Source organism: Burkholderia sp. WAC0059 (genome assembly GCF_002870125.1).
GTDB lineage: Bacteria > Pseudomonadota > Gammaproteobacteria > Burkholderiales > Burkholderiaceae > Paraburkholderia.
In genome coordinates this window covers 226,620-341,962 of sequence record NZ_PNEO01000001.1, presented here as the reverse complement: position 1 = coordinate 341,962, position 115,343 = coordinate 226,620, and the positions used below count along the sequence as shown (strand labels likewise).

The following is a 115,343-nucleotide window of genomic DNA, read 5'->3' as shown; positions in this document are numbered from 1 at the left end:
GCTCGGCTTTCAGGGCGAGCGCGAGCTTGTCCTCGTCGATGGCCTGCCACGACACCAGCAGCTCGCCGAGCCGCTGATGCCGGTCCCTGAAGCCGTCCGACGAGGGGAAGTCGTGCATCGTCTTGTCCCAGACAAGCCGCCGGCCCGTCGCGAGATGGACGAGGAACATCCGCCAGGCGCGCGCGACGGCCATGAAGTTGACGAAGTTGCCGATCACCATGCGCGGCACCGAGAGCAGCCCGTGCGCCCAGCCGTAGAGCCGCGTCACGAAGTACACGCGCTGGACGATGCGCGTCGCGAACGCGGCGACGTTGGCCCAGAGCAGCGCGACGACGAACGGCGAATCGGAAAACGGCGAGGCGATCAGCGGCGGCCCGATGCCGAACGCCTGCGCGCCCGCGAACAGCACGAACTGCACGAGCAGCAGGTAGGCGACGATGCCGACGAACGACGTGACGATGCCCTTGCGGTCGTGCGCCAGCAGGTAGCGGTTCGCGAGCGAGCCGCGCCAGCCCATCTGCTGCCAGCCCTGCAGCCCGATGCCGAGGGTCCAGCGCGCACGCTGCCGGTAGGCGGTACGGAACGTGTCGGGGAAGAACTCGCGCACGCACAGCGGCATCGTCAGCGTGACGTCGCGCTCGCGGCCGAAGCCGAACCACGACTTGCGGCGCGCGGCGAATTGCACGGGAAAGCGCGCGAAAATCGAGTTCATCCCCATGCGGGCAAGCCGCGCGCCGACGTCGTAGTCCTCGGTCAGCGTCTCGGTGTTGAAGGGCTGGTTGTCCGTCTGCTCGCACAGGGCGAGCAGCGCGCGCCGCGAGAAGCAGGTGCCGACGCCCGCCGAGGGCACCGCGCCCGCGATGCTCTCGCGCACGACGAGATCCTTCGCGTGCCATTCCGCGAACTCGTCCATGTAGGTGCCCGCGACGAGCTCGAACCAGTCGCGCTCGAGCGAGGCCACGGGAAGCTGGATCATGTCCTTGCGCGGCAGCAGGTAGTTGAAGAAGCGCAATTCGAGCGGATGCAGCACGTCCTCGCTGTCGTGCAGGATCACGCCCGCGAACTCGACGCCGGTGTCGCACTCGCGGCGAAAGATCGCCTGGACGATCCAGTTCAGGCAGTCGGCCTTGCAGGTCGGCCCGTCGTGCGGCACCTCCACGCGCTGGAGCTGCTTGTAGCGCCGGCGCATGCGCTCCACCTCGGCGATGGTCGGCGCGTCGTTGCGGTAGGTGCCGACGAACACCACGTAATTCGTGTAGTCGAGCACGCGCACGAGCTCCGCGACCATCGACGCGATCACGTCCTCCTCCTGCCAGGCCGGCACCACGATCGCGAGCGGCTGCTGCTCGCGCGCGAGCAGTTGCTCGACCGTGAGCGGCCGGTAGCGGCGCCGGATCGTGAAGTGGCGGATCGTCAGGCGCGTCCAGTACCAGACGTCGATGAACAGGTCGTCGAGGCTCGAGAGCAGGATGAGCACGGCCAGTACCGCAGCCAGGTACTCCATGCCGCGGTAGTAGTGGGCGGCGAAATAGGCCGCCCACCATTTGAACGCGTCGAAAGTCACGGTCAGCCCTGTCGGTGGTCCCCGTTCCCGGCGCCGGACTTCTGCGCGGCGGCGCTCTTCGCGCGCCGGCGCCGCCGCGCGCGGCCCGCGGCCCAGATCAGCAGCAGCAACAGGACGATCGCGGCGCCCGGCAGCACCCAGCTCGACAGATGGCCGCCGAGCCAGACGTTCGACTCGTCCGTGGTCGGCACGCCGCCCGCGTGCAGCGTGTCGAACTGCCGGAGCGTGCCGCTGCCGTCGACCACGGCCACGTCGCCCGTCTGCAGATGCAGCGACGGGCCCAGCACCGGCGCGCGCGCGCCGACCGTGCGATAAAGCACGCCCGGCTGGCCGCCCGCGCGCACCACCTCGATCACGCCGATGCCCGTGAGCCCCGAAACGTCCGCGAGCGTGTTGCCCGAACGGCCCTTGAGCACCATCCGGTCGCCGTCGAACGTCGCGCGGGCGGTCTCGTCGCGCAGCGCGACGTCGGCCGCGAGAAACGGCCCCGCCGGTTGCGCCGCGCCGTCGCCGGGCGCGACCGAGAACGTCGCGCGCGTCGGCGCGACGCCGGCCGCGTTGGCGAGCCGCGCGAGTCGCGGCAGCGACGCCGCCGGATCGGCAAGATACGCCTCGGGCACGAGCACCTGCGTCTGCTGCGAGAAGCGCGCCACCATGCCCGTGAAGTCGTCCTCGAGCGACGCCGTGCCGAGCACGAGGTAGCTGCCGGGCAGCACCGCGGCCGGATAGCCTTCCGCGCGCGGCTGGCAACCGCCTTCGGGCTGGCGCTGGAACACTACGCGCAACTGGTTGATCGAGCCGAGCGCATAAAGCGGAATGGGCGCGCTGACGAGCTGGGCGCGGCCGTCGGTATCGAGCAACTGCGAGCCGATCAGCACGCCGTTGAAGAAGATCGACGCGGTCTGCCCGTTGCGGCTCGACGCCGGCGCGGCCGCGAGCTCCAGCACCACGCGGCGCGGAATCTTGCCGCCGCCCGACACCGAGGCGAGATCGAAACTCGCCTGCCATTCGGCGCTCGTCAGCACGTTGAGCGAGCGCGGCGTGCCGCCCGCGAGCGCAAGCGCGAGACGGTCGCTGTCGCCGCCCGCGCCGACGTTCGGCGCGCTGTCGAGCGCATGGACGACGAGCCGGTCCGCCACGTTGACGGGATTCCAGGTGCGCGAGAGCGCGGCCACGCCGGTGCTGTCGCCGACGACGACCTCGGCCTGGCCGCCGAGCCTCGCAAGCCGCAGCTCGCCCGGTTCGAGCGGCGTGGCGAGCGCGCCGGCAGCGCGGCGGCGCCAGGCGTCGAAGGCGGGCGCCGCATCGGCGGAAACGCCCGCGACCTGCGCGCGCAACGCGTCGAGCGCCGCGTTCACGCGCTGCCGCAACGCCTCGTCCGAGACCACGACGTCGGGCGCGAACGCGCCGCGCGGCGCGAGCGCGATCAACGCGCCCAGCTCGGCCGGACTCGCGATCCGGTGCGTGCCGCCCGAGGCGAGCGCGGCGAACGCGGGCACGGACTGCAGCGGTGCGGGCACGCTCACGCCCGTCAGGTCGACCGTGTCGCCGACCGCCGGCAGCACGGCCACCAGCGGGCTGTCGCCGGCCCGCATCAGCAGCGCCTCGATGCGCCACGCGGCGTCGTAGGCGCCGGGCGAGACGCGCGGGCCGGCCACGAGCAGCGTCGGGGCGGGCCTCAGCGCGCTCCAGGCGGCGCGCACGTCGTCGATGGCGGCCGTGTCGAACTGGTAGGTCAACCGCGAGGTCGGCGCGGCGCGCCACAGGTTACCGATGGCGGTCTGGTCGGCGCAGACGCTGTCGTTCAGCACCGACGACCACTGCATCCCGACGCGCACGAACCCCGACGGCCGCGGCGCGCCGTCCACGCCGATGCTGACCGAGCCGTCGCCCTGGGGATCGCTGAAACCGCGCGCCAGCACGGGCGTGCCGTCGAGCGAGAGCACGAAGGTCGTCCGGCCGCCGTCGGCGCGCAGGTAATGGGCGTCGAGCTGCAACGTCGCGCCGCTGATCGGCAGACCAACAGGCACCGGAAAGTAGAACTCCTGGCTCGCATCGGGCGCGCGCAGCACCACCGGCCCGGTCACGCCCAGGTCGGCGAGCGAGATGCTGCGCGACTCCACCCGGCCCGCGCCCAATTGCGCGAACGCGGCGGCGAGGTCGCCCGGGGCGGCCCACGCCGCCCCGGCCGCCAGGGCGAGCACGGCGAACGCCGTCGCCCGGACGGCGGACAGGAACAGCCGGCCCGGCGCGCGGCGCCGCGAAGTCGGATTGGATACCACGTCTGAAGCCCCTTCTGTGCTGTGGTGGGTACGGCCCTGATGCGGACGGCTCCGCGCGCCGCGACGCGACGCGTATCCGGCCATCTCCTTCTTCCCGCCGCGGCGCCCTGCTGCCGCTGCTACCCTGCCGTCGCCTTCCGCCAGGCGCGCAGCGCCGGATGGCGATAGCCCGGCAGCGCCTCGCTCGCGAACGGCTCGAACGGCCTGCCCGTCAGCGCGGCCACGATGCGCTCCGAGGCGCGGCCGTCGCCGTAGGGATTCACGCGCCGCGCGAACGCGCGCCGCTCGTCTTCGTCGTCGACCAGCGCCATGACGGCCGCGACGATCGCCTCGCGGTCGGTGCCGACGAGACGCACGGTGCCCGCCGCCAGCGCCTCCGGGCGCTCGGTCACGTCGCGCATCACGAGCACCGGCTTGCCGAGCGACGGCGCCTCCTCCTGCACCCCGCCGGAGTCGGTCAGCACGAGCGCGGCGCGCTGCATCAGCCGCACGAAGCCGGCATATTCTAGCGGCTCGGTCAGGTGGACATGGGGGACGTTGCCGAGCGCGGCAAGCACGGGGCCGCGCACGTTCGGATTCAGATGGACGGGATAGACGATCCGCATCCTGCCGGTCTGCGCGAGCGCGGCGAGCGCCGCGCAGATATGGGCGAAACCCGCGCCGAAACTTTCGCGGCGGTGCCCGGTGACGAGCACGATCGGCTTGCCGTCGTCGGGAAACGGCAACTGCGCGTCGAGCCGCGCGCGCAGCGCGGCGTCGCCGTCGAGCTGCGCGCACATCAGACGCAGCGCGTCGATTACCGTGTTGCCCGTCACGATGGCGCGGCCGCCGAGCGCCTCGGCCCGCAGGTTCGCAGCCGCGCTCGCGGTCGGCGCGAACAGCAGGTCGCTCACCACGTCGACCACGCGCCGGTTCATTTCCTCGGGCCACGGTTCGTGCAGATTGCCGGTGCGCAGCCCGGCCTCGACGTGGCCAACCGGAATGCGGCGATGAAAGGCTGCGAGCGCGCCGGCCGCGCTCGTGGTCGTGTCGCCGTGCACGAGCACGCGGTCCGGGGCCACGGCGGCGAGCACGCCGTCGAGCCCGGCGAACAGACGCGCGGCGAGGCCGTTGAGCGTCTGGTCGGCCGTCATGGCCTCGAGATCGTGGTCGGGCACGATGCCGAAAAGGTCGAGCACCTGCCGGAGCATCGTCTGGTGCTGGCCCGTCACGCAGACGACGGACTGCACACCCGGCTCGGCTTCGAGACGCCTGACGAGCGGCGCCATCTTGATGGCTTCGGGCCGCGTGCCGAAGATCGACAGAATACGCATGGACAGCTTTCCGGTTCGGGTTACCAGTGCAGTGCAGTGCGGGCCACGAAACGGGCACCGTCGCGCGCAACGCCGTCGTTGCCGTAACCGACAACGCCGCCGTGCCGTAAACGGTTGACGGCTTCCGGACCGGCAGGTCCCGAAGCCAACGAACGCTACCGGAAAGTTTGTTTATTTCGGCCGACGGCCGACCGGTTTCGTTTCAGCATCCACGGCGCCGACACAATTATCTGCGCAGCGCGACAATCGCGGCGCGAAACTGCGCCCGCATCATACCTGCCCTGCCCCGGCCGGTCGGCGCGATCGTCACGGCAGGATTTCGCCGCGGTCGTTCACGAACACGAGGCCCCTCGTCCCTTTCCGCTGCCCCAGCGCGAAAACCACGCCCGGCATGTCCGTATCGATGTCGAGCGGTGCCGCGTTCGTGCCCATCGCCGGGCGCGACGACCTGCCGGGCGCGCGTATTCGCGGGCCGGCGCGCCACGCGCGAGCGCATCCGCATGTTGAGCACGGCCTTGCTCGCGCGATACCCCTCCCAGCCGCCACGCTCGTTGCCGGTCACGCTGCCGCCGGGCGCCGAGGACACGACCGCGACGCTCGCCTCGCCGCGAAAAGTCCGTTCGCTCATGAACCTGCTCTTTCACGAAACCCGCCCGTCATGCCTCGGGCCGCGCGCTCACGAGCCCTTCGAGCACGGTATCGAGCGCCACCTCGCCCTTGCGCGTATGGGCTTCGTCGGCCTCGAAACGCAACCACCCGGCGTTGAAGCCGTCGAGCATCTGCATGCGCGGCAGCGGGTTGCGCATGCCCTGGACGCGGAACGTGGCCTCCCAGACTTCGCGCGGCACCGGCGCCATGCGCACGCCGCGCGCCAGCGCCTTCGCGAGCCCCGCCGCGAGATCGTCCGGACTCAGCCGCCGCGGCCCCTCCAGCTCGACCGTGCGCACGCCGCGCCAGTCGTCCAGCAGCATCTGCGCGGCGGTACGGCCCACGTCGGCCGTCGCGACCATCGGCAGCACGCGATCGAGCGGCTGCAGGAAGCTCGGCACGACGCCGCTCGCGCGCGCCGCCCCGATATCCCACGCGACGTTCTCGATGAACCAGGCCGCGCGCAGGAACGCGACCGGCATCGGCAACTCGCCGAGCTGCGCCTCCATCATGCCGAGCTGGCTCAGCAGATTCGTCTGCGTGGCCTGCGCGCCGACCGTGGACAGGCACACGACCCTGCGCGGTCGCGCGGCCTCGAGCGCGGCCCGCACGGCGCCAATCATCGCGCGCTCATCGCCGACGGCCGGCTCGTCGAGCTCTTTCCCGACTGGGCCGACGAGCGTTTCGCGCTCTACGCGCTCTATCCGTCGCGCCGCCACCTGCCGGCCAAAGTACGCACGTTCCTCGAATTCCTCCAGACGCTCGCCGCGCCCGTCGCGTCGCCTTCGCCGCGACGCAAACGCGACCCGGCGAACGCCGCGAAAACGTTGCCGGGATGACTGCAGAATCCCGGGGGCCATGACAGAATCGCATCGACTCTGATCCAGTACGAGAGATTCAGCTATGCCCGATCAGGTGCCTGACGCCTTCAACGCAGAACAGATCATCCCCGGCTTCATCGCCCCCGTATTGCCCCAACACCGACCGGACCGCGCCGCCCTCGACGCCGCCGAACGCAACACGCGGCACTGGACGAGCAGCGAGCCCGGCCCGCTCACCCCGGGCTCCGACGCGCACCGCCGCGAGACCTGCCGGATGTTTCGCGAAACCTTCAACCCGTATCGCCCGTCCGTGCTCGAATGGCCGAAGCTCGAGCCCGCCACCCTCAAGCGTATCGTCTCGCTGCCGATCTGGGACATCGCCGTGCAGACCGAGGGCAAGGCGCGCCTGCGCATGGCGGCCTACGCGGCCACGCTCGACGACGCGCAGATGCGCGACGCGCTCGCACTGAACGCCTGGGAAGAAAACCGCCACAAGGAAGTGCTCTCGCGCATGGTGGCCGCCTACGGCATCGCGCTCGCGAGCGAGCCGCCCTACCGCGTTCCGAAGGACGCCGAGTGGGCCTACCTCGTGACGGGCTACAGCGAGTGCATCGACAGCTTCTTCGCATTCGGCCTGTTCGAGCTCGCGCGCCGCTCCGGCCTCTTTCCGCCCGAGCTGATCGAGACGTTCGAACCCGTCATCCAGGAGGAGTGCCGGCACATCCTGCTGTTCGCGAACTGGGTGGCCTGGCACCGCGCGCGGCTCTCGCTCTGGAAGCGCATCCGCTTCGAGCTGAAGGTCCTGGCCGTCTGGGGCTTTCTCCTGCGCGAGCGCCTCGGCTTCGCGCGCGCGATCGACGCCGAGGGCAACGAGCACCGGCAGGACAACAACTTCACCGTGAACGGCGCGAAGTCGATGTCGGACACGGAGATTCGCGTGCCCGAGCTGATGCGCCTGTGCCTCTCCGAGAACGACCGGCGCTTCTCCGGCTACGACAGGCGCCTGCTGCGCCCGGAGACGATGCCGCGGCTCGTGCGCTTCGCGCTGCGCTTCATGCGCAAGAGCCGCGACGCCCCGGCCGCCTGAGTACGGCTACGGCGGCTGCCTGAGTGCGGCCATCGCCGCCGTCGCGCCCACCGCGAGCCGGCGCCCGCCGTCGCCGATCTCGCGGGCGCCTTGCCCGTGTTTCGCCTACGTTTCGCCCGCGCCTCGCCGTGCGTCCGGGCCGCGCCAGGCGGCGACGCAGGCCGCGCACGGTAAGCGGCCGTAATCGTCGCGCCTTCGTTCAAAGCGCCCGCCTCGCCGGGTCTCCGGTTACTTCTGTTATGGTTGGCGGTTAGAATCAGGCCGTTCAGGCAGGGCCGGCGGCCATACGGCCCCTGCCCGCCGGCCCCGCGTCATCGTCCCGGCGGAGCACGGCCGCAGGCCCCGCTCCGCTTCGTCCGTCTTCCCGCACGCCCCGCCCATGTCCCTCGACCAGCTTCTCAAACTCGGCGCCGAGCATCAAAACGCAGGACGCCTCGATCTCGCCGAAACCCATTACCGGCAGGCGCTCGGCGTCTCGCCCGGCCATCGCGAGGCGTACATCGGGCTCTCCCTCGTGCTGATCCGCACGAACCGCTACGACGACGCCATCGGCTATCTGAGCCGGCTGCTGAAGAACGGCGACGACACCGTCGTCGTGCACCGGCAGCTCGGGCTCGCCCACGCCGGCGCGGGCCGCCTGAAGCCCGCGCTCGAGCATTTCCTGCGCGTTCTCGCCCTCGAACCCGACGACCCGCCGACGCTGCACGTCGTCGCCAACCTCCAGCAGGCGCTCGGGATGCGCGAGCAGGCGAGCGCCACGTTCCGGCGCGCCGTCGAAAAGCGGCAGATCGTCGTCGTGCCGGCCGCCGTCTCGCCGCCGGACTTCCGCGCGCTGTTCGTCTTCGCGCCGGGCGCCGGCAACACGCCGGTCACGTTCCTCGTCGAGAAGGCGCGTTTCGAGACCAACGTCGTCAACATGCTGCACGACTTCGACTACGACCTCGAGCAGCTACGCGCCAGCGCGGACGTGGTCGTCAATCTCATCTCCGACGTCGACCAGAGCCAGGCGCTGCTCGAGCCGGCGCAGGCGCTCGTCGAGCGCATCGGCAAGCCCGCGCTCAATCCGCCGAAGCTCGTCGCCGAAACCAGCCGCGACGCGGTGGCGCGGCGCCTTGCCGGCACGCCCGGCTGCATCGTGCCGCAAACGCACTTCTACCAGGCCGCGGAATTGCGCGACCGCGTGAGCGAGAACGCCGGCCACGACGCGCTGCCGATTCCGTTCCCGCTGCTCGTGCGCCCGGCCGGCACGCACGGCGGCGACAACTTCGAGAAGATGGAGAGCACGGCGGAACTCGCCAGATTCCTCGCGAAGCACGATCTGCCCGGGTTCTATCTGACGTCGTTCGTCGACTACCGCTCCGCCGACGGATACTTCCGCAAGTACCGCTTCTTCTACGTCAACGGCGAGATCCTGCCGTACCACCTCGCCATCGACGAGAAATGGAAGATCCACCACAACACGACGCCGATGGCCGACATAGCGTGGATGCAGGACGAGGAGAAGACCTTCCTCGAAGAGCCGTGGAGCGTGTTCGGCGAGTCGCAGCGCGAGGCGCTGCGCGCGATCCGGGACACCATCGGCCTCGACTACTTCGGCATCGACTGCGGGCTCGACCGCGAGGGCGCCATCGTCGTCTTCGAGGTCAACGCGAGCATGCTCGCGCACGGCAACAACAGCCGCTTTCCCTACAAGACCGAGGCGGTCGAGCGCATCAGGCAGGCGTTCCACGCGCTGCTCGAACGCACGGCGCTCGGCGCGCGCGCGGCGAACCCGCCCGCCGGCTGAGGCCGGCCCCGCCTATCCCGCGAATAGCGGGGCGCAACGTGCTCATTTCCGGCCGTCGCGCGGCCGGGCCTTGCCGTAACCTTCAGACTGGACGCCTCTACCGCCAGACTGGCCGTTCGTCCGGCCGGGCCGCCGCGTCCGCGCGTGCCGGCCGGACGAACGGCCGGCACTTTCCGATCCGCCGCCCCGGCCCACTCATGACCTCATCGACGACGCACGCGCCCGCCCCGGACAGTTCCGAAACACCCGTCCCTCCCGGACTCGCGCCCGAGCTCGCACGCAAATTCGCCGACGCCCTCGCCCTCGTGAAACCGACGCTCGACGCCGAGCCGCCGCTGGCGGGCGACGATCTTGCCAGGGCGTTGAACACCGCGGCGGTCTGCTCGCTCGGCCTCGGCCGCTTCGCCGACGCCGAGGCCTACTGGCGCCGGGCCATCGACGCGAAGCCCGACGCCGTCGAGGCCTACTACAGCCTCCTGCCCGTGCTGAAGAAAGACGGCCGGCAGCCGGACATGGAAGCGCTGCTGCGCCGGCTGATCGACGCGCGCCCCGACTATGCCGAGGCGCACAACGACCTCGGCGTCGTGCTCGCCAATCTCGACCGCCTGCCCGAAGCGCAGGCGTCATACCGGCGCGCGCTGGCGCTGCGTCCCGACTATCCCGAGGCCTGCTACAACCTCGGCAACGCGTTCAAGCTCGGCCGGCGGCTGCCCGAAGCCGAGGCGGCCTACCGCCAGGCGCTCGCGCTGAGCCCGCATCGCTACGAGTTCCATCACAATCTCGGCACCGTGCTCCAGATGCAGGAGCGCCTGCCCGACGCCGTCGAGTCCTATCGCTTCGCGCTCGCGCTGCGCCCCGACGCCGCCGACACCCACTGCAACCTGGGCCACGTGCTCAAGGCGCTGGAGCGGCTGTCCGACGCCGAGGCGGCCTACCGCCAGGCGCTCGCGCTGCAGCCGGGCCACGGCAACGCGACGTTCTCGCTCGCCGTCCTGCTCATCAGCCTCGGACGCTTTCAGGAAGGATGGCGGCTCTACGAAGCGCGCTACCAGCGGCCCGGCTACATCCATCACCGGACCCGCGCCCTGCTCGGCGAGAAGCACTGGCGCGGCGACCCGCTCACGGGCCGCTCGATCCTCGTCTGGCAGGAAGACGGTCTCGGCGACATGATCCAGTTCGGCCGCTATTTCCGGCTGCTGAAGGTGTACGGCGCGAAGCGCGTCACGTTCGCCTGTACGCGAGCGCTGCACCGGCTGTTCCGCGCGGTCGACGGCGTCGACGAAGTGCTCGGCCACGAAGAAGCCCGTGCGCGGCTCGCCGGATACGACTGCTGGACGAGCCCGCTCAGCCTGCCGCTGCACCTGCTCACGACCGCCGACGCGATTCCGCCCGCGCTCCCGCTGCGTGCCGGGCGGGACCTCGTCGAGCGCTGGCGTCCGCGGCTGGCGGCGCTGCCGCACGGCCGGCGCATCGGCCTCGTCTGGAAGGGCAACCCGAAGCATCACAACGACGCCCACCGCTCGCTGCCTTCGCTGGCGACGCTGGCGCCGCTCTGGCGCGTGCCGGGACTCCATTTCGTGAGCCTGCAGAAGGGGCCGGGCGAGGACGAGGCGCAGTCGCCGCCCGCCGGCCAGCCGCTGCTGCACCTCGGCGCCGAGGTCGAGGACCTGGCCGACAGTGCGGCCGTTCTCGACCAGCTCGATCTCGTCATCTGCGTGGACACGGCCGTCGCGCACCTCGCGGCATCGCTCGGCAAACCCTGCTGGGTAATGCTGCCGAAGAAGGACCCCGACTGGCGCTGGATGCACGGGCGCGCCGATTCGCCGTGGTATCCGGGCGTGATGAGGCTGTTCCGGCAGTCGTCAACGGCGGGATGGGACGACGTGGTCGAGCAGATCAGGCTCGGCTGCGAGGCGGTCTGGGGAACCGGGACGGCCGGCGCCTGACGGCATGGAGACATGACGGCCGGCCCGGCGGACAAAGCGCGGACGGGGAGCGCAGGCCGAAACAACCGGTCAAGGCGGCCGCCCCCGCCGTGTACAATGCCCCCGCTTTCCGCTTTCGTCGAACCCGCTCCGCTCCCGCCCATGCCGACTCCCAACCGGGCCTTCCTGCTCGGCCCGCTTCTGAAAGGCGTTTCACGCTCGTTCTTCCTGACCCTGCGGGTACTGCCGGCCGGGATGCGCGATCCGGTCGGGCTCGCCTATCTGCTCGCGCGCGCCGCCGACACGATCGCGGACACCTCGCTGATCGCGCCGGCGCAGCGGCTCGACCTGCTGCTGTCGCTGCGCGCGCAGGTCAACGGCGAGGCCGACGACGCGACGCTGCGCCGGATCGCGAGCGAGGTCGCGGCCCAGCAGACGCAGTCGGACGAGAAGGTACTGCTCGAATCGCTGGGCCCGGCGCTCGGCGTGCTCGCCCAGCTCGACGAGCCGGACCGGGCCGCCGTGCGCGAGATCGTGACGACGCTCACGACGGGCATGGAATTCGACTTGCGGACGTTTCCCGACGAACGTTCGGGGCGCATCGGCGCGCTCGGCCGCTTCGACGAGCTCGACCGCTATACCTATCTCGTGGCGGGCTGCGTCGGCGAGTTCTGGACCCGGATGACGCACGCGCACGTGCCGGGCGCGATCGAGGGCAACATGGGCGACGCCGCGCCGATGCTCGCGCGCGGCGTGCGCTTCGGCAAGGCGCTGCAACTGACGAACGTCCTGCGCGACTGCGCCCGCGACCTGCGTATCGGGCGCTGCTATCTGCCGTCCGACCGGCTCGCGCACTTTGGCCTCGCGCCCGACGATCTGCTGCGCCCCGACGCCTCGCTGCGCGCGCGCGCGCTCATGTTCGAGCTGGTCGGCACCACGCTCGGGCACTATCGCGAGGCGGTGCGCTACACGCTGGCCCTGCCCCGCTTCGCGATGCGGCTGCGGCTCGCCTGCCTCTGGCCGATCCTGATCGGACTGGAAACGCTGCTGCTGCTCGTCGACAACGACGCGTGGCTCGTCCCCGAAAAAATCTCGAAGATATCCCGCAAGCGCGTCTACCGGATCATCGCGCGCTCGCCGTTCGTCGCGCCGTCGGACCGGCTGATCCGCCGCTGGGCCGACGGTCTCCTCGCGCAAATCGAGGCGCGGCTGAAGCCGTAGGACGGCGAACGACTCCGCCGCAACACGCCGTGCCGCACGCGCCTCGCCGCAAACTGGCATGATGGACGCGATGGGCTTCCGGAAGCCCGCGGAATGGACGGCCTTCCGGCGCCCCCGGCGTCATTCACACGGACCCCAACGGAATCACTCATGGCCTCACCCCAGGAAAACGTCAGCATGGCGGTGTTCTGCGACTTCGAGAACGTCGCGCTCGGCGTGCGCGACGCGAAGATCGACCGCTTCGACATCAAGCCCGTGCTTGAGCGGCTGCTGCTCAAGGGCAACATCGTCGTCAAGAAGGCCTACTGCGACTGGGAACGATACAAGGGCTTCAAGTCGTCGATGCACGAGGCCAGCTTCGAGCTCATCGAAATCCCGCACGTGCGCCAGTCCGGCAAGAATTCGGCCGACATCCGGCTCGTCGTCGACGCGCTCGACCTCTGCTACACGAAATCGCACGTCGACACGTTCGTGATCGTGAGCGGCGACTCGGACTTCTCGCCGCTCGTCTCGAAGCTGCGCGAGAACGACAAGAAGGTGATCGGCGTCGGCGTGAAGAACTCGACCTCCGACCTGCTCGTGGCGAACTGCGACGAATTCATCTTCTACGACGACCTCGTGCGCGAGCAGCGGCGCGCGGAGACGAAGCGCGAGGCCGCCGCCGCGCCGGCGAAACGGCAGGGCCAGGCCGGCGACGAGCGGCAACCGAAGCCGGAGCAGGACGAGCGCCGCTCGAAGGCGATCGCGCTGGCCGTCGAGACGCTCGACGCGCTCGTCTCCGAGCGCGGCGAAAGCGGCAAGATCTGGGCGTCGGTGCTCAAGAGCGCGATCAAGCGGCGCCGGCCGGACTTCAGCGAGTCGCGCTACGGCTTTCGCGCGTTCGGCAATCTGCTCGACGAGGCGCAGGCGCGCGGTCTGCTCGAAGTGGGCCGCGACGAGAAATCGGGCGCCTACGTCTCGCGCCCGACTTCGAGCCACAGTCAGGCCGGCGCAACAGCGGGCGCCGCGGCACCGTCCGCCGACGCGCCGACGGGCGACGCGCCGAACGCCCATGCCGACGATACGCGCGGCCGCCGGCGCGGTCGCCGCGATACGCGGCCGACCGCCGGGGCGAACGTTGCCGAAGCCGGGACGGAAGTCGAGCGGGGAAATCGGCCGTCGAAGGCCGCCGCGCCCGAAGCCTCGAGTCGCGACGGCGACGTAGCGGCCGATGCGCCTCGCGAAACGCATGAGACGGCACCGGTCGAAGCCGTGCAGGAAGAAAGCGCTGTGCCGGCGGAACGCGCGAGCGCTCCGCGCCGCACGCGCAAACCGGCTGCACGCGGACGCGGCAAGCGCGAAGCTGCGGAATCGGCCGATTCGGCCGCCGACGCTGCGGCGAGCGCCCCGAGCGCCACAACCGCCCCGAGCGCGCCCGAACTCGCGCAAGCCGCCGCGCCGCAACCGGCCCCCGCGGCCAGGAAGACCTCGCGAAGCCGCCGCCCGCGCAGCAAGGCGGCGGAAAGCGAGAGCCAGGAGTGAGCCCGGGGGGGGCCGGGCGAGTACAACCGGCCGGCCCGTGGAAACCCGCAAACCAGGCGCAAGACCTTTCCCGTCTCCAGACGCAACCCCGGCTACGCCTTTGTCTTGCTCGTTATCGGGTGCGTATGCAGCACGTGGCCGTTCCCGGCCGCCCCATATCGTTTGTCCACGTCCCCGTCGGGATAGCCATAGTGAGTCGGAATGTAGCCCCGCTTCGCCGGATGCCTGTTGTTATAGACCGCGGTCGTCGTGATCCGCGACCCCGACGGGAGATATTCCGCAAAAGCGTCGCTTGTCTTCTCCAACCGGCCCTTGCAGCCTGTTTCGTCCGAATCGCCGCATGGCCCCTCATTGCCGTGAAATTCGATGTTGACCTCCACAGGGTTCCGACGGTTTCGAAACCGCTGCTCTCCGTATTGAAGGACCGCCCGTCTCGTATGGACTTCGGCGTCATGCGTGGAAAGGCTGGAATCGCATAGTGCTGGGCCCTCTCGTTCGGGGCTGTGGGCACGGGATTTGTCGTTGCGCTCGATCTGGCGCAGGGGCTTACGATCCTCCGGCGCCCGATCGGGGATATCCGGAGGAGGCGCGGCGCCGCCTCCGTTATCCGAAAACTTGTGCATGCCGCCCCCTGTCTTGCCGTAGTTTGCGAACGCGGGGGCATAAAACACGGACTTCTTGCCGTCTTGCTCCGTCACTTCGACGCGGGCCGCGCTCGTCACGGCGAATTTCGCCTCATGGACGGCCGTCATGGAGTCGCTTCTCCGCAATACGGGCAGGTTCGCGAGCGGGCCGTCGGCCGGCCTCAGTTGCCCCCTTCCCTGTTTTCCAGGTGCCGGCGACGACGGACTCGTCGAAGTTAAATGCCCGTCGGGCACCTGGGAGACGCCCGATCCGCGAGGACCCTGTAAACGTTGAACCATGTCGATGAACTCCAGCCGCGCCGGGATGGCTCCGCCTTCACGGCAGAATGCCAGCCGGTCAGGCACAGCGGAGTCGACATTCGGTAGCGATGTCGCGAAGAACGAAGCAATGGCCCCGGCCGGGCTCATTTTCGCGGCGCCGGTCGCCGCGCTTCATGCCTTAAACGGATCGACAGGTCTCTTGCGAGCGGACCCGGCATTCGACGCTCCCGGTCCGCCGAACGGATCGCTGCCCACCCTACCCGGATCGGACTCGTCCGCGAGGTTGTATTCGGCACGAACGCGCGCGAGCACGGCAGCGATGCCTTTCTCGAACCCGGCGGCGTGGCCGAAGGGCTTCATCGTCCAGTTGCAGCCGCTCGCGTCGGGCGGCTGGAGCTGCGGGCGCGGCACGACGATCTTCACGCCGTCGTCCGCGACTTCGGGCAGGTGGTGGATACGCCGGCTCACTTCGGCCTGCAACCGTGAAGCATTGAGCAGCTTGCGTCGCATCGCGCGCCTCCTCGCCTCCCGTTCATTCCATCACGGCGCCAGCCACGCCACCGTCAGCGAGCGGACGCCCTGCGCGCCGAGAATCAGCACGCCCTCGATGTCGGCCGTCGCGGACGGCCCCGTCACCAGCGCCGCGTAGCGCGCCTCGCGAAAGTCCGGGCGGCGGTACACGTCCTGCAATCCCGCCACGAGTTGGGCTGGATCGAGCAGCACCACGAGATGCTGCACGAGGTAGCCGAGCGCGTTCACCGTGTATTCGCGCTCGCTCACCCAGATCGAGCCCGTCTCCGCGACGCCGAAGCGCGCCCGCAGCACGCCGACGTCGACGTCCTCGAGCGACTCGGGCGGCGTGTCGGCCGTGAGCGCTCGCGTGCCGGGCACCTCGGGCGCGGCCGAGCAGACCACGGCATCTTCGCCGTGGCGTTCGCGAATCAGCGCGGCAACCTCGGCGGCATCGCGAACCGCCACGCAGTCGCCGCCCATCCCCTTGAGCGCCGCCGTGAACCGCTCGCGCAGATCGCCCGGCGGCGTATCGAAGAGCGGCACCTCGGGCAATTCGGACAGTTCCGGCGCGACCGGCTGCGCCGCGCGCACTCTCGCGAGAAACGCCTCACGACTGGCCATGGTCGTCCCCCTTGCGATTTTTCCGGTACCACGCGTGGAACGTCGTGGACGGGGCGTCCGGCAGATCGCGCTGGCGGCCCCAGATGTTCATCGGGTTGTAGAGCACGAAGTTCGGCAGACGCCGCAGCGCGCCGTCGAGCGACTTGACCGTCGCGCGATAAAGCGTCGGGCTCGCGAGCAGCCGCCCCGCCATCTTCAGCACTTCCTGCTTGACGAACGGCACCTCGTGACGCTCGGCGATCACCTGGCGCCACTTGTAGATCTGCTCGTGAATGTTGATCTTCACGGGGCAGACGTTCGTGCAGCTACCGTTCAGCGTCGAGGCGAACGGCAGCGCGGAAAAGCGCTTCAGGTCGAAGGTCGGGTTGATGATCGCGCCGATCGGCCCGGTATAGGTGGTGTTGCCGTACGAGAGCCCGCCGCTGCGCCGGTAGACGGGGCAGGTGTTCATGCACGCGCCGCAGCGGATGCACTTGAGCGAGTGCCAGAAGTCCTCCATCGCGAGGCGCTCCGAACGCCCGTGGTCGACGAGGATGAAGTGCATCTCCGTGCCCGGCCGCGGCGCGCGGAAATGCGAGGTGTATTGCGTGATCGGCGAGCCGAGCGCGCTGCGCGACAGCATGCGGATGAACACGCCCAGATCCGAGAGCCGCGGAATCAGCTTCTCGATGCCGAGCGAGACGATATGCAGCGGCGGCACGTTGGCCGAGAGGTCCGCGTTGCCCTCGTTGGTGCAGACGACCACGGTGCCCGTCTCGGCCACGGCGAAGTTGCAGCCCGTCATGCCGGCCGTCTTGCCGCGCACGAACCACGGCCGCGTGTTCATGCGCTGGCTTTCGGCGAGATAGTGGATGTCGCTGTTGGCCGGATCGGTGCCGATGGTGCGTCCGAACACGTTAGCCACGTCGTCGCGCAGCTTGTGCACGGCCGGCACGACGAAGTGGCTCGGCGCCTCGTTGTCGAGCTGCTGGATGCGCTCGCCGAGGTCCGTTTCCATCACCTCGATGCCGCGCGGCTCCAGGTACTCGCGCATCGCGCATTCGTCGGTCAGCATCGACTTGCTCTTCACGAGCGAGGTCATGCCGCGCTCGCTGAGCAGCCGGTAGACGATCTCGTTGTGCTCTTCGCCCGTGTCGGCCCAGTGCACGCGCACGCCGTTGGCCTCGGCCGCGTTCGCGAACTGCTCCAGATAATCGGCGAGCCGCGAGAGCGTGTGCGCCTTGATGGCAGAGGCGAGCGAGCGCAGCGTTTCCCATTCGGCGATCGCGTGCGCCTGGGCGTCGCGCTTCTTGCGCAGGTCCCAGAGCCGCTTGTCGTGGAAGGCGAGGTGTTCCGGCCGCGCGATGAACTCGCCCGCCGACCGTGCGTGATCGATCCGGCTCATTCGCGCGCTCCGTTCAGGATCTGGGCGATGTGGATGAAGCGCATCCCGGCGTTCATGCGCTCGGCGCACCCCTGCTGGTGCATGAGGCACGACATGTCGCCCGACACGATGTACTCGGCGCCCGCGCCCAGATGGTCGAGTACCTTGTCCTGGCCCATGCGCACCGAGACGGCCTCCTCGGTCACGGCGAACGTGCCGCCAAAGCCGCAGCATTCGTCGACGCGCGCGGGCTGCACGAACTCGATGCCCTTCACGGTCTGAAGCAGCGCGCGCGGCTTCGAAAACGATTCGCCCGCGATCTCCGAGACCGACGCCTCCTTCAGATGCCGCAGCGCGCTGCAACTGTTGTGCAACCCCACGCGATGCGGAAACTCGGCCCACGGAAACTCGCGCGCGCCGAGCACGTCGTGCAGGAACTCGACGAGCTCGTAGGCGCTCGTGCGGACCTTGCCCACCTCGTCGGTCTGCTCGATGGCCGTCAGATGGTCGCGCACGTGGTTGATGCAGCTCGCCGACGGCCCGACGATGTAGTCGTAACCGGCGAAATTGCGCACGAACACGCGCTCGGCGCCGGCCGCCTCGGCCTGCGCGCCGCTATTGGCCATCGGCTGGCCGCAGCAGGTCTGGTTCAGCGGATAGTCGACCTCGACGCCGAAACGCTCGAGCAACTCGAGCGTCGCGATGCCGACCTCGGGATAGAACGCGTCGATGAAGCAGGGAATGAAAAGAGCGACCTTCATGTCGTGGCACGACCGCGCGGAATGGGGACGCAATCATTCTACTGCCGAACCCCGGCAGCCCTCCACCAGGGTAATAACGACGGGACGCCGGCGCGCGGCAGGCACCCCGCGACGCCTTTCCGGCGCGCCGTCCGGGCGAACGGAGCACGCCGGAGAACATCTGGCGCGAACGAAAAACGGGCGGCCCGCGCCGGTTGCGCGGGCCGCCCGTCCTGCCGCAAGAAGAACGAGACGCCGGTTCGGCCTCAGCCCACCGCGGGCCGCTTGTAGCCGCCGGACACGCCGTTCTTCGAGAGCACCCATTGCCAGAGCTGGATGTCGCGCGCGCGGAACGCGCCGGCGCACGACAGCAGGTAGTAGCGCCACATCCGGTAGAAACGCTCGCCCATCTGCGCCTGGAAGCGCGGCCAGGCCGCCTCGAAATTCGCGTGCCAGGCCATCAGCGTGCGGTCGTAGTCGGCACCGAAGTTGTGCAGGTCTTCGGTCACGAACAACCCGCCCGAGGCGTCGGCGATCTGGCCGATCGTCGGCAGCTCGCCGTTCGGGAAGATGTACTTGTCGATCCACGGGTCGGGCGACGTGTTGCGGCGGTTCTTGCCGATCGTGTGCAGCAGGAACAGGCCGTCGTCCACGAGGCAGCGTTGCGCGACCTCCATGTAGGTGCGGTAGTTCTTCGGGCCGACGTGCTCGAACATGCCGACGCTCGCGATGCGGTCGAAGCGCTCGTCGAGCAGCCGGTAGTCCTGCAGCCGGAACTCGACCGGCAGGCCCTTGCAGCGCGCCGCGCCGAACTCGGCCTGCTCCTTCGAGATCGTGACGCCGACGCAGGTCACGCCGTAGTGCTCGGCCGCAAAACCCATCAGGCTGCCCCAGCCGCAGCCGATGTCGAGGAGCCGCATGCCGGGCTTGAGCCCGAGCTTGCGGCAAATCATGTCGAGCTTCTGCTCCTGGGCCTCCTCGAGCGTCTGCGCGCCGCCGGCCCAGTAGCCGCACGTGTAGGTCATGCGCCTGTCGAGCATCGCCTCGTAAAACTCGTTGCCGATGTCGTAGTGCTGCTCACCGACCTGCCATGCGCGCCGCATCGTCTGGCGGTTCAGGAACTTCGCGCGCAGCGCGTGGAAGACGAGCCGCGCCGGCTCGATCTGCTCGTCCAGATGGGCGCCCAGCACGCGCGCGAAGAACTGGTCGAGCTCGTCGCATTCCCAGTGGCCGTCCATGTACGCCTCGCCAAGGCCCAGGTTGCCGGCTGCCAGCGCCCGCTCCGGCACCCCTTCCTTGAGCATGCGAATGTCCCACGGCCGTGTCCCGCCGACGCGGATATCCGCGCGCGAGAGCAGGTCGGCGACGAACCGGCCAGCGCTCGAAGTCGCCTTGTCGCCCGCCGGCTGAACGGTTTTGAGATCTGTCGTTGCCATAAATACTCCGTGTCCTGGCTTTTTATAGCGTTCTTTTTTCGAGGTCGTGCAATTTTTCGGGCTATATGATGCACCTTGTTCGGCAAATCTGCACAAACCCGCGCACCACGGGCCTCCCGCGACCGTCCGAAGCAATAAAGATGCCGTCGCCGCGCGGACGGCGGACCCGACTCCGGCACGTCGCGCCGGCCATGCAAGGGCATTTCGCCGCAGGGGGCGTCCCGGGCGCGTCAGGGGACGGGACAGCTCAGATGCCGACGAACTGCGCGAATTCGTCGAGCGGCGCGCGCGCCGAACGCCACTGGTTGATCGGCGCCCGCGGGTCCTCGTAGCCGATGGCCATGCCGGTGTACAGCATCCGCTCCGGCGGCAGCGCGAGGAAATCGCCGACCGTCTGCGCGTAGCGCACCCAGCATTCCTGGGCGCAGCTATGCAGCCCGGCCTCGCGCAGCAGCAGCATCGCCGTCTGCAGATACATGCCGAGGTCCGCCCACTGCGGCGGCCCCATTCGCCGGTCGACGCTGCAAAAGAGCGCGAGCGGCGCATCGAAGAACACGAAATTGCGCGCGAACTGGCGCAGGCGGCCGGCCTTGTCCCCGCGGTCGATGCCGATGCTGCGGTACAGGTCCTCGCCCACCTGGAAGCGCCGCTCACGGTACGGCGAGGCCAGATTCGGCGGATAGACGTCGTGTCGCGCGCGCTCGCCGTCGGGCGCGTCGGCAAGCCGCTTCGCCACGACGGACTTGAGGCCCGCCAGCGCCTCGCCGCCCACGACGTGCAGATACCAGGGCTGAAGATTGCCGCCGGACGGCGCGCGGGCGGCGGCCTCGAGCACCTCGCGGATCAGTGCCGGGGAGACGGGATCGGGCAAAAACTGGCGAACGGATTTGCGGCTGCGCACCGCCTCGCTGACCTTCAACGCAAACTCTCCTTCGATGGCTGGCCGGACGCGAAACGGACGACCGCGCCCGGCCCGAGGGCCGATTATCCGCGATTCCGCGTGCGCCGGCAGGCGTCGGCCGATCGCGGACGGGCCTTGCTCGCCATACCGGGCAGCCAAAAAAAGAGGCGCCCGTTGGCGCCCCTTCCTCGACCTTCCAGCCCGCCGACCTGCTCGGGCCGGAATCCGGCATCAGAACCGGTGGCGGATGCCGACCAGCGAAAGCGCCTGGCTCGACGCCCCCGAACTCACGCCGTAGTTGCCGATCGCGGCCCGCGCGCGAACCAGCCGGCCCGCCGAGTCGAGCGTGTGGCCGCTCGCCTTCTGGTAGCCGGCCAGGGCGTAGACGTCGGTGCGCTTCGTGAGCGTGTAGTCGATGCCGAGGTTCGCCTGGTTGTAGTGCGCCGACGCCGGTCCCGTCAACGCGGTGTAGTTATAGCCGAGACCCATCATCAGCACCGGCGTGAACTGCCAGTTGAAGAACGCCGAGCCGTTGTTGTACTTCGCCGTCTGCCCGAAGCTCGAATACGCGTCGGTGCCGTACCGCGTGTTCGAATACGCCACGCCCAGGGTCGCCTGCCCGACGACGTACTGCCCGCCCGCGCGCACGATCTTGATGGAATGCGCACTCGCAAAACCCTCGTTGATCACGGTATTGAACAGGCTGTCCGAGCTGCCGCTCCAGCCGCGGTTGCCCGTTGCGGCAAGCGGATTGCCGCCGTTCGCGTAGAAGTAGCCGGCCGCCAGCGAGAGCGGTCCGCCCGACCAGCCCGCGCCGAGGCTCCAGGTCTGGCCGCTGCCGATCGAGCCCGCCACGCCGCCGAACCCGTAGAGCGCCTCGACCTTCAGGCCCGAGAACGTCGGGCTCACGTACTTGATCGAGTTGCTCACGCGCACGCTGTTGTCGTAGTTGTCGACGTCGCCGGGCGTGCCGAACACGCCGCTGAACGGACCGTCGTCGGTGAGGGCCTGCACGAGGTCCACGACCGGGTCGAGCTGCCGGCCCAGCGTGACCGTCCCCCAGTTCGCGCCCGAAAGGCCGACCACGGCCTTGCGGCCGAACGCGCGTCCGCCCTGCTTGAGCCGACCCGTGCCGAGATTGAAACCGCTCTCGATCTGGAAGATCGCGGCGAGACCGCCGCCGAGATCCTCGTTGCCGCGCAGCCCCCAGCGGCTGCCCTGCATATTGCCGCCCGAATACGCGAAGAGCGAACGCTGGTTCTGTCCGTTGTCGTCGGCGGCGTTGTGGACCCAGGCAATGCCCGAATCGACGATGCCGTACAGCGTGACGCTACCCTGTCCATAGGCGGCGACCGAGAAAAGCAGGCCTGCGGATAGTGCGATCGGTAAAAGACGTCTCATATTTCAGGACTCCCATATTTCCTGTCCAGTTACGGTTTCCGGCACGAAGCCGACGGCAACTTTACGGAAGAATGGGAAGCGGACTGTAGATCGAAATCTTCGATTCTTGAGAGCCGCCGCGTCCGGCGAACGACGCGAAACCGGTGCTCATTTTCAGGACGGTTCTATCCATAATTTCGGATAACGGATGATTGGCAGCGATGGGCCGGTGCAATACCCTGGGCCTTCCGCGACTCGTCGCCAGACGAACCGTGCGGCGGCACGCGTCCGCTCGACATGAACGCCCGGAAAAAAGACCAACGAAACAAGGAGATGAAAAAAATGTCGGCGGCCAGGGCGATGAGTCCCGGCATGCCGGGACCGGCGCGCGCCGCCCCGACCGGCAGCGCGTAGGCGACGTCGGCGCGGCGCGGCCGCCCCACGCCGACGTCGAAAAAATCAACCGATGGATCGGCCCGCGCCCGCGATCAAGTGAGACTCCATGCCGCACGGATTACGCCGGCCGGCGCGCCCGCGATTCGGCACAAACGCAACACTCCCGGCCGCGCCGTCTCACATCGATGCGTCCAGCAACGCCAGATAGTCGTCCGGCGACGCGTCGCGCGGGTTGCTCTTGTGGCTGTGGTCGGCAAGCGCGCCCGTCACGATGCGCGGAAACAGCGCGCGCTCCACGCCGAGTTCGGCCAGCCCGCGCGCCAGCCCGAGGCGCGCGTTCATGCGGGCGATGGCCTCGTCGGGGCTTTCCGACGGCCCGAGCGCCATGGACTGCGCGAGCCGCGCCATCTTGCGCTCGTCCGTCACGCTGGCCGCGCTCGCGTTGAAGCGCAGCACCGCCGGCAGAAAAACGGCATTGAGCGTGCCGTGATGCAGGGCCGGGTTGATGCCGCCGAGCGAATGGCTCAGGCTGTGCACGCAGCCCAGCCCCTTCTGGAACGCAAGCGCGCCCTGCATCGAGGCGCTCATCATGTTCAGGCGCGCCTCGCGGTCGTGCGGCTCGTTCGTCGCGCGCTCGATGAAGGCCCAGGCGCGGCGCAGGCCGTCGAGCGCGATGCCGTCGGCGGGCGGATTGAACGCCGGCGAAAGGAACGTCTCGATGCAGTGGGCGATCGCGTCCATGCCGGTCGCGGCCGTCAGCGCGGCGGGCAAGTCGAGCGTCAGCGCCGGATCGCAGATCGCCGCCTTCGGCACCACGTGCGGCGAGAGGATGCCGACCTTGCGTCCGTCGTCGAGGATCAGGATCGCGCCGCGTCCCACCTCGCTGCCGGTGCCGGCCGTCGTCGGCACGGCGATGACGCTCGCCGTGGCCGCCGTGATGCGGGACGCGCCGCCCTCGATGGCCGCGAACGAGCGCAGCGGCCCGTCGTGCGTCGCGCAGACCGCGACGCCCTTCGCGAGATCGATCGACGAACCCCCGCCCACGGCCACGATGCCGTCGTGGCCGCCCGCGCGGAACTGCTCGACGGCGGCGCGCACGGCGCGCTCGTTCGGGTTGGGCGGCGTGCCGTCGTAGACGTCGTTCTCGCTCGCGCCGTCGAGCTGCGCGAGCACGCGCGCGACGATGCCCGCGCGCCTCACGCCGGCATCGGTGACGACGAGCGGACGCCGGATGCCGACGCGAGCGCACTCCTGCTTCAACAGGCCGAGCGAGTCGTAGCCGAACTGGATCTGGGTGATGTAGCTGATGGTGGACATGGCGACTCGCTCCAGTTAACCGCGGTTGAACCCGACTACGCCCCGGACGCCTGGTCCCGGCCGAGACGCGCCGAGATGGCGGCGCAGGCGTCGAGCAGATGACGGATGTTTGTCTGCATGGCCGCGTCGTTGCGCCGGAAGAGCGGCATGCTGATGCTTACGCAGCCGGCCGGCACGCCGTCGGCCCCCGGAATCGCCGCGCCGTAGCAGACAATCTGCAGCTCGTTTTCCTCGTCGTCGACGGCATAGCCGCGCGCCGCCGTCGCCGCGATCTCCTTGCGCAGCTTCGCGGCCGAAACGATCGTGTTCGGCGTGAAGCGCACGCATTCGAGCGCGTCGATGAGGCTTTCGCGTACCGCGGGTTCGAGCGCCGCCAGATACGCCTTGCCGACCGAACTCGAATGCAGCGAGACGCGCGTGCCGATGCGCGACGCCATGCGTACCGTCTGCGGACTTTCGAGCTTGTCGATATAGACCATGCCGGGCAGGCTCGGCACCGCGAGGTGCACGGTCTCGCGCGTCAGGTCGCGCAGCGTGCGCAGCGCGTCGGCCGACGCCACGCGCAGATTCGAGCCCGCCCAGCTCCGGCTCGCGAGACTGATGAGCCGGGGGCCGAGCCCGTAGGTGCCCCCGTCGGCGTTCTCGCAGATGAGCCCCTCGGCCTCGAGCGCCGCGACGATGCGATAGACCGTCGGGCGCGGAAAGCCCGAGCCCGCGGCCAGCGCGGCGACGTTGGGCGGCGCTTCCGCGTCGGCGATCAGTTGCAGCACCGCCATGAACTTCGAGAACGCGGCGGCACCGGCCACGGCCTTCGTCGCGGCGAGCGCGGGAATCGGTATCGGCATGGCAGATGAGCGTCGTAAAAAGCGCCATTATGCAGGGGCTCCCGTGCGCGTCCGGCCGCGGGCTAGGCAATGAGATAACCGCCGTCGACCGGCACGACGGCGCCCGTCATGAACGACGCCGCCGGGCTGCAGAGGAACGCGACCACCTGCGCGACCTCGTCCGGCTCGCCCCATCGTCCGAGCGGCGTACGTTCGAGGATGGCCCGCGAGCGCGCCGCGTCGCCCTGCAGCGGCGCGGTCAGCGGCGTCGCGATCCAGCCCGGCGCGACGGCGTTGACGCGGATGCCATCGGCCGCGTAGGCGATGGCAAGCGATTTCGTCAATTGCGCCACGCCGCCCTTGCTCGCGCTGTAGGCCGGCACGAGGCCGCCGCCGAAGAACGAGAGCATCGACGCCGTGTTGACGATGCAGCCCTTCGTCTCGCGCAGCGGCGCGCGCGCCGCCGCGCAGACGCGCATCGTGCCGGTCAGGTTGATATCGAGCACGCGCGCGAACACCTCGGGGTCGTGCTCCTCCTGACGGCGAATCACGCCCGCGCAGTTGACGACGATGTCCAGACGCCCGAACGCCGCGAGCGCGCCGTCGACGTCCGGTTTCGAGCCGACGTCGAGCACGAGGCGCCGGACTGCCTGCGGCAACGGGTCGTCGACGCCCGCGGCCGGCGCGAGGCCGGCCGCCGTCACGCGCGCGCCGAGCGAGGAGAGCCGCGCCGCGACGCGCGCGCCGATGCCGGAGAACCCGCCCGTCACGAGCGCCGTCTTTCCCGAGAACAGGTCTCTTTCGAAGGTCATGTGCCGATTCCTTTCCTCTGTGGCTTCCCTGGATCAATGAGACGTCAGGCGGCCCACCGTCACCGGCTCGCGCGCGGTTATCTCGCGCACGACGAACAGATAGACCATCGCGGCCGCGAATGCGATGGCCGCGCTGATGACGAGCGCGTCGACGAACGAGTGGGTCTCGTCGACGACCATGCCGGTCACGACGGGCGCGAGCGAGCCGCCCAGATACCCGCCGAAGTTCTGCATGCTGCCGAGCGAGGCCACGAGCCGGCGCGGCGCGGCCACGCTCACGAGCGCCCAGGCGCCGCCGCTCGCGTGGTTGATGAAGAACATCGCCGCCGAGATGTAGACGACGGCGAGCGTCGTGCTCGGCGTATAGGCGGCCGGCACCGTGAACGCGGCCCCGCCGATCAGCCCCATGCAGATCGGCCACTTCCTGCTGCGCACGGGCGGACTGCCGCGACGCAGCAGGAAGTCGGCGAAATAGCCGCTCGTCGCCATGCCGAGCGTACCGAACACGTAGGGAATCGCGACGACCCAGCCCGTGCGCGCGATGCTCAGGTGACGCTCGTGTTCGAGATAGGCGGGCAGCCAGGTCAGGTAGAGCCACACCATGTAGATGACGCCCATGAAGCCGAGAATCATCCCCCACGTGTTGGCATGCCGGAACAGCCCGGCCCATTCCGCGAAATCCGGCGCGCGCGACACCGCGGCATCGGCGGCGTCGCCGGTGCCGCCCGAACCGGCTTCGAGGTGCGCCACTTCGGCCCGGGTCAGCGCCACCTCGGCGCGGTTGCGATAGAACAGATACCAGCCGACCGCCACGATCATGCCGGCCACGCCCATCACGACGAACATCCGGCGCCAGCCGAACGAGAGCATCAGCACGGTCAGGAGCGGCGGCGCGAGCATCGGCCCGACCGTGCTCGACGTGACGAAGATGCCCGTCGGACCGCCCCGGTCCCGCGCCGCGAACCATTCGTTGACGACCTTCGCGCCGGCCGGAAAGAGCGGCGCCTCGCAGACGCCGAGCAGCGTGCGCGCGATCAGGAAATGGTCGAGCGAGCGAATGAAGCCGCCCGCGAACTGCGCGACCGACCAGAAGAACATGCCGATGCCGAGCATCGCGCGCGGGCCGAAACGGTCGAGTAGCGCGCCGACGGGCAATTGCGCGAACGCGTACGCGAGCGAAAACGCCGAGAGCAGCAGCCCCATCTGCGCGGCGGAAAGCCCGAGCTCGCGGCTCACCGAATGGTTCGCGATCGAGAGCGTGCTGCGGTCGAGATAGTTGATCGTGCCGGCGACGGTCAGAAAGCCGATCGCCAGCACCTGGGTGCGTCTGAGCCGTGCGCTTTTGTCGATCACGGTTGTCTCCTGGGTCCGGTCTTGTAATGGGTCCGGTATCGCCCGAACGGTCTGCCGACCGTCGTTTTCGGTTATTTCAGTAAGTCGCGCGGCCTCCCGACAGATCGAACACCGCGCCGGTGCTGAACGTGCAGGCCGACGACGCGAGCCAGAGCACGAGCGCGGCCGCCTCCTCCACGGTGCCGAGCCGCGCGAGCGGGCTCTTGCCGATCATGGTCCGCACGTGCTCGTCCGACATCTGCCGCAACAGCGGCGTCCCGATCGCGGCCGGCGCGATGGCGTTGACGAGCACGCCCGAGCGCGCCAGCTCCTTGCCGAGCGACTTCGTGAGCGCGATCACGCCGGCCTTCGCGGCGCTATACGCCGAGGCGTCCGGCGTGCCTTCCTTGCCGGCCAGCGAGGCCACGTTGACGATGCGGCCGTAGCCCGCCGCGCGCATGGCCGGCACGACGGCGCGGCAAACGCGATAGACGCCGAGCAGGTTCACGTCGATCACGCGCGCCCACGTATCGGGATCGGACGCGTCGAGCGGGCCGGTCGGGCCCGCGAAACCCGCGTTGTTGACGAGCACGCGATGCGGCCGAAACGTTCGAGCGTGGCCCGCGCCGCGCGCGCAACGGTCTCGGGCTTCGAGACGTCGACGCGATAGCCCGACCCGTCTTCTTCCGCGTGCAGGTCCCAGTCGACCGTCGCGGCGCCGCTCTGCGCCAGTGCCTCGACGATGGCCCGGCCGATGCCCTGCGCGCCGCCCGTCACGACCGCGACCGTGCCGCTGAAGTCGTATCGCGGCGCGCCGTGCGCGACAGCGCTCATCGAATGAACTGATCGACGTAGCGCTCGCCCAGCCCGTTCGATGCGTAATGCCGGCGGCACATGTCGATCTTCGTAAACACGTCCTCGTAGCCCGTGTGATTGCCGTACGGGTCGCAGTAATACATGACGCCGTTCACCTGGAAATACGTGATCATTTCCTCGACGTCTTCGGGCACGTAGAGCGTATGCGTCTCGCCGGGCGGCTCGAACACGTAGCTGCCCTCGGTCGCGATCCAGTCGTGTTCGAGGTAGCGCCAGCGGCCCTTCAGCACGAGGCCGTGCACGCTCTGCGGATGCCGGTGGCGGCTCAACACGCCCGCGCGGCGCACGCGCAGCAGGTTCATCCAGTAGCCCTGCGAGGCGTTCAGGCACAGCGGCCGGAACCAGACGTTCTCGGCCTGCGGCACCCAGATGCGCTCGTCGTCGGGGACGGCCGACGGCACGACGATCTCCTTTTGCGCCTCAGCCGGAAACGGCAGTTGATACGGCATCGTGGCCGGCCAGGGCGGGCCGTCCGGACGGCTGCCGCCGGCGATGCCTTGCGGGGTGTCCTTTGCGTTCACCGTGTCTCCTTTATCCTCGCCGGATATCCATAATATGGGCATTGATTTCGTATTCTGGACATCAGACTAGAACCGGAGCGCACGACTGTCAACGCGCGCTTACCCGGTCAGGACCCTGCGTTTACCCCGATGCCCTCCCGATAGACGGGCTCGCCGGCCGTCTACTACGATGAAGCCATTGCCCCTCTTCGGCCCCGACCCATGCGCCCCTTTTCCGCTTCCGCCTGCCTGCCCCACGATTCCGGACACGCCACGCTCGTCGGCCGCGTCTGGCGGCACGGTCCGCATGCCGGCCCCAGCATCGTGACCGTGCGCGACGGCGAAGTCTTCGACATCACGGCCACGGTGCCGACCGCGGCCGACCTGTTCGATCTGCCCGATGCGGCTCGCCTCGCGCGCGAGGCCGACGGCGAATCGCTCGGCGGCGTCGAGGCGCTGCTCGCGGCGAGCGCCGGTCGCGATGCCGGGACCGGCGCGCCGACGCTGCTCGCGCCCTGCGATCTCCAGGCCATCAAGGCGTGCGGCGTCACGTTCGCCGTGAGCCTCATCGAGCGCGTGATCGAGGAGCAGGCCGGCGGCGATCCGGCAAGGGCGAAAGAAGCGCGCGAAGCCATCGCGGCACTCGTCGGCACCGACCTCTCGCGCATCCGCCCGGGTTCGGACGCCGCGATGCGGCTCAAGGCCGAACTCCAGCGCCGCGGGGCCTGGTCGCAATACATGGAAGTGGGCATCGGCCCCGACGCCGAAGTGTTCTCGAAGGCGCAGCCGATGTCGGCCGTGGGCTTCGGCGCCGACATCGGCCTGCTGCCGTCGTCGGTCTGGAACAATCCCGAGCCCGAGATCGTGCTCGCCGTCGACAGCGCGGGCACGCCGGTCGGCGCGACGCTCGGCAACGACGTGAACCTGCGCGACATCGAAGGCCGCTCGGCGCTGCTGCTCGGCAAATGCAAGGACAACAACGGCTCGTGCGCGATCGGTCCGTTCGTGCGGCTCTTCGACGGAAATTTCACGCTCGACACGGTGCGCGCGACGAGCGTGTCGCTACGCGTGGAGGGCGAGGACGACGGCTTCGTGCTCGAAGGGGTGAGCCACATGCAGCAGATCAGCCGGGACCCGGCGGAGCTCGTCGCCCAGACTTGCGGCGCGCATCATCAGTATCCGGACGGCTTCATGCTGTTTCTCGGCACGATGTTCTCGCCGATCGAGGATCGCGACACGTCGGGCGGCGGGTTCACCCATCACCTGGGCGACGTCGTCACGATTTCGGCGCCGCCACTCGGTGCGCTCGTCAACACGGTGCGGCTCGCCACGCAGATCGCGCCCTGGACCTTCGGCGCGCGCGCTCTCTATCGCAACCTCGCCGAACGCGGGTTGAGCGCCGGGCGCTAAGCGGCATCGCGCCGCTTTCGAGCGGCAAGGCCGCTTGAAGCGTGCGCAATCGAGGACGGTGCGTCAGCCGCCCCAGGCGCCGGGCAGCGTCTGTGTGAGCGTGGAGATGAAGGCGGCCGTTTCGGCCTCGCGCGGCTGCGTGAACAGCTCGCGCGACGGGCCGGCCTCGACGACCGAACCGTTGCGCAGGAACACGACGTCGCGCGCGATCGAGGCGGCTAACCGCAGGTCGTGCGTCGCCATCAGCATCGTCATGCCCTCGCCGGCCAGTTGCCGCAGCACCTCGACGACCTCGGCCGCGAGCCCCGGATCGAGCGCCGAGGTCGGCTCGTCGCAGAGCAGGATTTCGGGCGACGGCGCGAGCGCGCGCGCAATCGCGACGCGTTGCTGCTGGCCGCCGGAGAGCGTCGAGGGCCAGGCATCGGCCTTGTCCGCGATGCCGACCTTCTCGAGCAGCTCGCGCGCCCGTTGGCGCGCCCGCTCGCGCTCCCACTTCTGCACGGTGACGAGCCCCTCCATCACGTTCTCGATGGCCGTGCGGTGCGGAAAGAGCTGGAAGTTCTGAAACACCATGCCGGTGCGGCGCCGGATCGCGAGCACGGTCTCGCGCGCGGGGCGCGCGGTCTCGCTGAACTCGACGCGCTGCCCGGCCAGTTCGAGCGAGCCGGCTTCGGGAATTTCGAGCAGATTCACGCAGCGCAAAAGCGTGCTCTTGCCGCTGCCGGACGGGCCGATCAGCGCCGTCACCTGCCCCGGCGCCAGCGCGAGGCTCACGTCGGACAGCACGCGATGGCTGCCGAAATGCTTGTCGATATGCTGCAGCCGGATCATCCGTGGTCCGCCTGGAAATGAGCGTGCCGGCTGAAGCGCTTTTCGAGCCGCGCCTGTGCCGACGACAGCACGGAACTGAACACGAGGTAGATCAGCGCCGCCTCGGTGTAGAGAATCAGCGGCTCGTAGGTGACGGCCGCGATGCGCTGCGCGGCCTGGAAGATTTCCGGCACCGTCAGCACGGCCGCGAGCGAGGTGTCCTTGACGAGCGAGATGAACGCGTTCGAAAGCGGCGGCAGCGCGACGCGTGCCGCCTGCGGCAGGATCGCGCGGCGCAGCGCCTGGCCGCGCGTCATGCCCATCGAGTAGGCCGCTTCCCACTGGCCCTTCGGAATCGACTCGATCACGCCGCGGATCACTTCCGAGTTGTACGCGCCGACGTTCAGCGAAAAGCCGATGACGGCGGCCGTGAGCGGATCGAGCACGATGCCCACGTTGGGCAGGCCGTAGAAAATCACGAAGAGCTGCACGAGCAGCGGCGAGCCGCGGAACAGCCAGACGTAAAAGCGCACGACGGCCACCGCCCAGCGCGGCCCGAAGAGCCGCACCAGCGCGGCGGCGAAGGCGAGCGCGAGGCCGATCGCGAACGAGATCAGCGTGAGCGGGACCGTGAAAGCCAGTCCCGCGTAGAGCAGGGGCCACAGCGATTGCCCCATCAATTGCAGCCATGCCGGCATGATCGCCCCTTACTACGCGAGCCGCTTACCGGGACACGTCCTTGCCGAAATACTTGTACGAAATCTTCCCGTAGGTGCCGTCGGCCTTGATGTCGGCCAGCGCCTTGTCGATGGCCGCCTGCAGGTCCGGATTGCCCTTGCGGATCAGGACGCCGGACTTCTCGCTGTTGTCGCCCGCGTCGACCGCGGCGATCTTCACCTTCGCGTCGGGCCGGTGCTTCGTGAAGTCGAGGAATGAGAGACTGTCGTTGACGGTCGCGTCGACGCGGCCCGAGGTCAGCAGGCCGATCGCCTCGTTGAAGCCCTGCACCGCCACGACGTCGGCGCCGTGCGAGCGGGCGATCTGGCCGAAGTCGCTCGTCAGCGTCTCGGCCGCCTTCTTGCCCTTCAGATCGTCGAAGGACTTGATGGTCGTGTTGTCCGAGCGCACGATCAGCGCCGCGTGCGCCGTGATGTACGGATCGGAAAAATCGTACTTCGCCTTGCGCGCGTCGGTGATGGACACCTCGTTGATGACCGCGTCGTAGCGGTTCACGTCGAGACCCGCGATGAGGCCGTCCCACTTGCCCTCGACGAACTCGGCCTTGACGCCGAGCCGCTGCGCGATGGCCCGCCCGATGTCCACGTCGAAGCCCGTCAACTGGCCTGACGCGTCGTGATAGGTGAACGGCGCGTAGGTGCCTTCGGTGCCGATCCGGAACACACCCGAACTGTGAATCTGCGCGAGGTCGTCCGCGGCGAAGGCGGACGTCACGGCGAAGGCCTGAAGGAGGCCGACCAGCAGAAGGGATCGGAGAGGTTTCGTCAACTTGAATTCCATAGCGTTGTCCTTTTGTCCTTGTCAGTAATCCGGATTCGGCGACCCGCCCTCCCGGCCTGCGACGGCCGTTTTTCGCGGTGGAGCGGACTGTAACAAACGCGCCCGGCTTTCACAAAGCATTTGACGTCTTAACGATATGCTTTCCAGCTATAAAAGGTCCGCCAGGGCCTCGTCGCAAAACGGCTTTCGCCGCGATACTCCGACACCGGAGACACCGCGGCAATAAGGCGCAACCCGGACCGGGAGATCGATGAAGCGGGTAAGGCCGGACGAAAGGACAAGCGGAAGAAATCGGGAATGCGGGAAGGGCGAAACGGAATTCGCCCCCGAATGATTCGCAATACGTTGATCCCGCGTCGGTCCCGTCGATCGACGGGCGCGGATACCCGGACTGGCGGACGTGGCGTATCTCGCGATGAAGACGGAAGAAGGAGGCTTACAGCTTCAGGAAATGCGTGACGTCGGCCAACTCGGTGGCCAGGTCGTCCATCTGGGTTTCGGTGAACTCGCGGTGTCCTTCGGAGAACGCTTTCTGCCGCCCTTCGAGCCACGCGGCCATGCCGGCATCGAACGCGGCCATGTCCTCCGGCGACTTGATAAAGACCCTCATCAGGATTTCCGTGATTGCCTCCTGGGCGGCAAGCCGAACGTGAAGCTGTTCGATGGTGATGGATTCGCTCATGGCCGTTTCCTCGGTAGCATGGGGTGAGATCGATTCCAGCCATTCTCGCACGGCTGGCGGCGAATGTTGTGGCGCAATCGCTACGCGGCCGCGCCCGCCGGGCTTGCCGGCCGGCGATTCCCGGCATTTCCGGGCACCCGGAATGCCGCCGAAGCCGCGAACCAGTCTGTCCCCTCCCGGCCGATTCCGCCGGCTCCCCGCCCGCCGTTCCCGAAGCCGCGGACGCAAAGCCCCGGCTGCCGGCCGTCAAACGTAACAAACCATCAAGTTCGCGCGGCAATTCGCGGACCCCGTCCTAGACTCGATTTCAACAAACAGGCGGAGGTCATCATGTCAGCACGCGAAACCAGCCAGGTCCCGGTCCCCGTTCTCGAACAGCGCGCCCTCGACGAATATCGTCGTCAATGCGGCAAGGTCGCGATCGTGCACCGGCTGTGCATCGAGTCCGCGTCGGGCCAGACGTATCCGTGGCTTTCGCAGCCGGCACGCGTCCGGGTCTGCGAGACACCGCGCACGAAAATCCTGCAATGGGTCTGCAAGGACATGCTCTCGTCGGTCTGGAACGTCGAGCTCGTCGAGCACCATCCCGACATTCCGCGCGGCGCGCGCCTCTCGATGCACGGCACGTCGTACACGGCGAAGGGCAAGGTGTTCCGCGGCGACCTCGTCGCGACGGCCGCCCCGGCCCGCAAGGCGCGGTCCACGGCGACCGGCCACGCCTGGCTGCGCGGCGCGTACATGGCGATCGCGCCGCTCTTCCGGACCCATCAGAACGCATACTGAGTAGCGGGTACTGGGTGGGGGGTACTAAGCCCTGCCCTCCCGTCGGCCCCTTCGCGAGGCGCTGCTACTTCCGCTGCGGCGCGCCGCCCTCGCAGGCAAACGTCAATTCGCGGGCACGGCCGGCCGGCGCAAGGCCGAGCCTGCCGGTATCGGTAATCTCGAGAATCCTCACCTGCCTGCCGGTGCAGACCTTCTGCATCTGCTTCACGCAGACGTCCGTGCTGCCGAAAAGCCCTTCGCACTGCACCTTCATGGCATGCGTGCCGTCCCTCATCGTCACCGCCTCGGTGTCCTGCATCGGCCCCGCCCACATCGAGCATCCGGCAATAAAAACGAAACTCACCGCCGTCGATACGGCACGCAGCATCCCGATTTTCATAAGGTCTTTCCTCGCTTACAGATAGATAGTCGTGTGGAAGAAGGGGCCGCCCCCGCGGCGGTCCCGCCCGTCAATTCACGGTCTCGGCCGCAAAAAGCAGGTCGATCGCTTCGCCGTAGGCCCGAACGTTGCCTTCGTACTCGGGGTCGAGCGTGCGCAGGAAGGCCCCGGCGGTGCGCCGGTATGAGTCGAGATTCCGGTCGTGCTCCGCAAAGGCTCGCAGCAGCGTCTGCCCGCCCTCTTCGCAGTCGAAGTCGTGATAGCGATATCCGCAGTCGCCGATCAGATGCGAGTTGTGGACGAGCGGGTAGCCGCCGTAGAGCGACTCGTAGTAGAGATAGTTCTGGGCGTTTTCCCAGTGATGGGCAACGACCACGTCGACGTACGACGCCACGATCTGATAGAACGGAAACCGTCCCTCGAACGACGCGAGCCCGTGCCTGACGATGTCGAGACTGTTCGCGAAGCTGTAGAACCCCGCGTGCTCCTTGAGCGCCAGCGTGTTGTAGACCCAGACGTGTTCGAGCAGATCGGGGTTGCTCCGATGGGCGGTTTCGCAGCACAGCATCGGCACGTGGCTCGTCTTGACCATGCAGATGTTGGGCTCGAAGATGCCGGCTCTCCAGCGCGCGCGGCCCGGCCGATAGCCGAAGGGCCGACCGGCCGATTCGCGCGCCGCGGCCCGCTCGAGCACGACCGGGCTCCACAGATGCGGCATGATCCGCACCGGCGCGCGCATCGCACTGCGGTAGTACGGCGCGCAGGTCTGCTCGTACTCGGGCAGCGTCCATATCTCGTGATACGGCGCGCCGCTCACGAGCAGCGCATGGGGCCGGTCGAAAATCATGCGCTCGATGTCGATCACGTAGTCGTTGCCGACGCGCATCGAAACAACCTTGCCGCCGCGCTCCCGGAACCGGACGATCCACTCGCGATCGAGCTGCGCGCTCATTTCGATCATCAGATCGAGGCGCGAGGCGGCATCGGCCATGTCGATCAGCGGGGCCGGCACGTCCTCGACGAGGCGGCGCGCATCGTCGGGCTCGCCGTCGCCGCCCGTCACGAGGTAGACCTCCGCGACCGAAGGCACGCAGCGCAGCAACATCACGAGAAAGAGGCAGTTCTGGAAGATGCCGTTTTCCCACAGCGACTGGCCGCCCCGGCGCACGAAGAGCGACACGCCGACCTTGAGCCCGCGCGGCCCGGTAGCTTGCAAACCTTCGGCCATCACGCCTCCCGCGCGAAATGCGCCTCGCCCGCCAGCGCCTTGAGCCGCTGGGCGTAGGTGTCGAGGTTCTTCCGGCTGAACGGATTCACGGCGTCCATGACGGCGCGCGTGCGGGCGCGATAGGCGTCGATCTGCCGGCCGTGCTGCTGCATGGCGAACACCAGTTTCTGCGCGCCGCCGACCGCGTCGAACCCCGGGTAGTAATAGCCCGCGCCGGCCAGCCAGGGCGAGTTGTGAACGAGCGGGTAATCGCCGTAAAGAACGTCGAGATAGCTGTAGTTCTGGTCGTTTTCCCACTGATGGGCAACCACGGCGTCGGCGTGCTGCCCCATGAACCCGACCACGTCGCAGCGGCCGTGGAACTGCGCGCGATGATCGCGCACGAGGTCCAGTGAATTCGCCAGATGCAGCATCGTCATGTGGTCTTTCATGTGCAGCGTGTTGAGCACGTGCATCTGCGTCACGCTCTCGCGATTCGTGCGATAGGCCTCGTCGCAGACCAGCATCGGAATGCTCGACGATTTGACGACCGAGATGTTCGGCTCGAAGATGGCGACCCGCAGCCCCGCGCCGGCGACGTGATTCGCTTCGTAGCCGTAGCGCACGTCGTGCGCCGCCGCTTCGGCGATGCGCCCCTCGACGAACCCCGAATGCCAGACGAACGGCACGACGTGCACCGGGCAGCGGTGCATCGTGCTCATGAGCGAACGCGCCAGCCGATCCTTCGGCAGCAGCCAGACTTCGTCGCAGCGGTCCGGACGCGAAGTCGGCGCCGGGCGGTCGAATACGGACGGCTCGACAAGCCCGACATAAGGCTGGCCGCAGCAGTAGTACACGACCTTACGCCCACGCCGGCGCATCAGGTCGAGCCATTTCGTGTCGAGCGCGCCCGCCATTTCGATGACGACGTCGACCTCGTCCGTCGCCTCCTGCTGCGTGACGATGCGCCATTGCCCCGCTATGGCCTCGACCTCGCGCGGCAGACTGCGCTCGCTGCCGACGTCGATGAACACGACGTCGCGAACGAACGGCAGTCGTCTGAACAACTGGGCCAGAAACACGACGTTCTGGCCCAACCCGTTCTGCCAGATGCTCTGGCCTTCGTGGCTAAGAATGGAAATTCCGATACGCATCCGGCCTGGTTCCCTGAACGGACCTGACCGGCCCCTCCCTGCGGGAAGGGGCCGGCCAAGTCACCTGACAACCGTCAGTACCGCGGGCTTACCACTGATACGAAGCCCCGACGCCGACGGCGGTGCTGCCGCTGCTGATGCCGACACCGGCCCGGACCTTGATGTTCTGCGTGATGCGCGCAGTGCCACCGAATGCCACGGCCTGATAGCCGGCGTAAGTCGCGCCGCCGATACCGAACGACAGCGTCTTGCCCGGGTCGACCTCGGGGATCATCGACAGCGCGGTCGCTGCCGCGACGCCGGAGTAGGCGTTGCGTGCCACCTCGTTGATCTGCCCCTGGACGCCGCCGATCGCGCTATTCAACTGGCCGACGTTGACGGCGTCGGTTGGGTCGATACCCGCCGCGACGTTGGTGATCCGGCGTTCGTTACCCTGCGAGCCGACCGACACCGTGTTGTCCTGGGTCGCCACCGAGTTCGCGCCGAGCGCCACCGAGTTCGAACCGCGCGCCACCGCACCGGCGCCGAGCGCCACCGAGTTGTCGCCCGAGGCCACCGAGTTCGCGCCGATCGCGACGGTCGGATCGGCGATCGCCTGCGCGTTGTAGCCGAGCGCGACCGAGCCGGCATAGGTCGCCGTGGCCCGGAAGCCGATCGCCGTGGTATCCGTGCCGCTCGCCACGGCGTTTGAGCCGTAGGCCGTGGCGCCGTCGCCCTGCGCCTTGGCGCAAAGCCCCGTGCCCGTGGCGTCCACGCCCGACACCGAAGTGCAGGACGACGCATCGACGTTGCTGATCGCGCCGCCCGTCTGCCCCTGTGTCTGCACCGTGCCGTCGGCGTTGCGGCCGCCGGAGAGCACGCCGCCGAACGCATCGCCGGCCGAGTTCGCCGAGCTGATCATCGAGACGACCGGCTCGACCGAGGTCGAGATCGAGTTGACCGTCGAAACCGTCGTGGACAGCCCCGTCGACAGCGAACTCATGCCGGTCGAAACCGAGCTGGCGGTCGAAAGCGCGTCGCCGATCCCGGTCGACAGGCTGGCCACCGTGCTGTTGGTCGTCGAAAGACCCGTCGAGAGCGAGCCGATGCCCGCGGAACTCGATACCGACAGCGAAGCCATGTTGCTGTCCGTCGTCGACAGGCCCGTCGAAAGCGAACCGATGCCGACCGAGGCCGAGGCCGACAGCGAAGTCACGTTGCTCCCGGACGTCGAGACGATCGTGGACAACGACGCGATGCCGGTCGAGCTCGACGTCGACAGCGAGGCCACGTTGCTGTTCGCCGTGTCGAGGCCCGTGGACAACGAGGAAAGGCCCGTCGAAGTCGAGACCGACAGCGAGGTCACATTGCTGTTCGTCGTCGACAGGCCGGTGGACAGCGACGAGATGCCCGTGGAACTCGACGTCGAGAGCGAGGCCACGTTGCTGTTCGTCGTGTTGAGGCCGGTCGAAAGCGAGCCGATGCCAGCCGAGGTCGATGCCGAGAGGCTCGTCATGCCGCTGGCCGTCGTCGAGAGGCCGGTCGAGAGCGAGGCGAGGCCCGTCGAACTCGACACCGACAGCGAAGCCACGTTGCTGTTCGCCGTCGAAAGACCCGTCGAGAGCGAGCTCGCGCTGCTCGAAGCCGACACCGACAGCGACGTCATGTTGCTATTGGTCGTATCGAGACCGGTGGACAACGAGGCGATACCCGTCGAAGACGACGCGGACAGGTCCGTCACGCCAGCCGACAGCGAGGTGATGCCGCTGTTGGCCGTGGACAGCCCCGTGGAGAGCGACGACGCGGTCGTGGACGACGACACCGACAGCGAAGCCATGTTGCTGTTCGTCGTCGACATGCCCGTCGAGAGCGAGGCAACGCCCGTCGAGGCCGAGAGCGACAGGCTGGAGACGGTGCCGTTCGTGGTCGAGAGCCCCGTGGACAACGACGAGACGCCCGTCGAGGTCGAAACGGATAGCGTGACGACGTTCGTGGACAGCACGGTCATGCCTGTCGAGAGCGACACGAAGCCCGTCGACAACTGGTTGAAGCCCGTGGCGGTCGAAACCGACAGGTCGGCCAGGCCGCTGTTGGTCGTCGAGAGGCCGCTCGACAGCGAGAAGACGCTGTTCGAGGTCGAGGACGACAGGCCGGTCAGGTTGCTGTCGGTCGTCGAAAGCCCCGTCGAGAGCGAGGCGACGCCCGTCGAACTCGACGTGGACAGCGAGGCCACGTTGCTGTCGGTCGTCGAGAGCACTGTCGAGAGCGAGCTGACGCCTGTCGAGGACGATACCGACAGCGACGCGACGTTGCTGTTCGTCGAATCGAGGCCGGCCCCGAGCGAGGAGATGCCGGTCGAAGCCGAGGTCGACAGGCTCACCACGCCCGCGGACAGCGTCGTGATGCCTGCGTTGGCCGAGGACAGCCCGCTCGAGAGCGACGCCGTGGTCGTGGAGGTCGATACGGACAGGCTCGACACATTGCTGGCCGTCGTCGAAAGGCCCGTCGAAAGCGACATGACGCCGGTCGAGGACGACACCGACAACGACGCGACGTTGCTGTTCGTCGTGGAAAGACCGGTCGAGAGCTGGACGACGCCCGTGGAAGCCGAAACCGACAGCGAAGCGACGTTGCTGTTGGTCGTGGACAGCCCCGTCGACAGCACCGACACGCTGCTGCTGGTCGTCGAGAGACCCGTCGAGAGGCTGCTGATGTTCTGGTTCGCGACCGCGAGGCCCGTCGAAGTCGACGCGGACAGCGCGACGACGCCCGTCGAAAGCGAAGCGACGCCCGTCGAGGCCGAAACCGAGAGCTGGCCGACCGCGCTGTTCGTGGTCGAAAGTCCCGTCGAGAGCGAGGTCATGCCCGTCGAGCTCGACACCGACAGCGACGCGACATTGCTGGTCGTCGTCGAAAGACCGGTCGAGAGCGAGGTCATGCCCGTCGAGGAGGATACCGACAGCGAGGCAACCGTGCTGTTCGTGGTCGACAGGCCCGACGACAGCGTGGACACGGTGCTGGTAGTGCTCGACAGCCCCGTCGACAGGCTACCGACGTTGGTATTGACCGTCGAAAGTCCCGTCGAGGTCGACGCCGACAGCGCGTTCACGCTCGTCGAGAGCGAGCCCGCGCTGGTCGATGCCGAGGACGAAAGCGACGCCACGTTGCTGCTTGCCGTCGCAACGACCGTCGAAAGCGAGTTGATGCCGGTCGAAGCCGACACCGACAGCGAAGCCACGTTGCTGTTCGTCGTCGAAAGACCGGTCGAGAGCTGGACGACGCCCGTCGAAGCCGACACCGACAGCGAGGCGACGTTACTGTTGGTCGTGGACAGCCCCGTCGACAGTACCGCCACGCTGCTGCTGGTCGTCGAGACGCCGGTCGAGAGGCTGCTGATGTTCGTGTTGGCCGTCGAAAGCCCGGTCGAGGTCGAAGCCGAGAGTGCGGTCACGCCGGACGAGAGCGACGCGAAACCCGTCGAAGCCGAGGACGACAGTACGGAGACGTTGCTGTTCGTCGTCGAGAGACCCGTGGACAGTTGAGCCACGTTGCCTTCGGCCGTCGAGAGGCCCGTCGAAAGGCTGCCGACGCTCGAACCGACCGTCGAAAGCCCCGTCGAGACGGAGGCCGACAGCGAATGGTTGCCCGTGGACAGCGACGCGATGCCGGCCGAGGTCGAAGACGACAGGCTCGCCACGTTGCTTTGCGCGGTCGAAAGGCCGGTGGACAGCGACGAAGCCGAGGTCGAGCTCGATACCGACAGGCTGGCGAAGTTGCTGGTCGTCGTGCTCAGCGACGTGGAAAGCGTGTCGATGCCCGTCGACGCCATCGTGGACAACGAGGCCACGGTGCTGTTGGTCGTCGAAAGCCCCGTCGAGAGGATGGCGGCGCCGGTCGAAACCGAGGCCGAGATGGACGCCATGCTGCTGCCCACCGTCGAGACGCTGTTCGACAGCAGCGCTTCGCTCGACGACGTGGCCGTCGAGAGGCTGCCGAGGCCCGTCGACAGCGAAGTCGTCGCGGTCGACATCGAGGCGGACAGGCCGAGAAGGCCCGTGGACAACTGCGAGACGGTGCCGCTCATGGTCGAGAAGCCCGTCGACAGGCTGCCGATGCTCACGTTCGCGGTGGAAAGGCCCTCCGCCGTGGATGCGGACAGCGTGTTCACGCCGGAAGACAGCGAGGCGACCGTGCTGTTGGTCGTGAGGAGCCCCGTCGAGAGCGAATACACGCCGGTCGAGAGCGAACCGATGCCCGTGGAGGCGACGGTGGACAGGCTGGCGACCGTATCGTTGGTGTTGGCCAGCCCCGTCGAGAGCGAGGTAACGCCGGTGGACAGCGAACCGAGGCCGGTCGAAACCGAATTCAGGCTCGTCGAGATCGAACCGAGGCTCGTGGACGTCGAACCGGAAAGCGCGGCGAGGTCCGTCGAGGTGGACGACGAAAGCGAACTGAGGCCGGTCGACAGCGTGCCCATGCTCGAGGCGGTCGCGGTCGAAAGACTTGCAACGCCGCTGTCGGCCCCGACGATGCCCGTGGAAAGCGAAGCGACGCCCGCGGCCGTCGCCGTGGACAGCGAGCCCAACTGACTGTAATTCACGGCGTCGAGCGGATCGACGCCGGCCGCGACGTTCGTCAGCGTGACGGGCGTCGTGGCGCTGGCGCCGCCGAGCGTGACGTGCGTATGCGCCGTGTCGTCGTAGAGCACCGAATTGGTGGCGGCGAACGAGATGCTGGCGAGGGCGGTGCTGGTGGAGGACGATAGCTGGGAAACGGTGCTATTGGCCGTGGCGATGCCCGTCGAAAGCGAAACGGCACTCGTGGCCGCCGACGTAGACAGTGAACCCAACTGGCTGAAGTTCACCGCGTCGAGCGGGTTCGAACCGGCGGCAACGTTCGTCAGCGTGACGGGCGTCGTGGCGCCGGCGCCCCCGAGCGTCACGCCCGTATGCGTGGCGTCGTCGTACATGACCGTGGAGCCGAGCGTCGTGGACAGGCTGGCCACGTGGCTGTTGGCCGCGACGATGCTCGTGGAAAGCGAGTCCGTGCTCGACGCCGCCGCGGTGGAAAGCGAGGCCGCGCTCGACGAGGCCGTGGTGGACAGCGAGGTCAACTGCCCGAAGTTCACCGCGTCGAGCGGATTCGCGCCGGCGGCAACGTTCGTCAGCGTGACGGGCGTCGTCGCACCGGCGCCGCCGAGCGTCGCGCTCTCGTGCGTGGCGTCGTCGTACATCACCGCGGAGCCAAGCGTTGTGGACAGCGAGCCGACGGCCGTACTGGTCGATTGCGACAGCACGGTCAGGTTGCTGTTCGTCGTGGCAATGCCCGTCGAGAGCGAGTCGATGCCCGTGGACGTCGACGTCGAGAGGTTCGACACCGTGCTGTTGGTCGTCGAAAGACCCGTCGAGAGCGAGGAGACGTCCGCCGCCTCCGTCGTCGAGAGGCTGACGATGCCGGTCGAAAGGCTCGAATTGCTCGTGCTCAACTGCGAGACGGTCACGGCATCCGTGGGATCGGAGCCGTCCGCGACGTTGGTGATGCGGCGCAGGTTGTCGGAACTGCCGACCGACACCTCGCCCGACGGCGCGGCCTGGTTGGTCATGTAACCGGTGCCGGCCGGCGCGGCGGCGCCCGTCGAGCTGTTGTAGCCGATGGCCACGCTGCCGTCGTAAAGCGCCTGGGCGCCGTTGCCGACGGCGACGGTATTGTCGCCCGAGGCGGTTGCCGTGTAGCCAAGCGCGACGGCTGCGTTGCCCGAGGCCGTCGTCTGCGCGCCGATGGCGATCGCGCTGGTGCTAGACGCACTCGCAAGCGTGCCCACCGCGATCGTATCCTGCGCCGACGCGCCGGCCAGCGTGCCGAAAGCCAGCGCACCCGCGCCGCTCGCGTTGGCATAGACGCCGAGCGCCTGGGACGTCGGGCCGCTCGAATTGGCGCCCCATCCGATGGCGCCGGAGCCGAGGCCCGTCGCGTGCGCGTCGCACGATTCCGCGAACGAATTCAGACCGTAAGCCTCCGTCCGGAAGGCCGTGGTGCCGTTATAGGTGAATTGCACGGTGCCCGACGTCCCCGTCGACCAGGTGTTCGGATTAGCCCTGCTCGTCGGATTCTGGTTGTAGGTGTTGCCCGTGCCCTGCGCCGAAGTCGTCGGGTTCGAGAAACCGTAGAGCCCGTTATTGCTGGTGCCGGACCCGTAGATCATGGAAAGATTCGTCTGGCCGCTGGCCGGCGAGAGTCTCGTGCAGTCGCCGTCGCCAACCATGGCGATGGCGTTGCCCGACGCGATCGCGCCACCGCTGGTTCCGTTCGAACTGGAATTCGAGTGCGAATTGCCGTTGCCGGCCGACACCAGACCGCCCCCGTCGGCTATCGCGACCGACGCATAAACGTCGCCGGAGGGAACAAGCTGCATGCCGGCCAGCGCGATCGATGTCGCCACCAGCGCCGCAACCTTCTTCGACCGGGTCCGCTTTCCCCTCGCGCTATCCACTTCGGATACGGCGACCCAGGCCCCCAGCGCTTCGTTATAGACACTTCTGTAGCTCTTATTCATCCCCACCCCCGATGGCGAAACAACCCCCAATCCAGAATTTCAAAGACACCCCAACCACCTTTAATTTCATTTAGTTAAACGAAATGAATGCCTTTTACCTATCTCATTTAAGGCAGCAATCAAATCACCACGATCAATTTACAAATATCTACTTCGATATCTATATTTTTATAAACAGCAGAGCAATTTATCTTTTAGCGCACCCGGAATTTATCGACCTACGCCCAAAGTGAGATTGACCTCGATCAACCCGGAATTCAGATCCAAATTCCACCTGAATATTGTTGACAAACAAAATTCTCAACACGAAATAGAACATCGACAAACATGCCATTTATAAAATCGACCACCTTTTTCAAAGGGCAAAATAACCCCCTTCCCAATGACAAGCATGGGCGACTATTTATCCGTCGACTCAATATGAATGACACGCCAAAACGGATCGTCCGTCAGGCGTATTCAGCCAATGCAATAAAGAATAAATCCCCGATGAATGCAGAAATTCCCGCAGCACTTAATGCGGCGCATGTCCACCCACTGCCTGGGGAAACCGGCGTGTGACACCTTTCATGAATTCGTGCGCCTCCAGCACCACTCCGCGAGGCAACCCCGCGAGATCGGCCGCGGCCGCCTGCTCCGGTATCACGCCCACGCCCTGACCAACGGCCATCCAGCTCGTGAAATCGAAGTGCATGACGTGGCCGGCTCGGTAGGCATTCAGATCCACGGTTCTCGGCAACCGGTGCTGCCACGCCTCCTTCAGCGCCGCATAGCTCTCCGGCAATGCCTGAGACGTGACGTCGCGCCAGAAAGCCGTATCGCGCCGCCGAACGTCGTAGTGCAGGCGCAGAAAATCGCGAATGCCTTCCCAGTCGAGCCTGTTGCGGTGGTTGAACGTGCGGATCGTCGTTCTCGGCACGACGTAACCGCTGGCCGCGACCGTATCGCCGAATGCACAAACCTGTCCGAGCATTTGCCCGATCGACGTTGCCTCGAGCGGCTCGATGAAGCCCGACGCCAGGCCCACGGCCATGACGTTACCGACCCAGACGTCTTCGAAGTGCCCAGCGCTGAAACTGATCGTGCGCTCCGGCTCGACCTTCTGGCCGAGCCGAGCCTCGATTTCCGCCAGCGCTTCGTCTTCTCCGATATGCGCACTCGAAAAAACGTAGCCGCACCCCACTCGCTCGTGTTCCGGGATCTGCCACATCCAGCCGGCGTTCATCGCCAGCGAGCGTGTCACGAGACGCGGATTCTTGCGCGGGTGCGCGATATAGAACGGAATCGCACGGTCGAGAATCAGATGTTCGCCGAACGAGCGCATCGGCATCCCGTAGGTTCGCTGAAGCGCCATGCGTGCGAAGCCGGAGGCATCGACCATGAAGTCGACCGGCAACAGCGCCTCCTCGCCTTCGAGCCGGAGGCCACGCACCCATCCGCTCTCCGATGCAACGTCGAGGCCAAGCACGTTCGCCGTGCGCAGCGCAATGCCGCGACTTGTCGCCACCTGCTTGAGCCAGGCCGCTACCCGATGTGCATCGAAGTGCATGGACGCGGGCATTCTCTCGCCGGCCGACGCCCGCGCCGCCCGCACCTCGTCCTGCGACGCGTTGTCGAGAATGAGCGGGAGCGAATCGACCGCATACTGGACGCCGATCCCATGGGCGACAAGCATGGCCCACCAGGGCACGATACTATCGACCGATTGCCTGTCGACTCGTTGCGGCACGTGATGAAACAGGTGATAGAAAGTCTCGTCGTCGCGCCCGGTGTTCCATCCCGCATACTCGAAACCCAACTTGATGACGGCGCCCGTCTTGCTGGCGAACTCGTCTTCGTCGATTCCGTAACGCTGCAGCGCCGCCGGCAAGTTCAGAATACCGCCCTCGCCGACGCCGATCACGCTGACTCGCGGCGACTCGACCACCGTAATCGAAGCCCGCTCGCCAAAGAGACGATGCAACTCGAGCGCGGCAAACCATCCAGCGGTTCCGCCCCCCAGGACGACAAAGTCGCGCATTGCCCGGAAATTCAGCATCTCGTATCCCTATTCGATAAATGCGGCCACCATCTCGGGGCCGCAGCAGGCGTTATCGCCCCGACTTCATGCCGATTACGCGCCGTCCGGCACCTGCTCGTCGGCGCCGGAATTCAGGTCGTGTTGAAGCGCGCGCAAGTGGCTTTGCGCGCCCTCGAAATCCGGGCGCAGCGTGATGGCTGTCCGGAAGGCCAGCTCGGCCGCCTCGAACCGACCGGTCTGGTATAGCAACAGGCCCAGTCCGTCATGCAGCTCCGCGGATTCGGGCATGAGGCGCACGGCTGCGCGCAACGCCACCTCCGACTCGGAATAGCGGCCGGCATCGCGAAGCAGATTGCCCAGGTTGCCGTGCGGTTCGCCCCGCTCGGCGTCTAGCGCAATGGCTTGTCGAAAGGCAGCCTCGGCTTCTTTCGTTTTCTTCGACTCGGTCAGCAGAATGCCGAGATTGTTGTAGTCCTCGACCTGGGGCGCCGGACGCAACGCAATGGCTTTGCGCTGGGCCGTCTCCGCTTCGGCCTGGCGTCCATCGCGTTTGAGTACGATCGACAAGTTGTAGAAAGCACTAGCATAGGAAGGCTGACAGGCAATCGCCTTCTCGAATGCCTGCCCGGCCTCCTCCAGACTGCCCCCGGACAGCAGAACCACGCCGAGGTCGTGATGTGCCTGCGCGTACCCGGGCTTCAGGTCGATCGCCTGGCGATACGACTGGCGCGCCTCGCTCTCGCGACCCGTCTCCCGGTACAGAGTGGCAAGGCTGAAATGAATTTCGGCGTTGTCGGGACGAAGCGCCTTCGCCTTCAGCCAGGACGCCTCCGCCGCCGCATGCTGCGCCTGCCCGTACAGAGCCGTGGCCAGATTGAAATGCGCCTCGACCAGATCGGGCTTGGCCGCAATCGCGCGGCGATAAAAATCGATAGCCGGATCGACATGCCCCTCGATCGCCTGCAGCAATCCGAGATTGCTCAGCGTCTCCGCCTTTTCGGGTTGCATGCCGAGTGCGTCGGTCAGTAACTGTCGCGCATCGGCCAGCCTTCCAGCCTGCATGTGCTGCAATGCCCGCCGGTTGAGCGCGTCGACTTCGGCATTCGTCGCGGCAGCGGATGACTTTCCGCTGCCGCCAGATGCCGAAGGCTTCTTTTCTGCGTTCTTCATGATGATCGGTCAAACGTATGCTTCGCGAGCCGTATGCTGCGGAATTCGGCGGACTCGATAATTTCGAATCGCGTCGCGATACGGCATCGACGCGTCGCCGCGTCATTCGCGCACCGAAAATCGGCTTCGAATGGAAATAGAAAAGACGGCGCGCCCGGCTTCCTTGCCAAGCCCCGCCAGAGGCGCTCACGGCTTGTCGACGGTATAAGCCACGTCGTGCCAGCGCCGCGACGTTTTAGAGCCCAAGTGATTAACCGGATAACGGCCGTTTTGCAATTCGGCCAGGGCTAACGCGTCAAGAGAGGGATCGCCGCAACTACGCTTGAGTTGCACGCCCTGCACCCGCCCTGCATCATCGAGCAGTATGCGTACCAGCACACGCCGGCCGCCGGACCCCGACGACTTGACCGCCACCCGGGCAAGGAGACTGTCCAGCAATGCCATCCGTCAACTTCCCTGCCCGGCCAACACCTGGAATTCAGTTCCGGCCATTAATCGAAACCTCGACGCGCCGGTTCTCCGCACGGCCCGCCGGTGTCGCATTGGAGGCCACCGGGTTCGCACTGCCGAAACCCTTGATCTCGTACTGCTGTGCCGACAACCCGTGGGCAACGAACCAGGACTGCACGGACCGGGCACGCGCGAGCGAGAGTCGCCTGTTCAATTCGGCCGGCCCGGTCGAGTCCGTGTAGCCGTCGATCTTGACCACGACCGGCACGGCGCCGACGCTGGCGACGACAAGCCGATCCAGCACAGCCGTTGCGTCAGACGTCAAATCGGCCTTACCGGTCGCGAAATGGGCATTGCCGCTCAGCGCGAGCTGACGCGGCACCTCGGCTCGCGGCGGCTGAGGCTGAGGTTGGGCCTGCGGAGGTTGCGGTTGAGGTTGCGCCGGCACGCCGCACTGGAAGGTATATTCGCGTAACCCACCGACAACGCTGGGCTGAGCGGACGAGACGACCTGAACCGGCTGCTTGCCGCAAATCTCGCGCGCCCGGGTCATGCAGGTTTCGGACGATTCGAACAGCCCGGCGCACTGCACGCGCCAGGCCTTGACGTTGCCGCTCAGCGTCACGGACGCGCTGTTCTGCAGCGGACCGGACCAGGACGAGCATCCAGCCAGAAAAGACATCGACAAAACGGCGACGATTGCGGGCAACAAGCCTGTTTTCATGATTCGGGATACCGGATAGACACCGGATGTAATGGGCCAGATTCGCTACGCCACCGGGTACGGCCTGCAATTCGTTTCAGGTGGCGAACTCGAAAAATTACCGAGAACCTGATATCCGCGAAATTATTGCAATCGAATGGATTTCGTTGAATAGAACGGATTCTATTTTTGTAGATGCCGTGCCGGCCGAGCGCCGCACGCCGGCCTTCCGCGCGTCCGGGGCCGATTCGCGCCCGCCGGTGAGAAACGCGACGCGCCCGTCGGGCGCGTCGCGACCTACGATTGCGTCAGCGCCTTGAGCGCAAGCTGCGCGATGTGCAGCGTCGGGCGGCCCGCGCCCTGTTCGATCTGCTCCCGGCAACTGAACCCGTTCGTGACAACAATCGTGTCGGCGGGCGCATTGCGCACGAGCGGCAGCAACTGGCTCTCGGCGATCTTCATCGACAGGTCGTAGTGCCCGGCGTTGAAGCCGAACGAGCCGGCCATGCCGCAGCATCCGGTGTCGAGCAGCGACCAGCGCACGCCCAGCCGGTCGAGCAGCGCCGTCTCGCCCTTCATGCCGAAGAGCGACTTCTGGTGACAGTGGCCGTGCACGAGCACGTCCGCGTCGAGCGTCGGCCACGGAAACTCGGCGCGCGACACGAAATCGGCGAACAGGAACGTCTGCGCGGAAAGCCGCCGGGCGGTCGCGTCGCCGGGCAACTGCCTGAGCAGTTCGTCGCGGAAGACCGAGAGGCAGCCCGGCTCCAGCCCCACGAGCGGCACGCCCGCCTCGATCTCGGGCGCGAGCGCATCGACGGCGTCGCGCAGCAGCGCGCGGGCCTCGTCGAGCAAACCGTAGTCGTAGAGCGGCCGGCCGCAGCAGAGCCGCGCGGCCGGCACGACAACGTCGTAGCCGAGCCGGGTCAGCACGTCGAAGGCCGCCCCCGCGATCTCGGGCGAGAAATGGTCGTTGAACGTATCGACCCAGAGGACGACGCGGCCTGCCGCGCCCTGCCGTGCGCCCGAGCGCGGGGCCGGCCCGCGCGATTTCGCCTCCGCCCGGAACGTCTTCGGCGCGAAAGCGGGCAGGCGTCGTTGCGGGGCAATGCCCGCGATCCACTTGCCGATGCCCGCCAACGGTCGCGCCGACATGGCGAAATTCGCCAGACGGGGCCAGCGCGCCGCCACAGGCGCCCATTGGCCGATGCGCCCCATGAACCACGCCTGCCGCGGCCGGCGATGCTTCTCGTAGTAATGCGAAAGAAATTCCGCCTTGTACGAGGCCATGTCCGTGTGGGTGGGGCAGTCCGTGCGGCAGCCCTTGCAGGCGAGGCAGGTGTCGAGCGCCTCCTTCACCTCGGTACTGTTCCAGCCGTCGGCGATCACCTCGCCCTGGAGCATCTCCCAGAACAGGTGGGCACGGCCGCGCGTCGAGAATTTTTCCTCCCGCGTCGCGCGGAAACTCGGACACATCGTGCCGCCGTCGAGCGAGCGGCACTTGCCCATGCCGATGCAACGCTCGACGGCGCGCTGCAAGCCGTCGCCCTCGGGACTCGCGAAGGTCAGCTTCGTCGCCAGCGTGACGGGCCGGTAGCCGGGCCCCATGCGCAGGTTCTCGTCCGCGCGGTAGGCGTGGACCACCTTGCCCGGATTGAGCCGGTTCGCCGGATCCCAGATCGCCTTGAACTCCTCCATCGCGCGCATCAGCTCGGCGCTGTACATGATGGGCAGGAATTCGGCCTTGGCCTGGCCGTCGCCGTGCTCGCCCGAAAGCGAACCGCCGAAGTCGACGACGAGTTGCGCGGCCTCGCGCAGGAAGCCGCGCCACTTCAGCACGCCTTCTGCCGTGCGCAAATCGAACGTGATGCGCGCGTGCACGCACCCGTCGCCGAAATGGCCGTACAGGCTGGTCTCGTAGCCGTAGCGGTCCACGAGCGCCTGGAAATGCCGCAGATAATCGCCGAGCCGCAGCGGATCGACGGCGGCATCTTCCCAGCCGACCATCGGGTCGGGCCGCGACGCGTCGATCGAGAGCGCGACGGCGGAAGCGCCCGTCTCGCGGATCGACCAGACGCTCTGCTGCCGGCCCTTGTCCTCGACCACCATGCCGGTCACGTCCGGGCCGCCCGCGCCGCTCTCGAAGTACGCCGCCGCGGCCTCGGCCTGGCGGCGCGCGTCGGCGACCGTATCGGCGCCGAATTCGAGCACGACCCAGGCGTCGCCGGCCGGCAGCAGCGCGATCTCGTCGCGCTTCAGGCCGCGCGCCTGCAGGCCGCGAATGATGGCGCGGTCGAGCCCCTCGATCGCGATCGGACCGAAGCGGTTGAAGTGCGGCACGGCATCGGCCGCCGTGTAGATGTCGGTGAAGCCGAGCACCAGCAGCACGCGGCAGGCGGGGCTGTGCACGAGCCGCACGCGGGCCCGCAGCGTGACGGCGCAGGTGCCTTCCGTGCCGACGAGCGCGCGCGCCACGTTGAAGCCGTTTTCCGGCAGGAGCTGGTCGAGATTGAAGCCGGAGACGCGGCGTCGGATCTGCGGAAACTCGGCGCGGATACGCTCGGCGTAGCGGTCGCGCAGCGCGCGCAGTTGCGCGTAGATCTCGCCCTGCCGGCCGCCCCGTGCGATGATCTGCCCGAGCTCGTCCTCGGTCGTCGGCCCGACCCAGAAGCGCGCGCCGTCGTAGGTGGCGACCTCGAGCGCCTCGACGTTCTCGACCGTCTTGCCGGCCATCACCGAGTGCGCGCCGCACGAGTTATTCCCGATCATGCCGCCGAGCGTGCAACGGCTGTGCGTGGCCGGGTCCGGCGCGAAGGTCAGGCCGTGCCGCTCGGCCGCGTCGCGCAGCGTATCGCAGATGACGCCGGGCTCGACGAGCGCGACCTGCCGCGCGGCGTCGATCGAAACGACGCGATTGACGTACTTGCTCGTGTCGGCCACGACGGCCACGTTCACGCACTGGCCGTTCTGCGAGGTGCCGCCGCCGCGCGTGAGAAACGGCACGTCGTGGCGACGGCACACGTCGAGCGCCGCCACGAGGTCGTCGACGTCGGCGGGCACCACCGCGCCGAGCGGCACCTGGCGGTAGTTGGAGGCGTCGGACGTGTAAAGCGCCTTCGATCCGGCATCGAAACGCACTTCGCCGCGCAGCGTCGCGCGCAGCGCCGTCTCGACGGCGCGCAACAGAGCGTCGCTCGCGCGGAACGGCACCGCCGGCGACGGATCAGGCAGGCCGGGCTTCGTTCCGGCGAGAGGGGTGGAAGATTCGGTCGTGGCCATCAGATTGCCTCTCCGGCGGAAATTTCGCTCACGCGCCCGATCCGCACGGGCGGCACGAACAGCATCGACACGACCACGGCGGCGGCGACGACGAGAAGCGCGACGAACGTGACGTGCAGCGACTGCTGCAGCGCCTCGGCAATCGGCGCGCTCGCGCCTGCCCCCGGACCGCCCGGCGCGTCGAGCAGCCGGCGCAACTGCGCGGCGCTCACGGCCGGCAGGCCCTGCGCGTGGGCGAGCCCGTAGTTGAGCACGGCGCCGAACACGGTCGCGCCGAGCGTGCTGCCGAGATTGCGCGAGAAGAGGTTCGACGCGGTCGCGCTGCCGCGCTCGGACAACGCGACGATTTCCTGGACCAGCATGATGCAGCAGATGCTCGACGTGCCCATGCCGAGGCCCATCACGAGCGAGCCGACGGCGGCGAGAACCGGCGAGCTCGTCGGCCCGAGCTGGACGAACGGCAACGCGCCGAGCGGCAGGAAGAAGCTGCCGCCGATCAGGATGCGGCGCAGCCCAAGCCGGTGAAACGAGCGCGCCGCCATCGTCGCGCCGGCCGGCCAGCCCAGCATCACCATCGTGAGCGCGAGGCCCGCCACGACAGGCGAGCGGTGCAGCACGCCCTGCACGTACATCGGCAGAAACGTCGTGATGCCCATGAGGGCCATCCCGCAGAACACAGTCGCCGCGTTCGCGGCCGCGACCGGCCGGTGCGACCACAGCGAAAACGAGATCATCGGGTTGGCCGCGCGCCGCTCCTGCCAGACGAACAGCGTGCCGCAGACGACGAAGAGCGCGCATTCGAAAAGCGCGCGCGAACGGTTCGCGCCGTCGGCGTCGGTCAGCGCCATCATGAACGCGCCGATCGCGACGGTGAAGAGTGCGGCGCCGGCGAGGTCGATCGACACGCGCTCGTGCCGCTCATGCTCGTGCAGGTACAAAACGAAGCCGGCCGCCGCCGCGATGCCGATGGGCACGTTGATCCAGAAGATCCACGCCCACGACAGGTCGCGGATGATGAGGCCGCCCGCCATCGGCCCGAGCACGGCCGAAATGGCCCAGACGCTCGCGAGCCAGCCCTGCACCCTGCCGCGCTCGTGCAGCGGATAAAGATCGCCGACGATGGTCATCGAGACGGGCTGGATGGAGCCCGCGCCGATGCCCTGGATCAGGCGAAACGCGATCATCGCGGGCATCGACCACGCGAAGCCGGCCAGCACCGAGCCGACGAGGAAAATCGCGATCCCGGCCAGCATGACGGGCTTGCGCCCGTACAGGTCGGCGAGCTTGCCGAACACCACCGTCATGGCGGTCTGCGCGAGCAGGAACGAGGAGAAGACCCAGCTATAGAACCGCAGGCCGCCGAGCTGGGTGACGATCTGCGGCATCACGGTCGAGACGATGGTCGCCTCGATCGCGACCATCGACATGGCCGCCATGACCGCGGCCACGACAAGCGGCCGCGAGGTTTTCGGATGTGGTTGTGACATGGGTGGGCGCGTTGCGCGCGTGATGATGACCGGGCCTGCACGGGCGGTCCGCACGCTGCTTCACGCGGTCCGCCGGCCGGCGGCGGCACGGATCCGTCGGCCGCCGCCGGTGTCCCGCACCGGCGGCGGCGTGCCCGTTCGTCGCCGCACGGCCGAAGCGGCGATTATGACCGGTTCCGGCCCGGTTTGCAGGCACGCGCGAGGCGCGCCCCGCTCACGACGCGTCGACGGCCTCGAGCACGAGCCCGAAGAAACGGTCGGCGTGATCGGAGTTGATCCAGCGCACCACGGTGCTCAGACGGCGCTCGGGCTCGATCCACATCAGCGAGCTGCCCGCGCCGACGGCGAAGTAGCTCGAAGCCGGCAACGACGGGAAAACCTTGCGCTCGTGGTTGAGCCAGACGAGATAGCCGTAGTACGGCGCGAGCGCGCAGGGCACGCGCATGCGCCGGATCCATTCGCGCGAGATGACCTGCCTGCCGTCGACGATCCCGTCGTCGAGAAAGAGACGCGCGATCCGGCTCTGGTCTTCCGCGCTGATCGACAGGCCGCCGCCCCAGTGCGTGCCGCCCGGCACCGACTGCACGCGCCGCCCGCCGATCTCGACCCAGGCGTTGTCGTAGCCGACCCACTGCCAGTCGTCGCTCGCGCCCGCGGGCCGCGCGATCTTCTCGCGGAACACCTCCGGCAGCGGCCGGCCGAACAGGTGCAGCAGCGCGAGCGAAAACTGGTTGATGCGCACGTCGTTGTATTCCCAGTACGTGCCCGGCGTCTGCAGCGGCCGCAGGTCGCCCTTCTTGCCGTCCGGCGCCTTGCCGAACGTGACGGCGCGGTAATGGTCGGCCCGGTCGGGCAAGCCGAAGTATTCGCCGTGCCACTCGCTCGTCTGCTGGAGCAGATGCGCCCACGTCACCTGCGCGTTGTGCTCATCGTCGAAGCCGATGCCGGGCACGCGCCTGTGCACGGGCTCGTCGACGTCGGGCAGACGGCCCTCGTCGTGCGCGACGCCGGCGAGCAGCGCGAGATAGGTCTTGGCGATGCTGAAGGTCAGGTCGGGGCGGCACGGCTCGCCCCACGACTTGATGCGCTTGCCGTCGAGCTCGATCACGCCGCTCGCCGGGCCGCGGTCGTGCACGGGGCCGAGCAGCCTGTTCCACGGGGCGGGGTCTTTCTGATGGACGCCCCATACGCCGTTCACGCTGCGATCCCACGTGGATTCGTGCTCGACGGCGAACCGCACCGCTTCTTCCAGTTTCTTTTCGTTCATCCTCTGCTTCCTGTTTTACATCCTGCGGGTGTCATCTCGTCTTTTCCAGCCTAGCGCACGCCGAGCCGGCGGCGCGCCCACAGCAGGGTACACACGCTCAGCGCCGCGGTCATCATCAGATAGAAACCCGGCGCGAGGCGGTTGCCGGTCGCCGCAATCAGCGCGGTGACGGCAAAGGGCGTGAAGCCGCCGAAAATCGTCGTACCGAGGTTATAACCGAGCGCCATGCCGGTTGCACGCGTGCGAAGCGGAAAGATGTCGGACATGAGCCCCGGAATCGGCGCGAAATAGGTGGCCTTGAGCAGGCCGATCCAGACCATCGGCGCGAGCAGCGTCGCGAGCGACGGGTGCGCATTCATGACGAGGAACGCGGGATAGATCGTCACGAAGAACAGCAGCCCGGTCCTGAGCATGATGCTCAGGCGTCCCACCTTGTCGGACCAGTGGCCCACGAACGGCGTGAGCGTCATGATGACGAAGCCCGTCACGAGCGTGCCGATGAAGCCGTAGGACGGCGCGAGATGGAGCTGGCGCACCGCGTAGGTCGGCATGTAGAGAATCATGTAGTTCGCGCTCGTAGTCAGCGCGATCGAGCCGACCGAGACGAGCACGCGCGACTTCTGCGTGGCGAGCACCTCGCGCACGGGCGAAACGTCTTCGCGCACGGTTTCGTTGCGCGTGCGCTCGAATTCCGGCGTCTCGTCGGTGGTGCTGCGGATGTAGAGCCCGATGGGACCGACCAGCAGCCCGAGCAGGAACGGTACGCGCCAGCCCCAGTTGTCGATCTGCGCGCCCGTCAGCGTGGAAGTCAGGACGGTGCCGACCGCCGAGGCGATCAGCACGCTCGCGCCCTGGCTCGAGAACTGCCAGCTCGACATGAAGCCGCTGCGCTCGGGCGCGTGCTCGGTCAGGAACGCGGTGGAGCTACCGAATTCGCCGCCGGCCGAGAAGCCCTGCAGGAGACGCGAGAGGAAAATACCGAGCGGCGCGAAGAGGCCGATCGAGGCGTAATTCGGCATCAGCGCGACGAGGCCGGTGCCGATCGTCATCATCGCGACCGAGAGCATCAGCGAGGCCTTGCGGCCCTTGCGGTCGCCGTAGGAGCCGAGCACGAGCGCGCCGAGCGGCCGGACCAGGTACGAGAGCGCGAAGGTGCCGAGCGCGAGCAGCAGCGAGATGGTGCGGTCGTGCGTCGGAAAAAACTGGCGCGAGATCGGCGCGGCGAAATAACCATACACGAGCAGGTCGTACCATTCGAGGGCGTTGCCGACCGACGTGGCGACGATCAGGCGGCGTAGCTTCGCGCGCTGCCTGGGCTCAACGGATAAGCCGGCATCGGCGGCCGGGTTGGCGCTCATAAGGCATCCTCACTTTTCGTCAAGTATTGCGGGGCGGTGGCGTCGCAACGGTCTGCGGCGTCGCCCGGCGGCGGATGCGGAGACGCCGCCGGGCACGGGAAAAACGGTCAGGCCATGGCCGGCTGCTGCGCGCCTTTGCGCCGCGCGAGCAGATCGGGGCCGTCCTCACCCAGATCCCAGAAGAGTCCGGCCATGATGCGCAGTCCCTCGCGCACGACGGGCGCGAGCAGATGCTCGTTCGGCGCGTGCTGCGAACAGCCGGGATACGAGTGCGGCACCCACAGCGTGGGCAGGCCGAGCACCTGCGCGAACGCGTCGTTGGGCAGCGTGCCGCCCAGGTTTGGCAACAGCACCGGCGGCTTGCCCGTGGTCTTCAGCAGCGAAGCGAGCGCCCAGCGCACCCACAGGTCGTCCGGGTCCAGCCGCGTGGCCGGCATGCCGCGCTCCACCTCGATGCCGACGCGCTCGAAGCCGTGAGCGTCGAGATGCGCGCGCACGGCGTGCTCGAGGTTCTCCCAGTCGGTGCCGACCACGAAGCGCAGTTGCATGCAGGCGAACGCACTGGGCGGAATCGCGTTGACGGGCTTCTCGGGGTTGCCGGTCTTGAACGCCAGCACTTCCAGGTTGTTCCAGCCGAACACGCGCTCGGTCGGCGTGAGGCCGGGTTCGCCGTAATCGGCGTCGACGGCCGGCTCGCCCGGATTGCCGCCGACGCGAATGTCCGCGAGCGCGCGCCGCACCGAATCGGACAGCGCCGGCGGCCGCAGCGCGTCGACGAGAACGCGTCCGCGCGCGTCGACCATCGAGGCGATCGCGTTGGCCAGCACGACGCCGGGATTGGCGAGCAGGCCGCCCCAGTTGCCCGAGTGCTGGCCGCCTTCGCGCAAATCGAGCGTCAGGCGGAAATTCACGAGGCCGCGCGAGCCGAGGAAGACGGTCGGGCTCTCGGCCGCGATGCGCGGGCCGTCCGAGGCGACCAGCAAATCCGCGCGCAACTCGTCGCGATGGGCCTCGCAGAAGGCGTGCAGCCCCGGCGAACCGGTTTCCTCGCCGGTCTCGACGAGCACCTTCGCATTGAAGCCGAGCGAACCGCGCGTTTCGAGCACCGAGGCCAGCGCCGCGAAGTTGATGCTGTGCTGCCCCTTGTTGTCGGCCGTGCCGCGCCCGTACCAGCGCTCGCCGTCCACGGTGACGCGCCACGGCGAAAGCCCCGTGCGCCATTGATCGTCGTAGCCGCGCACCACGTCGCCGTGGCCGTAGATGAGTACGGTGGGCAGCGCGTCGCTCTCGTGCCGGTGCGCGATCAGCAACGGCCCCGCGCCTTCCACGGGGTTGTCGTAGATGCGCGAGACGAAGCGCAGGCGCGCGAGCGACGGCGCCATCTCGTCGGTCAGATAGGCGCGCAGCACGCCGGCGCGGCCGCTCTCCTGGCTCTCCGTGCGCATGGCGACGCGGCGGGCGAGCTCGGCGAGGAAGGTGCCCGAATCATGGCGGGCGGCGGCATGTCGAATGGCGGATTCGCGACTCACGTATCACTCCGGCGTCAAGCTGGGTCTGGGCGCCGAGGCGCGAACAGATGTTGTATGCACCGATGGTATACAGGCCAAATTTGCTGACAATCACAATATTTTCAAAGAATGCTTCGCAAAACGGCAAAGCGTAGAATGGCCTGCCATGCACAACGTCGCGCTCACCTACTTTCTGGAAGTCGCTCGCACCGGCTCGCTCAGCAAGGCCTCGGAGCGGCTGCACATTGCCGTCTCCGCGCTGAGCCGGCAGATCGCCAAGCTCGAAAGCGAGTTCGGCACGCCGCTCTTCGAAAGGCGTCCGCGCGGCATGGTGTTGAGCGAAGCCGGCCGCCTGCTCGCGGCCCACGCGCAACGCGCGGCGCTCGAATCGGAGCGCGTGTCCGGGGAAATTCGCGGCCTCACGGCGGCCGGCCGCGCGACCATTCGCGTCGCGAGTTCGGAGGGCGTCGCGCACGACCTCGTGCCGCGCGTCTTCGCGCGCTTTCACAAGCGTTATCCGCTTACGCACCTGCATCTGGAAGTGGCTTCGCCGACAGTGGCGACGGCGCGCGTGCGCGAGGGCAGCGCCGACATCGCCGTGTGCTTCAGCATTTCGCCCGAGCGCGACGTTTCCGTTCATCACGCGCAGCGCGCGCCGATCTTCGCGCTCGTGCGCACGGGCCATCCGCTCGCGCGGCGCGAGTCGGTGATGCTGACCGACCTCGCGCCCTACCCGCTCGCGCTGCCGACGCCGGGCGTGACGCTGCGCCAGTTGTTCGACCTGTGCAGCAGCCTGCACGGGCTCCTGCTCGAACCCGTGTTTCTCAGCAACTATCACCCGGCGCTCTGCAACTTCGTCCAGCAGAGCGACGGCGTCACGATCGCGGGGTTCCTGACCGTGCGCAGCCGCCTGCAGCGCGACCAGCTCGCCGCCGTGCCGATCGATCACCCGGAGCTGCATCAGCGCACGCTGCAGGTGCAGACGATGGCCGGCCGCACGCTGCCGGCCCCAGTCGCGAAGTTTCTCGACGCGCTCATCGAGGCGATACGCGAGCCGTCCGCGCTCGACGAAGCGTAAGCGCGTCGCGACGGCGGCCTGCCGCCATCGCTATCGAACCCTGAGCGGGCAACCCTGAGGAAAGCGAACCGTTGCTCGCGGGGATGCCCTCTTCAGGCGCCCGGAGAACGCAGTGTGAGCAGGTTCTTCACCTGCCTCACGCCCGAGACGTTCTGGGCCGCCCGGGCGGCACGCTCGACCTGCGATTGCTCGGGCACGGTGCCCTCGAGCGTCACGACGCCGCTATGCGCCCGGACGACGATGCGGGACACGTCGAGGCTGTTCACTCTCGCGAGCGCCCAGCGCACGCGGCGCGCCAACGCCCGGTTGGCGTCCCGCGCGGTCCGCCGGCGGTGAACCCTCGCCTTCGCTTTCGTTGGAGCATTGCCGGGCACGCCCGACGCGGCCGGCGCGCCAGGCGCAGCTTGCGCGGAACCCGGGGCCGCCGCCGGCGCGGAAGCCTGGGCCTGCGCATGCAGCGAGGCCGCCACGAGCAGCACGCCGCCGATCTGTCTCAATGTCCGGATTGATTTCATCCTGTTTCTCCCTTTTTCATCGTCTGTACGTCCGCCTCGAACCCCTGTCCGGCGATCGATGCGGCCGGCCCGATCCGCGCCGCAAATAGGGCGACAATATCGCTTTTCGGGCCGATCCGTAATCTGGATGTACGGAACGCGAGCCCGGCTCCGATATAGCCGCATCAGATTTGCATGTGATCTTTCGTTGGTTCGTCGGTACGGCGTCTTTCTCTACAGTACGTCGCCTGCCCATTACACAGTTGACGACCACCAACGGGAGACCTGTCCATGAAGCGGTTCTGGAATCGCGCGCTGCGCCGCGTCGCGCTGCTCTGCCTCGCCCTCGCGGCCACGGCCGGCGCGCATGCCGCGCCCGCGGGCGCCGTGCCCGCCGAAATCCGGCTCGACTACGCCTACTATTCGCCCGAAAGCCTCGTCATCAAGCGCTACGGCTGGCTCGAGGACGAGTTCCGGCCCGATCACACGCAGATCCAGTGGGTGCTGAGCCTCGGCAGCAATCGCGCGCTCGAATACCTGAACAGCGACGCCATCGACATCGGCTCCACGGCCGGCCTCGCCGCCGTGCTCGGCCGCGCCAACGGCAACCCGATCCGCGCCGTCTACGTATTCTCGCGTCCCGAGTGGACCGCGCTCGTCGTGCGCAAGGACTCGCCGCTCAAGACGCTGGCCGACCTCAAGGGCAAGAAGATCGCCGCCACGAGCGGCACCGACCCGTATCTGTTCACGCTGCGCGCGCTGCAGACGATCGGCCTGACCCAGGACGACGTGGAGATCGTCAACCTCCAGCACCCGGACGGCCGCACCGCGCTGCTCAACGGCCAGGTGGACGCCTGGGCCGGCCTCGATCCGCTCATGGCCGCCGCGCAGATCGACGACGGCGCGCGCCTGCTGTACCGCAACGTCAACTTCAACACCTACGGCTTCCTCGACGCGCGCGAGGCGTTCATCAACCAGTATCCGCAGGCGCTCGAGCGCGTGCTGAAGGTCTACGAACGGGCGCGCATCTGGATCCTCGCGCATCCGGACGAAGCCGCGCAGATCGTCGCCGAAGAATCGAAGGTGTCGCTGCCCGTCGCGAAGCTGCAACTGCAACGCACCGACTTCAGCCAGCCGGTGCCGGGCGCGCAGCAGATCGCCGCGCTCAAGGCCGCCGCGCCGATCCTGAGCGCCGAGCAACTCGTGAAGCCGGGCACCGATCTGCCGAAGGTGATCGACACGCTGATCGATCCGCAGTTCGCCCAGCCTGTCGTGACCGCCTCGCGCGGACAGTGAGCACGGCCATGCCCTCCGACGACGCCCTGGCGATCGACGGAAAGACGCCTGCCGACGACACGCCCGATGCGTCGCCGCAGACCGCGCCGGCCCCGCCGCCGGCGCGCCTGCGGCGCTGGCGCGTGGCGGGCTGGCTCCTGCCCGTCGCGCTGCTGGCGCTGATCGAAGGGCTCGTGCGCGCGCAGGTCATCCCGGACCATCTGCTGCCCGCGCCGACGACGATCTTCGAAACCCTCGCGCAAATGGGCCTTGCGCGGCTCGCGCGTCACGTCGGGGCGAGCACACTGCGCGTGTTTTCGGGCTTCGTCATCGGCGCCGCGCTCGCGTTCGCGATCGGCGCCGCGATGGGCCTGAGCCGGCGCATCGAAGCGCTCTTCGAACCGTCGTTCCAGGCGCTGCGCGCCATCCCGTCGCTGGCCTGGGTGCCGGTGCTGCTGCTCTGGATGGGCATCGACGAAGCGCCGAAGATCACGCTCATCGCCATCGGCGCGTTCTTTCCGATTCATCTCGCGGTCGTGGCCGGCATTCGCGGCGTCGACCGCAAGCTCGTCGAGCTCGGCGGGGTGTACCGCCTCGGCCCGGTAGCGCTATTCCGGCGCATCCTGCTGCCGGCCGCGCTGCCGCAAATCTTCACGGGATTGCGCACGGGCCTGAGCCTCGCGTGGATGTTCATGGTCGCGGCCGAACTGATCGCCGCAACGCGCGGACTCGGCTATCTGCTCAGTGACGGCCGCGAAACCGGGCGGCCCGATATCGTGTTCGGCGCGATCCTGCTGCTCGCATTGCTCGGCAAGCTGACCGACGGCGCGATGCGCTGGCTCGAACACCGGCTGCTCGGCTGGCGCGACGCGTTCGACAAAACGCCGGGAGACCGGACATGACGGGCAACGCCCCCGCACATCGCGCGGTCACCGACCATCCGGACGAACTACTCCAGATCCGGGTCGGCGCGAAGCAGTACGCGCAGCGCACGGTGCTTTCGCGCATCGCGTTCGATCTCGCGCGCGGCGAGATCGTCAGCCTCGTCGGCCCGAGCGGCTGCGGCAAGAGCACATTGCTGCGGATCATCGCGGGACTCGACGCGCAGTATCGCGGCGAGGTCCGTCTCGACGGCGCCGTGCAGCGCGGACCGTCGGAGCGGATCGGCGTCATCTTCCAGGAGCCGCGCCTGCTGCCGTGGCTCAGCGTGGCCGACAACGTCGGCTTCGCCGCGGGCCGGCACGGCGGACGCGATCCGCGCGTCGCGCCGCTGCTTGCCGAAGTGGGCCTCGCCGGCCACGAACGGACCCTGCCGGCGGCGCTCTCGGGCGGCATGGCGCAACGCGTCGCCATCGCGCGCGGACTGTTCTCGCAACCGGACCTGCTGCTGCTCGACGAGCCGTTCAGCGCCGTCGACGCGATGACGCGCATGCGGCTCCAGGCCCTGCTGCTCGCCCTCGTGCAGGCGCACCGCACGAGCGCGCTCGTCGTCACGCACGACCTCGACGAGGCCCTCTACCTGAGCGACCGCGTGCTGCTCATGGGCGCGGCGCCGGGGCGCATCGAGCACGCGATCCGCGTGGATCGCCCCCGGCCGCGAGACCGGCGCGATCCGCTGCTCGCGACATTGCGCGCCGACCTGCTGGAACGGCTCGACGCGCTTACGTCTGCCAGCGCGTCTCGGTGACGACGATCTTCTTCGGAATCAGCTTCAGCGCGGTGAACGTGTCGGCGATCTGCTGCTGGTAGGCCAGCGTCGCGCTGTCCACCGGAAACACGCCGTAGGACGTGCGTCCGAGCGCAAGTTCGAGCGTCGCGGGATCGAGATCGACGAGCGGCGAAAGCTGGGCCGCCACGGCCGGAATGTTGCCGCGCGCCCAGGCGTCGACCTGGGCCACCTCGTCGAGCAGCGCGTGAACGATCTGCGGCTGCGCCACGGCGAACTTGCGGCTCGACAGGTAATACTGCGTGTTGCGCACGAGCCCCGTGCCGTCGGCGATCGAACGCGCATTGAGCTGGCGCTCGGCGGCGGCGAAGTACGGATCCCAGATCGCCCACGCGTCGACGCTGCCGTTCGCGAACGCGGCACGCGCGTCGGCTGGCGCGAGATAGACGGGCTCGATCTCGTTGTAGCCGACGTTCGCGTGCCGCAACGCCTCGACGAGCAGATAGTGGACGTTCGACCCCTGGTTCAGCGCGACGCGCTTGCCGCGCAGATCGGCCGGCGTGCGGATCGACGAACCGTGCGGCACGACGATGGCCTCGGCCTTCGGCGCGGGCGGCTCGCGGCCCGCGTAGACGAAATCGACGCCGCCGGCCTGGGCGAAGATCGGCGGCGTTTCGCCGACCGTGCCGACGTCGACGGCGCCGGCATTCAGGCCTTCGAGCAGTTGCGGGCCGCCCGGAAATTCGAACCACTGCACGCTCCAGCCCTGCGCGGCGAGACGCTTCTCGAGCGTTCCGCGCGCCTTCAGAACCACGAAGTTTCCGTACTTCTGGAAGCCGATGCGCAGCGTCTTGCCGCCTTGCGCGCGGGCCGGCACGCTAACCGCGAGCGCCGACAGCGCGCCGAGGCCGCCCGCGCCTCTCAGCGCGCCGAATGCGACCGCCCCCGTCGCGGCCTTGAGCAGGTTGCGGCGCGGGCCGCTTTCGATGCGATCGTCGTCTTGTTTATGTTTCAATTCCTCGCCCTCCGAAACCCCGAAATACCCCGAAAAAGAGCGCGCGCAATGCGCTCGCCGGGTAGGCATCATGCGTGGCGAGACCCGCACGGGTCAATGCGCGGCTTCGAGTTTTTTCTGCTATGAATTTCGCGCTGCCGAATTTGACGTGTCGACCGCTCGATGCAGCGAGGCAAAAAAACGGCCGCCCGACGTTGCAGTCGGAGCGGCCGTCGCGCAGCCCGCGTCGCGCGGGCCTTGTTGTGCCGTCACACCGGGAACGGATTGCGCTCGGCGAAGCCTTCCTGATGCCAGTACGGGTAGGCCGGCCGGACCGCGCTCGCGGCGTCGAGCTTCGCGACCTGCTCGGGCGTGAGGTTCCAGCCCACCGCGCCGAGGTTCTGGCGCAGTTGCGCCTCGTCGCGCGCGCCGATCAGCACCGTGGCGACGGTCGGCCGCTGCAGCAGCCAGTTCAACGCGATCTGCGGAATGGTCTTGCCGGTTTCCTTCGCGATCTCGTCGAGCGCGTCGACGACGCGGAACAGGTACTCGTCCGGCACCGGCGGCCCCTGTTCCGCCGTCTTGTGCAGACGGCTCTTTTCCGGCAGCGGCTGGCCGCGCCGGATCTTGCCCGTCAGCCGGCCCCAGCCGAGCGGGCTCCACACCACGGCGCCCACGCCCTGGTCCTGGCCGAGCTGCATCAGCTCCCATTCGTAGTCGCGGCCGATCAGCGAATAGTAGGTCTGGTTGGCGACGTAGCGCGGATAGCCGTAGCGGTCGGCTACGTCCAGCGACTTCATCAGGTGCCAGCCCGAGAAGTTCGACACGCCCGTGTAGAGAATCTTGCCCGCGCGCACGAGGTCGTCGAGCGTCGAGAGCACTTCCTCCACCGGCGTCTTCGCGTCGAAGCCGTGTAGCTGGAACAGGTCGATGTAGTCGGTCTGCAGGCGCTTGAGCGCCGCGTCGACCGCCTGCCGCAGGTGAAAGCGCGACGAGCCCACGCTGTTGGGACCGTCGTCGAAGCGGAAGGTCGCCTTCGTCGAGACGATGACCTTGTCGCGCCGTCCCTTGAGCGCCTCGCCGAGCACCGATTCCGACGCGCCGCCCGAATAGATGTCGGCGCTGTCGAACATCGTCACGCCCGCTTCGAGGCAGATGTCGACGAGGCGCCGCGCCTCGGCGACATCGGTCGAACCCCACGCCTGAAAGAATTCGCCCTTGCCTCCGAACGTGCCGGTACCGAAGCTCAGCACCGGCACCTTGAAGCCTGATTTGCCCAGAAATCGATGTTCCATCGTGAAACCTCCATCGGAGTGTCGTTGACGAAAGGGCAGTCAGTGTACGCGCGTACGCGCGACTCTGCCGCCGCCCGCGCAGGCGTCGCGCCGCACGGCGCGAGCGCCGCGTACCTCGCGCGCATCCCGCATACCGCATCGCGCGCGCGGCGCTGTACAGACGCGCCCGCGTAGTGGAAACTGTCGCCTTCGCACCGCCAGGCCCGCATCGCGAAGCGGCCGGCGCGCCCGAAAAAACCGTGCGCCGCACCGCGGCTTACGCCCGAACGACATTCGATGCGCGTGCGGCTTGCGCCGGATACGCACCCTGGCCGCGACGGCCGGCACGACGTCGACGAAATGTCGACGAAACGTCGATCGCATCCGCAAGCGCGCCGCACCGACAAGACCGACCCGGATTCCCGATGACCGATCGCAAGCAGAACCCGCTCCGCGCGCGCGGCAAGGAGGCGCGATGACGACGGCCCCCGCGCCGCGCGCAGCACTGACCGCCTGGCTGCCCTACGTCGTCGCGGCGACGTTCTTCATGGAGTACCTCGACACGACGGTTCTCGCCACGGCGCTGCCGCAAATGGCCCGCTCGTTCGGCGTCGGGCCGAACAGCCTGAGCATCGGCATGACGGCCTACATGCTCTCGCTCGCCATCTTCATTCCCGTGAGCGGCTGGGTGGCGGACCGCTACGGCTCGCGCACCGTGTTCTTCAGCGCCATCGTCACGTTCACCGTTGCGTCGGTGCTCTGCGGGCTCTCGCAGAACGTGGCGGAGTTCACGGCCGCGCGACTGTTGCAGGGCATCGGCGGCGCGATGATGGTGCCCGTCGGGCGCCTCGTCGTCGTGCGCAGCACCGAGAAAAGCCGCCTGATGCAGGCCATCTCGACCATCACCTGGCCCGCCATCGCCGCGCCCGTGGTCGGCCCGCCCGTGGGCGGCTTCATCACGACCTACACGTCGTGGCGCTGGATCTTCCTGCTCAACGTGCCGTTCGGCATCGCGGCGCTGATCGCGACCATGGCGCTCGTGCCGAACCTGCGCGGCGAGGCGCGCCGGCCGCTCGACCTCGCCGGCCTCGCGCTGAGCGGCGCGACGCTGACGGCGATCCTGTACGGCGCCGAGCTCGCGAGCCAGCCCGGTTCGAACCCGTGGGCCGCGACCGCCATCGTGGCCGCCGGCATCGCGGTGGGCTACCTCGCGTTCCGGCACGCGAAGCGCCACGCGCATCCGCTCGTCGACGTCTCCACGCTCAAGATTCCGACCTTCTCGGTCACGGTCGTCACGGGCTCGGTCACGCGCATCGGCATCGGCGCGGTGCCCTATCTGATGCCGCTCCTGTTCCAGATCGGCTTCGGCCTCTCGGCGTTCAAGTCCGGCCTGCTGCTGCTCGCGAGCGCGCTCGGCAACCTCGGCATGAAGGCGCTCACGACGCGCATCCTGCAGCGCTACGGCTTCAAGCTCGTCTCGATCGTCGACGTCGCGCTCGCGGGCCTCTTCACGATCGCCTGCGGCCTGCTCACGCCGCAGGTGCCGCTCGCCGTGGTGCTCGCGATCGTGTTCGTCTACGGCGTGACGCGCTCGATGCAGTTCTCGACGCTCGCCACGCTGGCCTACGCCGACGTCGCCCAGCCGCAGATGAGCGCCGCGAGCACGCTCTGGAGCGCGGCCATGCAGATGACCAACGGCCTCGGCATCGCGTTCGGCGCGGTCGCGCTGCGCGTGGCGACGCGCGTGAACGGCGAGGCGGGCGGCGCGCACGCGTTCACGCTCGACGACTTCCGCCTCGCGTTCCTGCTGGCCGGCGTGCTCACGCTGCTCTCGGTCTGGGGCTACCTGCGGATGGCGTCCGACGCGGGCCAGAACGTCGGCGGCGGCTCGCGCCGCCAGGGGGCTGGCTCCCGATGACGCCGCGCCTCGCCGACAAATACAAGGTGCTGTTGATGATCTGGCTGCTCCAGTTCGTCAACTATCTGGACCGCATCAACCTCTCGCTGGCCGCGCCGACCATGATGAAGGCGCTGTCGATCCGACCCGACCGCTTCGGCTTCGTGCTCGCGGCGTTCACGGCCGGCTACGCGCTCGCGCAGATTCCGGGCGGCCACCTCGCCGATCGCTTCGGCGCGAAACGCCTGCTCGTCGTGAGCCCGATTCTCTGGAGCGTCTTCACCGGCATGACGGGCTTCGTCTCGACGTTCGCGCTGCTGATCGTCGCGCGCGTGCTGTTCGGCACGGCCGAAGGGCTCTCGATCGCGCCGGGCTTCAAGTCGATCGGCGATTATTTCCCGCCGCACGAGCGCTCGACGGCCAACGGCGTCTATCTGTCGTCGCTCGCGCTCGGCCCCGCGTTCGTCGCGCCCGTCGCCGTCTGGCTCCTGGTCGACACGGGCTGGCAGGGCATGTTCCGCTGGCTCGCGCTGCCCGGCATCGTCATGGCGGTGCTGATCGCGATCGTGATGCCGCGCGCACCGAAGCGCCCCGCCGCGCCGCCGCCGGAAACGACGACACCGGCCACGCCGGCCGCCGCCGCATCCGCGCCTTCGGGCGGCCGCTTCGCGGCCATCGCGCGGCAGCCGGCGGCGTGGTTCATGCTCGTCGCCTACCTGGCGTTCAACGTCGCGTTCTGGGGGTACATCGGCTGGATGCCGAGCTATCTCGCGATGGCGCGGCACATCGAACTGAAGGCGCTCGGCTTCGCCGCCGCGGCGCCCTACCTCGCGGGCGCCGCCGGCCTGCTCGCGTTCGGCTGGCTGGGCAGCCACGTGCTCTACCGGCAACGCTGCCTGCTCGTCGCGGCGACCTACGCGGCCTCGGCGCTGTGCCTCTACCTGACCTGCCGCGCCGCCGGCCCCGTGCAAAGCGTGATCGGCCTCTCGGCGGCCGGCTTCTTCCTCTACGGCGGGTTCGGACCGGTCTGGTCGGTCGTGCTCGACCTGACGCCCGAGAGCCTGCGCGGCGCGTTCTCGGGGCTCGTCAACTGCGCCGGGCAGATCGGCGGCTTCTTCGCGCCGATCGTCGTCGGCTACTTCGTGGCCGCGACCTCGTCGTTCACGGGCGGATTCCTGTTCATGACCGGCGCGCTCGCCGTCGGGGCGCTGTGCTTCGTCGTGCTGCAGTTCGTCAAGCGCGACTGGCCCGCGAGGCCGGCGCGCAACACGGCCGCTGCGTGAATCGGCGCGCAGGCGCGTGCCCGTGCCGTCATTCGGACAGGCTCGCGCGCACCGTGAATTCGTCGTCGGGCGTCTCGATCGCGTAGGCCGGATAGAAGTCCGAGGAAAGCGGCTCGACCGGGTAGCCCCGCCGCTCCCAGGCGTCGAGCCCGCCCTTGAGCGCGTGCGCGTGGTAGATGTGCTTGCTGCGCAACTGGTGCACGATGCGCTTGGCCGTGGCCTCGTTCGGGCACACGCAGTAGACGACGATGGGCCGCGCGATCAGCTCGGGTTCGAGCGGCTCGTCCGAATCGAGATTGAGCGGGCGCGCGCCCGGAATCCGGTACGACTCCTTTTCCCGCACGCTCTGCGGCCGCGCGTCGAGCACGATGGGCGGCCGCTCCGAGCGCAGCATGGCGTCGAGCTCGTCGGGGCCGATGCGGTGGTGCCTGAGCCAGTGCCGGAATTGCAGGCGGCGGGCCCAGCGATAAGCGAGGAACAGGAGCGCCGCGACGACGAGCACGTCGAAGATCGTGCCCCCGTTGGCGCGCACGAACAGCACGAAACGCACGATCTGCGCGTTCAGCGCCGCGCCGCCGAGCAGCCACAGGCCCGCCCAGAGCGTCGCGCCCACGGCGTCCCAAAGCAGGAAGACCCGCACCTCGACCGAGGTCGTGCCGAGCAGCGGTGCGCAGATGAGCCCGAGACCGGGCACGAACTTCGAGACCGAGAGGATCGGCGCGCCGTGGCGCTCGAACACGTTGCGCGCGACGCGCAGCGTCGTGTCGAGCGAGAGCGAATAGCGCACGAGGGCGTTGAGCAGACGGCGCCCGCGCATGCGGCCGGCCGCGAACCAGAGCGAATCGGCCAGCATCGTCGCCGACACGGCCGCCGCGAGCAGATGCAGATACGATGCCTCGCCGAGCGCCGCCATCGTGCCCGCGATGACGAGCACCGGCGCGGCCGGCACCGGCACGCCCAGTTGCGTGATGAGCACACAGAGAAAAACCACCCCGGCGTCGAATTCGGGCGGAATGGCGGCAGGAAGATGCCACATGACACAATGCCCCGCGATAGTGCAGGCGCATTGCGCGGCGCGCGCGTCCTTCGCCTGCTGCGAAAGAGTAACCTGGATCGGTGCCGGTCTGCTCGCGCCGTGACGCGGCGGCCCTGCCGGGCCCGCCGCGCCCCCGGCAAGGCTCGCGCCCGCGCTACGGAATCACGCGCGTCACGCCGCGTCCGCGCGGGTCGGCGACGGGCTCGGGCGTCCTGCCCTCGACCTCGATCGCCTGGACGTCGCCGTTGTAGTTCTGTCCCTTCAGCACGTAGCCTTTCGCCTCGACCTGCTTCGCGAGCGTGCCGTCGATCGGCTCGTAGGGCTCCCAGAAAATCGTGTTCGGCGGCAGCAACTGGTGGTGGAAACGCATCGCGGCCACGGCGTCCCTGAGCGACATGTGAAAGTCGTAGACGTTGCTGATGACCTGGAAGATCGTCGTAAAGATGCGCGAGCCGCCCGGCGTGCCGATGACGAGCGCCACCTTGCCGTCCTTCGTCAGGATGGTCGGCGACATCGACGAGAGCGGCCGCTTGCCCGGCGCGATCGAGTTCGCGTCGCTGCCGACCACGCCGAACATGTTCGGCACGCCCGGCTTCGCGGCGAAGTCGTCCATTTCGTCGTTGAGCACGATGCCGGTGCCGGGCACGACCACGCCGGAGCCGAAATAGCCGTTGATCGTGTAGGTGTTCGAGACCGCGTTGCCCCATTTGTCGACCACGGAAAAGTGCGTGGTCTCCGCCTTCTCCGGCATCGACATGCCGAGGCCCGGCTCGACGCTCTTCGTGTCCGACGGCTCGTTCGGGTTCACCTCGGCCGCGCGCTTCGTGAGGTAGGCGTCGTCGATGAGCTGCGCGACCGGCACCTTGTAGAAGTCGGGGTCGCCGAGATACTGGGCGCGGTCCGCGAACACGCGCTTTTCGATTTCGGCGACGAGATGGATGTACTGCGCCGAATTCAGCGCGACGCCCTGGAATTCGGGCTGTAGGTCCGCGCGCATCTTCAGCATCTGCACGAGCCCGACGCCGCCCGAGCTCGGCGGGGGCGCCGTGATCACGCGGTAGCCGTTCCAGTCGGCGACGATGGGCGCGCGCCAGACGGCCCGGTACTGTTCGAGATCCTGCTTCGTGAGGAGGCCGTGCCCCTTCATCGCGGCCGCGATCAAATCGGCCGTCTCGCCGTCGTAGAAGTCCTGCTCGCCCTGGTCGGCAATGCGCGTCAGCACGGTGGCCAGCTCCGGCTGCCGGAAAACGGCGCCTTCCTTCAGACCGCCGAAATACTGGTCGAAATTCGTCTTGCCGCCGAAGTCCTTCGACGAATCGTCGTGGCGCTTCGCCAGCAGCGCGTCGACCACGAAGCCGTTGCGCGCATAACCGATCGCCGGCGCAAGCACCTGCTTCCACGGCAGCCGGCCGAAGCGGCGCTGCGCGGCCCACATGCCGGCCACGGTGCCGGGCACGCCTACGGCGTCGTAGCCGTAAAGGCTCTTGCCCGGAATCACGTTGCCCTTGTCATCGAGGTACATCGTGCGCGTGGCCGCAAGCGGCGCGCGCTCGCGATAGTCGAGGAAGTAGGGCTTGCCGTTCACGTACAGCGTCATGAAGCCGCCGCCGCCGATGTTGCCTGCCTCCGGATACGTCACTGCCAGTGTGAAGGCGATCGCGACGGCCGCGTCCACCGCGTTGCCGCCTTCGTGGAGGATCTGCGTCGCGACGTCGGCCGCGTACCGGTCCGCGACGGCCACCGCCGCCGCGTCGAGCACGACGGGTTGCGCCGGGGCCTTCGCGAAAGCCGGCGACGCCGGCACGAAACAGGCGCTCGCGGCCGTCAGCGTGGCGAGCGCGAGGGCGCCGGCGGACTGGCGGGTTCGGTCCATCCATTTCATCGGGACTCCTCCTTGCTGGTATCCGGCCTTCTATCTGGACGCTTGCCGTGCCCATCGCCCTGCCCCGGCGGCAGACCGGCAAGCGCCCTCCGCAGAATTCTTTCGCCGCCCAGGCCGCGGCCGGCGGCAACGCCGGTCGAAATCAGACCCGATTCAGGCCGCCTCGCGCCGCCCGCGCGCGATCTCGGCGCCGGCCGAGGCCGGCAGCCGCGACGTGACCGGAATCGACGCCGCGCAAAACAGCCCGACCACGAGGAACGCGGGCCAGAAATCCGACCAGACGATCGTCGCGTGACCCTGCAGACGATGGGACGCCTGCAACGCGAGGCCGGCGATCGTCACGCCGAGACCGAGCGACACCTGCTGGATCACGCTCGCCACGCTCGTCGCGCGGCCGATGTCCCGCGACGGGATGTCGGCGTAGGCGAGCGAATTGAGGCTCGTGAACTGCAGCGACGGGAAGAACCCACCCAGCAGCACGATGCCCCAGATCAGCCAGCGCGACATGCCGGGATGAAACGTGCCGCACACGGCGATCGCCGCGCCCGCCAGCACCGCGTTGACGATCAGCACGCGCCGGAAACCGAAACTGCGCAGCACGCGCGAGGCGATCGTCTTCATGAACATCGAGCCGAACGCCGACGCGCAGGTGATCGAGCCCGACAGGAACGCCGTCATCCCGAGTCCCTCCTGCAGGGCGAGCGGCAGCAGGAACGGCACCGAGCCGAGGCCGATGCGGAAGAGCGAGCCGCCCGCGACGCTGGCGTGAAAGCTCGGGATGTTCAACAGACGCAGATCGAGCACCGGCCGCTCGACGCGGCGCGCATAAAACCAGTAGCCGACGAGCAGCAGGGCTCCAGCAAGGCACATGCCCACCGCGTGCCCGAACGACACGAGCCCGCTGCCGACGAGCGAGAGCCCGAGCATGAACAGCGACGCGCCGCCGGCGGACAGCACGAAGCCGAACCAGTCGAGCGGACCCGGATGCTCCTCGTGCATGTTCGCGATGTGGCGGTTGGTGAGCCAGATGCCGAGCACGCCGATCGGGATGTTGATGAAGAAGATCAGGCGCCAGTGCAGATAGGTCGTGATGAACCCGCCGAGCGGCGGCCCGACCACGGGGCCGAGCAGGGCCGGTATGGTCAGGTAGTTGACGGCGCGGATGAAGTCCGACTTCGGCACCGAGCGGAAGATGATGATGCGCCCGACGGGCACCATCATCGCGCCGCCGATGCCCTGCACGAAGCGCGCGACGACGAGCATCGGCAGCGACGTGCAGGCCGCGCACAGCAGCGAGCCCGCGATGAAAATGCCGATGGCCGTGCGGAACACCGTGCGCGAGCCGTACCGGTCCGCCACCCAGCCGCAGATCGGAATGAACACGCCGAGGCCGATCACGTAGCTCGTGACGGCGAGTTTCATCGTGATGGGGTCCTGGCCCAGGTCGCGGGCCAGCGTCGGCAGCGAAGTGACGATCACCGTGGCGTCGACGTTCTCCATGAACATCGCGCAGGCCACGATGAGCGGGACGATGAAGGCGCCGAGGGCTAGAGGCATGGTTCGGGACGACGGACGGCGTCGGCCGCCCGCGTAAAGCCGCCATTATCGCATCGGCGTCCGGCCGGTTGAACCGATCGGGTCGATTGGGTCGGGGGTCGTCGTGCCTGCAACGGCGGGAGGCCTCGCGGTTGCACTACAGCGCAGCCTGTTTCGCGCGGCTCGCCACCGGCCGCAATTGCGGCAGCACCTGCTGCGCGGCGCGCGTCACATCGTTGGGAAAATCTATCTCGATCCACGGCGCGCCCGTCACGTCCGCCGTCTCGAACTGCGCTCCGCGCTCCAGCAGCAGGTCGCGCAACGCCTCTTCGTGCGGCAGGTTCGAGCGCCCGCCCTCCACATAGCCCGCCACGATCCGCGCGAACCGCCGCGCCGTCTCTTCGTTCAACCGGAAAAATCCCACCGACTCCCCGATCGTGTCGTACTCGAGGCTCACCGCCACCTGCTTGCGCAGCTCCACCGGTACCCCGTTTCGCAGACACAGCTTCACCGGCTCGTCGCCGGCTTCGAAGTCGCGGTCAATCAGCAGACGGTTCGCCGGGCCCGCGCCCGCCACCAGCGGCCCGAGCACCCGCTCGTCGTAGAGCACGTCCGCATCCATCAGCAGCACGTCGCCGCCGCGTTCGAGCGCTCCGGCCACGCAATGCACCGTCAGCACGCTGCCCAGGTCGAAGCGCGGGTTCAGCACGATCTCCACTTCATGCGGCCAGCCGATGCGCGCGAGTTCCGCCTCCACGCGCTCGGGCTGGAAGCCCAGCGCCAGCGTCACCTCTGTCACGTCCAACGCTTCGAGCAGTTGCAGGTGCCGTTCGAGCAGCGTCACGCCCTCGAAGCGCAGCAGGCATTTCGGAAATTGTTCTCCAGGCTGTTGCTGAAGACGCAGGCCGAGACCCGCGGCAAGAATGATGGCGCGCATGCGAAAAGCGTTCTCCCCGAAAACGTGTGAGGGTCTTTGATCAATCGACCGTTTCTACGGCCGGCACGCGAATGGCGCGCCGGCGCTGCCAGCTTCGTTCACTGACGTGCAGATACAACAGGCCCGGCAGGCCGAGCAGGATTTCGCGCGCGCGCTTGACGAGCGAAAGCGCGAGCGCCGCGTCCGGCGGCAGGCCGACGAGCGGCGCGAGCAGCAGATAGCCGCCCTCCTGCACACCCAGCGAGCCCGGAATCGCGAAGGCCGCGCCGCGAATGGCCTGGCCGATGCTTTCGAGCAGCAACGCGTCGAGCCAACCGACCGGATGACCGAGAAAGCGCAGCGCGAGCCACACTTCGCCCGTGCCGACGAGCCAGCCGACGAAACTGAGCGCGAAGCTCGCCGCCGCCCGGCCGCGCGCGCGATACAGCGCCTGCACGGCGGCGTCGACGGCGTCGGCGCGCATCGTCAGCGACGACCAGTCCCGCTTGCCGAACACGCGCGAGACGACGCGCAGCATCCGCCCGAACAACCCGCGCCGCTGCGCGACGTAGAAGAGCCCGATCAGCACGGCCAGCGCGCCGGTCGCGATGCCGGCCGCGAGCCGCAGGTCGCCCGACACCTTCTGCTCCGCGTACAGCCCGAACAGCAGGATGCCGGAGACGGCGAACACGATCTGCGCGAGCGCCTGCAGCGTCGTGCTGACCGTGATGGCGGCCGCGGCGTCCCGCATGCGCATGCCGCGCTGCGCGAGCTGGCGCACCATCACGACGGGCCCGCCGATCTGGCCCGCGGGCAACAGGCTGTTGACCGACTCGCCGCTCCAGCGCGCGAAGAGCGCATCGCGCCCGCTCGCGGTTTCGGCGCGGCCGAACAGCACGCCGATCGCCGCCGCGTCGAACGCGAGCGGCACGAGATGGAAGGCCGCGACCAGCACGAGCCCCCAGCCGGCCACGGCGAGCGTGTTCATCACCGGGCCGACCCCCTGCCACACCAGCAGCGCGACGAACAGCGCCGTGCCAGCCGACAGCAGCAGGAGCGCGGCCCGCGTCACGCGGCGTCCCCGTTGCGACGGCGCATGCGCAGGGCGTTGCTGAACACCTGACGGAAACCGAAGTAGGCGATGGCGTCCTTCATGTTCGACACGAAACGCCGCCACGGACGCATGTTCGGATCGGTCACGTACTCGAAGGTCAGCGACACGCGCATGTCGCCCTCGGCGGCCGGCGTCACGCGGTGGCGCAACGCGTCGCCGTCGAACAGCACCATCGAACCCGGCGGATACTGAACCGAGCCGGGCACGTCGGGCACGCTGTCGTTGCGCGTATGCAGTTCGTATTCGAGCCGGCACGACGACTCCTCGATGACGCCGAGCAGCAGCGTGTAGCGGCGCCCGTCGTAGTACGAGGTGTCGTAGTGCCAACCGATGTGGTCGCCGGCGCGCGTGTAGTAGTAGAGCGCGTAGGCGTGCGGATCGTCGTCGGGCGAAAGCTGGAGCCGGTCGCCCGTAATCTTTTCGAGCCAGCCGAGCAGCGCCGGCGAGCGGTAAAGCTGCGCGATGAACGGCGCGAGCCGGTCGATCGCATGACGGCTCACGCTGCCGCCCTGCTTGTGGCCGGGCAGGTAGTTGCGGTTCACCTCGGGCAGCAGGGCGCGGGCGCTGGCGGCCAGTTGCGCGGTCGCCTCGGGCGGCAGGAATTCGGAAAGATAGAGGAACGCGCCCTGCCCGACGTATTCGTTGCGCAGCGTCGGCGTGTCGAACCCGCGAAGCGCGAGCGCGACGGCCCCGTCGGGATCGGACGCGGGCGCAGGCGAAACGGCATCCCCGGAACGAAAACGACCCTGAGCGGAAAGCGCGGCAACCGTTTCCTGTTCCGCCGATTCTTGTTCTGCCTGTTCGCTCATCTGCCGATCCACATCTGACGGGCTGCCTTCGCGGCGCCGTTGCGGCGCGCGACGCGCCAGTAATCGAACACCACCCACAGCGCGAACAGCGGCGCCCCGATCGACGCGACGGCGACGAACGGCGCCACGACGCCGGTGAGCGTGACGAGCGGCAGCAGGTAAAGCACGTCTTCGGTCTCGAACCCGCCGACGAACGCCTGCCGCGTGCCGGCCTTGCCCGCCATTTCCTCGATGCGCATGCGCAGGAAGAAGATCAGCGCGACCGCGACGCCTGCCGCGCCGCCGAGCACCTGGGGCGGCACGCGCCAGTCGGCGGCCGGCATCTGCCGGGCGAGACCGCAGCCCATGCCGAGGAACAGCAGCACCGTCACGAGCGCGTCGGCCGCGAGGTCGTAGAAATGACCGATGCGGCTCGTCTTGCCGCTGATGCGCGCGAGCTCGCCGTCGGTGTGGTCGACGAAATTCGACAGGACGATCAGCAGCGCCCCGATGTTGACCTGTGCAAAGCCGCCGCGCGCCAGGTAAAATGCGCCGGCGAGCCCGATGGCGAGGCGCACCGTGGTCAGATGATTCGGCGTGACCGGCGTGTCCGCGAGCGGCGTGACGAGCCAGCGCGCGGCGCGCGCGTCCCAGGTTCGGGGCAGCGGCACGGCATGCGGCACGGTTTTTACAGGCGGGTCTTTTCTGGTCATAACCCGCAAATATATACGTCTTGAGGAAAACTTGCCGATTTCCCGGCTCTTTTGACGCGTTCGAGCCCGCAGCGGGCACGATCCGCGCTACGCGAAAGGGCCCGCCGCGGCGGCGCAGAAAGCGCCTCCGGACAAACGGGCGTAGAGTGCAAACCCAACCGACCGGACGGCCCCGCCCGCCGGCCGCCCCCGCGGCCTCGCGCGACGGCACAGTGCCGGCCTTCTCGCGCATTCGAATGAAACGTTTCTTTTTGTCCTTTTGCGTCGCGGCCTTGCCGCTCTGCAGCCAGGCGGCCGCGCCCCTCGACGACGCGCTCACCTGCAGCGAATCCGCCCACACGTTCGTCTCGGGGCTCATCGACCAGCAATTGATCGAGAGCCAGCCGATGCGGGTCGAAAGCAACTCGATCAACGCATTCTGGCCGCAGCGCGGCGTGCATCTGAGGGCATACGGCTTCACCGTGTTCGCGATCGTGGGCTACGAGGAGAACGACCCGCTGTTCCATACCGGCAGCGGCACGCCGATCGCCCCGTCGGCCTACGGCGCCGTCGTGCTCGGCTCGCTCGCGAAGGTCCAGGCCGCCGTCGCGGCGGCCGGCAACACGACGGCAATCGTGCATCACGCCGGACCGCTCCTGACCGCCATCTTCTGCCAGCAGGGCTGACGCGTACGCGCGCCGCCGCGCCCGACATCGCGGCCGCCGGCCGGCGCCGCAATTTAATGCCTTCGCCGCGCCCCCGTTGCATCTTCTTACGCACGAACGCGCGCGAGCTTGCGTATACTCGCTGACCATATCCTCCCGCCCCCTGCGAATCATGAAAGCATTGCTGCCCGCCGTGTCCATCGTGTCCGTCGCCGCCCTGCTGGCCGCCTGCGGTTCGGCCCCGGGCAATCCCGCCGACGCCGCGGCCGCCACGCCGATGATCTACATCGCGTCGACGCGCCCGGCATCGTCGGTCGCCGAATGCCTCGAAGACCGCCTGCCGCGCGTGCACGAAGACGAGCAGGACGGCGTGACCGAGCTGACCGTCGGCTCGCGCTCGCACGCGTCCTACTTCGTCGCGCTCGCGCCGTCGCCGCAGGGCTCGACCGTGCGCGTCACGCAAGGCACGTCGAACGATCCGCCCGAAGCCGAGCTGCGCTACGACATCGCGCGCTGCGCCATCTGAGCCGCTTCCAAACACCTTAACCGCCCTTAACCGCCTCTAACCGCCGCGCCTTCCGCTCGCGAGCGGCGCCGCTCCGAAAGGAGAAGGCGTGCCGCCGCTTCTCCGCGCTTCGCTTCCTCATGGCATCTGGCAACGCACATCACGCAACCGGCTGGGCCGCCGGCGTCGTCGCGGCCGTCGTCGTCGCCCGCGCGGGCGCGGCCGGCCCCGCATATCTGGGGGCCGTCGCGGCACTCGCTTGCGGCGTGGCCGGCGGCTCGGCGCCGGACTGGCTCGAAGTGGCCTGGTGGACGCGCAGCCGTCGACGCTGGATCGCGCATCGTTCGCTCACGCATTGGGGCATCGGCTGGATCGTGCTGCTCGCGTGGTCGTATTGCCGCCTCGGCCATCGGCCGCTCGCCGCCCCGCTGTTCGGCTTCGCGCTCGGCGGCCTCGTCCATTTGCTGGCCGACTGGCCGAACCCGCTCGGCGTGCCGTGGATCGCGGGACGTCATTCGCTCAACTGGTGGAACAGCGGCCGCTGCGATCTGCTGATCGTCGGCGCGTCGTGGCTCGCCGCCTGGTTCGTCGTCGTTCACGGGATGCCGCACGGTCTGCGGGAATGGCTTCCCCGCGCTTCACCGTAAGCCATGCAAGGCGCCATGAAGATCCGCTTGCAGGGAAAGTCCGGATAAAATTGCTCAGCAATCCTGACGTACCGGTTCACCGGCAACTGAACCGGTAGCCGGAGATGACGCGGAATGGAAGCGGATGAAGCCCGGCGAATGCGGGCCGAAGAACGCGCCGCGCCCTACTGGCAGCGGAAATGCTCGATATCCTGCCCTGCGTGAATCGCGCGGCTCAGCCAGGGGGGCAACTCGCCCTTGCCGTCCCAGGTGTTGCCGTACGCGTCGCGGTACATCGGCTGGGTCTGCGCCTCGGTAATCGCCGCCGCGAGGTCTTCCATCGTGATGCCATACTCGTCCATGCGGCGTCGAATCCACAGGATCAGTCGTTCGCGTGCCTCTCCATCGAGGTCGGACATGGGTTAATTCCTCTCGTTTCGTCATGGCCCGCAGCCAGTCCATCGCGGTTCCGTAAAGGAACCGGCGCGACCCTGAAAAAAGACAGGCTCCGCCGAAGTCGGCGAAGTCTTGCTTAAGCGGAGTGAAGGTAAGCGGGGCCGCGATTCGGGCCCGGAGGATGCTTGAAGTCCGCCGCTCCAGTTCTGGGTGTCCACCAAAAAACGGGCGACACGGGCGGAACTCATCATACCGTGCGCGTACCGGCCAAATCAAGGGATTTGCCCGCGTACGCGCCGCCCGGCACACGATACACCACTCCCGGATTCAATCGCTCAACTCCGGGGTCCGGCCGCGACAGACCGCGCGCCTTCGTCGGCTTCGCCGCCGACCGCATCGTCGGCCCGACGCGCCAGCACCGGCACGAGCGCCGCGCCCGTATGGCTCGCGGCCACGCGCGCGAGGCCCTCGGGATCGCTGGCCGCCACGATCGTGCCGCCGCCCGCGCCGCCCTCCGGCCCGAGGTCGATGATCCAGTCGGCCTCGGCGATCACGTCGAGGTCGTGCTCGATCACCACGACGCTGTGCCCGCCGTCCGCGAGCCGGTGCAGCACGCGAATGAGCCGCGCGACGTCGGCCATGTGCAGGCCCACCGTCGGCTCGTCGAGCACGTAGAGCGTATGCGGCGCCTTCTGGCCGCGTCGCGTGACGTCGTCGCGCACCTTGGCCAGTTCCGTCACGAGCTTGATGCGCTGCGCCTCGCCGCCCGAGAGCGTCGGCGACGGCTGGCCGAGCGTCAGATAGCCGAGCCCCACGTCCTTCAGCAATTGCAGCGGGTGAGCGATGCCCGTCACGGGCGCGAAGAACTCGACGGCCTCGTCGATCTCCATCGTCAGCACGTCGCCGATGTTGCGGCCGCGCCAGGTCACGGCCAGCGTTTCCGGATTGAAGCGCTGGCCATGACAGACGTCGCAGGACACTTTCACGTCGGGCAGGAAGCTCATGCCGATCGTGCGCACGCCCTGGCCTTCGCAGGCCGGGCAACGGCCATCGCCGGTGTTGAACGAGAAGCGCGAGGCCGTATAGCCGCGCGCCCGCGCTTCGAGCGTTTCGGCAAAGAGCCGGCGAATCGCATCCCAGACGCCGACGTAGGTGGCCGGACACGAGCGCGGCGTCTTGCCGATCGGCGTCTGGTCCACCTCGAGCACGCGATCGATGCCCTCCCAACCCGCGATCGATTCGCAGCCCTGCCAGACGTGCGTCACGTCGAGCTTCGGCCGCGCCGTTGCGCGGGCCGTCGCACTCGTCCGCCGTGCCGCCGCATCGGATGCTCCGCCTTGCGCGGCCTTGCGCGCGCGCCGCGTGGCCGGCGACGACAGCACCGAGCGGCCCACGGCGTCGAGCAGGTTCGTGAGCAACAGGTCGCGCGCGAGCGTGGACTTGCCTGAACCGCTTACGCCCGTGATCGCGACGAGCCGGCCGAGCGGAATCCGCGCCGTCACGTTGCGCAGGTTGTGAAGCTTGCCGCCGTGCACGGTCAGCCAGTGCGGCGGCATGGGCTCCGCGCCCGCACGCGCCGGCTTCACCGCGCGGCGCGGTTGCAGCGGATGCACGATCGGCTGCGCGAGATAGCGCCCGGTCAGCGAATCGGGCGCGCCCGCGAGATCGGCCGCGCTGCCCTGCGCGACGACGCGACCGCCGCGCTTGCCCGCGCCGGGGCCGATGTCGATGATGTGGTCGGCGCGACGAATCGTGTCCTCGTCGTGCTCGACGACGACGAGCGTGTTGCCCTTGTCGCCGAGACGCTTGAGCGCATCGAGCAGAATCCGGTTGTCGCGCGGATGCAGCCCGATGGTCGGCTCGTCGAGCACGTAGCAGACGCCCTGCAAATTGCTGCCGAGCTGCGCGGCGAGCCGGATGCGTTGCGCTTCGCCGCCCGAGAGACTCGGCGCCGCGCGGTCGAGGCTCAGGTAGCCGAGCCCGACCTCCTCGAGAAACTGCAGCCGGCTGCGGATTTCGCTGACCACGTCGCGCGCGATCTGCGCGTCGCGGCCGTCGAGCCGCAGCGCATCGATCCAGTGGCGCGTGTCGGCCACGGTCCATTGCGCGACCTCGACGATCGGATGCGCGTCGAACGTCACGGCGCGCGCGACCGCATTCAGACGCGTGCCGCCGCAATCGCGGCACGGCTCGTCGACGAGACCCTCCGGCTCCTGCTCCTCGGAAGGCAGCGTCTGCTCGCGGCCGCGGTCGTCCTCGGCCGACACCGTGTCGTCGTAGGCCGCGCGCTGCTCGCGCGTCAGCGCGAGCCCCGTGCCGACGCAGGTCGTACACCAGCCGTGCTTGCTGTTGTACGAGAACATGCGCGGGTCCAGCTCCGGATAACTGGTGCCGCAGACGGGGCAGGCGCGCCGCGTCGAAAGCACCTTGACCGTGCCGATCCGCGCGGTCGGACGGTCCGAGGCCATCGCATCGTCGAGCCCGTCGAGCGGCGCGAGCAGATGGACGACGCCCTTGCCCGCATCGAGCGCGGCGTCGAGCAGGCCGCGCAACCGCGCCTCGTGCTCGGGCTCGATCCGGAGGTCGCCGACGGGCAGCTCGATCGTGTGCTCACGGAAGCGGTCGAGCTTCGGCCACGGCGCGACGGGCACGAACTCGCCGTCCACGCGCAGATGCGTGTTGCCGCGCGCCTTCGCCCACTTCGCGAGATCCGTGTAGACGCCCTTGCGGTTCACGACGAGCGGCGCGAGCAGGCCGACGTGCTGGCCGCGATGCTCGCGCAGCAACTGCGCGACGATGGCGTCGACGCTTTGCGACGTGACCGGCGTGCCGTCGTGCACGCAATGCTGGATGCCGAGCTTCACGTAGAGGAGCCGCAGGAAGTGCCAGACTTCCGAGGTCGTCGCGACAGTGCTCTTGCGGCCGCCGCGCGAGAGCCGCTGCTCGATCGCGACGGTCGGCGGAATGCCGTAGACGGCGTCGACCTCGGGACGCCCGGCCGGCTGCACGATGGAGCGCGCGTAGGCGTTCAGCGATTCGAGGTAGCGGCGCTGTCCTTCGTGGAACAGGATGTCGAACGCGAGCGTCGACTTGCCCGAGCCCGACACGCCGGTGATCACGTTGAAGCGGCCGTGCGGAATGTCCACGTCGAGCGACTTCAGGTTGTGCTCGCGCGCGTTGACGATGCGCACGACGTCCTCGCCCTGCACCTCGCGCCGGGCCTGGGACGCGCGCAGCGCCGTCTGCAGCGCGACGCCGTCTTCCTCCGCGACGAGCGCGCCCGTCGCGCCGCCGAGCGTCTTCTCGTACTGCAGCAGGGCCGCGCCCGTATGCGAGCGCGGGCACGCCATCGCGTCGTCGGGCGTGCCGACGCAGACCACCTCGCCGCCCGCGTCGCCGCCTTCGGGGCCGAGGTCGACGAGCCAGTCGGCCGCGCGGATCACGTCGAGGTTGTGCTCGATGACGAGCAGCGAATGACCGCTCGCGAGCAGCTTGCCGAACGCGCGCATCAGCTTCGCGATGTCGTCGAAGTGCAGGCCCGTCGTCGGCTCGTCGAACATGAAGAGCCGGCCGCCCGGCGCGGCGGGCCGGCCGCGCGTCTGCGCCGTCTCGGCCAGATAGCCCGCGAGCTTCAGGCGCTGCGCCTCGCCGCCCGAAAGCGTCGGCACCGGCTGGCCGAGCTTCACGTATTCGAGGCCGACGTCGACGATCGGCTGCAGCACGCGCAGCACTTCGGCATCCCCGGCGAAGCACTGGGTCGCCTCGCTGACGGTCAGGTCGAGCACGTCCGCGACCGACAGCGCCCGGGCGCCGCGCTCGATCTTCACTTCGAGCACTTCGGCGCGATAGCGGCTGCCGTCGCAATCCGGGCAGCGCAGATAGACGTCGCTCAGGAACTGCATCTCGATGTGCTCGAAGCCCGAGCCGCCGCAGGTCGGACAGCGGCCCTCGCCCGAGTTGAAGCTGAACATGCCGGCCGTGTAGCCGCGCTGCCGCGCGAGCGGCGCCTTCGCGAACAGCTTGCGGATCTCGTCGAACGCGCCGACGTAGCTGGCCGGATTCGAGCGCGCGGTCTTGCCGATCGGCGACTGGTCGACGAACACGGCGTCGCTGATCAGGTCCGCACCGACGAGCCCGCGATGCGCGCCCGGCGATTCGGTCGCCCGGCCCAGGTGCCGCGCGAGCGCCGGATACAGCACGTCCTGCACGAGCGTCGACTTGCCGGAGCCCGAGACGCCCGTCACGCAGACGAGCCGCTGCAACGGAATCTCGACCGTGACATCGCGCAGGTTGTGCTCGCTCGCGCCTTCGAGCACGAGCCGCGGCGTCGCCGCCTCGACGCTCCGGCGCGTCCAGTGCGCCGCGTCGGCCACCTTGCGGCGGCCGCCCAGGTAGGCGCCCGTCAGCGTGTCGGACGAGCGGATGGCGTCGGGCGTGCCGTCGAAGACGATCGAGCCGCCGCGCTCGCCCGGCCCCGGCCCCATGTCGATGAGCCGGTTCGCCGCAAGCATCACGGACGGATCGTGCTCGACGACGACGAGCGTGTTGCCCGCGTCGCGCAGCCGGTGCATTGCCTCGACGATGCGGTTCAGGTCGCGCGGATGCAGCCCGATGCTCGGCTCGTCGAGCACGAAAAGCGTTTTCGTGAGCGACGTGCCGAGCGCCGTGGTCAGGTTGATGCGCTGCACCTCACCGCCCGAGAGCGTGCGGCTCTGGCGGTCGAGCGTCAGATAGCCGAGCCCCACGTCGCAGAGGTACTTCAGCCGCGTGCGAACTTCGGCGAGCAGCAGCTTCAGCGCGTCGTCGAGCAGCGCCGACGAGAGCGAGAGCGCGTCGAAGAAGCGCCGGATGCGCTCGATCGGCAACAGCATCAGGTCGTGCAGCGTCAGGCCCGGCAACGCCTCGAGCTGCGCGCGCTGCCACTTCGCGCCGTGCGGCATGAAGCGCGCGGCCGGATCGAGCACCGCGTCGGCATTCTCCTTCGTGCCGAGACGCCAGAGCAGCGCTTCCGTCTTCAGGCGCGCGCCGCCGCAGGTTTCGCACGGCGTGTAGCTGCGGTACTTCGACAGCAGCACGCGAATGTGCATCTTGTAGGCTTTCGATTCGAGGTACTGAAAGAAGCGCCTCACGCCGTACCATTGCGTCTGCCAGTTGCCGCGCCAGTCGGGCACGCCCTCGACGACCCAGTCGCGCTCGGCCTGCGAAAGCTCGGACCAGCGCTTGTCGCGCGGAATGCCGGCTTTCGCCGCGTAGCGCATCAGGTCGTCCTGGCACTCCTTCCAGGCGGGCGTCTGCAGCGGCTTGATCGCGCCGCCGCGCAGCGTCTTGCGCGCGTCGGGCACGACGAGCCCCCAGTCCACGCCGATCACTCGGCCGAACCCGCGGCACGCATCGCACGCGCCGTAGGCCGAATTGAACGAGAACAGCGCGGGCTGCGGTTCCGCGTAGCGCAGGTCGCTCTCGGGGCAATGCAGGCCCGTCGAGAAGCGCCAGAGGGTCGCTTCGGCGGGCGAGCTTTCGGGCGCGCCCGGCTCGGGCAGCACATAGACGCTCACGCGCCCGCCGCCGCGCTTGAGCGCGGCCTCGATCGCCTCGATCACGCGGCTCTTCTCGGTATGCTGCAGACGGAAGCGGTCGGCCACCACGTCGAGCACCTTGCGCGTGCCGTCGGCCGTCCCGATCTCGCGCTGCGCCTGGATGCGCGTGTAGCCGCTCGCGGAAAGCCACTGGGTCACTTCGTCGTCGGTGGCGCTCGACGGCAGCTCGACCGGGAACGTCACGGCGAGACGCGGATCGTTGTCGGCCGTGCGCGCGCGCAGCTCGGCGTAGATCGTCTCGGGCGTGTCGTGGCGCACCGCCTGCGCGCTCACGCGGTCGAACAGGTTCGCCGCGCGCGCGTAGAGCAGCTTCAGGTGGTCGTTAAGCTCGGTCATCGTGCCGACCGTCGAGCGCGAGCTGCGCACGGGGTTGGTCTGGTCGATCGCGATGGCGGGCGGCACGCCGTCGACGCGATCGACCTGCGGCCGGTCCATGCGGTCGAGGAACTGGCGCGCGTAGGCGCTGAAGGTCTCGACGTAGCGCCGCTGGCCCTCGGCATACAGCGTATCGAACACGAGGCTCGATTTGCCGGACCCGGACGGACCGGTCACGACCGTCATCTCGCCGGTGCGCAAATCGAGGTCGAGGTTCTTGAGATTGTGCTGACGGGCTCCGCGGATGCGGATGGTGGTTCGGTTTTCGCTCACTTGGCGCAAGATTCCGGCTAGGTCACGACGAATTCGGGACCGGGGCGGCGCGACGGCCGTGCCCGGCGGCTCTGGACACAGGGAACGGCCGCGCCTGCCCGGTTCCGCGAACCCGTTCTGTGACCCGGATCAGATTCTACTGTATATCTATACAGTCTGAATGACGCGGCGGCGAACCCGCATCCGGGACGGGATCGCTCCCGATCGGGCCGACGCGCAGCGCCGTCCCCACTCCGCCTGCCCGACCCGGCATCACGCCCCCGCCTTGCGGCAGGTCTCCTCCCAGATCCGCTCGTACGCCGCCTCGACCTGCCGGGCGAACCGCGCCCCGTCCATCAGCGGCGAGCGTTCCATACGCCCGCGCAGGCCGGCGCGTAGCGCGGCCAGCCGCGGCAGGTCGCCGGCCAGCGCCACGGCCGTGCGCACGAACGCCTCGTCCGACTCCGCCGCCAGGTCGTCCAGGCCCAGATTCGCGAGCTGGCTCAGGCCCGCCCGCCCCGCCGCCGTCGCGCCGATTCGCGTCACGACAGGCACGCCCATCCAGAACGAATCGAGGCTCGTGGTGTGGCCGTTGTAGGGCAGCGTATCGAGCCCGAGGTCGATGGCGTGATAGGTCCGCAAATAGGCGTCGCGCGGCCGGAACGGCACGAAGTCCACGCGCCGCGGGTCGATGCCGCTGCGCGCGAGACGCCCGGCCAGCTTCGCGCGCGCCTCGCCCCCGGCCGCCATCAGCAACAGCCGCGCGTCCGGCAGCGCCCGCAGCACCGCCGACCAGAGGCCGAGCGTGCGGTCGGTCAGCTTGCAGGTGTTGTTCAGACTGCCGAACGTCACGTGCCCGCGCTCCAGCGCCGGCAGCGCGTTGACCCCGGGCGTGTCCGTCAACGGGTCGTAGCACCAGAACGTGTCGGGCAGACGCAGCGAGCGCTCGCGGTAGTGGTCGTCGTGACCGGGCGGATCGAGATGCGGATCGGTAAGCCGGTATTCGATGGCGTCGAGCCCGGTCGTGCCCGGATAGGCAAGCCAGGCCACCTGCGCCGGCGCCGGCTGGCGCGCGAACAGCAGCGGCCGGCCGTCGGCCATGTGCATGGCGAGATCGACGAGGATGTCGATGCCGTCCGCGCGAATGCGCTGCGCGAGCGCCGCGTCGTCGAAACGGCGCACGTCGTGCCAGACCTCGACCTGTCCGGCGAGACGCGCCGTCACCGCGTCGGGCCTGAGCACGCTCGCATAGCCATGAATCTCGAAGCGCGCGCGGTCGTGATGCGCGAGAAGCGGCGTCGTGAACAGCGACTGGCAGTGGTCGCGAAAATCCGCCGAGACGTAACCGATGCGCAGCCGCCGCCCCGGCGTCCGGTCGGGGACGGGCGCGACGCGCGAGGCCCGCAGCGGCGCCTCGTGACGCGCGGCCCAGCGCCGGCATTCGTCGAGCATGGGCGCGCCCTCGTCGGACTGGAACGAGAGCGCATAGGCGAGGTTGCTGTGCGCGACGACGTTGTCCGGATCGCACGCGACGGCGCGGCGATAGCATTCGATGCCCTCGTCGAGTTCGCCGCGATCCTTCAGCACGTTGCCGAGATTGTTCCAGGTCGGCGAGTGCGCGGCGTCGAAGCCGAGCGCCTCGCGCAGCAGCGCATGCGCCTCGTCGAGGCGGCCGAGCGCGCGCTTCAGGTTGGCCGCGTTGTTGCGCGCGACGACGAAGCCGGGCTGGATGCGCATCGCGGCTTCGAAGGCCTGCGCGGCATCGCCGAACTCGCCGAGCTCGCGGCAGACGTTGCCGAGGTTGTTGGCCGCCGACGCATGCCGCGAATCGAGCGCGAGCGCGCGCAGATACTGCTGTCGGGCCTCGTCGAGACGACCGAGCCCCTGCAGGGCCAGCCCGAGGTTGTAGGCGGCCTGCGCGAACCGCGGATCGAGCGCGCTGGCCCGTTCGAGCGCCTGGACCGCCTCGTCGAACTGGCCGAGCCCGCAAAGCGCGACGCCGAGATTGACGAGATTGACGCTTGCGTCGGGCGCGGCGGCCACCGCGGCGCGCAACAGCCCGACCGCCTCGCTGCCGCGGCCCTGCGCCTGCAGCAGCGTGCCGAGATTGGTCAGCGCGTTGGCGTCGTCGGGCTGCACGGCGAGCGCGCGTCGATAAGCCGTCTGCGCCGCATCGGGTTCGCCGAGCAGCCGATGGCAGTTGCCGAGATTGTTCCAGGCGTCGACGGACGTCGCATCGCGCCCGGCGGCAGCGCGCCAGGCGTCGGCGGCCGCGCGCCACTGGCCCTGCGCCTGCCATGCGCCGGCGAGCGCGGACCAGATATGCGCGGCGCCATCGTCTTCGGCAAGCAGTTGCCGGTAGAGCGCCACTGCATCGTCGAAGCGTTGCAGCAGCATCAGCGTCTGGCCGAGCGCGAAACGATAGCGCGGATGGTTCGGCGCGACGGCGAGCGCCCGCTGCAACTTGTCGAGCGCCTCGGCGGGCGCGTTCTCCTGAAGCGCGATCACCGCGAGCCGGAACAACGCGTCGGCATGGACGGCATCGCCGGCCGGAATGGATTCGTAGAGCTTGCGCGCGGCGGCGAAGTCGCCCGCGAGATGCCGCTCGTTGGCGAGGGCGAAACGCTCGTCGGTCTGCATCGGAGCCTGCCTTTCTGCGCACCAGGGTCGACGACAGGGTAACGGGTAGCCGGCGAGGCGCGACGGCATGCGCCTCGCCGGTCATCCATGAAATGACGCCGGCGGCGCGAACCCTTCCGCGCCGCCCGTCGACGGACGACGGCCCCGACTAGCGAGCCACGTCGACGCCGATCAGCACCTTGATGTCGGGCGGCCCGACCAGCCAGCTATCGATTTTCGCCCGGAACGCGACGTAGTGCGGGCTGTCGCGATGAGCCTGAACCGCGTCCGCATCCACGTAGATTTCGTACAGGTGAAAGCCCGGCTTGCCGTCGGCCTCGCGCAGCAGGTCGTAACGGAGGTTGCCCGGCTCGGCCCGAGTGGCCTCGATCATGACCTGCAGTTCCTTCTCGAGCCCGGCGGCATGCTCGGGCTTCGGAATCAGGCTGGCAAAGAGATAAATGCTCATGGCAGTGGTCCTCGTCGTATTAGCGCTCGCGCGCTTACTCTACGGCGTAGCGTTCGAGCCAGTGCGCGTAGGGCGCGGGCAGCGTCCACGACGCGCGTTCCACGCCGAGCTCGCGCGCGGCCCGGTACGCCCAGTGCGGATTGGCGAGGTGAGCCCGGCCGACCATCACGAGGTCGAGCTGGCCCGAGGCCACCGCGTTCTGCGCGAGTTCGGGCGTGTCGATGCCCCAGGCGGAAGCCACCGGCAGTTGCGCCTCGCGGCCCACGCGCTGCGCGATCGGCGCGAGGAACGCGGGCGCCCACGGAATCTGCGCGTCGGGCGTCGAGAAGCCCACGCTCACGCTCAGCATGTCGAGCCCTTCGCGCTTGAAGCGCTTCGCCAGCTCGATCGATTCGGCAAGCGTTTCCTCGTCGCGACCGTCGTACTCGATCACGCCGAAACGCGCCGTCAGCGGCAGGCGCTCGGGCCAGACCTTGCGCACGGCGGCCAGCGTTTCGAGCACGAAGCGGCTGCGGTTTTCGAAGCTGCCGCCGTAGGCGTCGGTGCGATGATTCGAATGCGTCGAGAAGAAGCTCTGGCCGAGATAGCCGTGCGCGAAGTGCAATTCGAGCCATTCGAAGCCCGCTTCGAGCGCGCGGCGCGCGGCCGCCACGAAGTTCTCGCGCACGCGCGCGATGTCCTCGAGCGTCATCGCCTTCGGCACTTTCGGCAGATTCGCGCCGAACGGGACGGCCGAGGGCGCAATGGTCTGCCAGCCGTGCGGGTCGCCTTCGGGCAGGTGGTCGTCGCCTTCCCAGGGACGGTTGGCGCTGGCCTTGCGGCCCGCGTGCGCGATCTGGATGCCCGGTACGGCGCCGGCGGCCTTGATGGCGGCCACGGCGGGAGCGAAAGCCTCGGCCTGGGCGTCGTTCCAGAGGCCCGTGCAGCCCGGGGTGATGCGGCCTTCGGGCGACACGGCCGTCGCCTCGACGATCACGAGACCGGCGCCGCCGCGTGCGAGGCCCGCGAGATGAACCTGGTGCCAGTCGTTGATGAAGCCGTCGTTGGCCACGTACTGGCACATCGGCGGCACGGCGATACGGTTGCGCAAGGACACGTCCTTGAGCTTGAACGGTTCGAACAAGGCGGACATCGGCTGTTCTCCTGCAGGACGCGAAACCGCACCGGCACCGGCGGTCCGCGTCGGGTTGAAAAATCATGCGCGCCAGGCGGGCCGCGAGACAGAGCGAGAAACAGGCATCCGAAGGGCGTCGCCGCCTTTCGTCTTGCCGCCTCCTGCCTTTCCGGCAGATAACGCCGACGCATGAAAGTCAAACGCCGCCATCGGCATGGGCCGTGGCGGCGTCTTGTGGTACGCAGCGAAAACCGGCCGCGAACGGCGTGGTTTTCGACTGCGCGCAGAACGGATGATAAAGCTGAAGTGAGGAGCGCCGCGTTCAGCGCGACATCATGTTCATGGCGACGTTATGCATCACCCATAGCGTGCCGCCGATGACGATCACGACGGTCAACACGGTGAAGGCGAATGCGGTCACGTTCCAGCGCTGGCCCGACGACGCGTTCAGATGCAGGAAGAACACGAGGTGGACGACGATCTGGATCGCCGCGAGCACAGCCAGCGCGACGATGCCCGAACTGGCCGAGAAGCCGCCGTGCAGCACGACCCAGAACGACGCGGCCGTCAGCACCACCGAGAGCACGAACCCGGCGACGTAACCGCCGAAGCTGCCGTGGCTCTCTTCCTCATGAATGGAATGCTGCGAACTGGCCATTTAGATGACGCTCCCGAGATAAACGAACGAAAACACGCAAATCCAGACGATGTCCAGAAAGTGCCAGAAAAGGCTCAGGCACGAGAGGCGGCGGATGTCGCGATCGGTCAGCTCGCCCGAGCGGGTGGCCACCTGCAGCATCAGCACGACCATCCAGATCATGCCGAAGGTCACGTGCATGCCGTGCGTGCCGACGAGCGTGAAGAACGACGAGAGGAACGCGCTGCGGCTCGGGCCCGCGCCTTCGGCGATGAGGTGGCTGAACTCGGCCAGCTCGAAGTGCAGGAAGGCCGCGCCGAAGAGGAACGTCACGATCAGCCAGCCGAGCACCATGCCCTTGCTGCGCTTGTGCGCGCCGATCATCGCGAAACCGTACGTGATGCTCGACAGCAGCAGCGCGCCGGTTTCCATCTCGACGCCGGAGAGCTCGAACAGATCCTTGCCCGTCGGGCCGCCGGCGAACTGGGTACGCATGATCGCGAATACGGCGAACAGCGTCCCGAAGACGATACAGTCCGTCATCAGGTACAGCCAGAAGCCGAACACCGAATGCGAAGGCGGATGGTCGTGGTGATGACCGGCCTCGGCCGTCGCGGCGGCATGAGAATTCTGCAACATCGGTTAGGCCTCCACTGCTTCGAATTGGTCCTTGTCGCCCGAGCGCGCCCTGGCGAGTGCGCGATAGCGCTCTTCCTCTATTTTCCGGACCGTCTCGGCCGGGATGTGATAGCCCTCGTTCGCGCCGAAGCTATGGATGATCGCGGTGCCGAGAATGCCGACGAAGCTCGCGATCGCCAGCCACCAGATGTGCCAGATCGCAGCGAAGCCGACCAGCAGGGCGAACACGGCGATGATGAGGCCCGCGGCGGTGTTCGACGGCATGTGGATGTCGTGGTACTCGAGCTCCGCGGCGCTCGTCGCTTCGCGGCCGTCTTCCTTGACGTGCGCGAACTCGTCGAGCGACTTCACGTGCGGAATGATCGCGAAGTTATACGACGGCGGCGGCGAGGCCAGCGACCATTCGAGCGTGCGGCCGCCCCACGGATCGCCCGTCAGGTCGCGGTTTTCCGGCTTGTTGCGGTCGCGCACGCTCACGTAGAGCTGGGCCAACTGGTGCAGGATGCCGATGAAGACCAGCACGGCGCCGAACGCGGCGACGACGAGCCACGGATGCCATTCCGGATTGTCGTAGTGGTCCATCCGGCGCGTCATGCCCATGAAGCCGAGCACGTAGAGCGGCATGAACGCGACGTAGAAGCCGACGAGCCAGAACCAGAACGCGCGCTTGCCGAGCTTTTCGTTGAGCTTGAAGCCGAACGCCTTCGGGAACCAGTAGTTGAAGCCTGCGAGATAGCCGAACAGCACGCCGCCGATGATCACGTTGTGGAAGTGCGCGATCAGGAACAGCGAGTTGTGGAGCACGAAGTCCGCGCCCGGGATCGCCATCATCACGCCCGTCATCCCGCCGATCGTGAACGTCACCATGAAGCCGATCGTCCAGAGAATCGGCGCGCCGAACTCCAGCCGGCCGCGGTAGATCGTGAACAGCCAGTTGAAGATCTTCACGCCGGTCGGAATCGCGATGATCATCGTCATGATGCCGAAGAACGCGTTGACGTTCGCCCCGGAGCCCATCGTGAAGAAGTGGTGCAGCCACACGAGGAACGACAGCACGGTGATCGACAGCGTCGCGTACACCATCGTCCTGTAGCCGAACAGCGGCTTCTTCGCGTAGGTCGCGACGACTTCCGAGAACACGCCGAACGCCGGCAGGATCAGGATGTACACCTCGGGGTGACCCCAGGCCCAGATCAGGTTCAGGTACATCATGACGTTGCCGCCGCCGTCATTCGTGAAGAAGTGCATGCCGAGGTAGCGGTCGAGGCCGAGCAGCGCGAGCGTGACGGTCAGGATCGGGAACGCGGCCATGATCAGCACGTTCGTGCACAGCGCGGTCCACGTGAACACCGGCATCTTCATGAGGCTCATGCCCGGCGCGCGCATCTTGATGATGGTCACGAAGAAGTTGATCCCCGTGAGCAGCGTGCCGACGCCCGAGAGCTGCACCGACCACAGGTAGTAGTCGACGCCCACGCCCGGACTGAACTGCAGTTCGGAGAGCGGCGGATAGGCGAGCCAGCCCGTCTGCGCGAACTCGCCGATCACGAGCGAGATGTTGATCAGGATGGCGCTGATCGCGGTCATCCAGAACGACAGCGAGTTGACGAACGGGAACGCCACGTCGCGCGCGCCGATCTGCAGCGGCACCACGATGTTCATCAGACCCACCATGAACGCCATCGCCATGAAGAAGATCATGATGACGCCGTGCGCGCTGAAGATCTGGTCGAAGTGGTGAGGCGGCAGGTAGCCCGGCGAATCGAACGCCATGGCCTGCTGCGCGCGCATCATGATCGCGTCGGCGAAGCCGCGCAGCAGCATGATGAGCGCAAGGATGATGTACATGACGCCGAGCTTCTTGTGATCGACGCTCGTGAGCCACTCGGTCCACAGATATTTCCATTTGCCGAACCAGGTGATCGCGCCGAGCACGGCCACCACGACGAGCACCATGAAGATGCCCGCGCCCACGATGATGGGCTGATCAAACGGAATTGCCGCTAATGTCAGTTTGCCGAACATGATCCGTTACCCCTTCGTACCCGTGCCGCAGGCGGCGGCGTTCTGCATGTCCATCACCTGGCCGTTGTTGTACTTCGCAATGATGTTGTGGAACAGCTTCGGGTCGACCGACGAGAAGTACTGCACCGGATTCTTTTCGCTAGGCTTCGCGACCGAGTCGTAAGCGTCCATGCTGAGCGACTGTTGCGATGCCTTGACCTTCGCGACCCAGGCGTTGAACTGGTCCGGCGACGTCGCGATCGCCTTGAACTTCATGTCCGAGAAACCGCGGCCGCTGAAGTTCGCCGATTCGCCGTCGTAATTGCCGGCCTCGTCGGCCACCAGGTGCACGCGGGTCTGCATGCCAGCCATCGCGTAGATCTGGGTGCCGAGCTGCGGGATGAAGAACGAGTTCATCACCGAGTCCGACGTAATGAGGAAGTTGACCGGCGTGCCGACCGGCATCGCCACCTGGTTGACCGTCGCGATGCCGAGGTCGGGGTAGATGAAGAGCCACTTCCAGTCGAGGGCGACCACTTCGACGTTGATCGGCTTGACGTTCGATTCGAGCGGCCGGTACGGGTCCAGCTCGTGCGTCGTCTTCCAGGTCAGGACGCCGAGGAAGATGATGATCAGCGTCGGGATGGTCCAGACGACGACTTCGATCGCCGTGGAATGCGACCATTTCGGCGCGTAGGTGGCGCTGGTGTTGCTGGCCCGGTAGCGCCACGCGAACAGCAGCGTGAGCACGATGACCGGGATCACGACGATCAGCATCGCCCAGGTCGAGGTTGCGATCAGCGACTTCTCGGCCACCCCTACGCTGCCCTTCGGGTCGAGCACGCCCATGTTGCACCCGGAAAGACACAGGGTCAGTCCGGCTCCGACGGGAAGCAATAACCTTTTCAAGGTCGTTCTTTTCATCACTTTTGCCTGAGTTTCATCCGTTGATTTATTCCGACCACCCCCACGTACCCGCCGTAAGGGCGCCCGCATCATACAGCCGCTTTATATTTGACGAGAATCAACGAATCGTGAAAATGATCTTTGCCAAAAAGACCGTGCGACACATTGTCACATAGTCTTTCGTGGCTCGGACCGGCCGCGGCACTTTCGAACACAACAACATTTTCGAAACCTTCCGGCAGGGTCCGAACGCCATTTGATCGGTTCAGCCAATCAATCATCGGACCCTGCAATTCATCTTTTCTTACTACCGCCTCGTTCGCTAACGTCAGGCCGGCGTGCGCGCCGGCGCGGCCGCGACGCGAACGTCGACGGACGTCGCGCGGGCGACGGCCGGCGCGGGCGTGGCGGCGCTGTCGACCACCTGCTTCGAGCGGTCCGCCTGCGCGACGAGATTCGCGGCGGACTGGTCGAGCGCGTCGGTGAAGGGCTTCGGATAGACGCCCAGCCACAGCACCAGCGCCGCCAGCGAGGCGAACACCAGCGACTCGCGGCCGCCGATGTCGGCCAGCTTCGCGACGCTCGCGTTCGCGACCGCGCCGAATATCACGCGCTTGTACATCCACAGCGTGTACGCGGCGCTCAGGACGACGGTCGTCGCGGTCAGCGCGCCGATCCAGAAATTGAAGCGGATGGCGCCCATGATGACCATGAATTCGCCGACGAAGCCCGAGGTGCCCGGCAGGCCCACGTTCGCCATCGAGAACAGCATCACGAACACCGCGAGGCGCGGCATCGTGTTGGCCACGCCGCCGTAGGCGTCGATCGAGCGCGTCTGGGTGCGGTCGTAGAGCGCGCCGATGCACAGCAGCATCGCGCCCGAGACGATGCCGTACGAGATCATCTGGACGACCGCGCCTTCGGCGCCGATCTGGTTGAAGAGGAAGAGGCCGAGCGTGACGAGGCCCATGTGCGCGATCGTCGAGTACGCGAGCAGCTTGCTCATGTCGGTCTGCACGAGCGCGAGCAGGCTCGCGTAGATCACCGCGATCAGCGACAGCGTGATCATGACGGGCGCGAAGAAGTGGCTCGCATCGGGCGTGATCGGCAGCGTAAAGCGCAAAAAGCCGTAGCCGCCCAGCTTGAGCATGGCGAGCATGACCGAGGCGCCGGTCGGCGCCTCGAGGTGCACGTCGGGCAGCCAGGTATGGACCGGCCACATCGGCAGCTTCACCGCGAACGCCGCGAAGAAACCGATGAAAACGAGCACCTGCGGCGTGAAGCCGAGCCTCAGCGCGCGCCAGGCGGCCATGTCGAAGGTATGCGACTGGCTGTACAGATAGATCATGGCGACGAGCATGAGCAGCGAGCCGCCGAACGAGAAGAAGAAGAACCGCACCGCCGCATAGCTGCGGTTGGCGCGGCCCCAGCTACCGATCAGCAGGTACAGCGGGATCAGCGTCGCCTCGAAGAACACGTAGAAGAGCATGCCGTCGAGCGTCGCGAACGTGCCGACCATCAGGCCGGAGAGGATCAGGAACGCGCCGAAGTATTGCGCGACGCGCTCGGTGATCGAAACCCACGAGGCGAGCACGATGGCGAGCGTCGTGAAGGCGGTCAGCACGACGAGCCACATCGAGATGCCGTCGATGCCGAGGCGGTAGCCCACGCCGAACTGCGGCAGCCAGTTGTGGAACTCGACGAACTGCATGGCGTTCGCGTGATTGTCGAAGCCGCTGATGAGCGGCAGCGTCACCAGCAGGCCGACGATCGCGCCGATCAGGGCCAGCCAGCGCGCGCGTTGCGGGTGGTCGTCCGAACCGACGCGCAGCACGATGACACCGAACAGGATGGGAATCCAGATCGCCAGACTCAGAAACGGAACGGATTGCATTCGACGAGACCTTAAAAATACGTAGTCAGTAGCGTCATGGGCGCCGGCACGGCGCGCAATGAAAACGAAAGCTCCACGTCGAGCGATGCCCGCGGCCGCCGGGTCGTAATGAAAGCGTTAGCTGCCCGGCGAAGCACAGCAGGGGCTCAAGGGTTAACGAGCGTAATCGGAAAACGGGAGTTTTGCAGCGCAGCAACCAAACTATATTTGCATATTGTTACAAGTCATTGTTTTTGCGGAATTTATGTTTTACTCCAAAAGCCGCCGACCGGCTGTCGAACGGGCTTTTCGCCAGGCCAACTGCGGTACTTCGGCGCCATTCGCCCAACGGGGCGCGCCAGGCGGCGCCCGGCAAATCCGTACATTATAATTTCATATCTATTTAAGTTTCATTACTTTCGCATCGGCAGACGGGGACGGGACGCACCCTTCTTTCTACGTCTACGCGATTCCGCAGTAACAAATTTAAATGAGAATCATTTGCATTTAAGAATGATTCGGGCGATCATCCTCCCATGCATCGCGTGAGCCCGGCGCACCGCCCATCGGCGCGCCGGCGGCCCGCGCCCGCCGGAGGTCACATGAACTACCAGAACCCGTTCACCGCCGATGACACGCTGCCCGACGACCCGTTCGCGCCGTATGCCGATACCGCCGAACAGGTCGTGCTGCAGGCGGTGCGCACATGGCTGCGGCCGCACTGCGACGCCCACGGCAACCGTGCAAGCTGGCACGGCACGCTGGCCGAGGCCGGGCTGCGCATCGAGGGCATCGGCCACTTCGACCTGCTGATGGCCGCGCTGCAATGCGCGTCGAACCGGCCGCTCGACACGCGCTGCCGCTGCGCCACCGAGCTCGCCCACGACGAAGCCTCGCTGCTGCAGACCATCGCCCTTCTCCAGTCCACGCGCAGCGAGGCGGCCATGCAGATCCTCAACGACTGGCTGCCGCCGGCCGGTGCAAGCGGCGTGCTCAAGATCGCCCGCTGGTTCGCCATCGCGCTGCTCGACGCGGGCCTCGAATTGCGCGCCCGCGAGCGGCGCGTGACCTACATGCACTGACGAACCCGCGCCGAAACCGGCCGTAGCGCCGGCACGGCGGCTCCCGCCGCCGCATGGCATGAGCTCATGACGAAAAACGATTTGGCCGCCTTCGCCGCGACCGTTAGGATCACGCGTTATCCGTTTTTACCGCCCCGACCGGGCGTCCCCGCATGAACTCCTCCGCTACCCTACCCGCCTCGCGGCCCGTCATCCGCTCGGCCGCCGACGTCTCGCAGCTCGTCAACGACGGCGCCGCGCGCGGCAGCCACGCCCGCATCGTCGTCGCCATCGCGCTCGGCGGCGTGTTTCTCGACGCCTACGACCTCGGCGCGCTCGCGTTCGGCATGAAGGACATATCGCGCGAGTTCGCGCTGAGCCCGACCGGCGCCGGCTTCGTCGCCTCGGCCATCACGTTCGGCGCCATCGTCGGCGCGTTCATCGGCGGCTTTCTGACCGACCGCATCGGCCGCTATCGCGTGTTCATGGCCGACATGTTCTTTTTCGTCGTCGCCGCGCTCGCCTGCGCGTTCGCGCCGAACGCCTGGGTGCTCGGCGGCGCGCGCTTCGTGATGGGGCTCGGCGTCGGCATCGACCTGCCGGTGGCGATGGCGTTCCTCGCCGAGTTCTCGCGCCTGGCCGGACGCGGCAACAAGGCCGCGCGCGTCGCGATGTGGTGCCCCGTCTGGTACGCGGCGATCAGCGTGTCGTACCTGCTCGTGCTTGCGTTCTACTCGAGCCTGCCCGCCGCGCACGAGGGACTGCTGTGGAGGATCACGCTCGGCTTCGGCGCCGTGCCCGCGCTCGTCATCATCGCCGTGCGCAGCCGCTACATCAGCGAGTCGCCCGTGTGGGCCGCGAACCAGGGCGATCTGACCTCGGCCGCCCGCATCCTCAAGCGCGCCTACGGCATCGACGCCGCGCTCGCCGACGACGCGCCCGCCCATTCCGCCGCCCCGCACCGGGCCGCCTGGCGCAACTACGGCGCGCTGCTGCGCGGCGTCTACCGGCGGCGCACCGTGCTCGCGACGGTGATCGGCGTCGCGTCCTCGTTCGCCTACAACGCCGTGGCCTTCGGCCTGCCCGTCATCCTCTCGAGCTTCCTCGCGCAGTCGATGCTAACCACGATCCTCGCCTCGCTCGTGCTCAACCTCGGCTTCGCCTTCGTCGGCGGGCTCGTTTCGGTGCGCATCGTGCCGCGCGTCGGCGCATGGCCGCTGACCGTGCTCGGCTACGTCATCCAGTTCGCCGCGCTCGTCGGACTCGCGATCGTCGGCAAGCCCGCGACGGGCATCGCCGTCGCCAGCGCGGTGGCGCTGCTCGCCGCGTTCCTGCTCGGCCAGGGCATCGGGCCAGGCTCGCACAGCATGACGTTCGCCTCGCTCGCCTACCCGACTTCGCTGCGCGGCGTCGGCGTCGGTCTCAACCAGACGCTGATGCGCGCGAGCTCGACCGTGTCGCTGTTCCTGTTCCCGGTGCTGGCGGCCGCGCTCCATACGAAGGTGTTCTGGATCATCGCGCTCGCGCCGCTCTGCGGGCTGATCGCGCTGCTCGCGATCCGCTGGGAGCCGTCGGGCTACGACGTGGACGCCGAAGACTTCGAATCCCCGACCGACGTCGATCCGCCCGCGCCGACCGCCGGGCGCCCGGAACGCCAGACCCATCGCGACGAGACGGCAGCAAGCCTCTAGTTCGCGCAGCGGCCCGCGCCGGCCCGGACCCGGCACGGCGTCCCCTCAGACTCCCGGGCTCGCGCCCCCAGAGCGGCGTGCGGACGGCGGCAGAACCGGGCGCCCAGCCGGCGCGCCCGTTTCACCGCCGTGTCCGTCCGCGGTCCAGCCCGCGCGCGATGCGCCGGCCCAACGCCCGCGCCATCCGCCCGTAATACTCGCCCGGCACCGCGAACAGCACGAGCGCGCACAGCGCGAGCGCGGCACAGCAGACGAACGTGCCGCGATAGCCGAGCGCCTGCACCAGCAAGCCCGAGAGCACGCCCGAGAGAATCGACCCGACGCGCGACGCGTTGAAGAACAGCGCCGTCGCGCGCCCCGGCGAATCCGGCATCAGGTCCTGCACGTAGGTCATGCCGAGACACGACGTCACCGCAACGACGAACGCATTGAGAACCTGCATCGGGATCAGCGCATGCACGTTCGGCGCGAGCGCCATCGCGAGGAAATACACGGCATGCACGCTCGCGCAGGCCGCCAGCCAGTGCGGCTTGTGCAGCTTCGAGGCCCGCGCGCCGAGCGCGAGCATCATCGGAATCTCCATCAGCGCGCCGAGCCCCAGCATGATCGACACCTGAAGGTGCGAGCCCCTCAGGCCGTGCACGATGTAGAGCGGCAACACGATCATCGTCGCGTTGGCGGCGAGGCCGATCAGCGTCAGCGCGACGATGGCGCGCATGATGTCGTGGGCCGACGCGTCGACGGCCGGCGCCGCGCGCCGCGCCGCCGTTGCGCGCGCGATGCCGGCGGCCTGCGTCTCCCCGTCGGAGAGCTCGGCCGCGGCCCCGACGCCGGGCAGCGCGCCCGGCTCCACGGCGGCCGCCTGCGCCTGAGGCTGCGGGCCCGGCATCGGCCGGGACGACGAAGACGGCTGCGGACGCGGTGCGAGATGCTGCGTGGCGTGCTCGTCCACCGGGTCCGCGCGCGGCTCGCGCATGCGCCAGACAATCGCCGCGCACGCGGCGAAGCTCGCGGCCGCGAACAGGAACAGGCCGTAAAAACCCGAGGCGGCCAGCACCAGCGCGCCGACGGCCGGACCGAACACCCAGGCGGCCGAAAGGATCGTGCGCAGCGTCGCGCTCGCGAACGTGCGTTGCGCGTCGTCGACGGCGGGCAGCGCCGCGCGGCTGAACGAAAACACGAGCGAGAGCGCCGAGCCGCCGGCGCCGATGAAGACGATGCCGACCGCCAGCAGCGCGCGGTAGTCGCGCAGCACGCACAGGCACAGATAGCCGAGCGCGGCCGCGCAGAGCGACGCGAGCAGCAGCGGCCGGTGCCGCCCCGTCGCGTCGCACCAGCGGCCGGCTGCCGTGCTCGCGAGCACGCCGCTCGTCGCGATGACGGTCATGAAGATGCCGAGCCGCAACGGCGTCATGCCGGCGCGTTCGATGCCGAAGAGCGACAGGTAAGGGGCGGTGAACGACATCGCCACGCCGAGCATCAACGCGGCGCCCGCGAGCGGCGTGAAACCGGGAATGCGCAGAAGCTCGAAAAAACGCGAGTTGGTGAACACAGCGCGGCGGAAAGTGGCGGGAAACGATCGGGCGGCGCGGCAACGGCGAAATCGCGGCCGGATCGACCGCGCATTATCCGGCCGGATCAGGCCGTCGTGCAAGGGCGCGGCGGCCCGTGCGAGGCGGTGAACGGTCGGGAAGCCGGTCGGAGACGGTTGCCGGGCGGGGCGCCGGGCAACCGTGGCAACGCCGTCCGCGCGCGGCGTTGCCGCAAGTCACGTGCCGGAGGACGGCGCCGGCGGCGCCTGCGCGGGCTCCCCGGAGCCGGCCTGCGCGAGCGTCTGCTCCGGCCACGGATCGACGGCCGACTGGCCGCCGCCGGGCGTCGCGCGCGGCACCGTCGCGAACGCCTCGCGGCCGCGGCGCGGCACGTCGCCGGCCTCGCCCCAGGCCGGATTCGGAATCTCGCCGAACACCTGGCGCAGCCGCTCGCCCCAGGTCGAATGAATCATCTGGAAGTAGGTATTCGACTGGTCGAGCGACGCGTAGCGCGTAATGCGCAGCGAATCGCGCTCGTAGACGAGCAGATCGAGCGGCAAGCCGACCGAAAGATTCGAGCGCAGCGTCGAATCCATCGAAATCAGCGCGCATTTCGCGGCCTCGTCGAGCGACGTCGAAGGCGTCAGCACGCGGTCGATGATCGGCTTGCCGTACTTCGCTTCGCCGATCTGGAAGTACGGGTTGACGGCCGAGGTCTCGATGAAGTTGCCGGCCGCGTAGATCATGAAAAGCCGCATCGGCTGGCCGCGCACCTGTCCGCCGAGGATGAAGCTGCAATTGAAGTCGATGTCGAAGGACTTGAGCGCCTGGGCGTCGCGCCGGTACACCTCGCGCACCGCCTCGCCCACGACGCGCGCGGCCTCGACCATCGTGGGCGCGCTCCAGAGCGTGGGCCGCCCGTCGGCGTGCGACTCCTCGAGCACCTGCAGCGTAGCCTGCGTGATGGCGAGATTGCCGGCGACGAGCAGCACCATCACGCGCTCGCCGGGCTCCTCGAACACCGCCATCTTGCGCGACGTGCTGACGTGGTCGACACCCGCGTTGGTGCGCGTGTCCGAGAGGAACACGAGCCCCTCGTCCATCGACATTGCGACGCAATACGTCACGACTCGCCCCCCCGCATCCCGCGCAATCCGACCGCCATACGACTTCACCCTGAGAATCGACCCCCTGTGGCGAAGCACTTTATCACAACCGGTTGCGGGCTCCGGCGGGCGAACGGGGCAGACGAAGCGGGCCGGACGCGGCGGATCAGCCGGCTGCCGCCGGCGCGGCCTGCACGCAGACTTCGCGCAGCACGTCGAGCCGCCGCCCCGGTTCGGCGACGAACGGATTCGACTCGTCCCACGCGTAGCCGGCGAGCACCGAGCTGATCATCGCGCGAATCGCCGGCGTCTGGTCCGGATGGAACACGACGTCCTGCAACACGCCGGAATACCAGCGCTCGACGAACGCCCGGAACGTATCGATGCCCTTGCGCAGCGGCACTTCGTAGTCCGCCTGCCAGTCGACCGTCCCGCCCTGCAACTGGCGGACCAGCGTCCGCGTCGCGAGATGCGCCGACTTCAGCGCGATCGTGACGCCCGACGAGAAGACCGGGTCGAGAAACTCGCCGGCGTTGCCGAGCAGCGCATACCCCGGTCCGTATAGCCGCCCGACGTTCGCGGAATAGCCGCCAAGATGACGCACGGGCATCAGGAACGGCGCGTCGCCGATCAGTCGCGCGAGCGTCGGTTCCTCGTTGATCAGGCGGCGCAGCCGCGCCTCGCGGTCCGCCTCGGACCCGTCGAAAAAAGCCGCCTCGGCCACGCATCCGACCGAGGCCCGCGCGCCGGCCAGCGGAATCAGCCAGAACCAGACGTCGCGCCGCTCGGGATGCACGGCGACGCAGATCTTGTCGCGCTCGCCCGAGCCCGCCGGCCTCGCGTCGCGGACGTGCGAAAAGAGCGCCGCGCGCGCCGGCAGGCGGGTCGGCGCCTCGAGATCGAGCAGCCGCGGCAGCACGCGGCCGAACCCGCTCGCGTCGAGCACGAAGCGCGCGTTCACGCGGTACGTTGCGCCCGCCTCGTCCGCGACCTCGAGCCGGGGCGCTACGCCCGGCTGCATGGTCCGCACCGTGTGCCCGAACCGCACCTCGGCCCCCTGGGCCGCCGCGCAGCGGATCAGCAGATCGTCGAACGCGGCACGCTCGACCTGATAGGTCGTGCCCCAACCCGGCGAATGCTTTTCCCGAAAGTCGAACGACGACGACCGGTCGCGATGCACGAACCACGCGCCGTTCTTGTACTGAAAGCCCGCCTCGACGACGGCCTGGAGCATCCCCGCTTCCTCCAGATACGCCATGCTCTGCGGCAGCAGGCTCTCGCCGATCGAGAAGCGCGGGAAACGCTCGCGCTCGAGCACGAGCACCGAACGGCCCGCGCGCCTGAGCAGCGCCGCGGCGACGGCCCCCGACGGCCCCGCGCCGATCACCGCCACCTCGACGTCCACGTCCTGCAGATTCCGCTTCGAAACGTTGTTCAAATTGTCCTCGTCTGTCGTTCGCGCCGGCCGCGGCCGGCGCCATCGGCGCGCCATGCTTTCGCATGGCGTGCGCGTGCCATTACAATGACGCCCAACCCAACAGAGCCGAACCCGGCCCGGAGCGCGTCCCATGCCGTCAACCGAAATGTCCGCTGCGCCGTTCGTGCCGGAAACCGCGTTCGGCCTCTGGTTCCTGCGTACGCATACGTGGGAGCACCATGTCCTGCGCGTCGCGATCGACGACCTGAAACGGCTCGTCGACACGCCCCTGCCGCCCAACCCCGTCGTCGCCGACGTCGGCTGCGGCCAGGGCAAGTCGTTCCGGCTGCTCGCCGGGGCGTTCCGTCCGGGCCGCATCGTCGGCGTCGACTTCCACGAGCCGTCGCTCGAGCTGGCGCGCCGCGCGGCGAAAACCTGCCCGGCTCCGGTCGAACTGTTCGCCGGCGACTGCGCGAACCTGCCGATTCCCGAGGCGAGCGTCGACGTCGTGTTCTGCCACCAGACGTTCCATCACCTCGTCGACCAGGACCGTTCGCTCGCCGAATTCCGTCGCGTGCTCAAGCCGGGCGGCGTCCTGCTGTTCGCCGAATCGACCGACGCCTACATCAGGTCGTGGGTCATCCGGCTGCTGTTCCGCCATCCGATGGACGTCCAGAAAAGCGCCGACGGCTACCTCGACATGATTCGCCGCGCGGGCTTCGCGTTCGGCCCGCAGAACGTGTCGCTGCCCTATCTCTGGTGGAGCCGCGCCGCCGATTTCGGTCTCCTCGAACGGCTCGGCCTGCACCGCCCGCAACCCGGCAAGCGCCGCGAAACGCTCGTCAACGTCGCGGCGACGCGGATCGACTAGCGCAAGACGGGAGCGGCAGCGGACGGCGGCCGCCCTACCTGCGCAGCGTCACCACCTCCCCCTTGAGCGCCACGCCGGCCACGAACACGCCGGCGCCGCAGACGAACGTCGTCGGGCTGCTCGTCTCGTCGCCGCGGTAGTTGCTGCGAATGTCGATGACGGCGTTGCCGCCGTCGCGGCGCGCGCGATCCTGCAGCGCACGCACGGCCGACAGGAACACGTGCTGGCAGGCCGGCTCGTCGCCCTTGCCCAACGCGTTCGTCTTTCTGTTCGTGGCGGCCTCGCCGAGCGAATTCGCCACGGCCGGATGCGGCTGACCCGCGAAATAGAGCGCCACGTCGTCTTCCACGATGCCGGGTTCGCTATGCAGCGCCTCGTCCACGGAATAGCTCTCGATGGTGTCGCGCGCGAAAGCGGACGGCGAAAAGGCCGCGGCGGCCAGACAGGCGGTCGTCAGCGCGGCAACGGCGTGCAGTCGGATGGTTTTCATGGTTGGGTCTCCTGTTCTCTATCAGTTGGAACCCTGTCCGAGCACGACCACCTCGCCGCTGATACGAAGCGCGGCGGCGCTGGGACTCACGCCGCAGAGGTACTCGCTCGACGACGTGGTCTTCGTCGAATGGAAGTGCGTTTCGATGCCGACGACGGCGTTACCGCCGCGTCTACGCGCATCGGCGCGCAGGCTCTCCAGCGCCTGGCCGATCGCTTCGCGGCAGGCAACCTCGGCTCCCTCGGTCTGGCGCGCGATGCGCGCCGGGGTCTCCACGCGGCCGATCTCGTGCGTGACGGGCGGATGCGCCTCGTCCCCGAAATAAAGCGCCACGTCCTGCGTGCCCGCATCGCTGCCGGTAACGGGCGCGAGCGGCAGCGACCTGACCTGCGTGGCGCATCCGCCCAGCGCGAAAACGGCCAGCGTCGTGGCGGCCAGCATGAAAGCGTTCCTTGTTCTCATCTTCTGTTTTCCTTATCAACGTTGCAGTGAAACGTCACGTGCCTTCCCAGGCACCGAACATCAGGCTCGCGCAGCTTCCCCCGAACCCGAACGACACCGACATCGCCGCCCGCAGCCGCGCCTCGCGCGCGCGCCTGACGAGCGGCATGTCGCCCAACCCCGCATCCGCCCGTTCGAGCGCGGCATTGCCGGCCATGAAGCCGTCGCGCATCATCAGGAGCGTGTAGATCGCCTCGTGCGCGCCGCTCGCGCCGAGCGGATGGCCGGTCGATCCCTTCGTCGACGAAAACGGCGGCACGCGCGTCGCGCCGCCGAACGCGTCGCGCAGCGCGGTCAGCTCCTCGAGGTCGCCGAGCGGCGTCGACGGCGCATGCGTGTTCACGTAGTCGGGCAGCCGGCCCGCTTCGTCGAGCGCGGCGCGCAGCGCCCGGGCGATGCCGGCGGCGCGCGGCGTCACCATACCGGCGCCGTCCGTGCACTGGCCGAAGCCGAGCAGTTCCGCGTGGATGCGCGCGCCGCGCGCGAGCGCGTGGTCGAGCGATTCGAGCACGAGCACGCCGGCGCCCGAACCGATCACGAAGCCGTCGCGGTCCGCATCGTAGGGACGCGACGCGCGCTGCGGCGTGTCGTTGAACCGCCGCGACAGCGCGCCCATCGCGTCGAACAGCATCGTCATGTTGTCGTGCAGCGCCTCGCTGCCGCCCGCGAGAACGATCTGCTGGCGCCCCGTCTGGATCAGTTGCAGGGCCTGGCCGATGGCGAGCGCGCCGCTCGTGCAGGCCGACGACGGCGTGTAGCTCACGCCCTCGAGGCCGAACGTCTGCGCGACGTTCGCCGACGCCGTGCTGCTCATCGCGTGCGGAACCGCGTATGGCGGCACCCGGTCGGGACCGCGCGCGGCGGCGATCGCGATCGCCGCGTCGTAATTCGCCAGCGAACCGACGCCCGACCCGATCACGGCGCCGGCCCGGGGCGAGCGCAGCGCGTCGGGGGCGAGCCCCGCGTCGTCGATGGCCTTGCGCGTGGCATGGCACGCGAAGCGCGCCGTGTCGCCCATGAAACGCTCGAACCGGCGCTCGAACGCGGGTTCGCCGGCGACCGACGCCACGCCCGCGACCTGGCTCGCGAAGCCGCGCTCGCACCAGGCCTCGACGCGGGAAATGCCGCTGCGCCGCGCGCGCAGCGCCTCCGACACCGCGTCGAGCGCGTTGCCGAGACACGAGACGATGCCCATGCCCGTCACGACCACGCGCGCCATGCCGCGCCCCCGGGCCTCGCTCACGGGACGCGCCTGAAGATCAACGACGTATTGATGCCGCCGAACGCGAAGTTGTTGCTCATCGCATATTCGGCGTCGATGGCGCGCCCTTCGCCGCGGATATAGTCGAGCGTCGCGCAGGCCGGATCGACGGCGTCGAGATTCAGCGTCGGCGCGTACCAGCCGCGCTTCATCATCTCGATCGTCCACCAGGCTTCGAGCGCGCCGCAGGCGCCGAGCGTGTGGCCGACGTAGCTCTTGAGCGAGCTGATCGGCATACGCTCGCCGAACACCTGCTGCGTGGCATGGCTCTCGGCCACGTCGCCGCGGTCCGTCGCCGTCCCGTGCGCGTTCACGTAGGCGATGGCCTCGGCCGGCAGGCGCGCGTCGTCGAGCGCGAGCCGCATCGCGAGCGCCATCGTCTGCGCGGTCGGCTGCGTGATGTGCATGCCGTCCGAATTGCTCGCGAAGCCGACGATCTCCGCGTGGATGCGCGCGCCGCGCGCGCGCGCGTGCTCGTACTCCTCGAGCACGAGCGTCGCCGCGCCCTCGCCGACCACGAGCCCGTCGCGCGCCGCGTCGAACGGCCTCGGCGTCAGATGCGGCGCGTCGTTGCGCGTGCTCGTCGCGTAGAGCGTGTCGAACACGGCCACCGTCGGCCCCGAAAGCTCGTCCGCGCCGCCCGCGAGCATCAGCGTCTGCCGGCCCGCGACGATCGCCTCGTAGGCGTAGCCGATGGCCTGGCTGCCGGACGCGCACGCGCTCGACGTCGGCACGATCCGCCCTTTCAGATCCCAGAACAGGCTCACGTTGACGGCCGTCGTGTGCGGCATCATCTGCACGTAGCTGTTCGACGTCACCTCGCTCATCGAGCCCGTCGCGAGCATCGTGCCGAACGCGCGGATCGGCTCGACGGAACCCGCCGACGAGCCGTAGGCGACGCCCATGCGTCCGTCTGCGATCGAGGCATCGCCCGCGAGGCCCGCGTCGGCCAGCGCGAGCTCGCTCGCGCGCACGGCGTAGAGCGACACCGGTCCCATCGAGCGCGTCTTCTTGCGCGGCCAGGCGGCCGGCGCGGCGAACGCGGGCAACGGGCAGGCAAGCCGCGTATGCAGCGCGGTAAAGCGATCCCATTCGTCGATGCGCCTGACCGCGTTGCGGCCGCCGCGCAGCGCCGCCTCGATCCCGGCCCAGTCGCTGCCGAGCGGCGTCACGCCGCCCATCCCCGTCACGACGACGCGCTTCATCAGATCATCCCGCCGTTCACGCCAAGCACCTGCCTCGTGATGTACGAGGCCCCGTCCGACATCAGGAAGCTGACCGCCGCCGCCACTTCGGCCGGCTGCCCGACGCGGCCCATCGGCACGCCCCTGAGCGCGGCCTCGAGCGGCACCTCGTCGAGCATGCCCGTCTCGACGAGCCCCGGCGCCACGCAGTTGACCGTGATATGGCGCGTCGCGAGCTCGACGGCCAGCGCCTTGGTCGCGCCGATGAGGCCGGCCTTCGCCGCGCTGTAGTTGACCTGGCCGCGATTGCCGACCACCCCGGACACCGACGCGATCGTCACGATGCGCCCGCCCGCGCGCGCGCGCACCATCGGCATCGTGAGCGGATGCACGACGTTGTAGAACGAGTCGAGGCCGGTTTCGAGCACGACGTCCCAGTCTTCGTCCGTGAGCGCGGGAAAGGCCGCGTCGCGCGTCACGCCCGCGCTGCAGACGATGCCGTAATAGGCGCCGTGCGCCGCGACGTCGGCCTCGAGCGCTTCGCGGCAGGCCGCGCGGTCGCGCACGTCGAACTGCAGCACGCGGGCCGTGCCGCCCTGCGCCGCGATGCCCGCCGCGACGGCCTGCGCCTCGTCGAGCCCGGTGCGGCAGTGCACGGAGACGGCGAAGCCGTCGGCCGCCAGCCGGTAGGCGATCGCGCGGCCAATGCCGCGGCTCGATCCGGTAACGAGAACGCGCCGGCTCATGAGTGAAAGCTCCCTTCGATGAATGACCGGAAATCGGCCGGTTGGAACACCTTGACGACGGCCTCAGCCAGGCGCGCGCCGTCGTGCGAGATCGCGCATTCGTAGGCGCCGTGGCCTGCCTCGCTGCGCAGCACTTCGCGCGCGTCGATGCGCAGTTGCGCGTCGCGCGCGAACGCGGCGGCCAGGGCGGTATAGCGCTGCGTGCCGAGCAGTACGCCGGGACGCGCATGGCCGCCGGCGCGCATCGCCAGCAGACCGACGTGCGCGGCGATCGCCTGCGCCATCAGCTCGACGCCGATCCATGCGGGCATGGCGCCCTGTGCATCGGCATACCAGGCGTCGCCGCGCACGCGCGCCCAGGCCGTCAGCGCCTCGTCGGAAAACGCGCTCACGCGTTCGAGCAGCAGCATCGTGCCGCGATGCGGCAGGATCGTCCCGATCGGCACGGCGTCGAGACGGGAGAAATCGGGAATGGACCCGGCGGCGGAATTCATCGCGTCGTTCATCGGCCGAGGATCAGGCTGGCATTGCTGCCGCCGAATGCAAACGAATTGCTCATGACGTACTGCGTCGCGCCGTTGCGCGGCAGACGGCGCACCTCGCCGACGAGGTCGAGCGGCGGCAGCGCGGGGTCGGGCTCGCCGTCCCAGACGTGGCGCGGCAGCGCGACGTCCTCGCGCGCGAGCGCGAGCCACGCGAAGCCGAGTTCGATCGCGCCGGCCGCGCCGAGCGCGTGGCCCGTCAGCGGCTTGGTGCCGCTCGCGGCCACGCCGTCGCCGAATACCCGCGCCATCAGGCGGGCCTCCATCTCGTCGTTCTTGCGCGTGGCCGTGGCGTGCAGATTCACGTAGGCGATCCGCGACGGCGCGATGCCCGCCTCGGCCAGCGCGCCGCGCAGCGCAAGCTCGCCGCCGACGCCGTCCGGGTCGGGCGCCGAGATGTGGTGCGCGTCGCTCGTCTCGCCGGCGCCGGCCAGCACGACGGCGCCTTCGTCGCGGCTCATCAGGAACACGGCCGCCCCTTCGCCGACGTTGATGCCGGCGCGGTTGCGGCTCATCGGATTGGCGCGCGCCGCGCTCATCGCCTCGAGCGAGGCGAAGCCCTGGAGCGTCAGCTCGCACAGCGAATCGACGCCGCCCGCGAGCACCGCGTCGCAAAGGCCCAGACGCAGCAGCCGGCGCGCCGAGACGAACGCCTTCGCGCTCGAGGTGCAGGCCGTCGACACCGTATAGGCCGGACCGCGCAGGCCGAGCGCGGCGGCCGCGAACGGCGCGACGGAGCCGATCTCCATCTGGCGGTAGTCGAAACCGGCGGGCAGCGCGCCCGTGCGGAAGCATTCGCGCAAGGCCGCCTCGCCCGCGCTCATGCCCGACGTGCTCGTGCCGAGCACGACGCCGATGCGGTGCGCGCCGTAGCGTTCGCGCGCGGCTTCGACGGCCGGCGCGATCTGCGCGAGCGCAGCCAGCAGCAGACGGTTGTTGCGGCAGTCGTAATGGGCGAGCGAGGCCGGCGGCGCGCAGTCGAGCGGCGCCATCACCCGGCCGACGAACGCCTCGCCGGTCGCCGTCGGGACCGGCCCCATGCCGGGGGCTTCGGCGGCGGCGAGCGCCGGTACGATCGACGCGAGGTCGGTGCCGAGCGCGTTGATCATGCCGAGCGCGTGCAGATAGACGGGCGGGCGCGTCATGCGGTGCGCTCCGTTTCGGCCGGCATGCCCATCGGCGCGAGCAACGCCGCCGTCACGATGCCGAGCGTCAGCGTCGCGCCGAAGCTCCGCAGCGCCGGCATCGGGCTCGCGCCGAGCAGGCCGAACGAGAGCGTCGTCGTCGCGGCCGAGAGCAGCACGCCGGTCCAGACGGCGCCGATGTCAGCGTCGCGCCGCAGACAGCCTTCGCGCAGAAACACCGCGTAGTTCGTGCCGACGCCGAGCACGAGCATCAGGGCGAGCCAGTTGAAGAGATTGAGCGGCACGCCGGCATAGCCGAACGCCGCCAGCGCGACGCCGATCGCGAGCAGCACGGGCAGGATGACCGGAAGCGCACCTCGCCATCCGTAGCGCCGGGCCAGCAAACCGAACACGAGCGCGAGCACGCCGGCCAGCCAGCGCCCGCTCTCGACGCGATACCGGCCGAACAGACGCGACACGCTGCCGGCCTGATCGACGAACCGCACGCCGGGCGAACCGCGCGCGAGGCCGGCCAGCGCCGGCAATGCGCCCGCGCCGATGCGCTGCGGCATCACCACGGCGGCATAGCCGTTTTGCGCGCCGGCCGGCGCGCCGAGCCAGAGGTGCCGAAACGGCCCCGACCACGGCGTCGCGAGCCAGGCGTCGAGCGTCAGCACGGCACGATGCGGGTCCGCGAACGCGGCCAGCCAGGCGTTAGCCACGTCGTCGCGAAAGCCGCTGCGAACGAGCAGCGCGCGCAACGCGCCGCGATCGGCGAACACGGTGCGCGCCAGCAGCGCGCGGTCGGCGGCCTGCCGCGCGGCCGACGGCACGAACGACGTCACCGACTGCCAGCCGCCGAGCCTGCCCGCGCCGACGAGGGCGTCGAGCTTCGCGCCGAGCGCTTCCGCGCGTTCGAGCACGCGTTCGGGCGTGGCGCCGCGCACGACGAAGAACTGCCCGCTGTCGTCGACGCCGATGGTCGAGCGCACGGTCGCTTCCTGCGCCGCCAGCGACGCGTCGCGCTGGATCAGCAGATGCACGTCGTCGTCGCTCGCGAGCCGCAGCCAGCCCGGCGCGGCGAGCGCGACGACGACGGCGGCCAGCAGTACGGCCCGGCGTCCGCGCAACGCCGCGCGCCATCGCGCGAGCCCCGCCGCCGCGCGCGCGAACAGTTGCCGGGGCTGGCGCTTCGGCGCGCGCGTCAGCAACGCTGGCAAGAGCGAGAGCACCGAGGCGAACGCCGCGACGATCCCGACCATGGCGAAGCACGCGATCTGCCTGAGCGCCGGAAACGGCACCGCCATCAGCACCGCGTAGCCGAGCAGGCTCGTGAGCAGCGCGACCGTGAGCGCCGGCCGCACTTCGCGCGCGCCTTGCCACGGCTGCCAGCGCTCGTCGTGCCCGAGATAGACGACGAAATACTGGATCGAATAGTCGACGGCCTCGCCGATCAGGCTCGCGCCGAACACCAGCGTCAGCAGATGCAGTTGGCCGAACACGAACAGCGTGGCCGCGAACGCGCAGAGCACGCCGAGCGCGGTCGAAACGAAGCCGAGCGCGATGAGCCACGGCGAGCGGAACACCCACAGCATCAGCAGTGCAATGCCGCACGCGGAGACGATGCCGATCAGGTGCATCTCGCGCTCGGACGTGCGCCGCGCTGCTTCGGCATAGAACACGGCGCCCGTTCTCGCCAGCGTGGCTCGCGGCGAAACCTGGGCCAGCGCCGTTTCGCCCCGGGCGAGCGCCGCGTCGATGGCGCGCTGGACCTTCGTGTCGTAGGCCGAGCCCGGCAGCGTCGCCAGCACGAGCACGCTCGTCGTCGCGCCGCGATGCGCGACGAGCAGGCCGTCCTCGATCTGCAACGCCGACGTCGCGAGCGGCAGGCCGGCGAGCCAGTGCGCGAGCCAGCCGAATGGATCGTCGCCGAGTCCGGTCGCGAGCGGCCCATAAAGCGGACTGTAGAGCCGCTGCATCAGCGCCGCGCGCCAGGCGTCAGGACCGGCCGCGAGCGCCGCGCGGTCCGCCGCCGTGAGCAGGCCGAACCGGTAAGGCAGATAAAACGACACGATCCGCGCAACGTCGAACGGCGGCAGCGCCGCCGTCACCGAGCGGAACGCGCCGCTTGCCGCCAGCGCCGCGCCGAAGCGTTTCGCGGCGGCCTTCGTGCGCGCGTCGTCGCTGCCCGTGACGACGAACACCGCGCGCTCGTCGAGCGCGGACGCGAGCAGGCCGGTCGCCTTCGCGGCGACGGGATCGGTTTCCGTCGCCGGCAGCAGCGCGAGCAGATTGGTCTGCAACGGCGAGCCGTGCGCGAAACGCCACGCGCAATAGCCGCCCGCGACGAGCGCGAGCAACAGCCACGCGAGGCCGATGCGCCAGGCGTGCCGCGTCGCCGGCCGTTTGCCCGCGTGCGTCATGGCGACTCCAGCAGCGCGCGCTCGGCCGGCGTCGGCGCGTCGATGGGCACGACGTTCGAGAAATCGATCCGCAGCGTGTCGCCGCGCGCGAGCGCGATGCGCAGCGTCGTCAGAGCGTCGCCGCCGTCCATTTCCATGCTGACGATGGACTGGGCCAGTTGCGGCTGGTTCGGCACGAGCGTCATGTGCCACCGTGCCGGCGTGCCTTCCGCACGCACCGTGAACTGCGAATAGAGCGCGGACAGGTCGCCGCCGAGCATCGCGCGCATCATCCGCGACACCTCGGCGACGCCGCGCGCGCCGCCGGAGCTTGCGCCCGGCACGCGCCGGCCGTCCGGGCCGACGGCCGCCTCGCCCGTGTCGGTGACGACCCAGGCGGTCCGGTAAGGCGCGTCGATGCGCCAGATCGCGCCCGACGCGCGCACGAACACGAGCGAGCCGCGGCTCACGAGCGGCTGCCTGAGCGCCGCCGAGGTCTGGGTCTGGACGAACTGCGCGCGAATGCCGTTCGCCCGGGCGAGACGCGCGGCGATCTGCGCGACGAGCGACGCGTCCGCCGTCGCGCTGCGCGAGGCCGACGACGGGACTGACGGCGCGGCAGGGACAGCCGGCGCGACGAGCGCCATCGCGACGCCAGGCACGGCGACGAGCGCAATGAACGACGCGGCCCGGCCGCGACTTTTCGCGCTCAACGCCGCCATACGCGCTCCAGTTTTTCGGCGACGACGGGCGGCGACACGTATTGCAGTTCGTGCGTGTCGGCGTCCACGGCCACCTGGATCGTGTACCCCTTCGTCAGGCGCTCGCCCGATGCGAAATCGACGATCTCGTAGCCGATCTTGAGGCGGTTCTCGTACTCGAGCAGTTGCGCGCGCACGTCGAGGCGCTGGCCGTAGACAGCCGGGCGCACGTACTTGAGATGCGCCTCGACGACGGGCCACAGATAACCCGAGGCCCGCATCTCGCGGTAGTCGTAGTCGAACGCGCGCAGCAGCGCCGCGCGGCCCGCCTCGAAATACTTGAGGTAATGGCCGTGCCAGCAGACGTTCATCGCGTCGACGTCGTGGAACGGCACTTCGACGGACGCGCTCGCCGTCAGCAGACGGTCCGGTTCAGTCATGGCGGAACGCTCCGTCGTCGTCGTCCGAACGTCCGGCGATGCGCGCCGTCAGCGCGCGCAGCTCCGCTTCGAGCGCGCGATCCTCGTCGACGAACGGCGACTGCGCGCTCACGCTGTCGGCGAACGCGCGCAGCGCGGGCGGCACCGTCGTGCCGGCGTCCAGACGCTGCCGCAGACGCAGCGCCTGCACGGCCGCGAGCGTGTGCGCGGCCGCGACCTGCTCCGTCAATTCGAGCACCCGCAGGCAATCGCGCGCCGCGATCGTGCCCATGCTGACCTTGTCCTGGTTGTGCGCCTCGGTCGAGCGCGAGAACACGCTCGCCGGCATCGTCAGCTTGAGCGCTTCGGCCGTCCACGCGGACGACGAAATCTGCACGGCCTTGAAGCCGTGGTTGATCGGCGCGCGTTCGGGCGTCGCGCCGGTCAGGTTGCGCGGCAGACCGTTGTTGAACTTGTCGTCGACGAGCAGCGCGAGCTGGCGGTCCATCAGGTCGGCCAGATTCGCGACGGCCGTCTTCAGCGCGTCCATCGCGAACGCGATGTGGCCGCCGTAGAAGTTGCCGCCGTGCAGGACGCGCTCGCCGTCGGGATCGACGAGCGGATTGTCGTTCGCGCTGTTGAGCTCGTTCTCGACGTCGCGCCGTATCCATGAGAGTGCGTCGCACGCGACGCCGATCACGTGCGGTGCGCAGCGGATCGAGTAGCGGTCCTGCAGGCGGTGCCCCGGCGTGTCGTCGCGGCCGGCCAGGTCGGCGCGAATCCAGGCCGCCGCCTCGGCCTGCCCCGCGTGCGGCTTCGCCTCGAACAGGAACGCGTCGAAATGCGCGGCGCGGCCGTCGAGCGCCACCGTCGAGAGCGACGTGAGGCGCGCGGCCAGCCGCGCGAGGCGCTGCGCGCGCTCGAACGCGAGACAGGCGAGGCCGGTCATGACGGCCGTGCCGTTCATTAGCGCGAGGCCCTCCTTCGGCGCCAGCACGAGCGGCGCGATGCCGAGCGCGCGCCAGACGCCGTCGGCCGGGCGCAGATGCCCGTCGAAGCGGACTTCGCGCTCGCCGACGAGCGCCGCCGCCACGTACGAGAGCGGCGTCAGGTCGCCGCTCGCGCCGACCGAGCCTTCGGCCGGAATGCGCGGCAGCACGCGATGATTGATCAGGTCGGCGAGCCGTTCGAGCAGCACGAAACGCACGCCCGAACAGCCGTAGGCCAGCGAGTTCAGACGCGCCGCCACGACGGCGAGCACGGCCTCGTCGTCGAGATGCTCGCCCATCCCGCAGCCGTGATAGCGCGTCAGTTGCAGCGGCAGCGCCTCGACGAGCGACATCGGCACGTCGACGACGCAGGCGTCGCCGTACCCCGTGTTGACGCCGTACACGGTCGCGCCCGACGCGAGATGGCGGCGTAAAAACGCGGCGCCGCGCTCGATGCGATCGCGCCACGCCGCGTCGTCGCTCAGCTCGACCGCGGCGCCGCGCCGCGCGATCGCGACGACGTCCTCGATGGAAAGACGCCGGCCGCCGATCGCGACCGCGCCGGCGTCCGGATTACGAGGCCCGCTCATTCGCGCCCCCTTCGGGCTGCGCCCAGAAATCGAAGAAATTGAACCATTGGTAGGGCGCCTTGCGGCAGTAATGTTCGAGTCGCGCGGCGTAGCGCTGCGCCCATTGCGCGACGTGCCGCTCGCGCTCGCGGCGGGGCAGCGCGATGCGCTCGGCGAACGGCTCGAAATAGAGGCGATGGCCGTCGCGCTCCTTCAGGCAGAAAAACAGGTAGACGGGGCAGCCGAGCGCATGGGCCAGCACGTAAGGCCCTTGCGCGAGACGCGCGGGCGCGCCGAGAAACTCGACGTCGACCGTGCCGCCGGCGGCGCGCACGGGCACGCGGTCGCCGACGATCACGAGCAATTCGCCCGCGTCGATGCGCTGCTGCATGAGCATCGAAGTCTGCGGGCCGAAGTCGCGCACCTCCATCAGATGACGCGAGAAATCCTCGTGGGCCGCCACGAGCATGCCGTTGAAGCGGCGCGCGTGCTCAGTGTGGACGACGGCCGTCACGTTCGCGCGCGCGCCGCGTGCCGCGAGCGCGCGGGTCATCTCGAGGTTGCCGAGGTGCGAGCCGATCACGAGCGCGCCGCGGCCGCTCGCGACGAGCGCGTCGAAGGCCGAAGCATCGTCGAAATACGCCTCGTGCGCGCCGATGCGGCCGAGCCAGGCCGCGAGCTTGTCGAGGCCCGCCTGCGCGAACGCCAGCATGTGCCGGTAGCCGGAGCGCCAGCCCGGCGCCGGCGTGCTCTCGCCGCGCGCCGCGACGGCGGCCAGCCGCGCGAAATAGGCGCGCGAGGCCTCGCGCGCCGTGCGCCCCGTCACGAGGAAATAGGCGACGACGGGATGCAGCCACCACCCCGTCACGCGCAGGCCGAGCGTGCGGCAGCTAAACGCGAGCAGCGCGAGGCCGAGCCGGCTGCCGCGCTCCGCGTGGCGCCACCAGCGCGTGCCATCGGCGGCGGCCGGCGCTGCGCGCGGTCGCGCGCGACGCGCGAGCAAGAGCGGCAGACGGACCAGCATGCCGGCCACGAGACGCGCATGGCTACGGCTGATGCGCAGGTTGTCCCACAGCACGTCGAAGTGGGACAGACCGTCTTCCGCGTAGGTCACGCGCGTCGGAATCGAGTGGAACGCGAGACCGCGCCAGTGGAGCCGCACGAGAATCTCGATGTCGAAATCCATGCGGGTCGGCAACGCGACGCGGTCGATCAGCGCGCAGGCCGCGTCGAGCGGATAGAGACGGAAACCGCACATCGAATCGCGGATCGTCAGCGAGAGCGTTTCGATCCAGACCCAGACGTGCGTCAGATAACGCCCGTAGAGCCGCGCCTTCGGCACGCTCCCGTCGTAGACGGGCCGGCCGAGAATCACCGCGCCGGGGCACTGCCGCGCGGCCTCGACGAAGCGCGGCACGTCGTCGGCGTCGTGCTGGCCGTCGGCGTCGATCTGCAGCGCGTGCGTATGGCCGGCGGCGCGCGCCGCGCGCAGGCCGGCCATCACGGCCGCGCCCTTGCCGCCGTTGACGGGCAGGCGCAACAGCGTGAGCCGCCCCGCGTAGCGCGCGGCGAGGTCCCCGAGCACGGCGCACGTGGCCTCGTCGCTGCCGTCGTCGACGACGACGAACGGCAGGCCGTGCGGCGCGAGACGCGCGAGCGTCGTGCCAATCTCGTCCTTGTGGTTGTATATCGGAATCACGATGCAGGGCCGCAGGTTCATGCGCCGCCCCGATAGACGAACACGCCCGAGGCGCAGTCGCGCCCGCGCAGGCGGTACGAAAACTGCACGCGCCCGCGCGCGGCGTCGTGCGCGAGCGTAAGGTCGAGCAGTGCGCCCGGCGGCACGGGCGCCATGAACTTGAGCCGGTCGATCGAGACGCAGGTTCGGACCTCGGGCGTCTCGTCGGCCGCGAGCCGCATCGCCCAGTCGATCTGCACGACGCCGGGCAGGATCGCGAGTCCCGGGAAGTGGCCTGCGAAATGCGCGAGCGTCGCCGGCACGCGCAGCGCGTAGTGCGTCTTGCCGCCGTGCCTCGCCTCGGCCAGCAGCTCGAACCCTTCTTCGCGCGCGGCGAACGCCGCCGCCACGGCCGCGGCCGGCAGCTTGCCGCGCGCGTCGAACGGCAGCGCCGCGCGGAACCGCCAGCGGCGCGGCAGCACGACCGCGTCGAAGCGTTCGGCCAGGTGGCGGTGCAAAACCTTCGTCACCGCCACGCGGCCGTCGGCGAGCAGCGCGCCCGCGCCCGCCTCCGTCGGTACGACGAGCGCGCCGAGCCGCTCGCGCGACGCGCCTTCGAGCAGCGTCACGGCGGCCTTCGCCACGTAGGGATGCTGCGCGAGCCGCATTTCGAGTTCGGCCAGCGAGACGCGCTTGCCGCCGAGCTTGCGCACGCGGTCGAGACGGCCGCGCAGCCGAAAGCGGCCGTCCGCGTCGAAAGCGACGGCGTCGTCGGTGCGATGCCAGCGCGCGTGGCCGAGATGGGGCGAGCGGACTTCGAGCGCTTCGTCATCCATACGAACGTCGATGCCCGGCATCGGTTGCCAGGCGTCGGTCAGGTCGCGGCGCCGCCAGGCGATGCCGCCGGTTTCCGTGCTGCCGTAAATTTCGAGCGGCGCCGCGCCGAACGTCTGCGCGTAGCGGGCCGCCGTCGTCTCGTCGAGCGGGCCGCCCGACGAAAAGAACGCGCGCGGCGCCGGAGCGAGCGACGCGAACCCGGGCAGGTCGGGCCAGCGCGAAAGCTGCGCGGGCGTCGAGACGACGAGCGCGGCGCCGTGCCGGGCAAGCCGCTCGCCGAGCCGCTGCGGCTCGATGCCGTTCGCGCGGTCGAAGGGCCGGCCGGCCGCGAGCGGCCAGAGCAGGCGGAACAGCAGGCCGTAGATGTGGTGATGCGGCACGGCCGACACGTGCGTCGCTCCGGCGGCAAGCGCGCCCCACTGGGCCTCGAGCGTATGGACCTCGGCGTCGAGCTGCGCGAGCGTCTTGTGAATCGCCTTGGGCGTGCCGCTGCTGCCCGACGTGAACAGCGTCAGCGACGCCTCGGGCTCGATCGGTCGGCCGGCCCGCATTGCATGCGAGGCGTGCGAGGCCGGCACGGCATCGAAGGCGCGCAGGTCGGCGTCCGCAAGCACGGCGTCGTAGGCGAACGCCAGCTCGGCGAGGCAAGCCGGCGTCGCGTTCGGCGGCACGACGGGCGCCTTTGCGACGGCCCACAGCGCGAACAGCGCGCAGGCAAAGTCGAACGGATCTTCGATGCAGAGCGCGTAGCGCTGCTCCGGCCGCGCCGCGAGCGCCTCGCCGACGGCGAGCACGCGCGCGCGGAAAACGGCGAAGTCGATCGACGCGGCGCCGTCGATGCAGACCGCGGTTTCGGGCGGCCGGCCCGATGCCAGCAGGTCCGGCAACGCGATCATGCCGCCTCCGAGCGCGCCGCCTTCGGCAGCACGACGAGATACCGCCACGCCAGCTCGCCGAGCAGCAGCGCGCCGATGAGGCCGTAGGCGATCGCGCCGTTGTAGAGCGACCAGGCGCCGCGCGACCAGCGCAGCGCCGTATAGACGGAAAACGTGCCGTTCAGCGCGAAGAAGCCGCACCAGATTTGCGTCACGCAGCGCATGTGGCGCACCGCGTGCGGCCCCGGCGACGACTCGCGCAGCCGCGCGAAGCGCTCGATCATCGACGGCCCGCGCACGAGCGTCGCGCCGAACGCGACGAGCAGGCCGGCGTTGATGAGGGACGGGTAAAGCCGCAGCAGCAGCGCGCTGTTCGTGACGACGATCGCCGCCGAAGCGACGCTCAGCAGGGCCGCGACGCCCCAGTCGAGTCGGCTCAGTTGCCGCAGCGAATCCGCGACGACGCCCGAGCCGAAGCGCCGCTGCAACCAGAGGAGAACGAGCAGCAACGCGCCCGTGTAGCGCGGCGCGCCCCAGTGCCAGGCGCCGAGGATCAGGAGCGGATAGGCGAGCTTGAGCGCGGGCCCGGCCCACCGCCGTATGCCGCTCGCCTCGCGCAACGGCCGCATGCGAGTCAGCCCTGTTCCGCGAGCAGCGATTCGACTGCGCCGACGACGTCGCCGACCGTGCGCACCGACTTGAATTCCTCGGGCTTGATGCGCCGCCCCGTCATCTCCTGCAGCTTGATCGCGAGGTCGACGGCGTCGATGCTGTCGAGGTCGAGATCCTCAAACAGGTTGGCCTCGGGCGTGACCCGCGCGGGCTCGATGGCGAAGTTTTCGTGAAAGATGGCCCGGATGCGCTCAAGAATCTCTACGTCGGTCACGGTTCATTCCTTTTCGTTCGTCATGTCGGTATCCGCGCTGGCCGTCTCCCGCCGGGCC

The 115,343-nt window shown here is 68.7% G+C and carries 94 protein-coding genes and 1 pseudogene (2 of these 95 cut by a window edge); 19 read left to right on the top strand and 76 right to left on the bottom strand.

Features of this window, described 5'->3' with window-relative positions; genetic code table 11:
* From CY652_RS01475 to CY652_RS24335, 5 genes are all read right to left on the bottom strand, one after another.
* Window positions 1-1,564 carry the 5' portion of a glycosyl transferase family protein gene (locus tag CY652_RS01475; protein WP_258002142.1) on the bottom strand. 704 nt of this gene lie to the left of the window's left edge, so 1,564 of the gene's 2,268 nt are visible here — the first part of the coding sequence; it begins with the start codon at window positions 1,562-1,564; the stop codon falls past the left edge of the window.
* Between the two features lie 2 nt (window positions 1,565-1,566).
* A complete protein-coding gene (locus CY652_RS01470) occupies window positions 1,567-3,846 on the bottom strand; it encodes a cellulose biosynthesis cyclic di-GMP-binding regulatory protein BcsB (RefSeq protein WP_258002141.1) in 2,280 nt (759 codons plus the stop codon).
* Between the two features lie 119 nt (window positions 3,847-3,965).
* Window positions 3,966-5,159: a non-hydrolyzing UDP-N-acetylglucosamine 2-epimerase gene (gene wecB / locus CY652_RS01465; protein ID WP_102128890.1), complete on the bottom strand. Its 1,194-nt coding sequence runs from the start codon at window positions 5,157-5,159 to the stop codon at window positions 3,966-3,968.
* Between the two features lie 226 nt (window positions 5,160-5,385).
* Window positions 5,386-5,787, bottom strand: a complete 402-nt coding sequence (locus CY652_RS23725) for a hypothetical protein (RefSeq protein ID WP_146009998.1) — start codon at window positions 5,785-5,787, stop codon at window positions 5,386-5,388.
* A gap of 28 nt (window positions 5,788-5,815) precedes the next feature.
* Window positions 5,816-6,430, bottom strand: a complete 615-nt coding sequence (locus CY652_RS24335) for an NmrA family transcriptional regulator (RefSeq protein ID WP_180970365.1) — start codon at window positions 6,428-6,430, stop codon at window positions 5,816-5,818.
* A gap of 280 nt (window positions 6,431-6,710) precedes the next feature.
* Here CY652_RS24335 and CY652_RS01455 point away from each other — a divergent pair, with 280 nt between their 5' ends.
* The 5 genes from CY652_RS01455 to CY652_RS01435 all read left to right on the top strand — a co-directional run bounded on the left by CY652_RS01455 (window position 6,711) and on the right by CY652_RS01435 (window position 14,168).
* Complete coding sequence (locus tag CY652_RS01455) at window positions 6,711-7,715, top strand: hypothetical protein (protein WP_102128889.1); 1,005 nt, start codon at window positions 6,711-6,713, stop codon at window positions 7,713-7,715.
* Between the two features lie 379 nt (window positions 7,716-8,094).
* On the top strand, window positions 8,095-9,501 hold the full coding sequence (locus CY652_RS01450; protein ID WP_102128888.1) for a tetratricopeptide repeat protein: 1,407 nt from the start codon (window positions 8,095-8,097) through the stop codon (window positions 9,499-9,501).
* A gap of 197 nt (window positions 9,502-9,698) precedes the next feature.
* The gene (locus tag CY652_RS01445; protein ID WP_102128887.1) at window positions 9,699-11,447 is read left to right on the top strand and encodes a tetratricopeptide repeat protein; all 1,749 of its coding nucleotides are present in this window, start codon (window positions 9,699-9,701) and stop codon (window positions 11,445-11,447) included.
* 141 nt (window positions 11,448-11,588) lie between these two features.
* Window positions 11,589-12,647: a phytoene/squalene synthase family protein gene (locus CY652_RS01440; RefSeq protein WP_102128886.1), complete on the top strand. Its 1,059-nt coding sequence runs from the start codon at window positions 11,589-11,591 to the stop codon at window positions 12,645-12,647.
* A 150-nt stretch (window positions 12,648-12,797) separates the two neighbouring features.
* Window positions 12,798-14,168, top strand: a complete 1,371-nt coding sequence (locus CY652_RS01435) for an NYN domain-containing protein (protein ID WP_102128885.1) — start codon at window positions 12,798-12,800, stop codon at window positions 14,166-14,168.
* 92 nt (window positions 14,169-14,260) lie between these two features.
* Here the strand turns inward: CY652_RS01435 and CY652_RS01430 are convergent, their stop codons facing one another.
* The 14 genes and pseudogenes from CY652_RS01430 to CY652_RS01365 all read right to left on the bottom strand — a co-directional run bounded on the left by CY652_RS01430 (window position 14,261) and on the right by CY652_RS01365 (window position 28,033).
* Window positions 14,261-15,220 carry a hypothetical protein gene (locus CY652_RS01430; protein WP_146009996.1) on the bottom strand — a complete coding sequence of 320 codons (960 nt, stop codon included), beginning with the start codon at window positions 15,218-15,220 and terminating at the stop codon, window positions 14,261-14,263.
* A 24-nt stretch (window positions 15,221-15,244) separates the two neighbouring features.
* Window positions 15,245-15,583 (bottom strand): hypothetical protein, encoded by a 339-nt coding sequence (locus CY652_RS01425; protein WP_258002140.1) that lies wholly within the window; start codon window positions 15,581-15,583, stop codon window positions 15,245-15,247.
* 30 nt (window positions 15,584-15,613) lie between these two features.
* The gene (locus tag CY652_RS01420; RefSeq protein ID WP_102128883.1) at window positions 15,614-16,207 is read right to left on the bottom strand and encodes a LutC/YkgG family protein; all 594 of its coding nucleotides are present in this window, start codon (window positions 16,205-16,207) and stop codon (window positions 15,614-15,616) included.
* Window positions 16,194-17,591 carry a lactate utilization protein B gene (locus tag CY652_RS01415; protein ID WP_102128882.1) on the bottom strand — a complete coding sequence of 466 codons (1,398 nt, stop codon included), beginning with the start codon at window positions 17,589-17,591 and terminating at the stop codon, window positions 16,194-16,196. Before CY652_RS01415 ends, CY652_RS01420 begins: the two co-directional genes overlap by 14 nt.
* The gene (locus CY652_RS01410) at window positions 17,588-18,331 is read right to left on the bottom strand and encodes a (Fe-S)-binding protein (protein WP_102128881.1); all 744 of its coding nucleotides are present in this window, start codon (window positions 18,329-18,331) and stop codon (window positions 17,588-17,590) included. Before CY652_RS01410 ends, CY652_RS01415 begins: the two co-directional genes overlap by 4 nt.
* Window positions 18,332-18,576: 245 nt before the next feature.
* Window positions 18,577-19,746, bottom strand: coding sequence for a cyclopropane fatty acyl phospholipid synthase (gene cfa, locus CY652_RS01405; RefSeq protein WP_102128880.1), 1,170 nt, complete (start codon window positions 19,744-19,746; stop codon window positions 18,577-18,579).
* A 247-nt stretch (window positions 19,747-19,993) separates the two neighbouring features.
* Window positions 19,994-20,665: a nitroreductase gene (locus CY652_RS01400; RefSeq protein WP_102128879.1), complete on the bottom strand. Its 672-nt coding sequence runs from the start codon at window positions 20,663-20,665 to the stop codon at window positions 19,994-19,996.
* A 213-nt stretch (window positions 20,666-20,878) separates the two neighbouring features.
* Window positions 20,879-22,048, bottom strand: a complete 1,170-nt coding sequence (locus CY652_RS01395) for a porin (RefSeq protein WP_102128878.1) — start codon at window positions 22,046-22,048, stop codon at window positions 20,879-20,881.
* Between the two features lie 552 nt (window positions 22,049-22,600).
* Complete coding sequence (locus CY652_RS01390; protein ID WP_102128877.1) at window positions 22,601-23,740, bottom strand: iron-containing alcohol dehydrogenase; 1,140 nt, start codon at window positions 23,738-23,740, stop codon at window positions 22,601-22,603.
* Between the two features lie 35 nt (window positions 23,741-23,775).
* Window positions 23,776-24,585 (bottom strand): IclR family transcriptional regulator, encoded by an 810-nt coding sequence (locus CY652_RS01385; protein ID WP_102128876.1) that lies wholly within the window; start codon window positions 24,583-24,585, stop codon window positions 23,776-23,778.
* A 62-nt stretch (window positions 24,586-24,647) separates the two neighbouring features.
* Window positions 24,648-25,376 (bottom strand): SDR family NAD(P)-dependent oxidoreductase, encoded by a 729-nt coding sequence (locus CY652_RS01380; protein WP_102128875.1) that lies wholly within the window; start codon window positions 25,374-25,376, stop codon window positions 24,648-24,650.
* Window positions 25,377-25,409: 33 nt separating this feature from the next.
* Window positions 25,410-26,729, bottom strand: a complete 1,320-nt coding sequence (locus CY652_RS01375) for an MFS transporter (protein ID WP_102128874.1) — start codon at window positions 26,727-26,729, stop codon at window positions 25,410-25,412.
* 76 nt (window positions 26,730-26,805) lie between these two features.
* Window positions 26,806-27,542: pseudogene (locus tag CY652_RS01370) on the bottom strand (SDR family NAD(P)-dependent oxidoreductase).
* Window positions 27,539-28,033, bottom strand: coding sequence for a 2,4'-dihydroxyacetophenone dioxygenase family protein (locus tag CY652_RS01365; protein ID WP_102129017.1), 495 nt, complete (start codon window positions 28,031-28,033; stop codon window positions 27,539-27,541). Before CY652_RS01365 ends, CY652_RS01370 begins: the two are co-directional and overlap by 4 nt.
* A gap of 273 nt (window positions 28,034-28,306) precedes the next feature.
* On the opposite strand from CY652_RS01365, the gene CY652_RS01360 reads away from it, so the two are divergent.
* Window positions 28,307-29,494, top strand: a complete 1,188-nt coding sequence (locus CY652_RS01360) for a fumarylacetoacetate hydrolase family protein (protein WP_102128873.1) — start codon at window positions 28,307-28,309, stop codon at window positions 29,492-29,494.
* A 63-nt stretch (window positions 29,495-29,557) separates the two neighbouring features.
* Here the strand turns inward: CY652_RS01360 and CY652_RS01355 are convergent, their stop codons facing one another.
* The 4 genes from CY652_RS01355 to CY652_RS01340 form a co-directional block, all read right to left on the bottom strand.
* Complete coding sequence (locus CY652_RS01355; RefSeq protein WP_102128872.1) at window positions 29,558-30,325, bottom strand: amino acid ABC transporter ATP-binding protein; 768 nt, start codon at window positions 30,323-30,325, stop codon at window positions 29,558-29,560.
* Entirely contained in the window at window positions 30,322-31,002 is a 681-nt protein-coding gene (locus CY652_RS01350) for an amino acid ABC transporter permease (RefSeq protein WP_102128871.1), read from the bottom strand. The genes CY652_RS01355 and CY652_RS01350 overlap by 4 nt, the downstream gene beginning before the upstream one ends.
* Before the next feature lie 25 nt (window positions 31,003-31,027).
* Window positions 31,028-31,810, bottom strand: coding sequence for an amino acid ABC transporter substrate-binding protein (locus CY652_RS01345; protein ID WP_258002139.1), 783 nt, complete (start codon window positions 31,808-31,810; stop codon window positions 31,028-31,030).
* 448 nt (window positions 31,811-32,258) lie between these two features.
* Window positions 32,259-32,504, bottom strand: coding sequence for a hypothetical protein (locus tag CY652_RS01340; protein WP_102128869.1), 246 nt, complete (start codon window positions 32,502-32,504; stop codon window positions 32,259-32,261).
* Window positions 32,505-32,834: 330 nt separating this feature from the next.
* Here CY652_RS01340 and CY652_RS01335 point away from each other — a divergent pair, with 330 nt between their 5' ends.
* On the top strand, window positions 32,835-33,287 hold the full coding sequence (locus tag CY652_RS01335; protein ID WP_102128868.1) for a hypothetical protein: 453 nt from the start codon (window positions 32,835-32,837) through the stop codon (window positions 33,285-33,287).
* A gap of 64 nt (window positions 33,288-33,351) precedes the next feature.
* Here CY652_RS01335 and CY652_RS01330 read toward each other — a convergent pair whose 3' ends face one another.
* The 13 genes from CY652_RS01330 to CY652_RS01270 all read right to left on the bottom strand — a co-directional run bounded on the left by CY652_RS01330 (window position 33,352) and on the right by CY652_RS01270 (window position 55,822).
* Window positions 33,352-33,666: a hypothetical protein gene (locus CY652_RS01330; RefSeq protein ID WP_102128867.1), complete on the bottom strand. Its 315-nt coding sequence runs from the start codon at window positions 33,664-33,666 to the stop codon at window positions 33,352-33,354.
* Window positions 33,667-33,736: 70 nt separating this feature from the next.
* A complete protein-coding gene (locus tag CY652_RS01325) occupies window positions 33,737-34,894 on the bottom strand; it encodes a DUF2827 domain-containing protein (protein WP_102128866.1) in 1,158 nt (385 codons plus the stop codon).
* Window positions 34,894-36,027, bottom strand: coding sequence for a DUF2827 family protein (locus CY652_RS01320; protein ID WP_102128865.1), 1,134 nt, complete (start codon window positions 36,025-36,027; stop codon window positions 34,894-34,896). Before CY652_RS01320 ends, CY652_RS01325 begins: the two co-directional genes overlap by 1 nt.
* 88 nt (window positions 36,028-36,115) lie before the next feature.
* Window positions 36,116-42,559 (bottom strand): YadA-like family protein, encoded by a 6,444-nt coding sequence (locus CY652_RS01315; protein WP_102128864.1) that lies wholly within the window; start codon window positions 42,557-42,559, stop codon window positions 36,116-36,118.
* A gap of 514 nt (window positions 42,560-43,073) precedes the next feature.
* Window positions 43,074-44,597 (bottom strand): tryptophan 7-halogenase, encoded by a 1,524-nt coding sequence (locus CY652_RS01310; protein WP_102128863.1) that lies wholly within the window; start codon window positions 44,595-44,597, stop codon window positions 43,074-43,076.
* A 75-nt stretch (window positions 44,598-44,672) separates the two neighbouring features.
* The gene (locus CY652_RS01305; protein WP_102128862.1) at window positions 44,673-45,749 is read right to left on the bottom strand and encodes a tetratricopeptide repeat protein; all 1,077 of its coding nucleotides are present in this window, start codon (window positions 45,747-45,749) and stop codon (window positions 44,673-44,675) included.
* 186 nt (window positions 45,750-45,935) lie between these two features.
* Complete coding sequence (locus tag CY652_RS01300) at window positions 45,936-46,193, bottom strand: energy transducer TonB family protein (RefSeq protein ID WP_102128861.1); 258 nt, start codon at window positions 46,191-46,193, stop codon at window positions 45,936-45,938.
* Between the two features lie 34 nt (window positions 46,194-46,227).
* On the bottom strand, window positions 46,228-46,923 hold the full coding sequence (locus CY652_RS01295) for an OmpA family protein (RefSeq protein ID WP_258002138.1): 696 nt from the start codon (window positions 46,921-46,923) through the stop codon (window positions 46,228-46,230).
* A gap of 276 nt (window positions 46,924-47,199) precedes the next feature.
* Window positions 47,200-50,181, bottom strand: a complete 2,982-nt coding sequence (locus CY652_RS01290; protein WP_102128860.1) for an FAD-binding and (Fe-S)-binding domain-containing protein — start codon at window positions 50,179-50,181, stop codon at window positions 47,200-47,202.
* Complete coding sequence (locus tag CY652_RS01285; RefSeq protein WP_102128859.1) at window positions 50,181-51,668, bottom strand: MDR family MFS transporter; 1,488 nt, start codon at window positions 51,666-51,668, stop codon at window positions 50,181-50,183. The genes CY652_RS01290 and CY652_RS01285 overlap by 1 nt, the downstream gene beginning before the upstream one ends.
* Before the next feature lie 214 nt (window positions 51,669-51,882).
* Window positions 51,883-52,935 (bottom strand): serine hydrolase domain-containing protein, encoded by a 1,053-nt coding sequence (locus tag CY652_RS01280; protein WP_102128858.1) that lies wholly within the window; start codon window positions 52,933-52,935, stop codon window positions 51,883-51,885.
* Between the two features lie 50 nt (window positions 52,936-52,985).
* The gene (locus tag CY652_RS01275) at window positions 52,986-54,293 is read right to left on the bottom strand and encodes an MFS transporter (RefSeq protein WP_102128857.1); all 1,308 of its coding nucleotides are present in this window, start codon (window positions 54,291-54,293) and stop codon (window positions 52,986-52,988) included.
* Window positions 54,294-54,400: 107 nt separating this feature from the next.
* The gene (locus CY652_RS01270) at window positions 54,401-55,822 is read right to left on the bottom strand and encodes a M20 family metallopeptidase (RefSeq protein ID WP_102128856.1); all 1,422 of its coding nucleotides are present in this window, start codon (window positions 55,820-55,822) and stop codon (window positions 54,401-54,403) included.
* A gap of 145 nt (window positions 55,823-55,967) precedes the next feature.
* Between CY652_RS01270 and CY652_RS01265 the strand changes: the two genes are divergently transcribed.
* Window positions 55,968-56,879: a LysR family transcriptional regulator gene (locus CY652_RS01265; RefSeq protein ID WP_102128855.1), complete on the top strand. Its 912-nt coding sequence runs from the start codon at window positions 55,968-55,970 to the stop codon at window positions 56,877-56,879.
* Between the two features lie 92 nt (window positions 56,880-56,971).
* On the opposite strand, the gene CY652_RS01260 is transcribed toward CY652_RS01265, so the two are convergent.
* On the bottom strand, window positions 56,972-57,394 hold the full coding sequence (locus CY652_RS01260) for a BON domain-containing protein (RefSeq protein ID WP_102128854.1): 423 nt from the start codon (window positions 57,392-57,394) through the stop codon (window positions 56,972-56,974).
* Between the two features lie 270 nt (window positions 57,395-57,664).
* On the opposite strand from CY652_RS01260, the gene CY652_RS01255 reads away from it, so the two are divergent.
* From CY652_RS01255 to CY652_RS01245, 3 genes are read left to right on the top strand one after another with little or no spacing between them, the layout of a single operon-like run.
* Entirely contained in the window at window positions 57,665-58,669 is a 1,005-nt protein-coding gene (locus CY652_RS01255; RefSeq protein ID WP_102128853.1) for an aliphatic sulfonate ABC transporter substrate-binding protein, read from the top strand.
* 8 nt (window positions 58,670-58,677) lie between these two features.
* On the top strand, window positions 58,678-59,550 hold the full coding sequence (locus CY652_RS01250; protein WP_102129015.1) for an ABC transporter permease: 873 nt from the start codon (window positions 58,678-58,680) through the stop codon (window positions 59,548-59,550).
* Window positions 59,547-60,335, top strand: coding sequence for an ABC transporter ATP-binding protein (locus tag CY652_RS01245; RefSeq protein WP_102128852.1), 789 nt, complete (start codon window positions 59,547-59,549; stop codon window positions 60,333-60,335). The genes CY652_RS01250 and CY652_RS01245 overlap by 4 nt, the downstream gene beginning before the upstream one ends.
* Here CY652_RS01245 and CY652_RS01240 read toward each other — a convergent pair.
* Together CY652_RS01240 and CY652_RS01235 are read right to left on the bottom strand one after the other, a co-directional pair.
* The gene (locus CY652_RS01240; RefSeq protein WP_258002137.1) at window positions 60,310-61,329 is read right to left on the bottom strand and encodes a sulfonate ABC transporter substrate-binding protein; all 1,020 of its coding nucleotides are present in this window, start codon (window positions 61,327-61,329) and stop codon (window positions 60,310-60,312) included. The two genes, CY652_RS01245 and CY652_RS01240, sit on opposite strands and share 26 nt — an antisense overlap.
* 248 nt (window positions 61,330-61,577) lie before the next feature.
* The gene (locus tag CY652_RS01235) at window positions 61,578-62,603 is read right to left on the bottom strand and encodes an aldo/keto reductase (protein ID WP_102128851.1); all 1,026 of its coding nucleotides are present in this window, start codon (window positions 62,601-62,603) and stop codon (window positions 61,578-61,580) included.
* 454 nt (window positions 62,604-63,057) lie between these two features.
* Here CY652_RS01235 and CY652_RS01230 point away from each other — a divergent pair, with 454 nt between their 5' ends.
* Both CY652_RS01230 and CY652_RS01225 read left to right on the top strand, forming a co-directional pair.
* Entirely contained in the window at window positions 63,058-64,500 is a 1,443-nt protein-coding gene (locus tag CY652_RS01230; RefSeq protein ID WP_102128850.1) for an MFS transporter, read from the top strand.
* Complete coding sequence (locus tag CY652_RS01225) at window positions 64,497-65,762, top strand: MFS transporter (RefSeq protein ID WP_102128849.1); 1,266 nt, start codon at window positions 64,497-64,499, stop codon at window positions 65,760-65,762. The genes CY652_RS01230 and CY652_RS01225 overlap by 4 nt, the downstream gene beginning before the upstream one ends.
* A 28-nt stretch (window positions 65,763-65,790) precedes the next feature.
* Here CY652_RS01225 and CY652_RS01220 read toward each other — a convergent pair whose 3' ends face one another.
* From CY652_RS01220 to CY652_RS01190, 7 genes are all read right to left on the bottom strand, one after another.
* On the bottom strand, window positions 65,791-66,798 hold the full coding sequence (locus CY652_RS01220; protein ID WP_102128848.1) for a VTT domain-containing protein: 1,008 nt from the start codon (window positions 66,796-66,798) through the stop codon (window positions 65,791-65,793).
* Between the two features lie 154 nt (window positions 66,799-66,952).
* Window positions 66,953-68,671 (bottom strand): gamma-glutamyltransferase, encoded by a 1,719-nt coding sequence (ggt, locus tag CY652_RS01215; protein WP_374703620.1) that lies wholly within the window; start codon window positions 68,669-68,671, stop codon window positions 66,953-66,955.
* A 162-nt stretch (window positions 68,672-68,833) separates the two neighbouring features.
* The gene (locus CY652_RS01210) at window positions 68,834-70,237 is read right to left on the bottom strand and encodes an MFS transporter (protein ID WP_102128846.1); all 1,404 of its coding nucleotides are present in this window, start codon (window positions 70,235-70,237) and stop codon (window positions 68,834-68,836) included.
* A 136-nt stretch (window positions 70,238-70,373) separates the two neighbouring features.
* Complete coding sequence (locus CY652_RS01205; protein WP_102128845.1) at window positions 70,374-71,153, bottom strand: phosphocholine cytidylyltransferase family protein; 780 nt, start codon at window positions 71,151-71,153, stop codon at window positions 70,374-70,376.
* Window positions 71,154-71,193: 40 nt separating this feature from the next.
* Window positions 71,194-72,204 carry a lysylphosphatidylglycerol synthase domain-containing protein gene (locus CY652_RS01200; protein ID WP_102128844.1) on the bottom strand — a complete coding sequence of 337 codons (1,011 nt, stop codon included), beginning with the start codon at window positions 72,202-72,204 and terminating at the stop codon, window positions 71,194-71,196.
* Entirely contained in the window at window positions 72,201-73,055 is an 855-nt protein-coding gene (locus tag CY652_RS01195; RefSeq protein ID WP_258002136.1) for a HalD/BesD family halogenase, read from the bottom strand. The genes CY652_RS01200 and CY652_RS01195 overlap by 4 nt, the downstream gene beginning before the upstream one ends.
* Window positions 73,052-73,747 carry a CDP-alcohol phosphatidyltransferase family protein gene (locus CY652_RS01190; protein WP_102128843.1) on the bottom strand — a complete coding sequence of 232 codons (696 nt, stop codon included), beginning with the start codon at window positions 73,745-73,747 and terminating at the stop codon, window positions 73,052-73,054. Before CY652_RS01190 ends, CY652_RS01195 begins: the two co-directional genes overlap by 4 nt.
* 236 nt (window positions 73,748-73,983) lie before the next feature.
* On the opposite strand from CY652_RS01190, the gene CY652_RS01185 reads away from it, so the two are divergent.
* The 3 genes from CY652_RS01185 (at window position 73,984) to CY652_RS01175 (ending at window position 75,543) form a co-directional block, all read left to right on the top strand.
* Complete coding sequence (locus tag CY652_RS01185; protein ID WP_102128842.1) at window positions 73,984-74,412, top strand: hypothetical protein; 429 nt, start codon at window positions 73,984-73,986, stop codon at window positions 74,410-74,412.
* A 151-nt stretch (window positions 74,413-74,563) separates the two neighbouring features.
* Window positions 74,564-74,917 carry a sugar ABC transporter ATPase gene (locus tag CY652_RS01180; RefSeq protein ID WP_102128841.1) on the top strand — a complete coding sequence of 118 codons (354 nt, stop codon included), beginning with the start codon at window positions 74,564-74,566 and terminating at the stop codon, window positions 74,915-74,917.
* A gap of 119 nt (window positions 74,918-75,036) precedes the next feature.
* Window positions 75,037-75,543, top strand: coding sequence for a metal-dependent hydrolase (locus tag CY652_RS01175; protein WP_102128840.1), 507 nt, complete (start codon window positions 75,037-75,039; stop codon window positions 75,541-75,543).
* Between the two features lie 164 nt (window positions 75,544-75,707).
* Here CY652_RS01175 and CY652_RS01170 read toward each other — a convergent pair whose 3' ends face one another.
* The 11 genes from CY652_RS01170 to CY652_RS01125 all read right to left on the bottom strand — a co-directional run bounded on the left by CY652_RS01170 (window position 75,708) and on the right by CY652_RS01125 (window position 92,424).
* Window positions 75,708-75,941 carry an H-NS family nucleoid-associated regulatory protein gene (locus CY652_RS01170; RefSeq protein ID WP_102128839.1) on the bottom strand — a complete coding sequence of 78 codons (234 nt, stop codon included), beginning with the start codon at window positions 75,939-75,941 and terminating at the stop codon, window positions 75,708-75,710.
* Between the two features lie 312 nt (window positions 75,942-76,253).
* Complete coding sequence (gene uvrA, locus CY652_RS01165; protein WP_102128838.1) at window positions 76,254-82,163, bottom strand: excinuclease ABC subunit UvrA; 5,910 nt, start codon at window positions 82,161-82,163, stop codon at window positions 76,254-76,256.
* A 252-nt stretch (window positions 82,164-82,415) separates the two neighbouring features.
* Window positions 82,416-84,782, bottom strand: a complete 2,367-nt coding sequence (locus tag CY652_RS01160) for a tetratricopeptide repeat protein (RefSeq protein ID WP_102128837.1) — start codon at window positions 84,780-84,782, stop codon at window positions 82,416-82,418.
* A 148-nt stretch (window positions 84,783-84,930) separates the two neighbouring features.
* Window positions 84,931-85,230, bottom strand: a complete 300-nt coding sequence (locus tag CY652_RS01155; protein WP_102128836.1) for a putative quinol monooxygenase — start codon at window positions 85,228-85,230, stop codon at window positions 84,931-84,933.
* 34 nt (window positions 85,231-85,264) lie between these two features.
* Window positions 85,265-86,362, bottom strand: a complete 1,098-nt coding sequence (locus tag CY652_RS01150) for an NADH:flavin oxidoreductase/NADH oxidase (RefSeq protein WP_102128835.1) — start codon at window positions 86,360-86,362, stop codon at window positions 85,265-85,267.
* A 304-nt stretch (window positions 86,363-86,666) separates the two neighbouring features.
* The gene (gene cyoD / locus CY652_RS01145; RefSeq protein WP_102128834.1) at window positions 86,667-87,002 is read right to left on the bottom strand and encodes a cytochrome o ubiquinol oxidase subunit IV; all 336 of its coding nucleotides are present in this window, start codon (window positions 87,000-87,002) and stop codon (window positions 86,667-86,669) included.
* The gene (gene cyoC / locus CY652_RS01140; protein WP_102128833.1) at window positions 87,003-87,620 is read right to left on the bottom strand and encodes a cytochrome o ubiquinol oxidase subunit III; all 618 of its coding nucleotides are present in this window, start codon (window positions 87,618-87,620) and stop codon (window positions 87,003-87,005) included.
* Window positions 87,621-87,623: 3 nt separating this feature from the next.
* Window positions 87,624-89,645, bottom strand: a complete 2,022-nt coding sequence (cyoB, locus tag CY652_RS01135) for a cytochrome o ubiquinol oxidase subunit I (protein ID WP_102128832.1) — start codon at window positions 89,643-89,645, stop codon at window positions 87,624-87,626.
* A 6-nt stretch (window positions 89,646-89,651) separates the two neighbouring features.
* A complete protein-coding gene (gene cyoA / locus CY652_RS01130; protein WP_102128831.1) occupies window positions 89,652-90,548 on the bottom strand; it encodes a ubiquinol oxidase subunit II in 897 nt (298 codons plus the stop codon).
* Window positions 90,549-90,619: 71 nt separating this feature from the next.
* The gene (locus CY652_RS24330) at window positions 90,620-90,811 is read right to left on the bottom strand and encodes a hypothetical protein (RefSeq protein WP_180970363.1); all 192 of its coding nucleotides are present in this window, start codon (window positions 90,809-90,811) and stop codon (window positions 90,620-90,622) included.
* A 47-nt stretch (window positions 90,812-90,858) separates the two neighbouring features.
* A complete protein-coding gene (locus CY652_RS01125) occupies window positions 90,859-92,424 on the bottom strand; it encodes an NADH-quinone oxidoreductase subunit M (protein ID WP_102128830.1) in 1,566 nt (521 codons plus the stop codon).
* Between the two features lie 581 nt (window positions 92,425-93,005).
* On the opposite strand from CY652_RS01125, the gene CY652_RS01120 reads away from it, so the two are divergent.
* Together CY652_RS01120 and CY652_RS01115 are read left to right on the top strand one after the other, a co-directional pair.
* Window positions 93,006-93,485 (top strand): hypothetical protein, encoded by a 480-nt coding sequence (locus CY652_RS01120; protein ID WP_102128829.1) that lies wholly within the window; start codon window positions 93,006-93,008, stop codon window positions 93,483-93,485.
* Between the two features lie 152 nt (window positions 93,486-93,637).
* Entirely contained in the window at window positions 93,638-95,155 is a 1,518-nt protein-coding gene (locus CY652_RS01115; RefSeq protein WP_102128828.1) for an MFS transporter, read from the top strand.
* 121 nt (window positions 95,156-95,276) lie between these two features.
* Here CY652_RS01115 and CY652_RS01110 read toward each other — a convergent pair whose 3' ends face one another.
* The 3 genes from CY652_RS01110 to CY652_RS01100 all read right to left on the bottom strand — a co-directional run bounded on the left by CY652_RS01110 (window position 95,277) and on the right by CY652_RS01100 (window position 99,231).
* On the bottom strand, window positions 95,277-96,707 hold the full coding sequence (locus CY652_RS01110; protein ID WP_258002135.1) for a sugar efflux transporter: 1,431 nt from the start codon (window positions 96,705-96,707) through the stop codon (window positions 95,277-95,279).
* 216 nt (window positions 96,708-96,923) lie between these two features.
* Window positions 96,924-97,814: a proteasome-type protease gene (locus tag CY652_RS01105; RefSeq protein WP_102128827.1), complete on the bottom strand. Its 891-nt coding sequence runs from the start codon at window positions 97,812-97,814 to the stop codon at window positions 96,924-96,926.
* A gap of 145 nt (window positions 97,815-97,959) precedes the next feature.
* On the bottom strand, window positions 97,960-99,231 hold the full coding sequence (locus CY652_RS01100; protein WP_374703614.1) for an NAD(P)/FAD-dependent oxidoreductase: 1,272 nt from the start codon (window positions 99,229-99,231) through the stop codon (window positions 97,960-97,962).
* 130 nt (window positions 99,232-99,361) lie between these two features.
* Between CY652_RS01100 and CY652_RS01095 the strand changes: the two genes are divergently transcribed.
* Window positions 99,362-100,081 (top strand): class I SAM-dependent methyltransferase, encoded by a 720-nt coding sequence (locus tag CY652_RS01095; protein ID WP_102128825.1) that lies wholly within the window; start codon window positions 99,362-99,364, stop codon window positions 100,079-100,081.
* A gap of 34 nt (window positions 100,082-100,115) precedes the next feature.
* On the opposite strand, the gene CY652_RS01090 is transcribed toward CY652_RS01095, so the two are convergent.
* The 16 genes in view from CY652_RS01090 to CY652_RS01015 are tightly spaced (at most 34 nt apart) and all read right to left on the bottom strand, a layout consistent with a single transcriptional unit that may run on beyond the window.
* Window positions 100,116-100,571, bottom strand: coding sequence for an excinuclease ABC subunit A (locus CY652_RS01090; protein WP_258002134.1), 456 nt, complete (start codon window positions 100,569-100,571; stop codon window positions 100,116-100,118).
* 21 nt (window positions 100,572-100,592) lie between these two features.
* A complete protein-coding gene (locus CY652_RS01085) occupies window positions 100,593-101,033 on the bottom strand; it encodes a signal peptidase (RefSeq protein ID WP_102128824.1) in 441 nt (146 codons plus the stop codon).
* A 34-nt stretch (window positions 101,034-101,067) separates the two neighbouring features.
* A complete protein-coding gene (locus CY652_RS01080) occupies window positions 101,068-102,291 on the bottom strand; it encodes a beta-ketoacyl-[acyl-carrier-protein] synthase family protein (RefSeq protein ID WP_102128823.1) in 1,224 nt (407 codons plus the stop codon).
* A gap of 20 nt (window positions 102,292-102,311) precedes the next feature.
* Window positions 102,312-103,538 (bottom strand): beta-ketoacyl-ACP synthase, encoded by a 1,227-nt coding sequence (locus CY652_RS01075; protein WP_102128822.1) that lies wholly within the window; start codon window positions 103,536-103,538, stop codon window positions 102,312-102,314.
* Entirely contained in the window at window positions 103,538-104,263 is a 726-nt protein-coding gene (locus CY652_RS01070) for a 3-ketoacyl-ACP reductase FabG2 (RefSeq protein ID WP_102128821.1), read from the bottom strand. The genes CY652_RS01075 and CY652_RS01070 overlap by 1 nt, the downstream gene beginning before the upstream one ends.
* Window positions 104,260-104,757, bottom strand: coding sequence for an ApeP family dehydratase (locus CY652_RS01065; protein WP_102129010.1), 498 nt, complete (start codon window positions 104,755-104,757; stop codon window positions 104,260-104,262). The genes CY652_RS01070 and CY652_RS01065 overlap by 4 nt, the downstream gene beginning before the upstream one ends.
* 8 nt (window positions 104,758-104,765) lie before the next feature.
* Entirely contained in the window at window positions 104,766-105,950 is a 1,185-nt protein-coding gene (locus CY652_RS01060) for a beta-ketoacyl-[acyl-carrier-protein] synthase family protein (protein ID WP_102128820.1), read from the bottom strand.
* The gene (locus tag CY652_RS01055) at window positions 105,947-108,352 is read right to left on the bottom strand and encodes an MMPL family transporter (protein ID WP_102128819.1); all 2,406 of its coding nucleotides are present in this window, start codon (window positions 108,350-108,352) and stop codon (window positions 105,947-105,949) included. The genes CY652_RS01060 and CY652_RS01055 overlap by 4 nt, the downstream gene beginning before the upstream one ends.
* Window positions 108,349-109,053 (bottom strand): LolA family protein, encoded by a 705-nt coding sequence (locus CY652_RS01050; RefSeq protein WP_102128818.1) that lies wholly within the window; start codon window positions 109,051-109,053, stop codon window positions 108,349-108,351. Before CY652_RS01050 ends, CY652_RS01055 begins: the two co-directional genes overlap by 4 nt.
* Window positions 109,041-109,472 (bottom strand): acyl-CoA thioesterase, encoded by a 432-nt coding sequence (locus CY652_RS01045; RefSeq protein WP_102128817.1) that lies wholly within the window; start codon window positions 109,470-109,472, stop codon window positions 109,041-109,043. Before CY652_RS01045 ends, CY652_RS01050 begins: the two co-directional genes overlap by 13 nt.
* On the bottom strand, window positions 109,465-111,030 hold the full coding sequence (locus tag CY652_RS01040; protein WP_102128816.1) for an HAL/PAL/TAL family ammonia-lyase: 1,566 nt from the start codon (window positions 111,028-111,030) through the stop codon (window positions 109,465-109,467). The genes CY652_RS01045 and CY652_RS01040 overlap by 8 nt, the downstream gene beginning before the upstream one ends.
* Window positions 111,014-112,729, bottom strand: coding sequence for a glycosyltransferase family 2 protein (locus tag CY652_RS01035; protein WP_102128815.1), 1,716 nt, complete (start codon window positions 112,727-112,729; stop codon window positions 111,014-111,016). Before CY652_RS01035 ends, CY652_RS01040 begins: the two co-directional genes overlap by 17 nt.
* Entirely contained in the window at window positions 112,726-114,420 is a 1,695-nt protein-coding gene (locus CY652_RS01030) for an AMP-binding protein (RefSeq protein ID WP_102128814.1), read from the bottom strand. Before CY652_RS01030 ends, CY652_RS01035 begins: the two co-directional genes overlap by 4 nt.
* On the bottom strand, window positions 114,417-115,028 hold the full coding sequence (locus CY652_RS01025) for a hypothetical protein (RefSeq protein WP_102128813.1): 612 nt from the start codon (window positions 115,026-115,028) through the stop codon (window positions 114,417-114,419). Before CY652_RS01025 ends, CY652_RS01030 begins: the two co-directional genes overlap by 4 nt.
* 5 nt (window positions 115,029-115,033) lie before the next feature.
* Entirely contained in the window at window positions 115,034-115,285 is a 252-nt protein-coding gene (locus CY652_RS01020; RefSeq protein WP_102128812.1) for an acyl carrier protein, read from the bottom strand.
* Window positions 115,286-115,288: 3 nt separating this feature from the next.
* Window positions 115,289-115,343, bottom strand: partial view of a phosphopantetheine-binding protein gene (locus tag CY652_RS01015; protein ID WP_102129009.1) — the end only. It continues 245 nt past the right edge of the window; the window shows 55 of its 300 coding nt (coding positions 246-300); its start codon lies off the right edge, out of view — the gene reads right to left on this strand; the stop codon is at window positions 115,289-115,291.

Bases quoted from the DNA above. Each gene is read 5' to 3' on its own strand.
- wecB (WP_102128890.1), bottom strand. From the start codon at position 5,159: ATGCGTATTCTGTCGATCTTCGGCACGCGGCCCGAAGCCATCAAGATG.
- CY652_RS23725 (WP_146009998.1), bottom strand. From the start codon at position 5,787: ATGAGCGAACGGACTTTTCGCGGCGAGGCGAGCGTCGCGGTCGTGTCC.
- CY652_RS24335 (WP_180970365.1), bottom strand. From the start codon at position 6,430: ATGATTGGCGCCGTGCGGGCCGCGCTCGAGGCCGCGCGACCGCGCAGG.
- CY652_RS01455 (WP_102128889.1), top strand. From the start codon at position 6,711: ATGCCCGATCAGGTGCCTGACGCCTTCAACGCAGAACAGATCATCCCC.
- CY652_RS01450 (WP_102128888.1), top strand. From the start codon at position 8,095: ATGTCCCTCGACCAGCTTCTCAAACTCGGCGCCGAGCATCAAAACGCA.
- CY652_RS01445 (WP_102128887.1), top strand. From the start codon at position 9,699: ATGACCTCATCGACGACGCACGCGCCCGCCCCGGACAGTTCCGAAACA.
- CY652_RS01440 (WP_102128886.1), top strand. From the start codon at position 11,589: ATGCCGACTCCCAACCGGGCCTTCCTGCTCGGCCCGCTTCTGAAAGGC.
- CY652_RS01435 (WP_102128885.1), top strand. From the start codon at position 12,798: ATGGCCTCACCCCAGGAAAACGTCAGCATGGCGGTGTTCTGCGACTTC.
- CY652_RS01430 (WP_146009996.1), bottom strand. From the start codon at position 15,220: ATGAGCCCGGCCGGGGCCATTGCTTCGTTCTTCGCGACATCGCTACCG.
- CY652_RS01425 (WP_258002140.1), bottom strand. From the start codon at position 15,583: ATGCGACGCAAGCTGCTCAATGCTTCACGGTTGCAGGCCGAAGTGAGC.
- CY652_RS01420 (WP_102128883.1), bottom strand. From the start codon at position 16,207: ATGGCCAGTCGTGAGGCGTTTCTCGCGAGAGTGCGCGCGGCGCAGCCG.
- CY652_RS01415 (WP_102128882.1), bottom strand. From the start codon at position 17,591: ATGAGCCGGATCGATCACGCACGGTCGGCGGGCGAGTTCATCGCGCGG.
- CY652_RS01410 (WP_102128881.1), bottom strand. From the start codon at position 18,331: ATGAAGGTCGCTCTTTTCATTCCCTGCTTCATCGACGCGTTCTATCCC.
- cfa (WP_102128880.1), bottom strand. From the start codon at position 19,746: ATGGCAACGACAGATCTCAAAACCGTTCAGCCGGCGGGCGACAAGGCG.
- CY652_RS01395 (WP_102128878.1), bottom strand. From the start codon at position 22,048: ATGAGACGTCTTTTACCGATCGCACTATCCGCAGGCCTGCTTTTCTCG.
- CY652_RS01390 (WP_102128877.1), bottom strand. From the start codon at position 23,740: ATGTCCACCATCAGCTACATCACCCAGATCCAGTTCGGCTACGACTCG.
- CY652_RS01385 (WP_102128876.1), bottom strand. From the start codon at position 24,585: ATGCCGATACCGATTCCCGCGCTCGCCGCGACGAAGGCCGTGGCCGGT.
- CY652_RS01380 (WP_102128875.1), bottom strand. From the start codon at position 25,376: ATGACCTTCGAAAGAGACCTGTTCTCGGGAAAGACGGCGCTCGTGACG.
- CY652_RS01365 (WP_102129017.1), bottom strand. From the start codon at position 28,033: ATGCCGTATCAACTGCCGTTTCCGGCTGAGGCGCAAAAGGAGATCGTC.
- CY652_RS01360 (WP_102128873.1), top strand. From the start codon at position 28,307: ATGCGCCCCTTTTCCGCTTCCGCCTGCCTGCCCCACGATTCCGGACAC.
- CY652_RS01355 (WP_102128872.1), bottom strand. From the start codon at position 30,325: ATGATCCGGCTGCAGCATATCGACAAGCATTTCGGCAGCCATCGCGTG.
- CY652_RS01350 (WP_102128871.1), bottom strand. From the start codon at position 31,002: ATGCCGGCATGGCTGCAATTGATGGGGCAATCGCTGTGGCCCCTGCTC.
- CY652_RS01340 (WP_102128869.1), bottom strand. From the start codon at position 32,504: ATGAGCGAATCCATCACCATCGAACAGCTTCACGTTCGGCTTGCCGCC.
- CY652_RS01335 (WP_102128868.1), top strand. From the start codon at position 32,835: ATGTCAGCACGCGAAACCAGCCAGGTCCCGGTCCCCGTTCTCGAACAG.
- CY652_RS01330 (WP_102128867.1), bottom strand. From the start codon at position 33,666: ATGAAAATCGGGATGCTGCGTGCCGTATCGACGGCGGTGAGTTTCGTT.
- CY652_RS01325 (WP_102128866.1), bottom strand. From the start codon at position 34,894: ATGGCCGAAGGTTTGCAAGCTACCGGGCCGCGCGGGCTCAAGGTCGGC.
- CY652_RS01320 (WP_102128865.1), bottom strand. From the start codon at position 36,027: ATGCGTATCGGAATTTCCATTCTTAGCCACGAAGGCCAGAGCATCTGG.
- CY652_RS01315 (WP_102128864.1), bottom strand. From the start codon at position 42,559: ATGAATAAGAGCTACAGAAGTGTCTATAACGAAGCGCTGGGGGCCTGG.
- CY652_RS01310 (WP_102128863.1), bottom strand. From the start codon at position 44,597: ATGCTGAATTTCCGGGCAATGCGCGACTTTGTCGTCCTGGGGGGCGGA.
- CY652_RS01305 (WP_102128862.1), bottom strand. From the start codon at position 45,749: ATGAAGAACGCAGAAAAGAAGCCTTCGGCATCTGGCGGCAGCGGAAAG.
- CY652_RS01300 (WP_102128861.1), bottom strand. From the start codon at position 46,193: ATGGCATTGCTGGACAGTCTCCTTGCCCGGGTGGCGGTCAAGTCGTCG.
- CY652_RS01295 (WP_258002138.1), bottom strand. From the start codon at position 46,923: ATGAAAACAGGCTTGTTGCCCGCAATCGTCGCCGTTTTGTCGATGTCT.
- CY652_RS01290 (WP_102128860.1), bottom strand. From the start codon at position 50,181: ATGGCCACGACCGAATCTTCCACCCCTCTCGCCGGAACGAAGCCCGGC.
- CY652_RS01285 (WP_102128859.1), bottom strand. From the start codon at position 51,668: ATGTCACAACCACATCCGAAAACCTCGCGGCCGCTTGTCGTGGCCGCG.
- CY652_RS01280 (WP_102128858.1), bottom strand. From the start codon at position 52,935: ATGAACGAAAAGAAACTGGAAGAAGCGGTGCGGTTCGCCGTCGAGCAC.
- CY652_RS01275 (WP_102128857.1), bottom strand. From the start codon at position 54,293: ATGAGCGCCAACCCGGCCGCCGATGCCGGCTTATCCGTTGAGCCCAGG.
- CY652_RS01265 (WP_102128855.1), top strand. From the start codon at position 55,968: ATGCACAACGTCGCGCTCACCTACTTTCTGGAAGTCGCTCGCACCGGC.
- CY652_RS01260 (WP_102128854.1), bottom strand. From the start codon at position 57,394: ATGAAATCAATCCGGACATTGAGACAGATCGGCGGCGTGCTGCTCGTG.
- CY652_RS01255 (WP_102128853.1), top strand. From the start codon at position 57,665: ATGAAGCGGTTCTGGAATCGCGCGCTGCGCCGCGTCGCGCTGCTCTGC.
- CY652_RS01250 (WP_102129015.1), top strand. From the start codon at position 58,678: ATGCCCTCCGACGACGCCCTGGCGATCGACGGAAAGACGCCTGCCGAC.
- CY652_RS01245 (WP_102128852.1), top strand. From the start codon at position 59,547: ATGACGGGCAACGCCCCCGCACATCGCGCGGTCACCGACCATCCGGAC.
- CY652_RS01235 (WP_102128851.1), bottom strand. From the start codon at position 62,603: ATGGAACATCGATTTCTGGGCAAATCAGGCTTCAAGGTGCCGGTGCTG.
- CY652_RS01230 (WP_102128850.1), top strand. From the start codon at position 63,058: ATGACGACGGCCCCCGCGCCGCGCGCAGCACTGACCGCCTGGCTGCCC.
- CY652_RS01225 (WP_102128849.1), top strand. From the start codon at position 64,497: ATGACGCCGCGCCTCGCCGACAAATACAAGGTGCTGTTGATGATCTGG.
- CY652_RS01220 (WP_102128848.1), bottom strand. From the start codon at position 66,798: ATGTGGCATCTTCCTGCCGCCATTCCGCCCGAATTCGACGCCGGGGTG.
- ggt (WP_374703620.1), bottom strand. From the start codon at position 68,671: ATGGACCGAACCCGCCAGTCCGCCGGCGCCCTCGCGCTCGCCACGCTG.
- CY652_RS01210 (WP_102128846.1), bottom strand. From the start codon at position 70,237: ATGCCTCTAGCCCTCGGCGCCTTCATCGTCCCGCTCATCGTGGCCTGC.
- CY652_RS01205 (WP_102128845.1), bottom strand. From the start codon at position 71,153: ATGCGCGCCATCATTCTTGCCGCGGGTCTCGGCCTGCGTCTTCAGCAA.
- CY652_RS01195 (WP_258002136.1), bottom strand. From the start codon at position 73,055: ATGAGCGAACAGGCAGAACAAGAATCGGCGGAACAGGAAACGGTTGCC.
- CY652_RS01190 (WP_102128843.1), bottom strand. From the start codon at position 73,747: ATGACCAGAAAAGACCCGCCTGTAAAAACCGTGCCGCATGCCGTGCCG.
- CY652_RS01185 (WP_102128842.1), top strand. From the start codon at position 73,984: ATGAAACGTTTCTTTTTGTCCTTTTGCGTCGCGGCCTTGCCGCTCTGC.
- CY652_RS01180 (WP_102128841.1), top strand. From the start codon at position 74,564: ATGAAAGCATTGCTGCCCGCCGTGTCCATCGTGTCCGTCGCCGCCCTG.
- CY652_RS01175 (WP_102128840.1), top strand. From the start codon at position 75,037: ATGGCATCTGGCAACGCACATCACGCAACCGGCTGGGCCGCCGGCGTC.
- CY652_RS01170 (WP_102128839.1), bottom strand. From the start codon at position 75,941: ATGTCCGACCTCGATGGAGAGGCACGCGAACGACTGATCCTGTGGATT.
- CY652_RS01160 (WP_102128837.1), bottom strand. From the start codon at position 84,782: ATGCAGACCGACGAGCGTTTCGCCCTCGCCAACGAGCGGCATCTCGCG.
- CY652_RS01155 (WP_102128836.1), bottom strand. From the start codon at position 85,230: ATGAGCATTTATCTCTTTGCCAGCCTGATTCCGAAGCCCGAGCATGCC.
- CY652_RS01150 (WP_102128835.1), bottom strand. From the start codon at position 86,362: ATGTCCGCCTTGTTCGAACCGTTCAAGCTCAAGGACGTGTCCTTGCGC.
- cyoD (WP_102128834.1), bottom strand. From the start codon at position 87,002: ATGGCCAGTTCGCAGCATTCCATTCATGAGGAAGAGAGCCACGGCAGC.
- cyoC (WP_102128833.1), bottom strand. From the start codon at position 87,620: ATGTTGCAGAATTCTCATGCCGCCGCGACGGCCGAGGCCGGTCATCAC.
- cyoB (WP_102128832.1), bottom strand. From the start codon at position 89,645: ATGTTCGGCAAACTGACATTAGCGGCAATTCCGTTTGATCAGCCCATC.
- cyoA (WP_102128831.1), bottom strand. From the start codon at position 90,548: ATGAAAAGAACGACCTTGAAAAGGTTATTGCTTCCCGTCGGAGCCGGA.
- CY652_RS24330 (WP_180970363.1), bottom strand. From the start codon at position 90,811: ATGATTGATTGGCTGAACCGATCAAATGGCGTTCGGACCCTGCCGGAA.
- CY652_RS01125 (WP_102128830.1), bottom strand. From the start codon at position 92,424: ATGCAATCCGTTCCGTTTCTGAGTCTGGCGATCTGGATTCCCATCCTG.
- CY652_RS01120 (WP_102128829.1), top strand. From the start codon at position 93,006: ATGAACTACCAGAACCCGTTCACCGCCGATGACACGCTGCCCGACGAC.
- CY652_RS01115 (WP_102128828.1), top strand. From the start codon at position 93,638: ATGAACTCCTCCGCTACCCTACCCGCCTCGCGGCCCGTCATCCGCTCG.
- CY652_RS01095 (WP_102128825.1), top strand. From the start codon at position 99,362: ATGCCGTCAACCGAAATGTCCGCTGCGCCGTTCGTGCCGGAAACCGCG.
- CY652_RS01090 (WP_258002134.1), bottom strand. From the start codon at position 100,571: ATGAAAACCATCCGACTGCACGCCGTTGCCGCGCTGACGACCGCCTGT.
- CY652_RS01085 (WP_102128824.1), bottom strand. From the start codon at position 101,033: ATGAGAACAAGGAACGCTTTCATGCTGGCCGCCACGACGCTGGCCGTT.
- CY652_RS01080 (WP_102128823.1), bottom strand. From the start codon at position 102,291: ATGGCGCGCGTGGTCGTGACGGGCATGGGCATCGTCTCGTGTCTCGGC.
- CY652_RS01075 (WP_102128822.1), bottom strand. From the start codon at position 103,538: ATGAAGCGCGTCGTCGTGACGGGGATGGGCGGCGTGACGCCGCTCGGC.
- CY652_RS01070 (WP_102128821.1), bottom strand. From the start codon at position 104,263: ATGAGCCGGCGCGTTCTCGTTACCGGATCGAGCCGCGGCATTGGCCGC.
- CY652_RS01065 (WP_102129010.1), bottom strand. From the start codon at position 104,757: ATGAATTCCGCCGCCGGGTCCATTCCCGATTTCTCCCGTCTCGACGCC.
- CY652_RS01060 (WP_102128820.1), bottom strand. From the start codon at position 105,950: ATGACGCGCCCGCCCGTCTATCTGCACGCGCTCGGCATGATCAACGCG.
- CY652_RS01055 (WP_102128819.1), bottom strand. From the start codon at position 108,352: ATGACGCACGCGGGCAAACGGCCGGCGACGCGGCACGCCTGGCGCATC.
- CY652_RS01050 (WP_102128818.1), bottom strand. From the start codon at position 109,053: ATGGCGGCGTTGAGCGCGAAAAGTCGCGGCCGGGCCGCGTCGTTCATT.
- CY652_RS01045 (WP_102128817.1), bottom strand. From the start codon at position 109,472: ATGACTGAACCGGACCGTCTGCTGACGGCGAGCGCGTCCGTCGAAGTG.
- CY652_RS01040 (WP_102128816.1), bottom strand. From the start codon at position 111,030: ATGAGCGGGCCTCGTAATCCGGACGCCGGCGCGGTCGCGATCGGCGGC.
- CY652_RS01035 (WP_102128815.1), bottom strand. From the start codon at position 112,729: ATGAACCTGCGGCCCTGCATCGTGATTCCGATATACAACCACAAGGAC.
- CY652_RS01030 (WP_102128814.1), bottom strand. From the start codon at position 114,420: ATGATCGCGTTGCCGGACCTGCTGGCATCGGGCCGGCCGCCCGAAACC.
- CY652_RS01025 (WP_102128813.1), bottom strand. From the start codon at position 115,028: ATGCGGCCGTTGCGCGAGGCGAGCGGCATACGGCGGTGGGCCGGGCCC.